Raw genomic sequence first — 112862 nt, 5'->3', positions numbered from 1 at the left:
CGCCCTCCCACCCGGAGCGGTCCTCGCCGCCATGGGCCGCCACGACATCACCGGCCCGCTGGCCGCGGGCACCGCCCTCACCGACTGCCTACGCGCGGCCGGTCTGGACCGCCAGGTCCTCGGCTCCCGCAGCGTCACCTTCTCCGGCCACCCGGGTGTCCTGGTACTGCTCCAAGGCCCGAAAGCGCCACAGATCACAGCGGCCGTCCTCGGAACAGGTTGCGCGCCAGGCCACCCGCAGGTGCTCGGCCGGACCGATATCGGCTAGCCACCTGCAAGGTTCGCGGCCGTCTCGATTCTGGACTGCGCTCCGCCTCCCCGCGCTTGGAGCGGATACGGGAGCGAAGCGGAGGAGGGAAGAATCGAGACCTCAGGGCCGCGAACCCGCCGTAGCGAAGCGGAGGCAATCAAGCACGGGAATGACAGCGTTTAGGCTGTTGTTGACCGGTTCGCTCACGCTCGAGCGATCGAGATTCTGCACAACAGCTTCGGAGGGCCATCTTGAGCACGCCTGTTCGCGACCTGATCATCGTCGGTTCCGGTCCGGCCGGGTACACCGCCGCGGTGTACGCCGCCCGCGCGGAACTGGAACCGCTGCTGTTCGAGGGCACCCAGTTCGGCGGCGCGCTCATGACCACCACCGAGGTCGAGAACTTCCCCGGCTTCCGTGAGGGCATCATGGGCCCCGACCTGATGGAGGAGATGCGGGAGCAGGCCAAGCGCTTCGGCGCCGACATCCGCACCGAGGACGTGGACGCCCTCGACCTGTCCGGTCCCATCAAGAAGGTGACCGTCGGCGGCGAGGTCCACGAGGCCCACGCCGTGATCCTCGCCATGGGTTCCGCGGCCCGCTACCTGAACGTCCCCGGCGAGCAGGAGCTGCTCGGCCGCGGTGTCAGCGCCTGCGCCACCTGCGACGGCTTCTTCTTCAAGGGCCAGGACATCGTGGTGGTCGGCGGCGGCGACTCGGCCATGGAGGAGGCGACCTTCCTCACCAAGTTCGCCAGCTCGGTCACCGTCATTCACCGCCGTGAGGAGTTCCGGGCCTCCCGCATCATGCTGGAGCGGGCCAAGAACAACGACAAGATCCGTTTCATCCTGAACACGGAAGTCGCTGCGGTGCACGGTGATTCGGCTGTCACCAGCCTGACCCTGCGCGACACCCGCACCGGCGAGACCTCCGAGCTGGCCGCCACCGGCCTGTTCGTCGCCATCGGCCACGACCCGCGCAGCGAACTGGTGCGCGGCCAGGTCGATCTGGACGACGAGGGCTACGTGCTGGTCCAGGGCCAGAGCACCTACACCTCGGTCCCGGGCGTCTTCGCCGCCGGCGACCTCGTCGACCACACCTACCGGCAGGCCATCACCGCCGCCGGTACCGGTTGCCGCTCGGCCATCGACGCCGAGCGCTGGCTGGCCGAGCAGGGTGACATCACCAGCAACACCCTCGATCACGCCGGTCAGCCGGTGGAAGTGAACAACTAAGGAGCTAGGCAATGTCCGACGCCAAGACCGGTGCCACCAAGACGGTGACCGACAAGACCTTCGTCGACGAGGTCCTGCTCAGTGAGAAGCCCGTGCTCGTCGACTTCTGGGCGGCCTGGTGTGGCCCGTGCAAGATGGTCGCGCCGGTGCTCGAGGAGATCGCCGCCGCCAACACGGACAAGATCACCATCGCCAAGCTCGACGCCGACAACAATCCGGAGACCTCGAAGCAGTACGGGATCCTGTCGTTGCCTACCATGGTCCTGTTCCAAGGGGGCAAGGAAACCAAGCGGATCGTCGGAGCAAAGGGCAAAGCCGCCCTCTTGCGTGAACTAGAAGAAGTTCTTTAGCGACTCGCCGTAGGATGCCTGCACTCGACAGTTGCCGAAATTCGGTCCGGGTCTGAAACAATCGTTCAACGCTCCGGTCGCGCGGTGGTGTGAACCACCGCGCGAATGGGTACCCGGGTTGGCGGAAGGAAAGGGCTCTCACGCATGCACCGACTTCGTCACGGCGATACAGGACCAGCCGTAGCAGAGGTTCGGAGCACCCTGGCAAGCCTCGGGTTCCTGCACACTCATCCCAACAGCGATCCGGCGAATCTGGACGGGGAGTACTGGAAGGACGCCGACGCCAGCTTCGACCATGATCTGGACTCGGCGGTGCGCGCGTTTCAGCAGCACCGCGGACTCCTGGTCGATGGCGTGGTCGGCCCGGCCACCTACCGCGCACTGAAAGAGGCGTCCTACCGCCTCGGTGCGCGCACTCTCATCTACCAGCTCTCCGCCCCGCTCTACGGCGATGACGTGGCCACCCTGCAGCGGCGTCTGCAGGACCTGGGCTTCTACGTGCACCGGGTGGACGGGTTCTTCGGACCGCACACCCACGACGCGCTCACCGCGTTCCAGCGCGAGATCGGGCTCTCCTCGGACGGCATCTGCGGTCCGGACACCCTGCGCTCACTGGATCTGCTGGGCGCACGCGTCACCGGCGGCAACCCGCACCGCATCGCCGAGGAAGAGGTGGTGCACCGGGCGGGGCCGCAGCTCACCGGTAAGCGCATCGTCATCGATCCGGGTCTCGGTGGGCCGGACAAGGGTTCGCCGGTGCCGACCGAGTTCGGTGACGTCTACGAATCGGAGATCCTCTGGGATCTGGCCAGCCGGCTCGAGGGGCGGATGGCCGCCACCGGTATGGAGACCTTCCTGTCGCGGCCGTGGGGGGCCAACCCCTCCGATGCCGAGCGGGCCGAGACCTCCAATACCTTCGACGCCGATCTGATGATCTCGCTGCGCTGCGCCAGCAGTGACAACGATTCCGCCAGCGGTGTGGCCAGCTTCCACTTCGGCAATTCGCACGGCTCGACCTCCATGATCGGGCAGGTGCTGGCGGGGTTCATTCAGCGGGAGATCGTGGCCCGGACCTCGTTGCAGGACTGCCGGACCCACGCCCGCACCTGGGATTTGCTGCGCCTCACCAAGATGCCGACCGTCCAGGTCGATATCGGCTATCTCACCAGCGATTACGACTCCTCGGTGCTGACCAACCCGCGCATGCGCGACGTGATCGCCGAGGCCATCCTGATCTCGGTGAAGCGGCTGTACCTGCTGGGCCAGGACGACCAGCCCACGGGGACTTACACGTTCGCCGAACTGCTCGCCGAAGAGTTGGCGGCCGCAGACCGGCTCTAATGTTTCACATGAAACAACCCCGCCTCCCGAACTTTCCGGGAGGCGGGGTTTTTCTTCGGCTGGGATCCCGTGGGGGAGTGGTTCAGCGGGTGGAGATGCGAGTCGGCATGGTGAGCGCCGCCGCCGCGAGGAGCTGATCGAGCGCGCGCTCGACGTCTTCCTTCCACAAGTGCTCGTGATCCAATTCCAGGCGCAGGCGCGGGAATCGGTGATGGGACGCGACCACCTTGAAACCGACATCCTCCAGGAAGTCGGCCTCGATCATGCAGTTCTCGGGGGAGCATCCGGACGAGGCCGCCGCGGGGGAGCGCAGCGGCGTACCGATCCGCTCACGCAGCGACATGGACCCGACGGCCGGCATCGAACTCGTCGGCGGATCCTTCCGAATGCCGAACGCCTCGATGGCCCGCACACCACGACGCACCAGATCGCTCACCACAGCCTGGATGAGCTGATTACCCACCTGCTCCCCCTGGAAGGGCATTTCGGCGCTCAGCGTGGTCAGCAGCACGGCATCCGGGCTCACCGGGGACGTGGGGAAGAGACCGGCCCGCGGCACCGCACTCGGCGGCGCGTAGATCGCGCAGCCGGCCGGCTTGTCCTCGACCACGGCGACCTGACCGCACAACCCCCACTGCAGCATGACGGTCGACAGCCAGGCCTCCTTCTCGAAGACCGGGTCACTGAAGCTATGGGAATCCGCCGCCACCGCCGGATCGATCTCCCAGAACACGCATCGCCGCGCATGCACCGGAAGTTTGTCGAGTCCGCCGAGGGTAAGTGCGGTCACGCTGGTCGACACCGCTCTGCTCAGCCTCCAGCTGTCCGATTCATCCACACTCACGCCGCATCACACAGTGCTCGCCAGCAAGAATAAGCGATCAACGCTTTACGCCTCTCCAGGGCCATAAACCCGTACGTCACAGTGACGTTTCCACCGTGACCTCCGGGGTAGGCCCTCCTTAGGGCCTGGACTGCTCCATCATGCTGACAATCCGCTCCAGATCGTCGATGGAGCCGAATTCGACAGTGATCTTTCCCTTGCGCTTGCCGAGGCTGACCGTCACGCGCGTGTCGAAGGACTCCGACAAACGCTCCGCCACATCCTGCAGACCCGGCATCTGAATCGGCTTGCGCTTGGGCGCCGGGGGAGCGGCCGCATCCGGTTCCCGGTTCGCCAGCGTGACGGCTTCCTCGGTAGCCCGGACCGACATACCCTCGGCGACGATCCGCGCGGCCAACGCCTCCTGCGCGTCGGCGCCCGCCTCCAAAGCCAGCAGAGCGCGCGCGTGGCCGGCGGACAATACGCCCGCCGCCACGCGGCGCTGCACCGGAATCGGAAGCTTCAGCAGCCGAATCATATTCGTGACGACCGGACGCGAGCGACCGATCCGGGTAGCCAGTTCCTCGTGGGTGACGCCGAACTCCTCCAGCAACTGCTGATAGGCGGCCGCCTCCTCGAGCGGGTTCAGCTGCACGCGATGGATGTTCTCCAGCAACGCGTCCCGCAGCATGGAGTCGTCCGCGGTCTCGCGCACGATCGCGGGGATGGCGTCCAGGCCCGCCTCCTGGCTGGCCCGCCAACGCCGCTCACCCATGATGAGCTGATAGCGGGGGACCGGCCCGGACTCGACCTGACGCACCACGATCGGCTGCATCAGACCGAATTCCTTGATGGAGTGCACCAGTTCGGCCAGCGCCTCCTCTTCGAAGACGGAGCGCGGCTGCTTCGGGTTCGGCTCGATCTGCTGCGGCGGGATCTCCCGATACACCGCGCCCGCGTCCAGCCCGTCGCCGGCCTCGACCGGATCGGGGACCCGATGCAGGTGCGCCGACGCGGGTTGCGGCCCGGCCGGATCGAGACCGATCACGACATTGGCGGCGGCACTGCCGAGCCCGCCGGGTGTGGTCGCCGGGCCGGTCGGGATCAATGCCGCGAGGCCACGCCCCAGTCCGCCCTTCTTCGCCTGACTCATCGGCTTACCGGCCCCTTCCGTTGTTCACCATCACCGCACCGAGATTTATCTACACACCGGATTGTGCGTCCGAAACGGGCGCCGGTGCCGTCTGGCGCGCCGAGTTACGCGACGCGATCTCACGTCCGGCATCGAGGTAGCTCATCGCACCCCGCGAGCCCGGATCGTAATCGAGCACGGTCATGCCGTAGCCGGGAGCCTCCGACACCTTGACGCTGCGGGGGATGACCGCGCGCAGCACGGCGTCACCGAAGTGCGAGCGCACCTCTTCGGCCACCTGGTCGGCAAGCTTGGTGCGGCCGTCGTACATGGTGAGAACGACGGTGGAGACATGCAATCCGGGGTTCAGGTGCGCCTGCACCAGACCGATATTGCGGAGCAGCTGACCCACGCCCTCGAGTGCGTAGTACTCGCACTGGATCGGGATCAGCACCTCCTTGGCGGCGACCATCGCATTGACGGTGAGCAGACCCAGCGACGGCGGGCAGTCGATCATCACGTAGTCGATGTCGTAGCCGGCGAGGTTGGCTTCCTGGATGGCGGCCTTGAGACGACCCTCGCGGGCGACCATGGAGACGAGTTCGATCTCGGCGCCGGCGAGGTCGATGGTGGCGGGGATGCACAGCAGTCGCTCATTGTGCGGGCTCTGCTGGATGGCGTCGCTGACCGAGCACTCCCCGATGAGGAGTTCGTAGCTCGACGGAGTGCCCGACTGGTGCGCGATGCCGAGCGCGGTGCTGGCATTGCCCTGCGGGTCGAGATCGATGACGAGCACCCGCATGCCCTGGATGGCGAGCGCGGCAGCCAGATTCACGGCGGTGGTGGTCTTGCCCACGCCGCCCTTCTGGTTGGCGATGGTGATGACGCGCTGTTCCTTGGGCCGCGGGATGTGCGCGTTGGTGCCCGACAGCACCTGACTCGCCCGCTGCGCCTCGGCCGCGATCGGAGTGTCAGCGGAGATGTTCCCGAAGGGGGTGCGGCTGAACTCGTCGGCATCGAAGGGACCGCTATCGAGCATGCCGGGAACCCGAGACGTTGTTTCCCGTGAAACATTCGCCGGACCGTTGGACATACAGGCTCCTAACCCCGAGAACTCAAAGACACGTGGCCGAGCAGAATTTCGCGCGCCTGGCAGCAGCAGCCGCGTCACTGCGGTGTCACTGAGGGCTGGCTGGAATCGGCTGGAAGTCGTTCATCGCTCGACGTTCATTAGCTTGCCAGTAGAGGACACAATACGGAAGTTGAACGCACAGCTTCGCACCACGACACACCTCTAACCCACTCAAAGATCGCGAGCGGGTGAATGTTTCACGGGAAACAACGCTTCGTCAGTGACGCTTTGACGGGTGGGTCCCACGACCCCCCGCTTTACGCTCCGCACTACCGGCTTTGCGCTCGGCGCGGCGCTCGGCGCGTGCCAGACGCTCCGCACTGATGACGAAGGTGGGTGTCTCGAGAACGCCCACACCGCATTCCAGAACTTCGGCGTGACCCGCGCCCGCTTTGGTCAGCTCGTCGCGATCGCGCTCGAGTTCCTCGGCGGCGCTGATTCCCTTGAGCGCCAGCATCCGTCCGTGCTCGTGCACCAGCGGCATGGACCATCCGGCGAGCTTCGCCAGGGGAGCGACCGCGCGGGAGGTGACGATGTCCGCGCCGCCCGCCTCCTTCTTCACGCCCGCCTGCTCGGCCCGACCGCGCACGATGACGATATTGTCCAGCCCAGCCTCGGCCGCGAACTCGGCGAGGAAGACGGTGCGGCGCAGCAGCGGCTCCACCAAGGTGATCCGGAGATCGGGCCGGGCGATGGCGAGCGGGATGCCGGGCAGGCCGGCGCCGCTGCCGATATCGACCACCCGCGCGCCCGGCGCGATGAGGTCACCGATCACCGCGCAGTTGAGGATGTGGCGATCCCAGAGCCGGGGAACCTCTCTGGGCCCGATCAGTCCGCGCTCCACTCCGGCGGTGGCGAGCGCGGTGTAGTACATCTTGGCCTGCTCGAGCCGGTCGCCGAAAACGACCGCGGCCGCGGCCGGGGGGTCGACCGGACCCGGCACGGTCATCTCGGTGTCAGGTTCCACGTGAAACATCCTTCCGAACGAACTTGTCCAACTGTGGGGGACTATCGGGGATCTTGCCCCCGAACCCCCTCGCACAGTGGCGAATTGCGACGGGGGGACGACTGAAGATAAGCGTAGGGCCCCCGGGTTTCCGCAACCCGGGGGCCCTACCGCTGTGTGTTCCGCGTGTCAGGCGGGGAGCACCACCACGTGGCGGTTCGGCTCGACGCCTTCGCTCTCGCTGACGACACCATCGATCGCGGCCACGGCATCGTGGACGATCTTGCGCTCGAACGGCGTCATGGGGGCGAGGGCTTCACGCTCGCCGGATTCCAGGACCCGCTTGCCGGCCTCGGCGCCCAGCGCGCTCAGCTCCGAACGACGCGCGGCCCGCCAGCCGGCCACATCCAGCATGAGCCGGCTGCGAATGCCGGTCGCCTGCTGCACGGCCAACCGGGTCAGCTCCTGCAGCGCATCGAGGACCTCGCCACGGCGACCCACCAGCTTGGCGAGATCCTTGCCGCCGTCGATGCTCACGATGGCGCGGTCGCCCTCGACATCGAGGTCGATATCGCCGTCGAAGTCGAGGACGTCCAGCAACTGCTCGAGGTAGTCGCCGGCGATCTCGCCCTCTTCGATGAGCGCTTCCTCCGCGTCGTTCGCGGCGCCCGGTTCGGCCGTCGCTGCCGTCACAGTGGGATCCCCTCCGTCGGTTTCAACAGTCATGGTTGTTTCCTTCATCTGGAGTTGTAAGTCTCAGCGACGCCGCTTCTGGTTGGCCCGACCACGATTGCCGGACCGCTTCTTGCCGGCCGCCGGCTTGGCGCCGGGGCTGGGCTTGGCACCGTTCTGGGAGGACTGCGGAGCATCCTCGACCGACTCGGTGTCGGCATCCTCGACCTTGGTGGCCGACTGCTTCTTCCGGACGTCGACCGGCTTCGCGCCCGGCTTCGGGGCATTCTGGGCGCGGCGCTCGAGCGCGGCCTGCTTCTTCTCGTCTTCTTCTTTTCCGATCTTGCGGAAGACGAGGTGCTGCTGCCCATAGGTCCAGATGTTGTTGGAGACCCAGTAGATCAGGATGGCGACGGGCAGGAACGGGCCACCGACAAGCACACCGAGCGGGAACACGTACAGCGCCATCTTGTTCATCATGGCGGCCTGCGGGTTGGCCGCGGCTTCCGCCGACTGCCGTTCCACCGAGGCGCGGGCGTTCATGTGGGTCGCGACACCGGCGATCACCATGAGCGGAATCGAGACCAGCGCGATGACCAGCTTGCTCGGCACGCCGCCGTAATCGGCGAACGACTCCAGCACCTTGGCCGGCTCGGTGATGTACGCCGAGAGGGGAGCGCCGAAGAGCCGTGCGGTCAGGAAGGACTGAACGTCTCCCGCGGAGAAGATGTAGTTCGGGGTGTGCGCGTTGTCGTAGGGCGACATGCCCAGCTGCCCGATCCCGGTGCCGGTGCGGTTGAACGACCGCAGCACGTGGAACAGACCCAGGAACACCGGAACCTGCAGCAGCACCGGCAGACAGCCCATGAGCGGGTTGAAGCCGTGTTCCTTCTGCAGCTTCTGCATCTCGACCGTCATCTGCTGACGGTCGTTCTTGTACTTCTTCTGCAACTCCTTGATCTGGGGCTGCAACTCCTGCATCTGCCGGGTGGTGCGGACCTGCTTCACGAACGGCTTGTAGAGCACGAGCCGCAACGTGAACACCAGGAACACCACAGCGAGGGCCCAGGCGAATCCGCTGTTCTTGCCCAGCACATACCCGAATGCCTGGTGCCAGAACCACAGAATGGCCGACACCGGGTAATAGATGAAGTCGAGCACGGCGCTATGCACTCCCGTCGTTCGTGTGGCCGGTCACCGCAGGCGATGATCGTTCTGAAGCTGATGCCGCGTGCCGGTGCTTACGCTCCGGCACGGGGTCCCACCCACCAGGGTGCCAGGGCGCACATTTCGCCAAACGGACGGCTGCCAGTCCGAGTCCGACGAACAGTCCGCGGGTGCGCAACGCCGTCACCGCGTACTCACTGCACGTGGGAGTGAAGCGGCACACCGGCATGCGGGTGGGGGAGATGTAGGTCCGATACAGCTCGATGAGGAATATCAGAGCTTTGGCCGGGAACCGGGCAGCCGCGCGCAAGGCGTTCATGAGAATGAACCGAGCTTGCGCAGCCCACTGTGCAATTGGCGCAGCAGTTCTTCCGAAGGCGCGTCGGCGGCACCCGGCAGGGCGCGAATGACGACATCTGCGCCGCCGGGCAATTCGGCCGTCAGGCTTGCGCAGATATGACGCAGGCGGCGGGCCACCCGGTGGCGTACCACCGCCGGACCCACCGCCTTGCTGACAATCAAGCCGAAACGCGGACCGCCCACCCGGATGTCCGGGGTCGATCCGCTGGCTTGATCGTCGTGTAGCAGTACGTGCACAACGAGGTCCCGTCTCCCGATCCGCCGGCCCTGGCGCACCGTCCGGGAAAAGTCGGTGCGCCGGTGCAGCCGGTAGGGCTCAGGCAGCACCTGAGCGTCCAGCGGAGTGCGGGCGGATGGGGGACCGGAGACCGGACGGCGAGTCGCTCATACGACGCCGCATCCGGGGTTACCGAATCAGGCGGTCAGCTTGGCGCGGCCCTTGCCACGACGAGCCGACACGATGGCGCGACCCGCACGGGTCCGCATCCGGAGACGGAAGCCGTGGACGCGCGCCCGACGACGGTTGTTCGGCTGGAACGTCCGCTTGCCCTTGGCCACGGTCAACACTCCTCTAGGTGGTGGACGTCCGGTGACGTCCGAAGTTTGTTCGGTGAAACGGTGCTCTCGACGGACCGGAGTCCTTCGGCGCAATACCCTTGTCGGCACGGGCAGCAGACAGCCGCCACCGCACCATAGGGTGACTGTAGAAGGGTACTTACCCCCTGGACGAGGGTCAAACTCGGGGGTCGAGGCCCGGTTTTGCGTCGATGCGGTGCGATTGGATCGATCGTTCCGCGTGGCGTTCGGTGAGGGTTCGTGTCGGAGCCCGGGCGTCGTGTACGGTCCTTCCCAGTCCCTTCCGGCGACCGCGGATGTCTCGACCTCCCGCCTGCGCAGTGTATTGCCAGCTGATAGCTGCTAACCCGCAGGTACGCGCCGAATCCGAGGAATCAGACACGCGGTCGCGTGTATCCCCAGGTTGTCCACATCTGTGGATAATTGTGTGGAAATACCCCTGGAGTGGCATATTCGTAGGGCCGACGGTACCTCGCCGACGCCCGGTGACTGGGGGAGCCGAGCAGCGCAGACCGTCTGTTGCTATCGACCTACACCCGGGGAGGACTACGTTCGTGGACGACGACCAGAATGTGCTGACAGCTGTCTGGCCGGAGGTGATCGCCGAGTTGGCGAGCGGTTCCGCGGATGGGGAGATCCAACCGGTGAGCAAGGCCCACAAAGCCTGGCTGAACACTATCGAACCGATCACCTTCGCGCAGGGATTCGCCCTGCTCTCGGTGCCCGGCACGATGGCGCAGGTGACGGTCGAGCGGGACCTGCGGGAGCTCATTCTCCGATCCCTCGCCCGCCGTGGACTCCAGGTCGAGGGCCTGGGCGTCCGCATTCGCGCGCAACAGAATCCGCCGGCCGGCCGCTCCGCCAACGCGCCGCGCCACGCGCGCATGACCTCCCGGCCCGAGCGTCCGCGCGAGCCCGAGCCGACGCCCCAGGCGTATGCGCCCGAGCCGCCCATGGCCGAGCGTCCGCAGCCGTCGTACCAGACCCAGCCCGAGTACGCGCCGCGCTACCTGCCTCCCCAGGACTACCCGGCCGACTACGACGAGCGCGACGCTTATCCACCGGTGGAATACGGACAGCCGCCGATGGCCGAAGAATTGCCGATGTCCGGGTCCGACCGTCCACAGGCCGGCGCCGAACGTCCCGTGCCCGCACCCGAGCGGCCGATGCCCGGTGGCGAGCCCGCCGGCCAGCTGGGACCGCGCCCCGACCGGCGCCGGGAGAACCATCGTGGTGCGCCCATGCCGCCGGGACAGGAATCACTGTTCTCGCCGGACGCCGACGACGAGCCCGTCCGGCCCGCCCCGCCGCGGTACCCCGACGAGCCCGCGCCGCAGCGGTATTCGGATGAACCCGGCTCGCAGCGGTATTCGGATGAACCCGCCGCACAGCGATACGCCGACGAACCCGCGCCCCAGCGTTACGCCGACGAACCCGCGCCGCCGCGGTATTCGGATGAGCCCGCGCCGCAGCGGTATGCCGACGAACCGGCCGCCCGCTATACGGACGAGCCCGCGCCGCGCTACGCCGACGAGCCCGCCGCGCGTCGTCCCGTGGACGAGCCGCACGATGACGAGCCGGTGGTCAATGTCCGCAATTCGTGGCCGACCTACTTCAACCGGCCGCCCGAACGCGAACGGGAGCCCGCGCCCTCGAACGGCTCGGCCAGCCTGAACGCGAAGTACACCTTCGACACCTTCGTCATCGGTGCGTCCAACCGGTTCGCGCATGCCGCGGCGGTGGCCATCGCGGAGGCTCCGGCCCGCGCCTACAACCCGCTGTTCGTTTGGGGCGCTTCGGGTTTGGGCAAGACGCACCTGTTGCACGCGGCCGGCCACTACGCGCAGCGGCTGTTCCCGGGCATGCGGGTGAAGTACGTGTCGACCGAGGAATTCACCAACGACTTCATCAACTCGCTGCGTGACGACCGGAAGGTGGCGTTCAAGCGCCGCTACCGGGAGACCGACATCCTGCTGGTGGACGACATCCAGTTCATCGAGGGCAAGGAAGGCATCCAGGAGGAGTTCTTCCACACCTTCAACACCCTGCACAACGCGAACAAGCAGATCGTGGTGTCCTCCGACCGGCCGCCCAAGCAGCTGGCCACGCTGGAGGAGCGGCTGCGGACCCGCTTCGAGTGGGGTCTGATCACCGATGTGCAGCCGCCGGAGCTGGAGACCCGCATCGCGATCCTGCGCAAGAAGGCGCGCATGGACCGCTTGGACGTGCCGCACGACGTGCTCGAACTGATCGCCAGCCGGGTGGAGCGCAATATCCGCGAGCTGGAGGGCGCGCTGATCCGGGTGACCGCGTTCGCGTCGCTGAACGGGCAGGCGCTGGATCTGTCGCTGGCCGAGGTGGTGTTGCGCGATCTCATGCCCGATGCCGCGACGATGGAGATCACGGCGTCCACGATCATGGCTGTGACCGCGGAGTACTTCAACACCACGCTGGAGGAACTGACCGGTCCGGGTAAGGCCCGGCCGCTCGCGCAGGCCCGGCAGATCGCCATGTATTTGTGCCGCGAGCTGACCGACCTATCCCTGCCCAAGATCGGTCAGGCGTTCGGCCGTGACCACACGACGGTCATGTACGCCGACAAGAAGGTGCGCAAGGAGATGACCGAGCGGCGCCGGGTGTACGACCAGGTTCAGGAACTCACAGCCCGAATTAAACAGCGTTCGCGCTGATCCACAGTCCACAGGACCCCACGTCGTCTGACGTGGGGTTCTTTGTTTTCCAGGGTTGTGGATTCCTCGAGGAGTCCTCGAGGAAAGTGTGTGGATTCCTCGAGGAATCCCACTGTTGTCCACCGAGTTGCGCACAGGTCGCTACTCACACTCATGCACAGGTGTTGGTCCACAGATCCCACAGGTGAATTCATCCTCGAGGGCTGAGCTGCGCGGATGGGGTTTTTGCCTTGTGGATTCCTCGAGGAGTCCCTGTCAGCTCCTCGAGGAATCCACGGGGTAGTCCCCGGATCCATCCTCATGTGGGTATCCCGGCCTGTTTCGGGGGAGCAACTCGAGGATCGCTCGAGGATGGCTGGGGAGTTCCCGCCCGAGTCCACAGGCACCGGTTGTTCATCCTCGAGCCACCCCAACGACATCCACACGCCGCCGCACGGACGGACCTGCGGAAATAGGCGAAGTCCACAGAACTAACAGGACCTACTACTACTTCAGTTCTTCATCTAGAGAAGGTTCTTCTAAAACAGGGTGTGTGGAAACTCGGGTTGCGAGGGCACGGTGCGATGCGGAGCTCCTCCACACCCGATCGGGCAGCAAGGAGGAGAGGGGAGCGGGAGCGGTCCGCATCGGATGGCTCGGCGGGGTCGGGGCAAAAGCTCGGTGGGTCGGCGTAGGCGGGTCTGTCTCGCGCAGGTACGGTTTGGTGTCGGCCCCGTGTGCGAGACTGCCGATTACCGTTTCGAGATCCGAACGACCCCCAGTGGAGAGGACAGGCCGGGCGATGGAGCTTGCAAGCATGAAGTTTCGGGTCGCCCGCGAGGACTTCGCAGAATCCGTAGCCTGGGTGGCCCGCAGCCTGCCGTCGCGGCCTCCGGTTCCCGTGCTCGGTGGCGTACTCCTCGTGGCTGACGAAGACGGCCTGACGGTCTCCGGTTTCGACTACGAGGTCTCCGCGCAGATGCGGGTGGCCGCCGAGGTCGCAGGTCCGGGCCAGGTCCTGGTGTCGGGCCGCTTGCTGGCCGATATCACCAAGGCGCTGTCCAACAAGCCGGTGGACGTGTCGGTGGACGGCACCCGCGTGCTGATCGCCTGTGGCAGCGCCAAGTTCTCGCTACCGACCATGCCGGTCGAGGACTATCCCCAGCTTCCCGAGCTCCCGCCGCAGACCGGTGAGCTCGCCGTGGATCTGTTCTCCGAGGCCGTCTCCCAGGTGGCCGTGGCCGCCGGCCGTGACGACACCCTCCCCATGCTCACGGGCATCCGGGTGGAGATCGAGGGCCCGAAGGTGGTCCTGGCCGCCACCGACCGTTTCCGGCTCGCTGTGCGTGAACTGGAGTGGCAGCCGGGCCGTGCGGATGTGGAGACCGCGGTGCTGGTCCCGGCTCGCACCCTGTCCGAGTCCGCGAAGACGCTCGGCGCGTCCGATCAGCCGGTGCAGTTGGCGTTCGGTACCGGCACCGACGGCCTGCTGGGCATCGTGAACGGCGGCCGCCGCACCACCACCCGCCTGCTCGACGCGGAATTCCCCAAGTTCCGTCAGTTGCTCCCCAAGGAGCACACCTCGATCGCGACCCTCGCGGTGAACTCGCTGACCGAGGCCATCAAGCGTGTGGCCCTGGTGGCCGAGCGCGGCGCCCAGGTGCGGCTGGAGTTCTCCGAGGAGGGCCTGCTGCTCTCCGCCGGTGGCGACGACGCCGGTCGCGCCGAGGAGTGGCTGGTGGCCGACTTCCGCGGTGAGCCGCTGACCATCGCCTTCAACCCCGGTTACCTGCTCGACGGCCTGTCCGCCGCGCATTCGGACCGGGTGACCTTCGGCTTCACCACTCCCAGCCGTCCGGCGGTGTTCCTGCCGGCGCCGGAGGAGGAGCCCGCGCAGCTGGAGTCGGGTGCGTTCGCGGCGCTGGCCGGGAGCTACATCTACCTGTTGATGCCGGTGCGGTTGCCGGGCTGATCGGGGAACGACACACCTGTGCACAGTGTTGACAAACCTGTGAAAAACGCGGGGATGGTGGACTGACCGGATGCACGTGCGTGCGCTGTCGCTGCGCGATTTCCGGTCCTGGGAGGCCGCCGAACTCGAGCTTTCGCCTGGTGGAACGGTTTTTCTGGGTTCCAACGGGAATGGCAAGACCAACCTGATCGAGGCCATCGGATATTTGTCCACACTGGGCTCACATCGGGTGGCGGCCGATGCTCCGCTGATCCGTCTGGGCGCTCAGAAGGCCCGGATCGGTGCGACGGTGGTGAACACCGGTCGCGAGTTGCGGGTCGACATGGAGCTGAATCAGGGCACGGCGAATCGGGCCCAGATCAATCGCTCACCGGTGCGGCGGCCGCGGGAGATCCTGGGGATCCTCCAGACGGTGCTGTTCGCTCCGGAGGATCTGTCGCTGGTGCGCGGGGATCCGGGGGAGCGGCGGAAGTTTCTGGACGAGCTGGCCACGGCCCGGTTGCCGCGGCTGGCCGGGGTGCGCGCGGATTACGAGAAGGTGCTGCGGCAGCGGTCGGCGTTGTTGAAAACGGCCGGGCGCAATGCCCGTTCGGGTGCGCGGGGCGCGGAGCTGGGCACCCTCGACGTGTGGGACGGGCATCTGGCGGCGCACGGCGCGGTGCTGCTGGCGCACCGGCTCCGACTTGTCCACGACCTTTATCCACATCTTGCACAGGCTTATTCGGATATCGCGCCCGAATCCCGGCCCGCGGCAATCGGTTACCGCAGCTCCAGCCTGCCGCCGGAGTTTCTCGATTCGGCGCGTTCTCCACAGGACGATGACGAGGAGGCGCTCGAGGCGATCCTGTTGCGGGAGTTGGCCGCCGCGCGTCCCAAGGAGCTGGAGCGCGGGGTGTGCCTGGTCGGTCCGCACCGTGACGATCTGGAGTTGATGCTCGGTTCGGCGCCGGCGAAGGGTTTCGCCAGTCACGGCGAGTCCTGGTCGTTCGCGCTGGCGTTGCGGCTCGGGGCGTTCGAGTTGTTGCGTTCGGCCGGAACCGATCCGGTGCTGATCCTCGATGACGTGTTCGCGGAACTGGATCGCCGTCGCCGCAGTGCGCTGGCGACGGTGGCCGCGAGTGCGGAGCAGGTGTTGATCACCGCCGCCGTCCCCGAGGATGTGCCGCCGGAACTCGAGGCCGCGCCGCTGCGGGTGGAGACCACCGGGGAGGCGGACCTGCGAGCTTCCCGGATCGCGGAGTCGGATACCACCGAGTGAGTCGGGCGGGCGGAATCGCCGAGTCGTCGGTGGCATGCGGCAGAATCACGTGACGAACCGAAGGTGATCATCGGGATTCCCAGGTGTGGAAGGAGTTGTGGATGGCTGAGTCGCCGGACACGAACATTCCTGGCGCTGCCGGTGGCGACCGCACCCCGAATTCCGGTGCGGCCGGCCCCGAGCCGGAGTTGCGCGGGGTCGACTTGGCTCGGCGCGCGCTCGAGGAGGCGCGTGCCGCCGCGCGGGCGGCAGGGAAGTCGGTGGGGCAGGGGCGGGCCTCGCCGGCCGCGCCGCGCAAGGGCGGCATCCGGGCACTTCGAGGGGGTCGCAGAAGCTGGTCGGGTGCGGGTCCCGACGATCGGGATCCGCAGGCGTTCGCCGCGCTGACGATGCAGTTGGCGAAGGGACGCGGCTGGTCGGCCAAGGTTGCCGAGGGCACGGTGTTCGGCCGCTGGGCGGCCGTGGTGGGGGAGGATATCGCCTCCCATGCCCAGCCGATCTCACTGGAGAACGGCGTGCTGAGCATTCAAGCGGAGTCCACGGCTTGGGCGACCCAGCTGCGCATGTTCCAGTCCCAAATCCTGGCGAAGATCGCCGCGGCGGTCGGGAACGGCGTGGTCAAGCAGCTCAAGATCAATGGTCCGACCGCGCCGAGCTGGCGCAAGGGCGAGCGGCACATCAAGGGCCGGGGCCCGCGCGACACGTACGGGTAGGCCGCGCATCTTCGCCGCCCGGCCCCCGAATCCCGGCGTCGGCGCGCTGGTTTCACGTGGAACGTCGGAAGATCGCGGTGAACCCTCGCGCAAACGGTGACGGAGTCGCCCGCGCATCGCCCGCTGAAGCTCCCGGAACCCCCCACACCCACAACCCGTCATATCGCTGGTCGATTTCATGACCCTACGGCCCACTCAGGGGTGTCATAGGTGGGTTCTCTGTCGGTCGTACCAGTAGGATGGGGGAGTAACTAGCGGCGATACCTCCCGGCGCGTTCCGCAGCGCCCGCGCGTGGGCCCCCGTAATTCTCGAGCAGACGCAGTCTGGCGCTCGAGCAGACAGTGTCTGAGGGCCTCACGTGTGCCACCGCACTGTGCCGGGAGGATCAGCAAGTAAGGAGAGCTACCGACCAGTGGCTGCCATGGACTCCAACGCAGACGGCTCGACCCAGCCCAAGTCAGGCACGCCGACGTCGTACGGTGCCGCCTCCATCACCGTCCTCGAGGGCCTCGAGGCGGTACGCAAGCGCCCCGGTATGTACATCGGTTCCACCGGTGAGCGCGGCTTGCACCACCTGATCTGGGAGGTCGTCGACAACTCGGTCGACGAGGCGATGGCCGGATACGCCTCGCGGGTCGATGTGACCCTGCTGGCCGACGGCGGCGTCGAGGTGGTCGACGACGGCCGCGGTATCCCGGTCGCGATGCACGCTCAGGGTGTGCCCACCATCGAGGTGGTCATGACCCAGCTGCACGCGGGCGGCAAGTTCGACGGCGAATCGTATGCGGTGTCGGGTGGTCTGCACGGTGTCGGCATCTCGGTGGTGAACGCGCTGTCCACCCGGCTGCAGGCCGATGTGGACACCGACGGATACCACTGGACCCAGGAGTACAAGGACTCCAAGCCGGGCAAGCTGGTCCAGGGCAATGCGACCAAGCGCACCGGTACCACCATCAAGTTCTGGCCGGACCCGAACATCTTCGAGACCACCACCTTCAGCTTCGAGACGGTCGCGCGCCGCCTGCAGGAGATGGCGTTCCTGAACAAGGGCCTGACCATCACGCTGACCGATCAGCGGGTGGCCGAGAACGACATCGTCGACGAGGTCGTCAGCGAAACCGCCGAGGCGCCCAAGCATCTCGACGAGAACACGCCGGCCGCTGAGCCCAAGGTGAAGACCCGCACCTACCACTACCCGGGTGGGCTCGAGGATTACGTCAAGCACATCAACCGGACCAAGACGCCGATCCACAACTCGATCGTCGGGTTCACCGGTAAGGGCACCGGCCACGAGGTCGAGGTCGCGATGCAGTGGAACTCGGGTTACTCCGAGTCTGTCCACACCTTCGCCAACACCATCAACACCCATGAGGGTGGTACGCACGAGGAGGGCTTCCGCGCAGCGCTCACCACGGTGGTGAACAAGTACGCGAAGGACAAGAAGCTGCTCAAGGAGAAGGAAGGCAACCTCACCGGTGACGACATCCGTGAGGGTCTCGCCGCCATCGTGAGCGTCAAGATCGCCGACCCGCAGTTCGAGGGCCAGACCAAGACCAAGCTCGGCAATACCGAGGTGAAGTCGTTCGTGCAGCGCACCTGCAACGAGCACATCTCGCACTGGTTCGAGGCCAATCCGGCCGACGCGAAGACCATTGTGCAGAAGGCGGTCTCGTCGGCGCAGGCCCGGGTCGCCGCGCGCAAGGCGCGAGAGCTGGTGCGGCGCAAGTCCGCCACCGATCTGGGTGGCCTGCCGGGCAAGCTGGCCGACTGCCGTTCCAAGGATCCGAGCAAGTCCGAGATCTACATCGTGGAGGGTGACTCCGCCGGTGGCTCGGCCAAGTCCGGCCGCGACTCGATGTACCAGGCGATCCTGCCGCTGCGCGGCAAGATCATCAATGTCGAGAAGGCGCGCATCGACCGCGTGCTGAAGAACACCGAAGTGCAGTCCATCATCACGGCGTTCGGCACCGGTATCCACGACGAGTTCGATATCGCCAAGCTGCGCTATCACAAGATCGTGCTGATGGCCGACGCCGACGTGGACGGCCAGCACATCTCGACGCTGCTGCTCACCCTGCTGTTCCGCTTCATGCGCCCGCTGGTGGAGCACGGTCACGTGTATCTGGCCATGCCGCCGCTGTACAAGCTGAAGTGGCAGCGTTCCGAGCCGGAGTTCGCCTACTCCGACCGCGAGCGCGACGGGCTGCTGGAGCGGGGCCTGGCGGCCGGCAAGAAGATCAACAAGGACGACGGCATCCAGCGCTACAAGGGTCTCGGTGAGATGAACCCGAAGGAGCTGTGGGAGACCACCATGGACCCGAGCGTGCGGGTGCTGCGTCTGGTCACCCTCGACGACGCTGCCGCGGCCGATGAGCTGTTCTCCATCCTGATGGGTGAGGACGTGGAGGCTCGCCGCAGCTTCATCACTCGGAACGCCAAGGACGTCCGGTTCCTCGACGTGTAATTCGCGACAGCGGAGGCCCTTCGGGGCCTCTGCTGCGCGCCGCGAGGACCACCCAACACTTCTGACGGAGACCTATTCATGACTGAGACTTCGCTTCCGCCCTCGGGTGGCGACCGCATCGAGCCGGTCGACATCCAGCAGGAGATGCAGAACTCCTACATCGACTACGCCATGAGCGTGATCGTCGGCCGTGCGCTGCCCGAGGTGCGCGACGGCATGAAGCCGGTGCATCGGCGCATCCTGTACGCGATGTACGACAACGGGTATCGGCCCGACCGCGGCTATGTGAAGTCCGCGCGCCCGGTCGCCGACACCATGGGTAACTATCACCCGCACGGTGACACGGCCATTTACGACACCTTGGTGCGTATGGCGCAGCCGTGGGCGCTGCGGTATCCGCTGGTCGACGGGCAGGGCAACTTCGGTTCGCGCGGTAATGACGGCGCGGCCGCCATGCGTTACACGGAGTGCCGCCTGACGCCGCTGGCGATGGAGATGCTGCGCGAGATCGACCACGAGACGGTCGATTTCGTCCCGAACTACGACGGTAAGACGCAGGAGCCGACCGTCCTGCCGAGCCGGGTGCCCGCCCTGCTCATGAACGGTTCCAACGGCATCGCCGTCGGTATGGCGACGAATATCCCGCCACACAACCTGAACGAGCTGGCCGAGGCCATCTACTGGGCGCTGGACAATCACGACGCGGACGAGGAGGCCACTCTCGCCGCGTGCATCGAGCGGGTGAAGGGTCCGGACTTCCCGACCGCGGGCCTGATCGTGGGCACCCAGGGCATCCACGACGCCTACACCACCGGCCGCGGTTCGGTCCGGATGCGCGGTGTCGTGGAGATCGAGGAGGACAGCCGCGGTCGCACCACGATCGTCATCACCGAGCTGCCGTACCAGGTCAATACCGACAACTTCATCAATGCCATCGCGGAGCAGGTGAAGGACGGCAAGATCGCGGGTGTCTCCGACATCCACGACGAGTCCTCCGACCGTGTCGGTATGCGCATCGTGGTGACCGTGAAGCGCGACGCCATCGCCAAGGTGGTGCTGAACAACCTCTACAAGCACACCCAGTTGCAGACCTCCTTCGGCTGCAACATGCTGTCGATCGTCGACAAGGTGCCGCGCACGCTGCGCCTGGATCAGATGATCCGGCTGTACGTGAACCACCAGTTGGAAGTCATCATCCGGCGCACCCGCTACCTGCTGCGCAAGGCGGAGGAGCGGGCTCACATCCTGCGCGGTCTGGTGAAGGCGCTGGATCAGCTGGACAAGGTCATCGCCTTGATCCGCCGTTCGGCCGACACCGAGACCGCGCGTACCGGCCTGATGCAGTTGCTGGAGATCGACGAGATCCAGGCGACCGCGATCCTGGACATGCAGCTGCGTCGTCTGTCGGCGTTGGAGCGGCAGAAGATTCTCGACGAGTTGGCCAAGATCGAGGCCGAGATCGCCGATTTGAACGACATTCTGGCCAAGCCGGAGCGGCAGCGCGCCATCGTCCGTGACGAATTGGCGGAGATCGTCGACAAGTACGGCGACGACCGCCGCACCAAGATCATCGCGGCCGACGGCGACGTGCAGGACGAGGATCTGATCGCCCGCGAGGACGTGGTCGTGACGATCACCGAGACCGGCTACGCCAAGCGCACCAAGACCGACCTCTACCGTTCGCAGAAGCGCGGCGGCAAGGGCGTGCAGGGCGCGGGTCTCAAGCAGGACGACATCGTCAAGCACTTCTTCATCACCTCGACCCACGACTGGCTGCTGTTCTTCACCAACAAGGGCCGGGTGTACCGGGCCAAGGCGTACGAGCTGCCCGAGGCCAACCGCACCGCGCGCGGCCAGCACGTGGCGAACCTGCTGGCGTTCCAGCCGGACGAGAAGATCGCCCAGGTCATTCAGCTGAAGTCGTACGAGGACGCGCCGTACCTGGTGCTGGCCACCCGCAAGGGTCTGGTGAAGAAGTCCAAGCTGACCGACTTCGACTCGAACCGGACCGGCGGCATCGTGGCGGTCAATCTGCGCGATGAGGACGAATTGGTCGGCGCGGCACTGTGTTCGGCCGACGACGATCTGCTCCTGGTGTCGGCGCACGGCCAGTCCATCCGGTTCAACGCCAATGACGAGGTGCTGCGCCCGATGGGCCGCGCCACCTCCGGCGTGCAGGGCATGCGCTTCAACGCCGACGACGAGCTGTTGTCGCTCAACGTGGTTCGTGACGCGGAGGGCATTTATCTGCTTGTCGCGACGGCGGGCGGGTACTCCAAGCGCACGGCCATCGACGAGTACACGGCGCAGGGTCGCGGCGGCAAGGGCGTGCTGACGATTCAGTACGACGAGAAGCGTGGCAGTCTTGTCGGTGCGCTCATCGTCAATGACGACGACGAGCTGTACGCGATCACCTCGGGCGGCGGTGTCATTCGCACGCTGGCGCACCAGGTTCGAAAGGCGGGTCGTCAAACCAAGGGCGTCCGGTTGATGAACCTGGGTGAGGGCGATACTTTGCTCGCGATCGCTCGGAACGCGGATGAGCCCGACCAGCTTGTCGAAGATGACACCAGCGGTTCGGCGAAGCAGTAGTTTCACCACAGCAGCGGCGGCACAAACGGATCGAAGGATTCACCATTGACCACGAATCAGCCGAATGACCAGCGCGGTCATGCCAATGGCGTGACCGAGAGAATTGCCCCGTCCCCGATTCCGCCGCGGCCTATTCCGCGTCCGGGCGGCCAGGACGGCGGCGCGCCGCAGAATTCCGAATTGTCGGACAAATCCGGTGATTCGGCCGCCGAGGCCCCCGCGGCCGACGCGGCGTCCGCCGCGCCCCAGGCGGCGGACGGGCAGGGCGGTTCGCCCTTCGCGGAGGGCTGGTCGCAGCTGCCGCAACGGGAGCCGCAGTCCAACCTGTACCGTCCGGGCCAGTCCCCGACGGCCGGTCGGCCGGGTACCAACCCGAGCCTCGGCGGTGGCGGCCTGGCCGGTGGCGGCGGCCTGAACGCCGGCGTCTCCAATGCCCGCACCACCGCCGACCTGGCGGCCAAGGCGGCGCGCAAGGAGGCGGCCATGGTGAAGTCCGTCGGCATCGACGGACCGACCCGCAGCATCGCCCGCCCGGAACTGGTCAAGGATCTGCCGGATCTGTCCGAGTTGCGGCACCCGCTGCCGCCGCCGGACCCGATCGCGCCGGCCGGTCCGGTGTCGCCGTCCGCCCCCGCGGCGGTGGCGCAGGCCGCGGCCACCGGTGAGCCGCTGCGCGCCACCGTGCAGCTGCGCCACATCGACCCGTGGTCCACGCTGAAGATCTCGCTGGTGATCAGCGTGGCCATGTTCTTCGTGTGGATGCTGGCGGTCGGCCTGCTGTACCTGGTGCTGGAGGGCATGGGCGTCTGGGAGCGCCTGAACTCCACCTTCACCGACATGGTGTCCGACAACTCCAGTTCGGCGCTGATCGACGCGGGCACGGTCTTCGGCTATGCCGGTGTGATCGGCCTGATCAATGTGGTGCTGCTGACCGCGCTGTCCACGGTCGGCGTGTTCGTCTACAACCAGTGCACCGATCTGGTGGGCGGCATCCAGGTCACCCTGTCCGATCCGGACTAGGCGGAGTCGGCGTCGAACCCGCTGTTTCGATCCGCCGCGACGGCCGGTCAGCCCTGCCTCTTGCAGGCCGCTGACCGGCCGTTTTGGTTATCCGCGCCGAGGTACGGTAATCTTCTGCCTCGTTCGAGTCACACACTTCGAACACCCACTAAGGGCCTATAGCTCAGGCGGTTAGAGCGCTTCGCTGATAACGAAGAGGTCGGAGGTTCAAGTCCTCCTAGGCCCACCCACAGGTAAAGAACGAACTGCCTTCCCAGGGGCCTTAGCTCAATTGGCAGAGCACTGCCTTTGCAAGGCAGGGGTTAGGGGTTCGATTCCCCTAGGCTCCACAATCAAGCCGCAGATCGAGTCCGGTCTGCGGCTTGTGTCGTTCGGGGACGGGTTCGGTTCCAGTAGTGTGGGATTCATGAAATTCGTGCTCACGATCGTGGCGATCGCCGCGGTGGCCTTCGGAATCAGCAAGCTGCGGCAGCGCAATGACGCCGATCTCTGGCACGAGGTCACCACTCGCTGAAACGCCGTGACCCGCCGGAAAACGCTGTGACACGGAACAAGCGGCGGTTTTCCATTCGATTCCCGTCGTAAGGTCGAGATATGGCGTCCACTGAGATCTCCCGTCTGGTGCAGTCCGTGGTCGAGCCATATCTGCTGAGCGGACCGCGCAGGTACAACCGGCATCAGGTGGCGGATCTGACGGGGCTGCCCAACAGCGTCACCCGGCGGTTGTGGGTGGCGCTCGGCTTCCCGGCGGATCCGGACGACGAGGCGGTGGAGTACAGCGACTCCGATATCGAGGCCGCGCAGACGTTCGCCAAGTTGCACGTGCTGGCCACCGCCGACACGCACCGTCAGACCACCGCGGCGCGCACGCTGGGCCGGTCCATGGCGCGGCTGGCGGAGTGGCAGGTCGATCTGGTGACCGAGGAGATCCTGGATCGCATCGCGACCATCACCCGCGAGAAGCCGGACACCGATCCGACGGAAGCCGCGCGGATCGCCACCGACGAGGTGGTGACCGAGTTCGAGACGTTGCAGCGCTACGCGTTCCGCCGGCACCTGGACGCCGCGCTGGCGCGGTCGCTGGACGCGGGAGCGGTGGCCGCGGACACGATTCGCACGCTGGCCGTCGGATTCGCCGACATGGTGGGCTACACCCGTCTGACCCGCCATCTGGAGGCCGATGAGCTGTCGGCCTTGCTGGAGGCCTTCGAGACGGCCACCAGCAACGCCATCGTGGCCAACGGCGGCTGGGTGATCAAGAACGTGGGTGACGAAGTCATGTTCGCGGCCGCCACCGCGACCGACGGCGCGCGCATCGCGATCGCGGTGCAGGAGGCCGCCATCGCCTCGCACGGTGTCACTCAGGAGCTGCGGATCGGTCTCGCCTACGGCGAGGTGCTGCAGCGCTTCGGCGACCTGTACGGCTCGACGGTGAACACCGCGGCGCGGCTCACCGGTGTGGCCCGGCCGGGCACGGTGCTGGTCGATGACGGGGCGGCGGAGGCCATCGAGGCGGACACCGATTTCACGCTGCGGCATCTGGCGACGGTGCGGGTGAAGGGCATCAACCGGTTGTACGGGCATGTGCTGCGCCGCAACGAGATTCGGCCGCTGGTCTGACTTTCCCCGGGAATGGGGGCGGGCCTCGGCGAAGGGGGGGAGTTAGCCGAGGCCCGCGTAAGGTCGGCCCGGGGGGGAGGGGCCGACGGGAACGATCCTACGCGACGAATTCGGATTGTGTGGCTATCGGGGCATCGGGTTCAAAGATTTTTTCGAGGATTCCGCGCGGTCATCGGGGGGTAGACGCGGGGGTGTGACCGAATTGCATCCTTCGCCGAATTCGGTTCGAGGGGTGGACGACTCGCGCCCGCCCGCCCTCGCACCGTGAAAACGGGATGACTCACTCCGTCGATCCGGGCATACTGGCCTGGATCCTCCACTCGTGTTCGACACATCTGTGCAGTTCAGAGCTGTTGCGGCAGTCCAACTACGACAACAGGGAGAAGTATGCCCGACGCCATAGTCGCCGAGGGTCTGGTCAAGAGGTACGGCCATCTGGTCGCGCTCGACGGCCTGGACCTGTCGGTCCCCGAAGGCACCGTGACAGCCCTGCTCGGCCCCAACGGCGCCGGCAAGACCACGGCCGTGCGGGTGCTCACCACCCTGTTGGTCCCCGATGCCGGGCATGCCGTCGTCGCCGGAGTGGACGTCCTGAAGGACCCGCAGCTGCTGCGCTCCCGCATCGGCACCTCCGGCCAGTACGCCGCCGTCGACGAATACCTCACCGGCTTCGAGAATTTGGAGATGGTCGGCCGCCTCTATCACATGGGGGTGCGGCGCAGTAAGGAGCGAGCGCGCGAGCTGCTGGACCGTTTCCGGCTCGCCGACGCCGCCGACCGGCCGGTCAAGGGCTACTCCGGCGGTATGCGCCGGCGCTTGGACCTGGCGGGCGCGCTGGTCGCGAATCCGCCGGTGCTGTTCCTCGACGAACCCACCACCGGCCTGGATCCCCGTGCGCGCCTGGATCTTTGGGACGTCATCGAGGAACTGGTGGCGGGCGGCACCACGCTGCTGCTGACCACTCAGTACTTGGAGGAGGCCGACCGGCTGGCCGACTCGATCGCCGTCATCGACCACGGCCGGGTCATCGCGGAGGGCACCTCCGACGAACTCAAGGCCATGGTCGGCGGCGACCGCATCGAGCTGGTCGTCGATCACGTGGACAACCTGGAGATCGCGCGGCAGGCGCTGGAAGGCTTGGCGGACGGCGAGATTCGGCTGGAGCCGGGACTGCGCCGCATCATCGTGCCGGTCGCGGAAGGGTCGCAGGCGCTGGTGGACGCGATCGGGCAGCTCGGCAAGCACCGGATACAGATCCACGACGTGGGTCTGCGCCGGCCCTCGCTCGACGACGTGTTCCTGACCCTGACCGGACACCAGGCCGAGGAGCTGATCAACGGCAACCGGTCCGCCGACGAGAAGGAGAGAGCCCGATGAGCGCCATGCTCGCGGTCGCCGAAAAGCCTTCGCTCGCACAGCGACTGGCCATGGTGGTCACCGACAGCATCACCGTCACCAAACGCAATGTCATCAAGATCCGGCGGGTGCCCGACGTCCTGGTGTTCTCCACCCTGTCGCCGATCATGTTCGTGCTGTTGTTCGCCTACGTCTTCGGTTCGGCGATCACCTTGCAGGGCACGTCCTATCGCGAGTTCCTGATCGCCGGCATCTTCGCCCAGACCGTGGTGTTCGGGGCCACCTACACGGGTCTGAGCCTGGCCGAGGACATGCAGAAGGGCATCATCGACCGCTTCCGTTCGCTGCCCATGGCGCCGTCGGCGGTGCTGATCGGGCGCACCGTGGCGGACATGGTGATGAATGTGGTGAGCCTGGTCGTCATGTCGCTGACCGGGCTGGTGGTGGGCTGGCGGATTCGCGGCTCGTTCCTCGACGCCGTACTCGCCTATGTCCTGCTGCTGTTGTTCGCCTACGCGATGTCCTGGATCCTGGCCTTGATCGGCCTGATCGTGCGGGCGCCGGAGGTGTACAACAACGCGAACTTCATGGTGATCTTCCCGCTCACCTTCATCGCCAACACCTTCGTGCCGTCCCAGAACCTGCCCACGGTGTTGCGTGTTGTGGCGGAATGGAATCCGGTGTCGGCGGTGACGCAGGCGACGCGCGACCTGTTCGGCAATACCAGCCCGATGGGGCCGAGCGCGGACGTCTGGCCCATGCGGCATCCGGTCGCGACGACCCTGATGTGGGTCGTCGCGATCCTCGCGGTCTTCGTGCCGCTGGCGCTGAAGCAGTATCAGCGGTCGGTGAGTCGCTGACGCGCCCGACCGGCAGTGTCAGCGAGTCACCGTGAGATCCGGTGTGGGCGCCGAGCCGTTGCGTGAATAGCCCAGGCGTGGCGGCTCGGCGGCCGGCGCCTGCGGTTGCGGGCGCTTGTTCACGAAGAACGCGATGACACCGCCCGCGATCGCGACGAGGGCGGCCACGATGACCTTGTTACGAACGCTCCCCAGCTCCATCCGACCATGCTGGCACAGCAACGCAATTCGTGCACGGACGGGGGCGCTTCGGGGTTACTCGACGGTAACGCTCTTGGCCAGGTTGCGCGGCTTGTCCACGTCCCGGCCCAGCGCCATGGCCGTGTGATAGGCCAGCAACTGCAACGGAATCGTGAGGATGATCGGGTCCAGTTCCGGGCACACCGCCGGGACCCGAATCACCGCGTCCGCCAGCCCATCCGGCAGATCGGTGTTGGTGACCGCGATGACCGGGCCGCCGCGCGCCTTGATCTGCTCGATGGTGGTGATGTTCTTGGCCAGCAGTTCGTCACCGGGGACCAGCACGATGCTCGGCATCTCGGCGTCGATCAGCGCCAGCGGTCCGTGCTTGAGCTCGGAACCCTGGTACGCCTCGGCGTGGATGTAGGAGATCTCCTTGAGCTTCTGCGCACCCTCGCGAGCCACCGGCCACGCGCGCACCCGGCCGATGAAGAACATGCTGCGCGCCTTGGCGAACTGGGACGCGATATCGGCCACCACGTCCTCGTCGGCCAGCACGGCGTCGATGGCGTCGGGCAGCGCGCGCAGCCCGGACACGATGCGCTCGCCCGCGGCGGCCGACAGATCCCGCACCCGGCCCAGCAGCAGGCCCAGCATGGCGAAGGAGACCGTCATGTTGGTGAGCGCCTTGGTCGAGGCCACCGAGACCTCCGGGCCCGCGTGCAGGAACACGCCCGCACCGCACTCCCGGGCGATGGCGCTGCCCACCACGTTCACCGCGCCGATGACGCGGCCGCCCTTGCGCTGCAATTCCTGCACGGCGGCCAGGGTGTCCAGGGTCTCGCCCGACTGGCTGATCGCCACGTAGAGCGCGTCCGGGTCCACCACCGGGTTCCGGTAGCGGAATTCCGAGGCGGGCTCGGCGACGGCCGGAATCCGGGCCAGTTCCTCGACCAGCTGCGCGCCCAGCTGGCCCGCGTAATAGGCCGAGCCGCAGCCCAGGAACACGACTTTGCTGATGCCGCGCAGTTCGCGCGCGTCCATGTTGAGGCCGCCCAGGTGGGCGGTGGCGAAGCGTTCGTCCAGCCGGCCGCGCAGGGCCCGGCGCACGGCGTCGGGCTGTTCGGCCATCTCCTTGCGCATGAAGTCGGGGTACCCGCCCAGCGCGTAGTCCTCGGCCGCCATGTCGATGGTGGTCGGGGTCTTGTCGGTGCGCCGGGCGTCCAGACCCAGTGTGCTGGTGCGGAATTCGTCGGCGCGCACGGTGGCCAGCTCGCCGTCGTCGAGGAACACCACCCGCTGGGTGTGGTGCACCAGGGCGGCCACATCCGAGGCCACGAACATCTCGCCGTCGCCGACGCCGAGCACGATGGGGGAGCCGTTGCGGGCCACCACCAGTTCGTCGGGGCGGCGGGCGTCGAGCACCAGCAGGCCGTAGGTGCCCTCGACCCGGCGCATGGCGGTGCGGACCGCGTCCTCGAGGGTTTCCGAACCCTCCAGGGCGGCGGCCACCAGGTGCGCGATGGCCTCGGTGTCGGTGTCGGAGACGAATTCGACGCCGTCGGCGGTCAGCGCGGCGCGCAGCAACTCGGCGTTCTCGACGATGCCGTTGTGCACGACCGCGATCCGGCCGGAGCCGTCGGTGTGCGGGTGCGCGTTGGCGTCGGAGGGTTCGCCGTGGGTGGCCCAGCGGGTGTGGGCGATGCCGACATTGCCGCGCAGCCGGGCGGCCTCGGCGTCGACGCGGTTGCGCAGGTCCTGGACCCGGCCCTGGGTCTTGGTGATGCGCAGCCGGCCGCGGTGCGGCACCGCCAGGCCCGCGGAGTCGTAGCCTCGGTACTCGAGCCGGTGCAGGCCCTCCAGCAGGACCGGGACGGCTTCACGATGCCCGATGTAACCGACGATTCCACACATTTGCGGTCGGACTCCTACCCGTAGACGATGCGACGCAGTTGTCGTTCGGTGAAGTCGGGGGCGGCGACCCGGCGCTGCGCGAGCTCGGCCGCCAGGCGCTGCCAGATCTCGGCATTGCGGACCTGACGGCTCTGCAGTTCGGCATGTCTGCGGCGCACGAACTGCTCGGCGGTCTCGTCGAAGTATCCGACGACGTCGGCGACCACGCGGGCCGCGACGGCGGGCGGCAGGCCGGTGGAGGCCGCCACATGGCGGACCAGATCGACCGGATCCCCGTCATTCACTCGACCGAACATGCCATGCCGGAGCCGTTTCCGCCACTTCTGTGCCCGAATCCGGGCAGGGAATCACACCCTGGCGGGGATTTCGCGGACTCATGTGTGCCGTTCCGAGCCGCCACCGGGCCTGCACCTATCCTGGCGGCGTGACCTCACCGAACCAGACCGCAGTGGCGACGTTGCACACGAACCACGGCGACATCAAGATCTCGCTCTTCGGTAACCACGCCCCCATGACGGTCCGCAACTTCCTCGGCCTGGCCGACGGCTCCAAGCCGTACAGCGCGAAGAACGCCGCCGGCACCGACTCCGGCCCGTTCTACGACGGCTCGATCTTCCACCGGGTGATCGACGGCTTCATGATCCAGGGCGGCGACCCCACCGGCACCGGCCGCGGCGGCCCGGGCTTCGAGTTCAAGGACGAATTCCACCCGGAACTCCGCTTCGACCGCGGCTACCTGCTCGCCATGGCGAACGCCGGGCCCGGCACCAACGGGTCCCAGTTCTTCATCACCGTGGGTCCGGCGCCGCACCTGAACCGCAAGCACACCATCTTCGGCGAGGTCCTGGACCCCGATTCCCGCAAGGTGGTCGACACCATCGCCACCATCTCGACCGACCGCAACGACCGTCCCAAGGACGATGTGGTGATCAACAGCGTGACCATCGCCTGAACGGCAGTCGAAGAGGATTCACATGCAGCCCCAGCCGCCCGCACCCGCCTGCTACCGCCACCCCGACCGGGCCACCGGTCTGGCCTGCACCAGGTGCGGGCGTCCGGCCTGCCCCGAATGCCTCACCGCGGCCGCGGTCGGCCAGCACTGCGTGGAATGCGTCCAGCAGGGCCGTGAGGATGTCCGGCCGGTGCGCAATGCCGCCGGGACCACGGTGTCGCGGATACCGCCACCGTTCGTGACGTACACGCTGATCGCGCTCAACGTGATCGTCTTCGCGGTTACCGCGGTCCAGGCGCACAGCGTGATGGACAACAAGCGTTCGCAACTGTTCTACGACTGGGTGCTGGTGCCCGGCTTCGTCGGCGAGAGCGGCGGCTGGCTGCGGGTGCTCGGGTCGGGCTTCCTGCACTACGGGCCGATTCACCTGCTGGCCAATATGTTCGCGCTCTACGTGCTCGGCCCCTACTGCGAGGTGGCGCTGGGCCGGGCGCGTTTCGTGGCCGTCTACCTGGTGTCGCTGCTGGGCGGCTCGGCGGCGATCACCGCGCTGTCGGATCCGCTGACGGCGTCGGCGGGCGCGTCGGGCGCGATCTTCGGGATCTTCGGCGCGGTGGCGGTGGTCATGCTGCGCACCCGGCAGAACCTCACCCAGATCGCGGTGCTGCTGGGGATCAACCTGGTGATCACCTTCTCGGTGCCGGGCATCTCGGTGTGGGGACACCTGGGCGGGCTGCTGGCCGGCACGGTCGCCACCGGCGGCATCCTCTATCTGCCGCGCTGGCTCGGAATTCGGGATACCCGCACCGCGCTGACCGTCGGCTGGGCCGCGGTGGCGGTGGTGGCGCTGACCGCGGTCCTGGTGACCGCGGTGGCCGCACCCAGCCTCTAGCGCGCCAAGTGGACCTGCAGCACCTCGAGGACGTCCTCGGGGTGCGTGCCCAGATCCCAGCGGCCGAAGATGATCAGCCTCTCCTCGCCGTGCTGGTCCACATCCATCTCCAGCATCGGCATCCGGCGACCCAGCCGCCGGTAGTGCACCACGCGGACCCGCAGCACCTGCTCGGGGGTGTAGCGCTGCGGCCCGGTCAGGCCGCGCACCACGACATGCACGGGGTCACCGGGTTCGACCGCCAGCCGCGGCCGTTGCCGCAGGCCCAGGCCGGTGAGGCCGAGCAGTCCCAGCGCGGCGATCCCGATGAGCAGGCGGCCGGGGCCGTCGGTCGAGAGGATCGCGGCCGCGGCCAGCACCAGGCCGCCGATGCCGCAGGCCGCCAGCGCGGCCGGGGGTGTGGACCAGGAGAGACGGGAATCGGGGCCGGTAGCGGTCACTGTCCCCACTCTTTCCTCGAGTTGTCCACAGGCTCATCCACAGGTGTGCATGAATGACAATGGTGTAAGCCACATTCCCGGGGGAGCGGGCCACCCGTGCGGGGCATTCAGCGCCAGCGCATGGTCATGATCAGACCGACCACCATGAGGCCGAACCCGATCAGGAAGTTCCACGCACCCAGGTTGCTCATCCAGTGGATCTGCTCGTTGGCCAGGTAGTAGACGAGCAGCCAGACCAGGCCCGCGAGCATGAAGCCGAGCATGATGGCGACGTACCAGACCGGCGACGGACCAGCCGACTTCACCCGCACGGGGGTGCGGCTCGCCGGGTTGATCGTGTAGTCGGTCTTCTTCCGGACCTTTGACTTAGGCATGACGTCCTCGTTTTCGGCGTTCTGTCTGCGTAGACATTATCCCGGGAACCCTGTGGAAAGTGTCGTCGGGGAGGGCCGGGGCGATTGTGGCGACACGGTTCGGTGGTATTGCGTGCGACGGCACGGGTCGCGCCAACTACTCTCGAATCATGCGTGTACTGGTCGTCGACAACTACGACAGCTTCGTGTTCAACCTGGTTCAGTATCTCGGACAGCTGGGTGTGGACGCCGAGGTGTGGCGCAATGACGACCCGCAGCTCGCGGACGTGGATCAGGTCGTGCAGGACTTCGACGGGGTGCTGATCAGCCCCGGACCCGGCAGCCCCGACCGCGCCGGCGCGAGCATTCCGCTGGTCCACGCCGCCGCCCGGCACGCCACCCCGCTGCTCGGCGTGTGCCTGGGTCACCAGGCCATCGGAGAAGCCTTCGGCGCCACCGTGACCCGCGCCCCCGAACTGCTGCACGGCAAGACCAGCTCCGTCTTCCACATCGGCGCGGGCGTGCTGGCCGGTCTGCCGGACCCGTTCACCGCCACCCGCTACCACTCCCTGACCGTCCTCGAGGAGACCATGCCGCCGGAGCTGGAGGTGCTGGGCCGCACCGAATCCGGCATCGTCATGGCTCTGCGGCATCGCGATCTGCCCATCCACGGTGTGCAGTTCCATCCCGAATCCGTGCTCACCCAGGGCGGGCACCGGATGCTCGCCAACTGGCTGGGCGTCTGCGGCGAACGGCCGGCGGAGGGATTGGTGCAGGCCTTGGAGGCGGAGGTCGCGGCACTCGCGTCATGAGGCCGCACGTCATGCTGTCGGTGGCCGTCAGCATCGACGGCTATATCGACGATGCGAGCCCGGATCGGCTGTTGCTGTCCAACGCGGCCGATTTCGATCGGGTCGACGCCCTGCGCGCCGACTCGGACGCCATCCTGATCGGCGCGGAAACCCTGCGCCGCGACAATCCGCGGCTGCTGGTCAACAGCTCGGACCGGCGCCTGCAACGGGTCGCCGCGGGTAAGCCGGACTACCCGGTGCGGGTGATCGTCACCGCCGGCGGCGATCTCGACCCGGAGCTGCGGTTCTGGCACAGCGGCGGTGAGCGGCTGGTCTACACCACCGATGCCGGGGCCGCCCGGATCGGCGATCACTTGTCGGGCCGGGCCGAGGTCGTATCCCTCGGCGCGGCCATCGATTTCGCGGCCCTGCTCGACGACCTGGGTAAACGCGGCCTGGAACGCCTCATGGTCGAGGGCGGCGGTTCCATCCACACGGCCTTCCTGTCGGGCGGTCTGGTCGACGAGATCTGGATGGCCGTGGCGCCCTTGGTGGTCGGCGACCCGGCTGCCCCGCGCTTCCTGGGGGCCGCCGAGTTCCCGGGCGGCTCGAATCACCGCATGCAGCTGGCCGATGTGGCCCGGATCGGTGATATCGCCCTGCTGCATTACCTGCCGAAGGAGGATTCCGATGTCGGATGAGGCACGGCTGGACCGCGGCTGGATGCGGCACGCCATCGGCCTGGCCCGGTTGTGCCCGCACAGCGACACCGCTTTCGCGGTGGGCGCGGTGATCGTGGGCGCGGACGGGGTGGAGATCGAGCACGGCTGGTCCCGGGAGACCGACGACAAGGTGCACGCGGAGGAGTCGGCGCTGAACAAGCTGTCCGCCGACGATCCGCGACTGCGGCACGCCACTCTGTACAGCACCCTGGAACCCTGTTCCCAGCGCGCGAGTCAGGATCGGCTGCCGTGCACGGATCGCATTCTGCGGGCCGGGATCCGGCGCGTGGTCATCGCCTGGCGTGAGCCCGCCACCTTCGTGGACAACTGTGTGGGCGTGGAGCGGCTGCGTGAGCACGGCGTCGACGTGGTGGAGCTGCCGGATCTGGCCGAGGAGGCCATGTCGATGAACCGGCATCTGCGCCTGTAGTTTTCGCGCGAGGTTTCACATGAAACAAAACAGGGGGTTCGCGGATCGTCCGCGAACCCCCTGTTCTCACAGTGGAATCCCGATCACGGGGGACCGAGCGACAGCACGCCGGTGGTGATGGTGACCGTCTGGGTCTTGCCCAGCGACGAACCCGCGGTCGGCTGCTGGGCCAGGATCCGCCCGACCTCGCCCGCGTTCAGCGTGCTCATGGTGTTCTGGTTGACCTGCCCGTTCCAGCCGCTCTTGCGCAGCATGTCCACGGCCTGGGCCGGGGTCATACCGCGCAGGTCGGGCATGGTGATCTGATCGCCGGTCGACACCTGGACGGTCACCGTGGAACCCTTGTCGGCCTGCGTACCGGCGGACGGGCTGGTGGCGATGACCGTGCCCTTGGGCTGATTGCTCGGCACCTCCTGGACCACGACCTTGAACAGGGCGGTGTCACCCAGCGTCGACTGCGCGACATCGATCGACTGGCCGACCACATTGGGCACCACCACCTTGTCCGGGCCGGAACCCAGGGTGATGGTGACCTGTCCGTCGGTGTCGGTCTTCTGTCCGGCGTCGGGGGTCTGCGCGACGACCTTGTCCTTGTCGTCGGCGCTGGACGCCTCGTGTCTCACGTCCGGATTCAGGCGCAGCCCTTGCGAATTCAAGTTCTGTTCGGCCTGCTGCCGGGTCAGACCGGCCAGTTTCGGCACCGCCACCTGCGACGGGCCCGCCGACACCTGCAGCGTGATGGTGCTGCCCTTGTCGACCCGGGATCCGCCCAGCGGTTGGGTGGCGATGACATTGTTCAACGCCACCTTGGGATCGTTCTTCTGCTGGATGGCGACCGTGAAACCGGCCTTCTCCAGATCCCGTTGTGCCAATTGGTAATTCTGATTGGCCACATCGGGCACCGCGACCTGGTCGGCTCGCGACCCGGGACCGACGAGCCACAGCAGCAGGCCGACCACGGCGACCGCGGCCACCGCGAGAATGCCGAGTAGTGCGGTCCGTCGTCGCGGACTCGCCTCGACGATCTCCTGTTCGGTGGTGTCGTCGCGGCGTTCGACGGTGCGGTAGCTGCGCGGCGGCGGCAGCTCGTCGTCGAGGCGATCCTCGTCGGTCATCACCACGGGCGCGGTGGGCTTCTGCCCGCCCAGCACCCGGATCAGGTCGGCGCGCATCTCGGCCGCGGTCTGATACCGGTTGGCCGGGTTCTTGCTCATCGCCTTGAGGATGATCGAGTCCAGTTCGCGCGGCACGCCCGCGTACACGGTCGACGGCAGCCGCGGGTCCTCACGAACATGCTGGTAGGCGACCGCGACCGGGGAATCACCGGTGAAAGGCGGTTCGCCGGTGAGGATCTCGTAGAGCACGCAGCCCACCGAGTACACGTCCGAGCGCGCGTCCACCTGTTCGCCGCGGGCCTGCTCGGGGGACAGGTACTGGGCGGTGCCGATGACGGCGGCCGTCTGGGTCATGGGGTTGGAGCTGTCGGCGAGGGCGCGGGCGATGCCGAAGTCCATCACCTTCACCGCGCCGGCCCGGTTGATCATGATGTTGGCGGGCTTCATGTCCCGGTGCACGATGCCGTTGCGGTGCGAGAAGTCCAGCGCCGCACACACATCGGCGATGACCTCCATGGCCCGCCGCGGCGGCAGCGGTCCCTTGCCGCGCACCAGGTCGCGCAGAGTGTCGCCGTCGACGTACTCCATCACGATGTAGGGCAGCGGCCCGCCGTCGATCTCGGCTTCGCCGGTGTCGTACACCGCGACGATGGCCGGATGGTTGAGGGCGGCCGCGTTCTGCGCCTCACGCTTGAAGCGCAGATAGAACGTGGGGTCGCGGGCGAGGTCGGCGCGTAGCACCTTGATCGCCACATCCCGGCCCAGTCGCAGATCTCGGGCCTTGTGGACCTCCGACATGCCACCGAACCCGATGATCTCGCCCAGCTCGTAGCGGGAGGAGAGGTTCTTCGGGGTCGTCATGGCAATCCTTGCTGCGCGACTGAGGATGAATTGGGGTCCTGTGCGTACACCGGACTGCGGTCACTGCCGGGACTCACCGCTCCGCCGGAATTCGCGCCGCCGGAATTCGCGCCGGGAGTCACTGGCAACGATGGTAGGTCGCCGCCGCCCTGGCCGGGCCACGGCCACCGGCCGGGCGTGGTGGTCGTGGGTTTCGCCGCGGTGGTGGTCGGCGTGGTGGTCTTGGGCGGCGTCGTGGTGGTCACCGGCGGCGGCGTCGTGGTCGGCTCGACCGTGGTGGTCGGCGCCGGCTCGACGGTGGTCACCGGGGGCGGCGGCACCGGCCGTTCCCGGGTGGTGGTGGTCGGCGGGGCCGTGGTGGTGGTCGGGGTGATCACCGGGGGCGCCACCACCGCGCTGGTGCGGGCGGGCGGCGTGGAGTCGTGCGAGGAACTGCTCATCAGGATGATGGCGACGCCCGCACCCAGGATCAGCGCGCCGACACCGAGTCCGGCGACGACCTTCTGCCCGTTGGTGAATCGACCGGACTCGGTCTCCTCCGCCCCGGGGACCGTCATCGGGCCGACCGGGGTGCGGGGTCCGGACATGACGGTGGTCTGGGCGGCGGGCGGTTCCATCGGCCCGCGCATCGGCTGCGGCGGCGGCGCGTACCGGGTGGTGGCCTGGTCGGCCCGCGCGCCCGGAATGATCATGGTCGGTCCGGGCGGCAGCACCCGGGTGGCGCCGGTCATGGCCGCGGACGGGATGCCGCCGGGCGGGGTGGGCCGGCGGCCCGAACGCACCGCGGACACCGCGTCGGCGAACTCGCCGCCATTGGCGTAGCGCTGGCCCGGTTCCTTGGCCATGGTGATCTCGATGAGCTCCCGCACGTTCGGCGGCAGGTCGGCGGGCAGCGGCGGCGGGGCCTCCCGCACATGCTTCATGGCGACCGTCAGCGCGCCGTCGCCGGTGAACGGCCGCGCGCCCGCGAGCGCCTCGTAGCCGACCACGCCGAGCGAGTACACGTCCGAGGCGGCGGTGGCGTCCTCACCGGTGGCCTGCTCCGGCGCGATGTACTGGGCGGTGCCCATCACCATGCCGGTCTTGGTCACCGGGGACGCGTCGACGGCCTTGGCGATACCGAAGTCGGTGATCTTCACCTGACCCGTCGGCGTCACCAGGATGTTGCCCGGCTTCACATCCCGGTGCACGACGCCCGCGAGGTGCGCCACCTGCAGCGCGCGCCCGGTCTGCTCCAGCATGTCGAGACCCTGCGCCACCGACAGCCGGTTGAGCCGGGACAGCACCGCGTTCAGCGGCTCACCCTGCACGAATTCCATGACCAGATAGGCGATCTCGCCGCCGGACGGATCCTGCGTCTCGCCGTAGTCGTAAATGCTCGCGATGCCGGGGTGATTCAGCTGCGCGGTGGTCCGCGCCTCGGTACGGAAGCGCTGCCGGAAGGTCGGGTCGGTGGAGAACTCCGCCTTCAAGACCTTCACCGCCACCCGGCGATCCAGCCGGGTGTCCAACGCTTCCCAGACCTGGCCCATGCCGCCGGTGGCGATCAGCCGCTGCAGCCGGTACCGGTCCGCGATCATCGCACCGTTGTTCAGCATTCGTGACCCTGTCTACCTTGCACTCTCATATCGTTCAGCCCCCCAGCCCGGCGTCCAGCACAGCCCGCGCGATCGGTGCGGCCACCGAGCCGCCGGTCGCGGCCAGGGCCCGGTCGCCGCCGTTCTCGACGATCACCGCGATGGCGATCTTCGGGTTCTGCGCCGGCGCGAACGCCAGATACCAGGCGTGCGGCGGGGTGTTGCGCGGATCGGTTCCATGTTCGGCGGTGCCGGTCTTCGACGCGATCTGATACGGGCGCGGCTGCGACCCTCCCTGCGTGTTCTTCTCCGACTCGAGCATCAGATTGGTGATCTGCGTGGCCACCTGCGGCGTCACCGCCTGACCGACCGACGTCGGCTTGGTGGTGCTCAGCGTACTGAGATCCGGCGCCTGCAACTGGTCGACCAGGTAGGGCTTCATCCGCACGCCGCCATTGGCGATGGTGGCCGCGATGACCGCGTTGTCCAAGGGGGTCAGGGCCACATCGCGCTGTCCGATGCTGCTCTGTCCCAGCGCCGCGTTGTCCGGAATGTCGCCCACGGTGCTGTCGGTCCACGGAATCGGGATGCTGTTGTGCAGATCCTTGCCGATCCCGAACGCGCTCGCCTCGTCCTTGAGTTTCGCGGTCCCCACCTTGATACCGAGCTCGACGAAGGCGGTGTTACACGAGTACTTGAAAGCGTCTGTCAGCGAAGCGGTTTGGGCGTCGCCGGGGCCGCAGTGGCTGCCCGCGTAATTCTCCAGCGTGGTCTGCGTGCCGGGCAAGGTGATGCGCGGCGCGGCGGTGAACTGGTCCTCGGGCTTCGCGATGCCGTTGGACAGCGCGGCCGCGGTGACCACCACCTTGAAGGTCGAGCCCGGCGGATAGGTCATCGAGACGGCGCGATTGATCAGCGGCCGCCCGGTGTCCTTGTCCAGCTGCTTGTAGGTGTCCTCGACCCGTCCGGCGTCGTGCCCGGCCAGGGTGTTCGGGTCGTAGGAGGGCGTCGACACCATGGTGAGGATGCGGCCGGTGCTCGGCTCGATGGCCACCACCGAACCGGTCAGCTTCTTCGCGGTCAGCTGCTCGTAGGCGACCTTCTGCATGATCGGGTTGATGGTGGTCACCACATTGCCGCCGCGCGGGTCCCGCCCGGAGATGAGGTCGATGAGCCGCCGCCCGAACAGCTGGTTGTCGGAACCGTTGAGCACCGAGTCCTCGGCGTGCTCGAGCCCGTTGTTGCCGTTCTGCAGCGAGTAGAAGCCGGTCACGGGCGCGTAGGCCATCGGATCGGTGGGGTAGGTGCGCAGGTACTTGTAGCGGTCGTCGGTGGCCACCGAGCTCGCGAGTACCGTTCCGGCGGCGGAGATCTGGCCGCGCTGGCGGGCGTACTCGTCGAGCAGGACGCGATCGTTGCGCGGGTCGTTGCGCAGGCTGTCGGCCTTGCCGATGGGGCCGATCTGGACCTGCACGTAGGTGGCGTTGATCAGCAGCGCGACGATCATCGCCATCACCGCCAGCGCCACCCGGCGCAGAGGCGTGTTCACGCCGCACCTCCCTCGACCTTGCGCAGCATTTGCGTCGACGCGTCCGCGATCGGCTCGGCCCGCTTGCGGGCGGGGGCCGGGCGGCGGGCCGCGTCGGAGATCTTGATCAGCACTCCCAGCAGGACGTAGTTCGCCAGCAGCGACGAACCGCCGTACGACATGAACGGGGTGGTCAGACCGGTCAGCGGAATCAGCTTGGTGACCCCGCCGACCACCACGAACACCTGGATGGCGATGGTGAAGGCCAGCCCGGAGGCCAGCAGCTTGCCGAAGCTGTCGCGGATCGCCAGCGCGGTCCGGATGCCGCGCACCGAGAAGATGCAGAACAGCAGCAGGATCACCGTCAGGCCGATCAGGCCCAGCTCCTCACCGATGGCGGCGATGATGAAGTCGGTCTTGGCGAACGGCACCTTCGACGGGTTGCCGCTGCCCAGCCCGGTGCCCGCGAGCCCGCCGGTGGCGAGCCCGAACAGCGACTGCGAGATCTGATAACCGGTGCTCGAGTAGTCGTCGAAGGGGTGCAGCCAGGTCGCGGTCCGCACCCGGACATGCCCGAAGGCGTTGTAGGCGAACACGAATCCGATGGCCAGCAGCACCAGCCCGACCGCCACCCAGCCGACCCGCTCGGTCGCGACGTAGAGCATGCACAGCACGGTCGCGAAGATCAGCAGCGAGGTGCCCAGGTCCTTCTCCACCACGAGCACGCCCACCGACACCACCCACACCAGCAGCACCGGGCCCATGTCGCGCATGCGCGGCAGTTCCATGCCGAACACGTGCTTGCCCGCGCCGGTGAACAGGTCGCGCTTGGACACCAGCACCCCGGCGAAGAACACGATCAGCGCGATCTTCGCGAACTCACCGGGCTGAACGCTGAAGCCCGGCAGCCGGATCCAGATCTTCGCGCCGTTCACCATCGAGTACCGGTCCGGCAGCAGCGCGGGCAGCGCGAGCGCCACCAACCCGGCCAGGCCGACCGTGTAGGAGTAGCGGGCCAGACTGCGGTAGTCGCGCAGGGCGATCAACAACCCCATGAAGACCACCATCCCCAGCCCCGTCCACAGCACCTGCTGGTTGGCGTCGGGGGAGGGGATGGGCAGGTTGGCGAAGGCGGCGTCCTGGGCTTGCGCTAGGTCGACGCGGTGAATCACCACCAGGCCCAACCCGTTCAGCAGCGCCGCGATCGGTAGTAGGAGCGGATCCGCGAACGCCGCGAACCGCCGCACCGCCAGATGCGCGACACCGAACAGGGCCAGGTACGCGGCACCGAGTTTGGCGATCTCCCAGGTGATCGCCTGCTCCTGACTGGCCTCCACCAGCACCAGCGACACCGTTGTGATGAGGGCCGCCAGCCCCAGCAACAGCAACTCGACATTGCGCCGGGTGGCGGGCGGCGGCGCAGGAGCGAATCCGCCGGGTGGACTGGGGAAGGCCCCAGTGGACGGCGGTGCCGGTGCGGACATCAGTCCGCCGTCCTGCAGTTCTGCCCCGGGTTCTGCGGTGCCGTGGTGGAGGTGGTGGGCGCGGTGGTGGTCGGCGGGTTCGGCTGGTCCGACTTGTGCTCGAGCGGGTGGTTCTCGCCGGTGCGTTCGCCGCCGGTGAGACCGCCGGGGACGGCGTTGGGCGCGGCCGGGGTGGTGGTGACCGCGGCGCCGGGCTGGTTGGGGTCGGCGGGCGGGGCCGGCGTCGGCGTCGGGTTGCTGGGCGCGGTCTGCGACTTGGCGTCGCAGGGCGGCAGCAGTTCGGTCGACACCAGGTTCCGGATCTGCTTGATGGCGTCGTCGCGGGAGCCCGGCGGCAGGCCCTTGTCGACCGAGTCCCGGCCGCTGGGGCGCAGCGCCTCGCGGGTCAGCGGGACACAGCCGTTCGCGAACTTGTCACTGGGCGCGGCCAGCGTCAATTCGCCGCTGCGGGTAACACATCCGACCTGATCCACCTCGCGGATCGAGTAGCCCAGCACCGAACCGGGCAGGCCGCGCAGCACGACCACCTTCTCGCCGTCCACGCCGACGTAGTAGTTGCTGCGAATCATGTTGTAGCCCACGGTGAGACCCGCGCCGACGGCCACCAGCAGGGCCAGCGACAGCGCCAGCCAGCGCAGCTTGTGGCTCTTCTTGGGCGGTTCGGGCTCGGGCTGCGGGACCGCGCGGCGCGGGGTGGCGCGCGGCGGGCGCATGGCGGCGGCCCGGCCGGCGGCGGTGTTCGGCGGGGGAGTGTCCTCGTCCTCGCCGGAGGCCGCGCCCGCCACGATGGGATGGCTCTGGCCGTAGTCCAGGTCGATGACGTCGGCGACCACCACGGTCACGTTGTCGGGACCGCCACTGCGCAACGCCAATTCGATGAGCCGGTCGGCCGACTCGTCGGTGGTGCCCTCGCGCAGCGTGTTGGCGATGGTCTCGTCGCTGACCACATCGGAGAGGCCGTCGGAGCAGAGCAGGTAGCGGTCCCCGGCGCGAGCCTCCCGCACCACCAGGGTGGGGTCGATCTCGTTGCCGGTGAGCGCCCGCATGATCAGCGAGCGCTGGGGATGCGTGTGGGCCTGTTCCGGGGTGATCCGTCCTTCGTCCACCAGCGACTGCACGAAGGTGTCGTCACGGGTGATCTGGGCCAGCTCACCGCCTCGGAGCAGGTAGGCGCGGGAGTCGCCGATGTGCGCGAGGCCGAGTTTGCGTCCGGCGAACAGGATGGCGGTGAGCGTGGTGCCCATGCCGTCGAGTTCCGGCTCCTCCTCGACCTGGTCGGCGATGGAGGCATTGCCTTCGTGCACGGCGCGATTCAGCTTGCCGAGCAGATCGTCGCCGGGCTCGTCGTCGTCCAGATGCGCCAGCGCGGCGATCATCAGTTGCGAGGCGACCTCACCGGCGGCGTGGCCGCCCATGCCGTCCGCGAGCGCGAGCAGTCGCGCACCTGCGTAGACGGAGTCCTCGTTATTGGCCCGGACGAGACCACGGTCGCTACGCGCTGCGTAGCGGAGAACAAGTGTCACGATCGCAGCTCGATCACTGTCTTGCCGACACGGACCGGTGTGCCGAGCGGAACTCGGACCGGAGTGGTGACCTTCGACCGGTCGAGGTAGGTCCCGTTGGTGGAACCGAGATCCTCGACGTACCAATCCTCACCGCGCGGCGAGAGGCGCGCGTGGCGGGTGGAGGCGTAGTCGTCGGTGAGGACCAGTGTGGAGTCGTCCGCGCGCCCGATCAGCACCGGCTGTTGGCCGAGTGAGATGCGGGTGCCGGCGAGAGAACCCTGAGTCACCACGAGATATTTGGCGCCCTTCTGGCCCCGGCGAAAAGATGGGAGCACCGCGGAACCGCCTGCGGCCCGAGGCGCGACCCGAAGGCCGGAAGCCGCGTAGATATCGCTGCGCAGGGTCCGGAGCACCGCCCACACGAACAGCCACAACAGCAGCAGGAACCCCGCACGGGTCAATTGCAGGATCAATCCCTGCACGGTGCTCCACCTCCTGTTCGACCGTGTCGTAGGTACGGGGCAGTTACGGAGGTATGACTCCGTGACCCCCAACCGGTGTGTTGCGTGTCAGCGCGACCCGAGTCCGCCGCGAGTAATGGCAGCATCATAGGGCCGTCGACCGGTTGCGATCACGATACGACCGAGGAATTCCTAGCCATATCGTGACCTGCACCGCGAGCTTACGGGATCAGACGATCCGGATCAGGATCTCGGAATGTCCGGCGCGGATGACATCCCCGTCGGCCAGCTGCCAATCCTGGACGGGTGACCCGTTGACCAGCGTGCCATTGGTCGAACCGAGGTCCGAGAGCATCGCGGTCTGACCGTCCCAGCGAACCTCGATGTGGCGCCGCGAAACGCCGGTATCGGGCAACCGGAAGTGCGCGTCCTGCCCACGGCCGATGATGTTGCTGCCCTCGCGCAACTGGTAGGTGCGGCCCGAGCCGTCGTCCAGCTGCAGCGTGGCCGAGTAACCCGAGGCGCCGCGCGCGGGCGCCGCGCCGTAGCCCGCCTGCTGCTGGTCGTAGCCCGCCTGGCCGTACCCCTGCTGGTCGCCGTAGCCGGCCTGCTCCGGGTACTGGTCGTAGCCCTGCTGGCCGTAACCCTGCTGCTGGCCGTACCCCTGCTCGGCGTAACCGGCCGGCTGCTGGCCGTAGCCGCCGCCCTGCTCGTACCCCTGCTGGCCGTAGCCGGGCTGCTGGCCGTAGGCCGGGTCGGCGTAACCCTGCTGCTGGCCGTAGCCGGCCTGGTCGCCGTAACCCTGCTCGTAGCCCTGCTGCTGCCCGTAGGCGGGGTCGGCATAGCCCTGCTGCTGGCCGTAGGCCTGGTCGGGCGCGGCATAGCCCTGCTGTTGCCCGTAGCCCTGTTCGGCGTAACCGCCCGGCTGCTGGGCGCCGTAGCCGCCGCCCTGCTGCTGGTAGTCGTAGCCGTTCTGGTACTCGCCGTAGCCCTGCTCGGACTGGCCGTAGCCGCCCTGCTCGTAGCCCGGCTGCTGCCCGTGGCCGTAGTCGCCGTAACCCTGCTGACCGGGGCGGCTCGCAGGCGGGGGCGCGTACCCGCGATTCCGCGGATCGGACTCCGCGGGCTCACGGCTTGGGTCGTAGCCTGAGTTCTGCGTCATGGGGCCAGCTCCTGGTTGCGGGTTGGGTCGTTGTGGGCGTTCAGGGCCCGCAGACGGGCTGGCCCGCCTGCCCGCGTCCGGATCCACCCGGCCGCGTGTCCTGAACTGTCCGGTGTGCAGCGTAGGGGATGCCTCGAACTCCACGTGCACTTCGCCGTAGGTCTGCCACCCTTGCTCACGGATGTGGTCTTGCAGATGTTTGGCGAATGCGCGCACCGTGAGCTGGTAATCCGCCGTGGCGACCTGCTGATCCGATTGTCCTTCACCGTGCACGAGTTGCCGGAGATCGGACTCGTTGACGGTGATGACATAGCTGTTCGGAGCCAGTAGGTGTCCCCCGCCCAGATCCTGGACATGGTCGCCGGCCTCACGCTGCAGTGCGGCCTCGACCTCCTGGGGAGCGACACTGCCGCCGAAGGCGCGCGCGAAGACGTCGCCGACGGCGCCCTGGAGGCGGCGCTCGAAACGGGAAACAAACCCCATCGCCCCTCCTTCCCGGGTCGTGTCGATTCTGACCTGCCAATAGACATGCGTGGAGCATCCCGGAATGCAACACGCAGGCATGGCGTGTCGCCGGAAGGACACGGTCTTTGCATGATATCCACGATCGTCCACACCTGTAACTCTTGGCGGCGAGCCGAGGTTCCCGCGTCGCGCTCACCTCGTGACGACCCGGTCGCACCCCTGATAACCAGGCGATTTCGTTTTGGCGCAAACCCCGTGATACGTTTCTCTCGTCGCTCGGGCGAGTGGCGGAATGGCAGACGCGCTGGCTTCAGGTGCCAGTGTCCGTAAGGACGTGGGGGTTCAAGTCCCCCCTCGCCCACCACGAGGAAGGCCCCGATCCAACCGGATCGGGGCCTTCTTCTTTGTCTGCACCCGGTTCTCCCGGTTCGGAGTCGACCGCGGTTGGTTCGAAGCCGACCGAGGTCGTGGGCGGCCGGATGTGACGAAGGTCGCACACCCTGTTCGGGGATGGTTTCGAGAGGCGTTGCCAGGGGCCGTTTTTGGGCCGCCGCGGGGGCGAAAATCGTTTGCCGGGAGATGCCGTCTTGGGTATGCGCCCGATTACTGTCCGGCGTTGCCGGATGATCATGTAGCTAAAACCATTGGAAACAAACTTGAGGATTGTTTGACCCCAAGCGACTGCTTGGCAATCCTGCTGAGCAGGGGAGAAACACCAGCTTAACGGGGGTTGAACCGACGGTGTGCGGCGAATTTGCGAGTTTATGGCAAACCGTACGACGGGGTTCCGAACGCATCGCGCGCAATGGGTTGAAACGGGTCCCGAAACACAACCGAAGGGATAGTTTCAGGGCCCTCCGCAGACCGCCCGCAAAGGGTATGCCGGGAATTAGCGATCGCCTCGAGTTCCCTACGGAGAAGCGGCATTTCGCCTGGTCGCGTTATACGCCCGGTGGGCAAGTCGGAGGTTGCGTAGCCATAACGATTGTGTAGAGTCAACGGCAACGCTGGCCGCAGCTGAGCCGGACTCGCTGCGGCCAGTGGAACTCACTTCCGATGGCCTCGCCGCCCCAGCGCCTCGGACTCGCGACCTACGAAGTCGCCACTCTCACAACCGCTTCCGGGCCGTTTCCGAGCGAATAGCCCGTGATGTGCTCCACGGCATCTCCCGCTTCCGCCGCGCGACTCATGCGATCCTGCTCTCGCGCCGCGATCCGGCCGCGCCCGAACACGTAGGCCAGGAAACCCAGTTCGGCCAGCGCCCCGATCCCGACCCGCACCGCGGTGGGCAGTCCGCTGGGTGTCACGAACCCTTCCAGGAACCCCGACACCAGCAGCACGCCCGCCAATCCGATCGCGATCACCGCGGTCGCCCGGCCCTGCCGCGCCAGCGCCTGCGGCCGGCTCTCCCGGCCCGGGTCGATCAGCGTCCAGCCCAGTTTCAGTCCCGCCCCACCGGCCACGAAAATGGCTGTGAGCTCCAGCATTCCGTGCGGCAGGATCCAGCCGAAGAACGGTCCCAGCCTTCCGGCCTCCGCCATCAGCCCGGCACTGATCCCGAGGTTGAGGGCGTTCATGAACAACAGGTAGACGGCCGGCAGCACCAGCACCCCCATGAACAAGGCCATGGCCGACACCCACGCGTTGTTGGTCCATACCTTCGCGGCGAACGCGTCGTGCGAATGCTCGTAGTAGTAGGTCTCGAATTCGCCGCCGGGCTTCGTCAAGGCGTCTGTATTCATGTCCAGGCCCAGATGCCGCCGCGTCGACTCGGAATTGGCCACCGCCGCCGCCAGCGCCGCCGACCCGAGCAGGAACACCGCCGCCACCGACAGCCACCACGGCCAGGCCCGGTACACCGCCGCCGGGAAGCGATGGGTGAAGAAGTAGCCGATCTCGCGCGGGGTATCGGTGGGCGCGCTCAGAATCCGCCCCCGGGCCCGGGTCAGCACCGCCGACAGCCCGGCGATCAGCTCCGGATCCGCCTCCCGCGTCTGCAACCGCGCCAACTGCTGCGAGGCCACCCGATACAGGCGCACCAGCTCGTCGGATTCCGCGCCGCTGAGCCGCTTGCCCCCGGCCGCCAGCCGATCCAGCCGATCCCAGGAGGGCTTGTGCACAAATGTGTACGCGTCCAGATCCATCAGTACCCCTCCTGCGCCAATGCTGACAAAATGCTAACCACCATGGCTCTTTTCACTACCGGCGAGGCCGTAGCGGTCGAACTGCCCATCGCGCGGATCCCGACGCGGGCCGCGGCGTTCCTGCTGGACCTGATCCTGCAGCTGCTGCTGGCGGTGATGCTGGTCCTGCTGGGGCGGGCGCTGCTGGTGTGGATCGGCGCGGATTCCGCATGGCGGGACGCGGCCATGCTGGTGGCTTTGGTGTGCGCGTTCATCGGGTATCCGGTGGTGTTCGAGACGTTCTCGCGGGGCCGCTCGATCGGGAAGATGGCGGTCGGGCTGCGCGTGGTGCGCGCCGACGGCGGGCCGATCGATTTCCGGCACGCGGTGACGCGGGGCCTGGCGGGGATCGTCGACTTCTGGATTCTGGGGACCGGGCTGATCGCCATCGTGGTCTCGATGTGCTCGCCGCAGGCCCGCCGGGTCGGGGACGCACTGGCGGGGACCGTGGTGGTGCACGATCGCAGCCGGTTGCCGTTCGCCGCGCTGGCCGCGCCGCCGCCGTGGCTGACGGGCTGGGCGCGGCAGCTCGACCTGTCGGGTCTGTCCGATGCGCAGGCGTTGGCGATGCGGCAGTACCTGGTGCGGTTCCGCACCCTGACCCCCGAGGTGCAGGACCGGCTGGGCCGGTCCCTGGTCCTGTCGGTCTGCGCGAGCCTGCGCACCGAGCCCCTGCACGGCTATCCGCCGCTGCAGATTCTGGGCGCGGTGCTCGCCGAGCGGCAGCGGCGCGAGATTCCGCCGCCGCCGTTCGCGGTGCGGCCTCCGGCGCCGGTCCCGGTCACAGCGCTCCGGTCCGCTTGAGTTCCAGGTATTCGTCGGCCAGCGCTTCGGGCAGCCCGTCGGGGGCCGCGGCGATGACGCGGACGCCCAAGCGGCGCAGCGTCTCCCGGGCCACCGCGTGGTCGGCGATCACGTTCTCGGCGGCGGCCGCCGCGTAGAGGTCGCCGGAGCCGGATCGATGCGCGGCGGCGGCCGCCACGTCCGGATCGGTCACCGACACCACCAGCACCCGATGCCGTTCGGCCAGCACCGGCAGCACCGGCAGCAGGCCCTCCTGCAGGGTCGCCGCGTCGAGGTGGGTGAACCAGACCACCAGGCTGCGGCGGCGGGCCCGTTGCAGGGTGGCGCGCAGCATCCCGCGATAGTCGGTGTCGGCCAGTTCGGGGGTGAGCCCGGCGAGTGCGTGCATCAGCTTGAGCTGCAGGCGTTTTCCGCCGATGCCACGCACCTCGGTGCGCAGGCGGCGGTCGTAGGCCAGCAGGTCGACCGAGTCGCCGCCCGAGGCGGCCAGCCCGCCCAGCAGCAGCGTCGCTTCGATGGCGGCGTCCAGCCGGGTGCCGTTCCCGACCCGGCCGGCGCTGACCCGTCCGGTGTCGAGCAGCATGACCACGTGCCGGTTGCGTTCCGGCCGCCAGGTGCGGACCAGGACGTCGTTGGCGCGGGCGGTGGCGCGCCAGTCGATGGTGCGGACGTCGTCGCCCGCGACATATTCACGGAACGAATCGAATTCGGTGCCCTGGCCGCGAATCGTGGTGGTGTTGCGGCCCTCCAGCTGCTGCAACCGCTTGACCTTGGAGGCCAGCAGCCGTTCGCTGCGGAACGGCGGCAGCGCGCGCAACCGGGCCGGAACCTGGCGGCGCACCTGCCGGCCGGCCATCCCGAGCGGGCCCAGCAGGCGCAGTGTCACCGGACCGGCCACCCGGTCGCCGTGATAGTCGGGGGCCAGCTCGGTGCGCAGTCGAATCCTGGTGTTGGGCGGCAGGTTCAGCGCGTGCGTGCGATGCCGGGCGTGCGCGCTCGGCGGCCAGTCGTCCCACAGGGTGCCGCGCGCCGGGCGGGTCCCGCCGTTCAGCACCGCCAGTTCCACCTCGATGCTGCGGCCGGTGCGCACGGTGGTGAGGGGCTCCCGCGAAAGCTCCAGCGCGCCCGGGGATCCCAGGAGCAGCAGGTCGACGCCGATGAGCGCGGCCAGTGCCAGGGTGGCGAGCAGCACGCCGGGCCACGACGGCAGCACCAGCGTGACGAACAGCGCCGCGAGCACCGCGGCGGCGGCCAGCCGGCCGGTGACGACCACCGGCTACACCGGAACCGGGACGGACATCAGCAGCGAGGCCAGCACGCCCTCGGCGGTGACGCCCTCCACCTCGTGCTCGGGCCGCAGGTGCAGCCGATGCCGGAGCACCGGTGTCGCAACGGCTTTCACGTCGTCGGGCGTGACGTAGGAGCGGCCGTTCAACCAGGCGAAGGCCCTGGCGGCCGCCATCAGCGCGGTCGCGCCACGGGTGGACGCGCCGTGCGCGACGGCGGGGGAGGTGCGGGTCGCCCGGCACAGGTCCACCGTGTACGCCAGCACCTCGGGGCTGATGGTCACCTGCGCGACCGCGGCGCGGGCGGCCGCGATGTGGGCGGGACCGGCCACCGGCCGCAGTCCGGCCGCGGCCAGATCCCGGGGGTCGAAGCCCGCGGCGTGCCGCTGCAGGATGCGGAATTCGTCGTCGCGCCCGGGCAATTGGACGTCCACCTTGAACAGGAACCGGTCCAGCTGCGCCTCCGGCAGCGGGTAGGTGCCCTCCTGCTCGATCGGGTTCTGGGTGGCGACCACCACGAAGGGGTCGGGCAGCGGCTGCGGGACGCCGTCCACCGAAACCTGGCGTTCCTCCATCGATTCCAGCAGCGAGGACTGGGTCTTCGGCGGGGTGCGGTTGATCTCGTCGGCGAGCAGCAGGTTGGTGAACACCGGGCCGCGGCGGAAGGTGAACTCGGCCGAGTGCGGATCGTAGATCTGGGAGCCGGTGACGTCGCCGGGCATCAGGTCGGGGGTGAACTGGATGCGGGCGTGCTCCAGGTCCAGCGCGGTGGCCAGCGCCCGCACCAGCAGCGTCTTGGCCACGCCCGGAACGCCTTCCAGCAGCACGTGGCCGCGGCACAGCAACGCCAGCACCAGGAACATGACCGCGTGGTCGTTGCCGACGACGGCCTTGCCGATCTCGGTGCGCAGCGCCAACAGCGCCTGCTGGGCGTCCTGCACCGAGGGCGTGCGCTGGTCATCGATCACGACGGTGCGGTCGTGGTTGGTGTCCACCGCGCCCTTGGAAAGTTCGGTCACAAGACCTCCGCTTCGATCCATTCGAGTTGTGCCGCCACGAGTTCCAGGGTGGCCCGGTCGGTGACCGGGTCGTACAGGGCGGCGCGGAGGACGGCCGGGTCCACGCCGGTGCGGGCGCCGAGCGCCGCGACGACCAGTTCCGCCGGGGTGTCGGCGGTGACGCCGAGGACGGGCCGCAGCCGCCGCAGCGCCGCCGCCCGCAGTTTCGCGGCCACATGGTCGTGGTCGCGGGATTTCCGGTACAGCCCGGCCTGTCCGGCCAGGAGTTCGTGGGCGGGGGCCTCCACCGGCAGCGGTTCGCGCACGATCGCGCCGCGCCGGCGGCCCCGCCACCACAGCACGGCGACCCAGGCGATCAGGAACTGCAGGCCGCCGAAGGCCAGCCAGTGCGGCATCCGCTGGAAGATGGAATCGTCGCCCGCGCCGAAGTTCGGCGGCGGCAGGTCGGGTTCCCGGGTCGGGGTGGGCTGGTGGGTGGGCGGCGTGTTCGGCGGATGCGAGGTCGAGGGGGCGTGCCCGAGATGGGTGAGCACGTACACCAGCGCGATCACGGCGAGCAGTGCGACCAGCGCGGTCCACAGTCGCCAATCCTTCAGCAGCTCGGGCAGTTCCCGCCGCTCGCGCGCGGGCTTGTCCTTACGGGTCTTGGTCTTGCGGGTTTTCCGCTGTTCGGTGATTTCGACCGGGCCGTCCTTGGGCGGCGGCGCGATCGAATACCGGTCGGCCTGCTCGAGCTGCCGGTACTCGGCCTCGGTGGCGTACCGCCCGCCGTAGACGACCTCGTCGAAACTGTGTGCCGCCGAGGGCAGTTCACCCGCGTTCGGCACGGCCGCGGTGGCGTCGCGGGCGGTCTCCCGCGCGGTGCGCGCCCGCTCCTCGTCGAGGATCCCGCGCTGTTCCAGCCCGCGCGTGACCGCCCGATACCGTTCGCGCAGCGCCGCACCGAAATCCCCGCGCCGGGCGGCGTCCTCGGCCGCGGCCAGGTGCGTGGCGGCCGGGCCCAGTGCGGGTTCGGGCGGCGCGCCGGCGGCGGGCAGGGTGTCGTGGGTGTCGTTCATCGTGCGCCTCCGGCGGGGACCCGGATGTCCCAGGCTTCGCGGCGGCAGCGCCGGTCGACGTAGGTGACCACCTGGGTGGCGGACTCGACCATCTCGCCGACCGCCACCAGCAGCAGCGCGACCGCGATGATCAGCACCGTCACGGTCCAGCGGTGGGTGCCGGAGAAGTCGCTGATGGTCGAGGGCAGCGCCAGCACCGGCACGATCAACACCACCAGCAGCCCGCGCAGGTACAGCCACAGTCCGACCAGCTGCCATTCGGTGCCGCTCGCAAGCAGTTTCGCGCGCTGGGCCGCGACGCCGTAACCGGCGGAGCTGTCGAAGATGATGGGCGCCAGGGTGAATCGGCGGGCGCGCAGCCAGGCCAGCCAGATCACCGCGAACGGCGCGGTGAACAGCAGGGGAGTGCCCACGGCCAGCACCCCGAGACCGATCAGCGTGTACATGGCCTGATAGCCGAGCAGCGGTCCGGCGGCGGAAGTCAGCTGCCGCAACGCGCTTCGCCACGTCGACGGCCTGCGGTACACGACATCGAGTCCGATCGGCACGGTCACGCCGCGCACGAAGAAGCGCAGCGCCCAGGCGCACAGCAGGCCGGTGAACAGCGCGCCCCAGAAGGTGCCGCTGTCGGAATCCCCGGTGATGGCGGCCGCCGCCACGGCGCCCGCGACGGCCAGCGCCGAGGCCGCCAGCCACGCCACCCCGAGCAGTGCCGCCAGGGTCTCGAGCCGGGCCTGGATCAGCGCGAACGGCAGATCCAGTAGTTCCCGGAACTGCATCGGGCGGATCGGGACGATCGCCGGGTCGGATGAAGTCGGTTCCCCCACCGAGCCGGTCGGCGAACCGACGGAGTCGGCGGCGGACGGCAACACGCGCCCGAGTCTATCCGGACTCGGGCCCCAGCAGCCGGGCGACGACCTGCCGGTACATCTCCGGTTCGATCGGCGGGATGCCCATCAGGGCGCGCAGGTAGACGCCGTCGCCGACGAGTCGCACGATCTCGGCGTGCACGGGGTCGTGGATCTCGTTGTCCAGGGCGGTCTTCCAGGACCGCATCACCTCGTCGATGGCGCGATCGGTCTCGGCCTGCGTCTCGTCGGGCGGCGCGTCGACGGTGCGCATGGCCGCCAGCATCGAGCGGTAGAGGGCGAGTTCGACGGCGTCGGCCTCGTTCTCGGGGTGCGGGGCCTGCAGATACCACTCGGCGACCGAACGGCCCTGTTCGATCGTGGTTTTCACCTGCTGGTCGGCGCGGTCGGTGACGCGGCGCAGCAGTCCGGCGAGCAGCGCGTCCTTGCTCTTGAAGTGATAGAGGAGTCCGCCTTTGGAGACGCCGGCGGTGGCGGCGACGTTCTCCAGGGTCACCTGGGACAAGCCCTTGTCGAGGAGCAGGTTCTCGAGGGCGTCGAGGATCCGGTCGCGGGTGCCGGCGGGGTCGCGGGTGGTCACGAGGGTTGACTGTACCGGCTGGACGGTTCAAGCTGTTACTGTACCGTCTGGACGGTTCATACCCGAAAGAAGAAAGTCGATGAGCACCCAACCGAACGCACGTTCCGGAACCCCTACGACCGACCTGCGCGCCGCGCCCGTGACCACCCACGCCGCGCCCACCGCCGCACCGAAGGCCCGGCCCCGGGATTGGGCCGGGCTCGCCGTACTGGCCCTCGCGCTGCTGCTCATCGCCGTCGACGCCACCGTGCTCGACCTGGCGGTGCCCTCGATCACCGCGGATCTCGCGCCCACCACCCCGCAGCTGCTCTGGATCATCGACGTCTATTCGTTCGTCCTCGCGGGCCTGCTGGTCACCATGGGCACCCTCGGCGACCGCATCGGCCGCCGCCGCCTGCTGCTCATCGGCGCGGCCGGCTTCGCTCTCGCCTCGGCCCTCGCGGCCTGGGCGATCAGCCCCGAAATGCTCATCGCCGCCCGCGTGCTGCAGGGTGTCGCCGGTGCGACCCTGATGCCCGCCACCCTGGGCCTGATCCGGTCCATGTTCGCCGACGCCCGCCAGCGCACCCTGGCCATCTCGGTCTGGGGCGCGATGGCCGCCTCCGGCGCCGCCTTCGGGCCGCTGCTGGGCGGCTGGATGCTCGAGCACTTCTGGTGGGGTGCGGTGTTCCTGGTGAACCTGCCGGTGATGGCGCTGCTGCTGGTCCTGGCACCGATCCTGGTACCGGAATCGCGGGACCCGAATCCGGGCCGTTTCGACCTGGTCAGCGCGGGACTGTCGATGTTGGCGCTGATCCCGGTCGTGTACGCGGTCAAGGAGTTCGCGGCCCACGGCCCGAGCCTCAACCTGCTGATCAGCGCCGGTGTCGGCGTCACCGCGGGCGTGCTGTTCGTGCGTCGTCAGCGCGGCCTGGCGGCCCCGCTCATCGACCTGGACCTGTTCCGGCTGCCGGCCTTCCGGGCCGCGGTGTTCACCAACCTGCTGTCGGTGTTCGCGCTGGCCGGTGTGCTGTTCTTCGGCTCGCAGTACCTGCAGCTGGTGCTGGACAAGTCCCCGCTGCAGGCCGGTCTGCTGCTGATCCCGGGCACGGTCGGCTCCATGCTGGGCGCGCTCGCCGCGGCCTGGCTGGTCCGGTACTGGCGTCCGGCGACGGTGCTCGCGGGTTCGCTGGTGACGGTGGCGCTCGGCGCGGGCCTGTACTGGCTGCTCCCCACCGATCCCTCGGGTTCGGTGACCCCGTTCATCGTCGGCTTCCTGCTGATCGGACTGGGTGAGGGTGTGGCGCTGACGGTGTCGGCCGACATGATCGTCAGCACCGCGCCGGAAGCCCGCGCGGGCAATGCCGCCGCCATCTCGGAAACCGCGATGGAGATGGGTATCGCCCTGGGCGTGGCGGTGCTGGGCAGCGCCGTGATGGCGGCCTTCCGCGGCGGCCTGGACCTGACCCACGTCCCGTCCGCCCAGGCGGACGCGGCCCGCGAGTCCCTGGGCGGGGCGATCGAAACCGCCCGGGCGCTCCCGGAACCCGCGGCCGGTGAGCTGGTGAGCTCGGCGCATTCCGCCTTCGTCACCGGCATCCACCTGGCGGCCACCTCGACGGCGGTGCTGCTGCTGTTGACCGCGTTCGTCGCCTACCGCGCGGCCACCCGGAAACCGTCCGCGACGGCCGCCGCGGCGTGATCGAAAATGGCTGTGGCCCGGGAGTTTCCGTGTTCAACGTGAAACATCCCGGGCCACAGCCGCGTTCCGGCGGTTACTCCTGGCCCTTGCCCGGCGGCAGTTGACGCGGGGCGCGGTAGTCGAGTTCGGGGTTGCGGCGGCCCGCCAGCGCGTCCTGCTGCGGGGCCGCGGGGAGCGGGTAACCCGGGTCCACCACGTGCCCCTGGGGGAGCGGGGCGTAACCCGGATACGCGGCATACGGCTGATCCACCACGGTGGCTGCCACCCGCTGCGCGTAGACCTGCTGCGGCGCGCCCTGCGGCAGGTATCCGTACTGCTGCGGCTGCGCGTACATCTGATGCTGCTGCGGCTGCGCGGAATCCTCGGAGTCCACCGTCACCTTGCGGGTGCGGCGCAGCGTGAAGGTGATCTCCTCGGCCTCTTCGAAGGCCTGGCGCACGGTGCGCAGCGGATGCGTCGCGGTGTCGATGGCATTGGCCACGAACGACGGCACCAGCGGCCGGATCCAGCGGGCCGCGGTATCGGTGAACGGCACGGTGCCGATGATCGGCAGTTCCAATCCGCCGCCCTTGGGTGCGGGCTGCGCCACCGGCACGGCCGGCGCGAGCGCCCCGCCGGGCGGGACGGGGGCCAGTGCACCCGAGGTGAGCTGGGCGGGCAGGTTCGGCGACTGTGTCACGATCCCCTCCTGGGACACGGTGCTGTCCTTTCGATCCCCGGCCGCGGTCCCGGCCGGGAGTTCCAGTCTGGTGGCGGAGTCGAATTCGGCCACGGCCCGCTGGGCGGGCTCGGTGATGCCGATCTCGAAATTGCCGATGGCGGCGATGATGCGGGTGCGCTGCCGTTCCCGGTCGATGGCGGTGTCGGCGTGCGCGGCCAGCCGCGCGGCGGTGAGTTGTTGTTCCGCGCGCAGGTTTTCGGTCTCCACCCGCACCTCGGCCTGTTTGACGGCGATGGCGGTGGCGGCGGCCTGGTCGATGCGGTCGGTGGCGGTGCTGGTCGCGACGGTGCGGTCGAACGCGGTCTCCCCGCGCCACCAGCGCAGCAGCAGCGGCAGCAGGGCCAGCGTGATCATGAGCAAGGCGGTCGCGAGCCGCAAGACGAACGGCCCGAAATGTTCTGTGGTGTAGTCGTTCACGGCCACCCAGCGGGCCCCGAGTCCGCGGTCGCCGTCGGTGTAGGCGGCCTTGCGGGCGTCGGCGAGGGCCTTGTCCTTCTCGGTGACCTTGGCGTCGAGCCCGTCCACCTTCGCCTGCGCCGCCTTGAGCTGGGCGCGGGCGTCGTCGAGCATCTGGGCGGCGGTGCGTTCCTCGGGACCGCGTCCGGGCACGCCGGTCCTGGGGACGCCGTCGCAGTCCTGGGCCGGGTTGATCTCGCAGCGGGCGATCTTCAGCGCGGTGGCGACGTCGTTCCCGGCCTTGGTGATCTGCTGGTCCAGGGTGGTGCGCGCGGCCGTCGCCTGCTCCAGGTCGGTGCGGGCGGTGACCACGGCGGGCGCGGATTCGACTGCGTGCTGGGCGTTCTCGTCGAGCAGCCGGTGCACGGTGCCGGAGAACAAGAGGGTGCAGGCCAGTTCGGCGACGACCACTCCGGCGAGCACGGCGACGGCGATGCGCCCGGAGAATTCGGCCACCGCCCGCCGGTTCTCACGGCGGTCCGGGGTGGCGGCGGTGGCCAGTGCCCGGGACAGCGCGGCGACCAGCAGGGTCGCGGTCAGTGCGATCGCCACGACGCCGAGGGCGGGCCAGTCGGCGGCCCCGGTGGCGGCGGCGGTGACGGCTCCCGCGGTGGCCGCGAACAGCGCCACCACCGCGCCCGTGACGGTGTACCCCGCGCGTTCGGGACCGGTGGTGAGCTGCGGTTGTGCGCCGCCCAGCCAGACCAGCAGTGCGCCGAGTCCGGTCGACCTGTGGACGTGGGGATCGGTCATGGGAGCTCACATCCTCTACGTCCCAGGTGATTCGGCATAGCGAAACTGTCGCTGATTCGTTGTCTCAGCGTGACAGGAGTCCGGCGGTTCCACCGACCGCGGCGGCTGTGATGTGGCCAGGCTCACACCACCCTGTTTTCGGTGGTTCGGGTGGTGTTGATCACCTGCGGGCAGTCTCGGATATCGCCGAAAACCCAGTAGGAAGACGGTCTTACGGTTTGCTGCGTGTGTGCTGAACCCCACATTCAGGAAAAATTCCGTACGGTCCGCACGTTACGAGTCCATGTCTCCCGGGCGGTCGCCGGAGCGACGGAAGTTGTCCGGAAAGTTAGCCGCCTAATGCCCGGTTTGCCGGATCCGCTTGTGGGGAAACCTGATTCATTGCAGGTGGGAGGCAGTCTGGAGCTGCGCTGGGCGGTCCGGCCGTCGACCTCGCGCGGGTGCGTCACAGTGGTGAACTCAACTGAAACGCACCTGCACCCCTGCTTTACACTGGAGATCGCGCGTGTGTTGGAGGACCGGATGTAGAAGCCCAGCTAGAAGCTGGAATTAGCCAAACCTAAGTTGGTTGGGCTCCAGTCCTGACTTATCGTTTGCTCTTACGCCGAACTACACAATTCGGCATATCTCCCCATACGGACAGAGGCCCGATCGGTGCTGAGCCTAGCGGGCGAGAACGGCACGGTGTGTAGCGAACGCGTAAGAGTCCCGTTACCACCGAGCACCCGACTAGGTAATCGAAGCGGGTGGACAACTGCAAAGTTGACTGCACGGAGTGACCATCAGCGCCGCTGGTCTCCGAAACGTCCGGACGCAGTCCAGACCGGAGGCGTTCGACGAAGGCCGCATTCTTCGAAGGCCTGTTTTTTGTGAAGGCAGAGGCATGACGCAACTTCCTGGCCACAGGTCCCCTGGACCCATCGGGCTCTATGACCCGGCGAATGAACACGACGCCTGTGGTGTCGCATTCGTCGTCGACATGCACGGCCGCCGCAGCCGCGACATCGTCGACAAGGCTATTACGGCATTGCTGAACCTGGAGCACCGTGGTGCCGCCGGCGCCGAACCCAACTCGGGTGACGGCGCGGGCATCCTGATCCAGCTCCCGGACAAGTTCTTCCGTGCCGTGGTCGACTTCGAGCTCCCCGCCGAAGGTTCCTACGCGACCGGTATCGCTTTCCTGCCGCAGGCTCGCCGCGAGGCCGCCCGCGCCGGGTACGGCGTCGAGAAGATCGTGCGCGAAGAGGGCCTCGAGGTCCTCGGCTGGCGTGAGGTCCCGATCGACGAGTCGTCGCTGGGCGCGCTGTCGCGCGACGCCATGCCGACCTTCCGGCAGATCTTCATCGCTTCGCCCAAGGGCGGCGCCGAGCAGCTGTCCGGCCTGGACCTGGAGCGTCGCGCCTACGTCATCCGCAAGCGCATCGAGCACGAGCTCGGCAAGTCGGGTGCCGGTGAGGGCGCGGTCGGCAAGGAGTCGGTCTACTTCCCGAGCCTGTCCGGCGAGACCTTCGTCTACAAGGGCATGTTCACCACCCCGCAGCTGCGGGCGTTCTACGTGGACCTGCAGGACGACCGGGTCGAGTCGGCGCTGGGCATCGTGCACTCGCGCTTCTCCACCAACACCTTCCCGTCGTGGCCGCTGGCGCACCCCTTCCGGCGCGTCGCCCACAACGGTGAGATCAACACCGTCTCCGGCAACGAGAACTGGATGCGGGCCCGTGAGGCGCTGCTGAACTCCAACGTGTTCGGCACCGACTCCGAGGGCAACAACCGCCTGGAGAAGATCTTCCCGGTCTGCACCCCGGGCGCTTCGGACACCGCGCGTTTCGACGAGGTGCTCGAGCTGCTGCACCTGGGTGGCCGCAGCCTGCCGCACGCCGTGCTCATGATGATTCCGGAGGCGTGGGAGCGCCACGAGTCCATGACCCCGGAGCAGCGCGCGTTCTACCGCTACCACTCCTTCCTCATGGAGCCCTGGGACGGCCCGGCCTCGGTGTGCTTCACCGACGGTTCGGTCGTCGGCGCGGTGCTGGACCGCAACGGTCTGCGCCCCGGCCGCATCTGGGTCACCGAGGACGGCCTGGTCGTGCTGGCCTCCGAGGTCGGCGTGCTCGACATCGACCCGGCCAAGATCGTCTACAAGAAGCGCCTGCAGCCCGGCCACATGTTCCTGGTCGACACCAAGCAGGGCCGCATCATCTCCGATGACGAGGTCAAGTCCTCGCTGGCCGCCGAGTTCCCGTACCAGCAGTGGCTGGACGAGGGCCCGGTCAAGCTGAGCGATCTGCAGGACCGCCCGCACGTGCACATGTCGCACGACCGCGTGCTGATCCGTCAGCAGATCTTCGGGTACTCCACCGAGGAGCTGAACCTGCTGATCTCGCCGATGGCGCAGACCGGTGGCGAGGCGCTCGGCTCGATGGGCACCGACACCCCGATCGCGGTGCTGTCGTCGCGGCCGCGGCTGCTGTTCGACTACTTCTCGCAGCTGTTCGCGCAGGTCACCAACCCGCCGCTGGACGCCATCCGCGAAGAGGTCGTCACCTCGCTGCGCAGCATGGTGGGCCCGGAGGCCGACCTGCTGAACCCGGGCCTGGACTCCTGTCGTCAGATCACCCTGACCCAGCCGATCCTGGACAACGACGAGCTGGCCAAGCTGGTCCACATCAACGACGACGGCTCGCGCCCCGAGCTGCGGTCGGTCGTCGTGCACGGCCTGTACCCGGTCAAGAAGGGCGGCAAGGGGCTGCGCAAGGCCATCGAGGCCGTGCAGCGTCAGGTCTCGGCGGCCATCGACGGCGGCGCGCGGATCATCGTGCTGTCCGACCGCGAGTCCAACGAGAAGCTGGCCCCGATCCCGTCGCTGCTGCTGACCGCCGCGGTGCACCACCACCTGGTCCGGGAACGCACCCGCACCAAGGTCGGCCTGGTCATCGAGGCCGGTGACGCCCGCGAGGTGCACCACATGGCCATGCTGGTCGGTTTCGGCGCGGCGGCCATCAACCCGTACATGGCCTTCGAGTCCATCGAGGACATGATGGAGCGCGGCGCGCTGCAGATCCCGGGTAGCACCGGCGATCACGAGGCCGACTTCAAGAAGGCCGTCTACAACTACAACAAGGCCGCCGGCAAGGGTGTGCTGAAGGTGATGTCCAAGATGGGCATCTCCACCATCGCCTCCTACCGTGGCGCGCAGCTGTTCCAGGTCGTGGGCCTGGCGCAGGAGCTGGTGGACGAGTACTTCACCGGTCTGCGTTCGCCGCTGGACGGCATCGGCCTCGACGACATCGCCGACGAGGTCGCGCAGCGGCACCGGATCGCGTTCCTGGAGAACCGCAACGAGCGCGCGCACCGCGAGCTCGAGATCGGCGGCGAGTACCAGTGGCGTCGTGAGGGCGAGTACCACCTGTTCAACCCGGACACGGTGTTCAAGCTGCAGCACGCCACCCGCTCGGGCCAGTACAAGGTCTTCAAGGAGTACACGAAGCTGGTCGACGACCAGTCGGAGCGTCTCGCCTCGCTGCGTGGTCTGTTCAAGTTCAAGGACGAGCACCGCAACCCGATCTCGATCGACGAGGTCGAGCCCGCGTCGGAGATCGTGAAGCGTTTCTCCACCGGTGCCATGTCGTACGGCTCGATCTCGGCGGAAGCGCACGAGACCCTGGCCATCGCCATGAACCGGCTCGGCGGCCGCTCCAACTCCGGTGAGGGCGGCGAGCACCCGGCGCGCTTCGAGCCGGAGGAGTCGGGCGACTGGCGCCGGTCGGCGATCAAGCAGGTGGCCTCGGGCCGCTTCGGCGTGACCGCGCACTACCTGACCAACTGCACCGACATCCAGATCAAGATGGCGCAGGGCGCGAAGCCCGGCGAGGGCGGTCAGCTGCCGGCGCACAAGGTGTACCCGTGGGTCGCCGAGGTTCGGCACTCCACCCCGGGTGTCGGCCTGATCTCGCCGCCGCCGCACCACGACATCTACTCGATCGAGGATCTGGCGCAGCTGATCCACGACCTGAAGAACGCGAACCCGCAGGCGCGGATTCACGTGAAGCTGGTCGCGGAGCCGGGCGTCGGCACCGTCGCCGCGGGTGTCTCCAAGGCGCACGCCGACGTGGTGCTGATCTCCGGCCACGACGGTGGTACCGGTGCGTCGCCGCTGACCTCGCTCAAGCACGCGGGTGGCCCCTGGGAGCTCGGCCTGGCCGAGACCCAGCAGACCCTGCTGCTCAACGGTCTGCGCGACCGGATCGTGGTCCAGGTCGACGGTCAGATGAAGACCGGCCGCGACGTCATGATCGCCGCGCTGCTGGGCGCCGAGGAGTACGGTTTCGCGACCGCTCCGCTGGTGGTCTCGGGCTGCATCATGATGCGCGTCTGCCACCTCGACACCTGCCCGGTCGGCGTCGCGACCCAGAACCCCGTGCTGCGTGAGCGTTTCACCGGCAAGCCGGAGTTCGTCGAGAACTTCATGCTCTACATCGCCGAGGAAGTCCGCGAGCTGCTGGCGTCGCTGGGTCTGCGGACCCTGGACGAGGCCATCGGCCGGGTCGACCTGCTCGACACCACCGCCGCCAAGGCGCACTGGAAGGCCGCCAAGCTCGACCTGTCGCCGATCCTGGACGACGTCGAGACCGCGTTCATGTTCCAGGACCGCCGCCGCACCAAGGACCAGGACCACGGCCTGGACAAGGCGCTGGACAACGAGCTGATCGCGCGTTCGGCCGATGCCCTGGAGCGCGGCAAGCCGGTCAAGTTCGACTCCAAGATCACGAACGTGAACCGCACCGTCGGCACCATGCTCGGCCACGAGGTGACCAAGCTGTACGGCGGAGTCGGCCTGCCGGACAACACCATCGACATCACGTTCACCGGTTCCGCCGGTAACTCGTTCGGTGCGTTCGTCCCGGCCGGTATCACCCTGCGGGTGGTCGGCGACGCGAACGACTATGTCGGCAAGGGTCTTTCGGGTGGTCGCATCACGGTGCGCCCGTCCGGTGACGCGCCGTCGGCGTTCGTCGCGGAGCAGAACATCATCGCGGGCAACGTGATCCTGTTCGGCGCCACCAGCGGCCAGGCGTTCCTGCGCGGTGTGGCCGGCGAGCGTTTCGCCGTCCGCAACTCGGGCGCCACCGCGGTCGTCGAGGGTGTGGGCGACCACGCCTGTGAGTACATGACCGGTGGCCGCGTGGTCATCCTCGGTGAGACGGGCCGCAACTTCGGCGCGGGCATGTCGGGCGGTATCGCCTACGTGTACAACCCGAACGGCACCTTCGAGGCCAACCTCAACACCGAGCTGGTCGACCTCGAGCAGCTCTCGGCCGAGGACGTGCAGATCCTGCACGGCATCGTCGAGCAGCACCGCGACGAGACCGGTTCGGCTGTCGCGGAAGGCATCCTGAGCGACTGGTCGCAGCAGGTGACCAAGTTCGCGAAGGTCATGCCGCGCGACTACAAGAAGGTCCTGCTCGCCATCTCCGAGGCCGAGAAGGCCGGCCGGAACGTGGATGAAGCCATCATGGAGGCGGCTCGTGGCTGACCTCACCTTTGCGGTGCAACGCAGCACCATCGTTGTTCCGTGCGCGCAGCGCATTAGTCAGGAGTTCGTAAATGGGTGACGCACAAGGCTTCCTGAAGCACACTTCCCGGGAACTGCCCAAGCGCCGTCCGGTTCCGCTGCGACTGCTGGACTGGAAAGAGGTCTACGAGGAGAAGTTCTCCCACGAGACCCTGCAGAAGCAGGCCAGCCGCTGCATGGACTGCGGTATCCCGTTCTGCCACAACGGCTGTCCGCTGGGAAACCTGATCCCCGAGTGGAACGACCTGGTGTACCGGGGCGCGTGGAAGGAGTCGTTCGATCGGCTGCACGCGACCAACAACTTCCCGGAGTTCACCGGCCGCCTGTGCCCGGCTCCGTGTGAGGCGTCCTGCGTCCTGGGCATCAACCAGGACCCGGTGACCATCAAGCAGGTCGAGGTCGAGATCATCGAGAACGGTTTCGACGAGGGCTGGGTCACCCCGGTCTACCCGACCCGTCTCACCGGCAAGCTCATCGCGGTCGTCGGTTCCGGCCCCGCGGGCCTGGCCGCCGCCCAGCAGCTGACCCGGGCCGGCCACACCGTGACCGTGTTCGAGCGTGACGACCGCATCGGCGGCCTGATGCGCTACGGCATCCCGGAATTCAAGATGGAGAAGCGCTTCATCGACCGCCGCGTGGCGCAGATGGAGGCCGAGGGCACCATCTTCAAGGCCGGCGTGAACGTGGGTGTTGACATCACCGCCGAGCAGCTGCGCGAGCAGTTCGACGCGGTGGTGTTGGCCGGTGGCGCGACCATCGCGCGTGACCTGCCGATCCCGGGTCGCGACTTCGACGGCATCCACCAGGCCATGGAGTTCCTGCCGCTGGCCAACCGCGTGCAGCTGGGCGACCAGATCACCGACGAGGACGGCCTGCCGCGCATCAACGCGCGTGGCAAGAAGGTCGTCATCATCGGTGGCGGTGACACCGGCGCGGACTGCCTGGGCACCTCGCACCGTCAGGGTGCGGAGTCGATCCACCAGTTCGAGATCATGCCGCGTCCGCCGGAGGAGCGCGCCACCTCGACCCCGTGGCCGACCTACCCGCTGATGTACCGCGTCTCCTCGGCACACGAGGAGGGCGGCGAGCGCGTGTTCTCCGTCAACACCGAGCGTTTCGTCGGTGCGGACGGCAAGGTCACCGGGCTGCAGGCGCACGAGGTGTCGATGGTCAACGGCCGCTTCGAGAAGGTCGAGGGCACCGACTTCACCATGGAGGCGGACCTGGTCCTGCTGGCCATGGGCTTCGTCGGCCCGCAGAAGAACGGTCTGCTCGAGGGTCTGGGCGTGGGCTACGACCAGCGTGGCAACGTGATGCGCGACAAGGATTGGGCCACCACGGTTCCCGGCGTCTTCGTCGCCGGTGACATGGGCCGCGGTCAGTCGCTGATCGTGTGGGCCATCGCGGAGGGCCGCGCGGCCGCCGCCGCGGTGGACAAGTACCTGGAGGGTGAGACGGCGCTGCCGTCCCCGATCACCCCGACCATGGTCGCCCAGCGCTGATCCGGCGCCGCCGAGAAAGCTGAAAAGCACCCCCGGACTTCGGTCCGGGGGTGCTTTTTTCATATCAAAAACGTATGTGAAATGTTTACTAGTCAGTAGCTTGGAGCAGTTTTCGCAAACTCTGGACAGGGGACCAGTTACACCTGTTTACTTACTCCCCGTGTGGAGTCCACCACTCCGAGTCGTCCGCAGCGCTCGGTAAGTATGGATCGGTCCCGGAGGATCTCGGGACATCTTGGAGGAGAATAATGTTCCGTAATCGCCGCGCGGCCGCAATCGCGACTTCTACCGCAATGGTTTTCGCCGGTATGGGCGTCGCCGCCCTGGAGACCGGTGTCGCGTCCGCCGATGGCACCTGCGCTATCAGCTCGCACGCCGAGAAGAAGGATGCCAGCACCGTCGGCATCACCATGACCTACGACAAGAAGGTCAACCTCGACTCCATCGGCGTCGGCACCACCGCGACCTACACGGTCGTCATCGGCACCACCGGTATCGGTAACCCGTACGTCAACACCATCACCGACTACCCGCCGGCCGGCTTCACCCCGATCAGCGCCAGCGTCACCGCGTACCACCTGGGCACCGGTCAGCGCACCGAGACCGTCACCCCCGAGCCGAACGCCGGTGGCTTCAAGACCACCAGCACCGGCTGGTTCGTGAACTCCGGCAACCCGGTCACCTACACGGTCACCTACCGCGTGCCCACCAACCTCTCGGCTGGTCAGCAGATCACCTCGGGTGGCATCGGCGTCGCCGGCACCGTCGGCGTCAGCAACGAGCTGCCGAACCTGACCGCCTGCTTCACCGCGCGCGCCAACACCGTCGGTGAGTCCGCGCTGGGCAGCCTGAACAACAACGGCCTCGGCTCGGCCGACGGTCAGACCAGCTCGACCGGTTCGGTCAGCGACATCATCGCGGACGCCATCAAGAAGTACATGGGCAGCTGATTCCCGACCGGGCCGATTGATCGATAGGAACACCCGTACCGATGCGCACGCGTAAGTCACCGGCATTCGCCGCGATTGCGGGCCTGGCGTTTTCGCTGGCCCTCTCGTTGTCGCCCATCGGTACGGCCACGGCCGATCCCGCGGATTCCGCTGGCTCGCACCTCGTTTCGATCGATCGGCCCGGACAGCGGCAAGAAGAGTTCAAGGTCTATTCGGCCGCCATGGATCGGGTGATCACCCTTCAGGTCCTCACGGCATTCGATAACAGCGTGCCGCGGCCGACGCTCTATCTGCTGAATGGCGCGGGCGGCGGCGAGGACGCGGCCACCTGGTATCGGCAGACCGATATTGTCGGTTTCTTCTCCGATAAGAACGTGAATGTGGTATCGCCGGTCGGCGGTAAATTCTCGTATTACACCGACTGGCAACAGGATGACCCGGCGCTCGGCCGTCAGAAATGGGAAACCTTCCTGACCTCCGAACTGCCGCCGATCATCGACAAGACGCTCAATACTTCCGGCGTGAACGCGATTGCGGGCGTCTCCATGTCCGCGACCTCCGCGCTGAACCTGGCGATCCTCGCGCCCGATCGCTATCGGGCCGTCGCCGCCTACAGCGGTTGCGCCTCCACGGCCGATGACAACAGCCGCAAGTACATTCAGATGGTGCTGGACCGCGGCAACGCCGAAGCCCGCAACATGTGGGGTGCGCCCGGCGACCCGGACTGGACTCGGCACGACGCCGTGCTCAATGCCGAGAAGCTGCGCGGCAAGGCGCTGTTCATCTCCAGCTCCACCGGACTGCCCGGTCCGCTGGACACGCTGGACTCGCCGTCGATCGGCGGACGCCCGGCGACGCTGGCCAACCAGATCATCCTGGGCGGCGTGATCGAGGCCGCGACCAACGGCTGCACGCACGCGCTCGCCGACAAGCTCGGCGCGCTCGGCATCCCCGCGCAGATCGAATTCCGGCCCTCGGGAACGCATTCCTGGCGGTACTGGGAGGACGCGCTGCACCGCTCGTGGCCGATGCTCGAGGCCGCCCTGCAGGGCTGAGCCCGCACCCGTTGCCGGATGCCGGTGCGCGGGTGAACTTTCGGCTGGAATCGGACTTCTTCGCGCACTCGCTTGGCGCTGCCGGAAAGCCCCCTTTATGCTGGGCGGCGGTGTGTCGCCAATCTCGTTGACCAGTTTGTTTCGGCGAACTCATACGGGGCGGTTACGTGGGTTAACCCGGAGTGCACCGGACTGTCATCCGGCGACCGCACCATGATCGGGAAAACGGGACGCGTGAGATGTCCCGGCACAAGCGTGAACTGGAGCAAGGGTGCGGTTGAAGAATATTGTCGCGGCTGCCGGGGCAGCGGCGAGCGTGCTCATGTCGGGAATCGTCCTGGGCAGCGGTCCCGTTTCAGCGGACCCGGGTTGCCCGAGTCTCTACACGGTGGCCGTCCCCGGCACCTGGGAGACCGGACACGACAAGGACCCCAAGCCCGGCATGCTGGCCGCGGTGACCAATGGACTACCCGGCGAGGTCGACTACGTGACCTACGCGGCGACCGCTTTCCCGTGGGAGGGCGACATCTACGCCGCCTCCAAGAAGGAAGCCGTCGACAATGCCCGCGGCCTGGTGCAGGCCATGGCCTCGCGCTGCGCCGGCACCCGGATCGCCATCACCGGTTACAGCCAGGGCGCCGACGCCGCGGGTGACCTCGCGGCCGAGATCGGTTCCGGCCGTGGCGTGGTGCCGCCGGACCGGGTCGCGGCCGTCGCCCTGATCTCCGATCCGCGGCGCTCGCCCACCGACGCGCAGATCGGCCCGGTCGCTCCCGGCGCCGGCGCGGGCGGGGCGCGCGCGGGCGGCTTCGGCTGGATCAGCGACAAGGTGCGCACCGTGTGCGCCCTGGGCGACCTGTACTGCTCCACCGAGGAGACCGACTTCGTCACCCGCTTCGCGGGCTTCCTCGCGCAGGCGACCAACCCGAACAACTTCAACCCGTGGCAGACCCAGCTCGAGTTCGGGTCCATCCTCAACGACCTGATGTCCCGCGGCGGTCTCCCGACCCTGCAGGCGCAGCTGGCCGAGGGCCCCGACAGCGAGTACGCCCACCAGCTCGAGCAGTTCTACCGCAGCGGCAAGCACACCAGCTACGGCAGCTACAGCGTCGGCGGCGGCCAGACCGCGCTGACCTGGATGCACAGCTGGATCGCGACCAACGCCTGAGCCTCGGCCGAGAGGTCCTGCGCCGCAGCGTCACACCGCATCGAAAAGGCCGCTCCCGTATCGGGAGCGGCCTTTTCGGCGTTCGAGGCGGTTCCTACCCGAAGGAGCCGGTGGGCGGCAGCACCGGCGCGGGGGCGGGGTTGTTGTTCCAGCCGTTGTCGCCGTTGCCGTTCCAGCCACCGTTGCCGTTCCAGCCGTTCCCGTCGCCGTTGTGGTTCCAGTCGCCGTCGCGGTCGTGGTCGTGGCGGTCGCGATCCCGGTCGTGGTCCCGGTCGCGGTCCCCGTTGCCGTGATCGTCGATCTGCTGGGCGACGACGGGGGTCGAGGAGTCGCCGGGGGTCGCGGCGTTCGCCGGGAGCGCGACGACGGCGAGCGGGATGGCGGCGAGGAAGCCGGCCGCGGCCAGACGCAGGGCGAGACGACGGCGGGGCTTGTTGCTCGAGGACATCGTGGTGCCTTTCTGTCGGGATCGTGTGCCGCGGGGGAGCGGCTCACGACTTCCCATCGAAAGGCCCGGCCCTCTGAGGGATATGGGTTCGGGCTGGGAGTCGGCTGAGCGTCAGGGGGTGCGGCGTTGCGCGCGCGGCAGCAGGTCCCACACGTGCCCGTTCTCGTTGACGGTGGCGGCGGTGCGGCCGCCGGTGCGCGAGTACAGGATTCGGGTGATCGAGCAGTAGTCGATCGGGAAGGTGAGCGGCCGCGCCAGCCCCAGCACGTCCTGCAGCAGGACGTTGATCACACCGCCGTGCGCGAACACGACCACGGTGTCGGTGGGGTCGGCGGCCGCGACGATGCTCGCGACGCTGTCCCGCACCCGGGCGATGAAGGCGTCCCCGTCGATCTGCTCGGGCAGGTGCCCGGCCTTGATCCGCTCGTAGGTCTCCCGGAACTCCTGCTGCGCGTCCTCGATCGGGATGTACATCGGCAGTTCGCGGTCGTATTCGGCGAGCCCGTCGAGGATGTCGATGTCGAGCCCGAGTTTCTCCGCGGTGGGCCGCGCGGTCTCGCGGGCGCGCAGCTGCGGGCTGCTCACCACCCGCGCGATCCGATGCTGGGCCAGCGCGGCCGGCACCCGTCCCGCCTGTTCGACGCCGAGCGCGGTGAGATCCGGGTCGGCGTGGCCGGACTCGGCCTGCACTCGTTGCGGCTGGGCGTGGCGGACGAGGATCAACTGCACGCCCCCACTCTGCCGCACCCGGCCCGCGCCGCGGACCCGGGGCTAGTCCTTCTTGCGGCGCATCAGGTACACGATGCCGAGCACCAGCACCACGATGCCGATGCAGCAGACGCCGAGGAAGCCCCAGAAGCTCATGCCGCGGCGGCTGCTGGAGCGGCGGGCGGCGGTGTTCTCGAGGGCGGCGTTCCAGGTGTCGGGGTGGGTCCACACGTGGTGGTCCAGCAGGGTCGCCTGGGTCATCAGGTCTAGGTAGTGCATGGGGTCCCCAATCGGTGTGACCGGTGGGCCCGTCCCGGGCCGACTCCCAGATTAACCGGGGAGACGGCCGCGGGAATCAGGGTTCTCCCTGGTCCTTTCCGGATCAGCCGCCGGTGCCGCGGGGTTTCACCAGCGGGAAGGGCAGGGTTTCGCGGATGCTGCGGCCGATCAGCAGCATGACCACCCGGTCCACGCCGACGCCGAGGCCGCCGGTGGGCGGCATGGCGTGTTCGAGGGCCTGCAGGAAGTCCTCGTCGAGTTCCATGGCTTCCGGGTCGCCGCCGGCGGCCAGCATGGACTGTTCGGTGAGGCGGCGGCGCTGTTCCACCGGGTCGGTCAATTCGCTGTAGGCGGTGGCCAATTCGACGCCCCACGCGACCAGGTCCCAGCGTTCGGTGACGCCTTCGATGTGCCGGTGCGCGCGGGTGAGCGGGGAGACCGAGGTGGGGAAGTCGATGTAGAAGGTGGGCGCCTCGGTGCTCGACTCCACCAGGTGCTCGTACATTTCGAGCACGAGTTGCCCGGCGTCCCAGCCCAATTGGAAGGGCACGCCCGCCTTCTCGCAGAGCAGCCGCAGCCGGTCGGCATCGGTGTCGGGGGTGACGGTCTCGCCGAGTGCTTCGGAGACGGCGCCGTGCACGGTCTTGACGGTCCAGTCGCCGGAGATGTCGACCTCGGTGAGGGTGCCGTCGGGTCCGGGTCGCAGCGCCACCATCTTGCCGTTGGCGGCCAGCGCGGCCTCCTGGATGAGCTGGCGGCAGGCGTGCATCATGCGTTCGTAATCGCTGTGCGCCTCATAGGCTTCCAGGATGGTGAACTCGGGGTTGTGGCTGTAGTCGACGCCCTCGTTGCGGAAGACGCGGCCGAGTTCGAACACCTTCTCCATGCCGCCGACGCACAGCCGTTTCAGGTACAGCTCGGGGGCGATGCGCAGGTACAGGTCCAGGTCGTAGGCATTGATGTGGGTGGTGAACGGCAGCGCGTTGGCGCCGCCGTGCACCTGCTGCAGCACCGGTGTCTCGACTTCGAGGAATCCCCAGCCGTGCAAGGTGTCTCGCAGTGACCGCACCACCGCGCTGCGTTTGGCCATCACCTCGCGGATGTCGGTGTTGATGGCCATGTCGACGTAGCGCTGCCGGACCCGGGCTTCCGGATCGGAGAGGCCCTTCCACTTGTCGGGCAGCGGGTGCAGGCATTTGCCGATCATCCGCCAGTCCTGTGCCAGCAGCGACAGTTCGCCGCTGCGGCTGCGCCCGATCTGCCCGCTCACCTCGACCAGGTCGCCCAGATCGAAGAACTCGGTGAACGATTCGCTGCGATCCGCGCCGACCCGGCCGCGGTCGATGAGCAGCTGGATGTCACCGGACCAGTCGCGCAGCACGGCGAAGATGACGCCGCCGTAGTCGCGAATCCGCAACAGCCGTCCGCAGACTCGCACCGTGGTGCCCTGCGGGCAGCCGCGGGCCGCGGCCACCGTGTGGGTGGGCGGGTAGGCCACCGGGTAGGCCTCGACACCGGATTCCTCCAGTTTGGCCAGCTTGTCCATGCGGACCCGCACCTGTTCGGGGCGGCGCGCGCCGTTCTCCTCGAGTTCCTCGGGCTGCTGGTCGGGCGGGCTGCCGTCGGCGTGCAGGCCGTTGACGCAGGCGGGCACCGACGGCCGCAGACCGGTGTGGGCGGAGGCGTCGTGTTCGCGGCCGAAGCGGGGCAGGAAGCCTTCGGCGAGCGCGCTGGCGGTGGCGACCCGCAGCAGGTGGCGGCGTTCCTCGAACATGGAGAAGCGCGGCACCCAGTCGGGCTGGTATTTCACGTTGGAGCGGTAGAGCGCCTCCAGCTGGTACCAGCGGGAGAAGAACATGAGCACGCCGCGCCACAGCCGCAGCACGGGTCCGGCGCCGATCCGGCCGCCCTCCTCGAAGACCGCGCGGAAGACCGCGAAGTTCAACGAGATCCGGGTGATGCCGTACTGCTCGGAGGTGAGGGCGAGCCGCGAGATCATCAGTTCCATCAGCCCGTTGGGGCCGGTGCGGTCGCGGCGCATCAGGTCGAGGGAGACGCCGGTGCGGCCCCACGGCACGAACGACAGCATGCCGAGCACCTGGCCGTTGGGCGCGACCGCCTCGGCCAGCAGGCAGTCGCCGTCGAGCGGGTCGCCGAGGCGGTCCAGCGCCATGGAGAAGCCGCGTTCGGTCTCGGTGTCGCGCCAGGCGTTGGCGCGGCGCATGACGTCCTGCATCTCCTCGGGGGAGATCTCCTTGTGCCGTCGCACCCGCACCGTGATGCCTTGTTTGGCAAGCCGATTGGCGGCCTGGCGGACCGGCTTCATGTCGGGTCCGGCGAGGGAGAAGGTGCGGGTCTCGAGGATGGCCTCGTCGCCCAGGCGCAGCGCGGACAGTCCGGCCCGCCGGTACGCGGTCGCGCCGAGTTCGCTGGCGCCCATCACCGCGGGCGCCCAGCCGTACTGGTCGGCCAGTCGCAGCCAGGCGTCGATGGCGTGCGACCACGCCTCTTTCGGCCCGATCGGGTCGCCGGAGGCCAGGCAGACGCCCAGTTCGACGCGGTAGGTGATGGCGGCCTTGCCGCTGGGCGCGAACACCACCGCCTTGTCGCGGCGGGTGGCGAAGTAGCCGAGCGAGTCCTCGACGTCGGAGCGGTCGATGAGCCCGCGCAGCGCGGATTCGTCGAGCCCGGTGAGCGCGTTGGAGGAGCGCTGCGACCGGAACAGGGTGATCACCGCGGCCAGCAGCGCGATCGCGCCGAGCAGGCCGAGCAGCAGGTTCACCGGGTGCGGCGGATGCCCGTCGAAGTTCTCGTTGGAGACCAGGATGGTGGCGGTCACCCGGGAGACCGCCCACAGCGCGCGTTCCTCGTGGTCGGGCAGGCTGCCGGGGAACAGTTCGACCAATCCCCACCCGGCCAGGCTGCCCAGCGCCAGCCCGCCGGCCAGCACGCCGAGCGCCTGCCAGACCGCGCCGCGCTGCACATGGGTGTAGAACTCCGACCACGACGCGATCAGCAGGCCGATGACCACCAGGTGGATGATCAGCGCCACCAGCGCGTTGATGTCGCCCTCGGAGGCGAAGTCGAGGGCGTTGGCGAGGGCGAAGGCCGCCATGTAGCCGACCAGCAGCCACCAGGCGATGCGTTTGCGGCTGGCGGTCGCGCCCGCGAGCAGGCCGATGACCAGGGCCCAGACCAGTGAGGTGTCGGGGGCGTCGAAGTAGTAGGTGTCGACGAAGTGGCGTAGGTGCGAGGTCAGGAAGCGCAGCCCGGGCGAGATGCTCCAGGCGAAACACAGGACCGCGAAGATCCCCAGGGCGGTGCCGGCGATGTGCGGCACCTCCCGCAGCCGGCCGTGCCCGCGGTGCGGCACCTCCGGCGACCGCGGCTCCGGTCTCTGGTCGGAGTCGGGGTGCGGCCGGTCCTGCGTCGAAGTCACCGCACCAGTGTGAATGTTGCCCTTGCCCATGTGCACTCAGAACCCGGTTCGTGTCTCGTCGCCGCGGTGCGGCCGGTGTCGGATACCGCCGTGTTGCGGCCGGTGGTGGGGGCGGCGTTTGGCGTCGGGGCGGCCGCGGGTGAGGATGTATCCCATGTCGGATCCAGTCGATGTCCCGATCGAGGACGATTCCATTCGACTCGGCCAGTTCCTGAAGCTGGCGAACCTCATCGATTCCGGTTCGGAAGCCAAGATGGTGATCGCCGAGGGTCTGGTACGTGTCAACGACGAGGTGGAGCTGCGTCGTGGACGGCAGCTACACGCCGGGGATGTGGTGGTGTTGGCCGGGCACAAGGTCCGGGTCACCAGCGGCTGAAGGCACACGGGTTCCCATTCTCGGGGTTCCCGGCCGCCAGCCGCTGAGAGCTTCCCGTGAGTCGGCCTAGTCTTCGCTGCGAACCACGACGCCGTCGTGGTCGCTGTAGAGCATGTCGCCGGGGACGAAGCTGACGCCGCCGAATTCGACGGTGACGTCCTTCTCCGCGTTGCCTTCCTTCTGGGTGCTCTTGCGCGGGTTGGTGCCGAGCGCCTTGATGCCGATGGGCATGGTGCGCAGCATCGCGGAGTCGCGGACCGCGCCGTTGACGACGACGCCGGCCCAGCCGTTGTCGACGCCGCGTCCGGCGATGATGTCGCCGACCAGCGCGGTGTGGACGCTGCCGCCGCCGTCGACGACCAGCACCCGGCCCGCGCCGGGCTCGCCGAGGGTCTGCTTGACCAGCAGGTTGTCCTGGAAGGTGCGGATGGTCACGATGCGGCCGGCGAAGGTCTCGTGGCCACCGAACTGAATGAACTGGGTGTCGCAGCTTCGGATCTCGGGGCCGATCTCGTCGGCTAGGTCGGCGGTTGCCACTACGTTCGTTGATTCGGTCACGAGAACTATCTTGTCAGGGCGAATATCCGCAAGTCACGGGCGGTGCGGTTGCGGTAGGCGGTGTACGCCTCGGTGGTCTCCTCGAAGCGTTCGAAGATCGCCTGCTTGTGTTCCTCGTCGGCGACGAGGGTGGCGGTGACGGGCAGGTGCTGTCCGGCGATGGCGACTTCGGCGGCCGGGTTGGCGAGCAGGTTGGCGGTCCACGCGGGGTGGTGGGCCTGGCCGAAGTTGGAGCCGATCACGTACAGGGTGGCGCCGTCGTGGACGTAGAGCAGCGGGGTGGTGCGGGGTGCGCCGGACTTGCGCCCGATGGTGGTGAGCAGGATGACGGGCGCGCCGATCGGGCCGAGCACGGTGTATTTCCCGCCGGTGCGTTCGAGCATTCTGCGGTCGAGCGGGGTCAGTTTGCGGATGACCAGCGAACCGAGCTTGGTGGCGGCGAAGGGACTGGCCAGCCGGGACAGCAGGTTGGTGCGGGAACCCCAGATCCGTTCCGGGAACTGCTCACTCATACCGCGACTGTAGTGGCCCGTGACCGGCCGTGGCGGGGTCTGCGCCACGCGCCCGGGGCCCGGCGATGCGCTCCGGGCTTGCTCAGCGATCTATCTAGAGGAATGAATCAACCGCTCAGTCGGATTCTGGGGCGCATACTGGCGACACCCGGTGAGTTCGGATCGGGGGAGGCATGAACGTGGAACCGGCGATCGACTCGGGTGCCGTCGACGAGACCCGCTCCCTGCTGGCGTCGGCCGTCGCCGGATTCCAGGCCGCCTGGGAGGCGGCCGGAGCCCCGCCGAACCTGGCCGAATACCTGCCGCGCGCCCCCCAACTGCGCCGGGTCGCGTTGATCGAACTGATCAAGGTGGACCTCGAATACCGCTGGATCCGCTACGACTTCCCCAAACGCCTGGCCGAATACCGCGGCGAGTTCGACGAACTACGGTCCGGCCCACTGCCCCCGGACCTGGCCTACGAGGAGTTCCACGCGCTGCGCCGCTGCGGATTCGCCCTCGACGTCAGCGGCTATCCGACCGAGGCCGCCGCCACCGAATGGGCCGACCGCGACTACCGCAGCACCTTGATCGCCCGCCCGCAGGCCCAGCACGCGCTGGAGGGCATCGAGGTCGGCGACCGGGTCGATGATTTCGACCTGCTGGTGGAGCTGGGCGCGGGCGCCTTCGCCCGGGTCTTCCTGGCCCGGCAGCGGTCCATGCAACGCCTGGTGGCGGTGAAGATCTCGCAGAATCACGGCACCGAGTCCGAGACGCTGGCCCAGCTCGACCACGAGCACATCGTGCGCGTCTTCGACCAGCGGCTGCTCGCCGACCGGGAACTGAAACTGCTGTACATGCAATACCTTCCGGGCGGCACCCTGTCGAAGGTGCTGGCGCTGGTGCGTTCCCGTGAATGGGACGCCCGCGACGGCGGGATCCTGCTGGAGGCCGTGAACTCCGCCATGCGCGACAAGGGCGGCCTGGTTCCGGGCGAATCCGCCACCCGCGCCGCCCACATGGACCGCAACTGGCCGGAAACCGTTGCGTGGCTGGGCAGCCGACTGGCCCGGGCCCTGGACTACTCGTCCCGCAACGGCGTCCTGCACCGCGATATCAAGCCCGCGAATGTGCTGCTCACCGCGGACGGCAGCCCGAAACTGGCGGATTTCAACATCAGTTTCAGCCAGCACGTGGCGGGCACCAGCCCGCTGGCCTACTTCGGCGGTTCCCTGGCCTACATGTCCCCGGAGCAGTTGGCGGCCTGCCATCCGCAACTGCCGGAGACGGCGGAGGGGCTCGACGGCCGCAGCGACGTCTACGCGCTGGGGGTGGTGCTGTGGGAGCTGCTCACCGGCCGCCGCCCCTTCGACGACGAGACCCGCGCGGGTGACTCGGAGTCCTCGCTCGAACGCATGCTGCGGCTGCGCCGCCACCAGGTGGACCCCGCCCATCTCGAGGACCTGCCGCCCGACTGCCCGGCCGCGCTGCGCCGGATTCTGCTGAAATGCCTGGCCCCCGACCGCGACCAGCGCTGGGCCGACGGCGCCGCCCTGGCCCAGCAGCTGGAGATGTGCCTGGACGAGCGGGCCCGGGACCTGGTGGATCCGCCGGCGCACAGCTGGCGCGCCCGGGTCGGGCCGTGGTCGCTGCTGGCGTTGATCACGGTGGCCAGCCTGGCCGGCGACGCACTCGGGATGGCCTACGCCAACCTGCACAACCATCCGCTGTGGGCGTTGTGGTTCACGCCGGAGGAGCGGGCGCGTCTACAAGTGGTGGGCAACGGTCTGGTGCTGGTCTCCACGCCCGCGGCGATCGCGGTCACGAACTATCTGTGCCGCCGGGCCTTCATCGTGTGGCGCGGGTTGCGGCGCGGCCGCACCTACGATTCGGCGACGCTGTCGGCGGCCCGCCGGGACACCCTGCGCAACGGTGACCGGGTGGCGCTGCTGGCCTTCGCGTGGTGGCTGGTGGCGGCGGTGGTGTCGGCGGTGGCGTTGGTGCTCCTCACCGACCTGGAGCCCGGCCGGATCGCGAATCTGGTGGCGACACTGCTGGTTTCGGGGGCGATCGCGGTCGCCTATCCGTTCTTCGTGGTGAATTTCTTCATCGTGCGCTGCTTCTATCCGCGTCTGCTCACGCACGGCGAGACGGCCGCGGATCGGGACGCCTTGCGGGCGCTGCATCGCCGTTGCACCCGCTATCTCGCGGTGGCCGTGGCGATTCCGCTGCTGGGCGTGATCTCCAGCCTGATGTTCCTGGACACCGCGGAGGTGGCGCTGGTGCTGCTCCCGATCTACGGCCTGTGCATCGTGGGCGTGCTCGGTTTCCTCGGTGACTACTGGCTGTTCCGGCAGACCGAGGCCGATCTGCTGGCCTTCGAGCGGGCGGTCAGCTGAAGTACACCCAGCCGAAGATGATCATCCACATCAGCCCCACCGCGAGCCCGGCGACGGCGAACCCGCGGTCGTCGCGGCGCTCGGGTTCGACGGTCAGCGCGACCAGGCCGAGCACCACCGCCGGGACCGCGGTCAGCCCGCAGACGAAGCCGAACACCCCGAGCACGAACGCGGTGATGCCCATGCCTTTGGAGCGGGGGAGGGGCGGCGCGTAGAAGGCGGGATATCGCGGTGGCGCCGGAGTCACCGGCTGCCACGGCAATCCGGTCATCACCCGGTCGATTTCGCCGCAGGTCCGGGCATTGAGTGCGTGGCCGATGCGTTCGGACAATTCGTCGACGGTGATCCGCCCGGCCTGAAAGTTCTGTTTCAGCGCTTCGATCGCGTGTTCCCGATCGGCATCACCCGCGAGAAAATGCGCTGCCGCCCATTGAGGTTCCATCTGGTTCTCCATCGAACCCGAAGCCGATTATCACTGGATTCGAGCGTATTCCTCGTTTCCGGTGCGGGGCTCGAATCGAGACGGGGGACACACGGATCGGGCGTGGAGCGCGGAGCACCGCGGGGGGTCGGCGGCTTTGACGACCCGGGGCTGACTAGGCGTTGGTGCGGTCGGAATCCGCGTTCGTGTTCGCGGCGTGGAAGGCCGACACCTGGTTGACCAGGTTGGTGGTGGAGCTCTTCACGGCGAGTTTCACGAACGGCTCGATGGTCTTGCCGAGGATCTTGCCGGCCAGCCCGCCGGGAACCCGGTAGTCGACGATGGCGTCGATGGTGCAGGATTCGGCGCCCTTGTCGTGGAACAGGAAGGTGGATTCGATTTCGAATCCCTTGATGGACTTCACCGCGATGGCGTAGCCGGGCTCGTGCCGCACGATCTTGATCGTGGAATGCAGGGCGATCGGCCCGAGCTGGATGGTGCCGTCGAAAGTGGCGTCCACGCCTTCGATCTGCTCGGTGAGCGGGGTGAAGGCGCTGATCTCATTGATGAATTTCGGCAGGTGCCGGTAATCGTTGACATAGGCGAAGGCGGATTCGGCCGAGGCAGCGCAATCCGCGACGATCTTGACTTCTGTCATGCGCGCAACAGTAACGTGTTCTAGTTTTGTGCGCAGGTCTTGTGATGCAGACCATCTATGAGGCGGCACACCCGAATTCGGCCCTCGCGACCCAGGTCACGCCGTCACGGCGAGCGTCGCGGCCAACCCGAAGACTAGCGCCATCACCAGCACTTCCACAATCGCCCGCCGCAACGAGCCGTCCGCGGTCATCCGGTGCTCGGCCACCTTCGGCACCCAGCTGCGCCGCCACCACCAGCCCAGCGCGATCAACACGGCCACCAGGAGCGTCTTCGCCAGCAGAATCCGCCCGTACCCGGTGGTCACCATCGGGCTCACCCCGCCCAGCCGCACCAGCCCGTTCAGCAGACCGGTCACTGTCACCGTCACCACCAGCGGCAGCGCCCACACCGAATACCGCGGCAGCAGCGCCGCCCATTCGCCGCGGGACCGCACGGTCAGCGCCAGCGCCAGCAGCAGGCCGAACCAGCCGGCCGCCGCCAGCGCGTGCAGCGCCGCCAGCACCGAACCGAACGGCTGCTGCGACATGTGCCCGGTGATCGGCCGCAGCGCCAGCGTGACCGCGGTGAAGACCAGCACCAGATCCGCGGTGGCGCGGTCGGGCTGCCGGAACCCGAACGCGCTGTAGACCGCGACCACCCCGGTCCCGATGAGCAGCGCGATGCCGATCTGCCCGCCGCTCACGTGCGCGAGGTAGTCGCCGAACCCGGTGGCGCTCAGCCGCCGCGCCGGAATGCCCTGCACCTCAGCGGCTTCCAGCACCAGCATGGCGAATTCCAGTGCCGCCCAGACCGCGGCGAACACGGTGAGCGCCCGCCACCGCGGCGTCAGCCGATCCGACAGCCGCGGCAGCGCGGCCAGCCCGAGCACGGTTGCGCCCGCGCAGTCCGCGAGCACCCGGACCGGCGCCTCGGCCTGCACCGGGTCGTCGGCGGCCAGGATCCAGGCCAGTGCCGCACCGTCGAGGGCGACCGGGATGACCAGCAGCAGTAGCCATCTCAGCGAGGAGCTGCTCCCGCCGGTCGTCCCGCGCTCCCGGCGACGATCGGTGCGGTCGGGCCGGTTCACGTGCGCCGCTTGCCCCGTCCACCGAACAGGGCGAAGGCCAGGCCGCCGCCGAACAGCGCCACCGCGCACGCGATGAAGATCCACAGCGGCACGCCACCGTCGGACCCGCCGGACTTGGCTCCGGCATCGGACTTCGGGCCCGGAGTTCCGTTGCCCGCCTTGGTGAGCGTGAACGACCGGGTGCCGCTGACCGGGTGCCCGTCGGCCGAGGTGACCCGGTAGGCGATCTTGTACTCACCGACCGGACCCAGCTCGCCGACCTCGACGCTGATGGTCGCGCCGTCGACCTTGGGCTGCCCCTTCTGCCACAGATTGCCGTCCGGCCCGACCACCGTCATGGACGGGTAGGCGGGCTGCAGGCTCTCGTTGAAGGTGACGCTGACCGTGGCCGGCGAGGTGTCGATCTGCGCGCCGTTGTCCGGGGTGGAACCCACGACCGCCGAGTGCGCGTTGGCGACACCGCCGCCCAGCAGCGCGAACCCGGTCACCAGCAGGCCGGTGACCAGCCCGGCCAGCAGCTTGCGGGTCACGACCGCCGTCCTCGGATGACGCTGCCCAGGCCGAGGGCCGCGCCCAGCGCACCGAGCGCCAGGCCGATGCCGCCGAGCCAGCGGGCGGTGTTGTCGGTGGCCTTGTCGCCCTTGTCGGCGTCGGCCGCGGCGGGCGCGTCGTCATCGCCGCCGGTGCTCTTGGCCAGGGTGAGGCTGGGGGCCGGGTGCTCGGGCTCGCTGCCGTCGGCGTTCATCGGCTGGTTCCAGTCCACGACCTTGCCGTCGCTGTAGGTCTGGCTCGCGTTGAAGCTGACCTTCGACTGCTCGGGCAGCGGTCCCAGGGAGACCGCGAAGCGCTGGAACTGGCCGGGCGCCACGCCCGGGTTGCCCGGGTCGGCGGTCCAGGTGACCGACACGACCTGGCCCTGCGCGTTCTTCTCGACCTTGGAGCTCCAGCCCGCCAGCGGTTCGGTGCGAGCGCTCTTCAGGTTCGGCAGCGTCACCGAAACCTTGGTGGTGGAGGCGGTGTCGGACTCGGTCGGCACCCGGAAGGTCGCGACCGTGTAGCCCTTCTGGGTGGCGCCGGGGGCGTCCACCACCACGTGCGCGGAGGCTACGCCCGCGCCGAACAGCAGCAGCCCGGAGGCGGCCACGGAGGTGACCAGGGCACGCGAAACGGAGGTGTTCATGAATGTATTGCCTTCTCTGACAATGGTTACCGGAAGATAGGACGCGGAGTTACGCCGTCACCGGTGGTGCGCGCGGTGCGATCGCGCCCAGTGCGAGAAGGGTTTTCGAGACGGGAGAGTGGTGGGCCGGCCGAAGCCGGGCCACCCGGGCGGGCGGACCCGCCGGCCGGGTCAGCGCCACCCGTACCGCCCGCGAGATCAGCCCGTAGAGCCGCTCGGCGACCAGGATCAGGAAGGCGCACCCGGCGCCCGCCACCGCGTGCGCGAGCAGCATCGGCCCGTGCGCGGTGAATTCCATTGCCCGCGCGGCATGCCCGTGCTGCACCAGGCCGCTCAACGCCACATGGCAGGCGGGCTGTCCCGCCACCATGAGGATCGGCAGCGCGGCGGGCGGGCGGAGCGCGGCGGCCAGTGCGCCGAGCGCGGCGGCCGCCAGGATCAGCAGCATCAGCCCGGAGGTGCCCGGGTAGCCGCCGCCCGCGAATCCGTGCGCGCCGACCGCCAGGGCGGCCATGGCCACCCCGGCGAGTCCGCCGCGCACCGAGCTCATCGGGGAATCAGTTCACGCCGAGCCGGGCGAGCACATCGGCCTCGATGCCGGACAGCTCGTTGGAGATCGAGGCGTGCACGGCGCGGCGGCGCGGCACCGGCATCTGGGCCGCGGTGCGGACCGCCGCGGACAGGCTGTCGAGCCGGTCGCGACTGGCGGCCACGAACTTCTTGGTCTCGGTGTCTGGGGCCTTGGCCTCGATGTCGGTCAGCGTCGACTCCACGCCCGCGATCCGGGCCTGCAGCTTCGCGCCCGGCCCGGCGAACTCACCGAGCTGGTCCAGCCCGACGCCGAGCTGCTGGGCCCGGCGGGTGTCGAGCTGCCCGCGCACGAAGGTCGCGCCGCGGTAGGCGAGCGGGGCCAGCACCGGCACCAGGATCCGGGCCACGCCCAGGTACTTGCGCACCGAGGCGGCGCTGAAGGGGTCGCGTTCGGCGCGGGCGGCGACCTTCTGGGCCGCCTTCTCCTCGGCCTGCAGCTTGGCGATCTCGGCCTTGGCGACCTGCTTCTGCGTGCGCGCCTCGGTCCGGTTGCGCTTGCGCTCGTTGCGCGCGCCGAGCTTGGCCTCCATGCCGGCCTTGTGCTTGAGGGCTTTCGCCTCGGCTCGGCGGCTGACCCGCTTCTTGCGCTTGGTGAACAACCCCATTGATGGCCTCCGTCATGCTGGTTCGCCATGGCAGTACAGGGCCGGGGGAAATGCCTGTCCGCCCATGAAACGCAGTGTGGGATTCACCCTAACGGGTGGGTTCCCCGCACAGCGAGCGCCTTGCGGTTTCCGGGACCGGTGAGCGACCGAAAACAGGGCGGCCCGCCGACCCTGTCGGGGGTGGAGGCCATACTGACTGGCGTGTATTCGGGCATCGGTGACCATGGTGAGCGTGCGGCGTTCGTCGACGCTCGCGCTCTGATCGGGTGCCGGCACCGGCTTTTCCTGGACGCCACCCATCCGGGCGTGTTGACCGGAGTCGCCGAGGACGCCGGCGTGCAGCAGCGACGAGAAGCGGCCGCCGCGCACCGACTTCAGGTGCGGGACACGCTGGTCGCCGCCGCCCCCGAGCGCTGGACCGTGATCGATCCCAAGCAGCCCGCCACCGCCCGGGCCGCCGCCACCATGGCCGCCATGGCGGCCGGGGCCGAACGCATCTGGGGCGGGCTGCTGCCGCAGGAGGCCGACACCGGACGCCGCGGCGGCTGCGAAATCCTGTGGCGCGACGGCGATCGCGGCGGGTATCGCCCGGTCATCGTGGTGAACCACAAGGTGACCGATCCCCGCCAGCCCGACCCGGCCGACCACCACCCGCTGACCAGCGACCTCTACGACTGGAATCCGCAGCGGGACAGGCACGTCCGCACCCGGCCGCAGCCTCGCGACATCCAGCGCCTCGCGCACCTGTACCGCATGCTGCAGCGGCACGGCCTGGCCAGCCCGAGCCTGACCGGCGGCGCCATCGGCTACCACTTCGACCGCATCCTGGTCCACGACCTGGCCCCGCTGCTGGACGACTACGACCTGCGCTACGCCGACCGCATCGCGGTGGTGCGCGGCGAACTCCCCACCGTCCCTTCGAAAGTCCCCGAGTGCCGCCAGTGCCCCTGGTTCAACCGGGCCCCCGAGGAGGGCGGCCGCAGCTGTGAGCAGTGGCTGGTCGAGCATCGCGACGTCAGCCTGGTCGCGCCCGGTTCGCGCGCGGAGGCGCTGCGCCGCCACGGCGTCGAGACCATCGACGAGCTGGCCGCCTGGAGTGGCGACGATCCCGACGACTGGCAGTACGAGCCGTTCACCGAGGCCGTGGTCACCGCCCGTGCCTGGGCCACCGGCGCGCCCCTGGTCCGCCGGGTGGAGCGGGTGCGGGTGACCCGCGCCGACGTCGAGGTGGACGTGGACCTGGAGAGCTTCCAGGAGCACGGCGCCTACCTGTGGGGCACCCTGCTCGACGGCGTCTACCGCCCCTTCGTCACCTGGGATCCGCTGCCCACCGAGGACGAGGGCCGCTCCTTCGCCGAGTTCTGGACCTGGCTCATGCAGGTCCGCGCCCAGGCCGCCGCCGACGGCAAAACCTTTGCCGCCTACTGCTATTCGCGCACCGCCGAGGACAAGTGGCTCTACGAGTCGGCGCGCCGGTTCGCGGGCCGCCCCGGCATCCCCACCGAGCGGGAGGTGCAGCGGTTCGTCGACGGCCCGCAGTGGGTGGACATGTTCCAGGCGGTGTCGGAGCAGTTCATCTGCCCGAACGGCAAGGGACTCAAGAAGATCGCCCCGGTCGCCGGCTTCCACTGGCGCGACGCCGAGGCCGGGGGCGAGGCGTCGATGGCCTGGTATCGCCTGGCCGTCGCCTACGAGGGCGGCGAGCCCGACCTGTCGCAACGCACCCGCATCTTCGAATACAACGAGGACGACTGCCGCGCCACCCAGGTGCTGCGGGACTGGATGACCGACCGCGCCGATGCGGAGGTTCCGTCCATCGCCGACTTCGACCGTCGTAATATCGCGTCGTGACCGAACACGTCGAACACCTGGAGTTTCAGGCCGAGACCCATCAGCTCCTGGAGCTGATGATCCACTCGGTGTATTCGAACAAGGACACCTTCCTGCGGGAGTTGGTCTCCAATGCCTCCGACGCGCTGGACAAGCTGCGCCTGGAGACCTTCCGCGACAAGGACCTGCACGCCGACACCTCGGATCTGCACATCGAGCTCGAGGTGGATCGCGACAACCGCGTGCTCACCGTGCGTGACAATGGCATCGGCATGTCGCGGGCGGAGGTGGTCGACCTGATCGGCACCCTCGCCAAGTCGGGCACCGCCGCGCTGCGCAAACAGCTGCTCGAGGCCGCCGCTGCCAAGAATGGTGGGGCCGGCGACCAGCAGGCCGAGGAGCTGATCGGCCAGTTCGGCATCGGCTTCTACTCGACCTTCATGGTGGCCGACAAGGTCACCCTGACCACCCGCAAGGCCGGCGAAACCACCGGCACCCGTTGGGAATCCGCGGCCGGCAGCCCCACCTACTCGATTGCGGAACTCGACGACGCCCCGCAGGGCACCGCGGTGTCGCTGCACCTGATGGCGGCCGACGAGGACGATCACCTCTTCGACTACACGCAGGAGTGGAAGCTCCGCGAAATCGTCAAGAAGTACTCGGATTTCATCGCCTGGCCGGTCCGCATGGACGTCGAGCGCACCGTCATGGAGGGTGAGGGCGAGGACAAGGTCGAGCAGACCATTGTCGAGACCCAGACCCTGAACTCCCAGAAGGCGCTGTGGACCCGCCCGCGCAGCGAGGTCACCGACGAGGAGTACAAGGAGTTCTACAAGCACGTCGCGCACGCCTGGGACGATCCGCTCGAGATCATCCCGATGAAGGCCGAGGGCACCTTCGAATATCAAGCGCTGCTGTTCATTCCCTCGCACGCGCCGTTCGACCTGTTCACCCGCGAGCACAAGCGCGGCGTGCAGCTGTACGTGCGCCGGGTGTTCATCATGGACAACTGCGAAGAGCTGATGCCGGAGTATCTGCGCTTCGTCAAGGGCGTGGTCGACGCGCAGGACCTGTCGCTCAATGTGTCCCGCGAGATCCTGCAGCAGGACCGGCAGATCCAGATGATCCGCAAGCGCCTGGTGAAGAAGGTGCTGTCCACGGTCAAGGATCTGAAGAACGCCGAGGATCAGACCAAGTACCAGGAGTTCTGGCGCGAGTTCGGACGAGTCCTCAAGGAGGGCTTGCTCTCCGACCAGGACAATCGCGAAACCATCCTGGGCGTCTCGTCGTTCGCGTCCACGCATTCCGACACCGAGCTGACCTCGCTGGCCTCCTATGTCGAGCGGATGCCGGAAACCCAGTCGGCGATCTACTACATGACCGGCGAGTCCCGTCAGCAGATCGAGAACTCGCCGCACATGGAGGCGCTGCTGGCCAAGGGCCTCGAGGTGCTGGTGCTGACCGACCCGGTCGACGAGATGTGGGTCGGTTCGGTCACCGAGTTCGAGGGCAAGCCCATCGTCTCGATCGCCAAGGGCGAGGTCGATCTCGAGACCGAGGACGAGAAGAAGGCCTCCGAGCAGCTGCGCGAACAGCAGGAGAAGGACTTCTCCGGTGTCACCGGCTGGCTGCGGGGCGTGCTCGACGCGGAGGTGAAGGAGGTGCGTCTGACCAACCGGCTCACCACCTCTCCGGCCTGCATCGTCGGTGACGTCTTCGACTTCACGCCGATGCTGGAGCGCATGTATCGCGCCTCCGGACAGGAACTTCCGCACAGCAAGCGCATCCTCGAACTGAACCCGGATCATCCGCTGGTGACGGGTTTGCGCGACGCGTACGCGAAGGTGTCCGGCGACGACGAGAAGCCGGTCGAACTCACCGAGACCGCCGAATTGCTGTACGGCACCGCGGTTCTCGCCGAGGGCGGCGAGCTGAAGGATCCGGCGCATTTTGCTCGGGTGCTCGCGGATCGGCTCACCCGCACGCTCTGACCAGCGGAAATTGGTCATATCGAAGCCTTGCGCGGTGTGATGCCGCGCATGTCTTCGGGAATGTCGGGAACTTGCGGCCGAGACGTGCGTTGAACGTCTTGGTCGTAAGTTTTTCGTGTTCGTGTTCTACATGCTCGCGCGGAACAGTGTGCGGGCGTTGCTTCACCTTGCCAGGCAAGTTGCAAGCCGCCTTCTGATCGACCCCGGGTACCGCAGCCGCGGACCCACGCACCACAAGAAACACCTCGTCAGGAGAAGGTAATGGTTCAGGGCACCGTCAAGTGGTTCAACGCGGAGAAGGGCTACGGCTTCATCGCCCGCGAGGACGGCCCGGATGTGTTCGTCCACTACTCGGAGATCGAAGGCAACGGCTACAAGCAGCTCGAAGAGGGCCAGTCCGTGTCGTTCGAGATCACCGAGGGCAAGAAGGGCCCCCAGGCGGCCGCTGTTCGTCCGCACTAGGGAGGCTGCGGGTTTCCCGCCACCCACTTCGTAATAACAAGGCCCGCACCGGAATCCGGTGCGGGCCTTGTTCTGCATGGGGGTTCGAGGGCAAGGCCCCCGAGACCCAGCGTCAGCGCGGAGCCATGCGGAGGGCGCCGTCCATGCGGATGGTCTCGCCGTTGAGGTAGTCGTGCTCGGTGATGTACTGCGCGAGCTGCGCGTACTCGTCCGGGCGGCCCAGTCGGGACGGGAACGGCACGCCGGACTCCAGGCCCTTGCGGTATTCCTCGGTGACGCCGGCGAGCATCGGGGTGTCGATGATGCCGGGGGCGATGGTGTTCACCCGGATTCCGAACTGCGCGAGGTCACGCGCGGCCGGAATGGTCATGCCCGCGACGCCGCCCTTGGAGGCGGAGTAGGCGATCTGCCCGATCTGGCCCTCGAAGGCCGCGACCGAGGCGGTGTTGATGATGACGCCGCGCTGGCCGTACTCGTCGACCGGATCGGTCTTGGCGATGGCGTCGGCGGCCAGGCGCATGACGTTGAAGGAGCCGAGCAGGTTCACGGTGATGACCGTGCGGAACAGCTCGAGGTCGTGCGGGCCGTTCTTGGACAGGATGCGTCCCGCCCAGCCCACACCGGCGCAGTTGACGACAATGCGCAGCGGCACACCGGATTCCACGACCGTGGCGACCGCGGCGGCCACCTCGTCACCGCTGGTGACATCGGTCGGGATGAGGGTGACGCCGGCGGGGACGCTGTCGCCCGCACGCTCGATGGACTGAGCCAGATCCAGGCCGAACACGGTCGCGCCGGCGTCGGCGAGACGCTTGGCGGTGGCCGCACCCAGACCGGACGCACCTCCGGTGACGATGGCGGCGGAGCCCGAAATCTCCACGGTTTGGTCCTCTCGACAGTGGACGGCCCTCTCGCTGGCCATCCGTCAATAGGCACCCTAGCGGGACTGTGCGCGGGCCTACACAAGAGGCTCACCAGATTTACGAACATGGGTGTTCGTCTAAGTGGTAGTTTCGCATACATGAACGCCAGCACGGCCGGTCATCGCCGTGGTCTCCGTCGCCGGACCCCGCGCGTAGCCGGCAAACGCATCCTGATCACCGGCGCGGCCCGCGGCATCGGCGCCGCCCTGGCCCGGCAGCTGCACGCGCACGGCGCGCACGTCGCCCTGCTCGGCATCGAGGAGATGCTGCTGGCCCAGGTCGCGGCCGAATGCGGCGACGCGCCCTGGCGGTACTGCGACATCGGCGACCCCGCCCAGGTGGAGCGGGTGGTGAACTCGCTGACCGCCGAACTGGGCGGGCTGGACGCGGTGGTGTGCAATGCCGGCATCGCCCGGCAGCTGTCGCTGCTCAGCGGCGACCCGACGGTGCTCGAGGAAACCCTCACCGTCAATGTCCTGGGCGTCTACTACACGCTGCGCGCCGCCGGACCCCACCTCGCGCACGCCAACGGGTACGTGCTGCTGATCTCCTCGCTGGCCGCCGCCATCCACCTGCCCCTGGCCGGGGCCTACAGCGCCTCCAAGGCCGCGGTCGAGGCGCTGGGCGACACCCTGCGCATCGAATTGCGCCACACCGGAGCCAAAGTCGGCATGGCCTACTTCGCCGAACTCGACACCGAGATGACCAGCCGCGGTTTCGGCACCGAGGCCGCCCGCAGCATTCTGGGCCGCTCCACCGTCTCCGGCGTGGCCCCGCTCGGCCCGGCCATCGACGCCTGCGAACGGGCGCTGGCCCGCCGCTCCCGCCGCATCGTCTCGCCCTACTGGGTGAGCATGGCGCTGTGGTGCCGCCCGCTCACCCAGCACCTGATCGACTTCTCGCTGCGCCGCGGTGTAGCGGGCGGACTGGCCATCGCCGATACAGAACCAACGGGGTTCACCACCGAGCAACCGGCCCGGCCCCGCAGAATGAGAAAGCTCGCCTGAACGACCGAGGCCACCTGGAGTCCCGCGTATGACCGAATCGGCAACCCGCCAACTGCCCCGTGGCCGGCACGGCCTGCCCCGGGAGACCGTGGTGGCCGCCCAGCGCGACCGCATCCTGGCCGCCATGGCCGAGGCGATGGCCGAGAACGGTTATGTCGGAACGCCGGTGGCCGCGGTCATCAAACGCGCGGGGGTTTCCCGTGAAACCTTCTACGAGCAATTCCGTTCCAAGGAGGACTGTTTCGAGGCCGCCTACGAGCGGGCCGCGGAACTCATGCTGACCGGCATCCTGGCCGCCACGGGCGCCGAGTTCGACGGCGAGACCCGGACCGAGCGGATGGAACGGCTGCTCGGCGCCTATCTGGAGGCGCTGGCCGCGCAACCCGCGTACGCCCGGGTGTTCCTGGTCGAGGTGTACGCCGTGGGCCCGGAGGCCATCGCGCGGCGCACGCATCTGCAGGAAACCTTCGTGGCCATGGTCGCCGATGTGCTCGGCGCGGAATCCGAGTCGCAGCGCTTCGCCTGTCAGACCCTGGTCGCGGCGCTGAGCTCGATGGTCACCGCCCGCATCGCGGTCGGCGACCCGGACGGGCTGCGCGAATTGCGCGGGCCGCTACTGGACCTCGTGCGGCGCAGCGGGAATCTGTTCGGCGACATCGTGGTCGAGGACTGAAGCCGGGATCGCGGCGCGACGGCGCAGCAGGAGCAGGACGGCGCCGGCGAGCGCGGGCAGCGCCAGCGACAGCAGTGCGGCAAGCGGCGTACCCAAGCCGTGCGCGAACGCCTCCAGCAGGGTGAGCGCACCGAAGTACAGGAACAGCAGGCCCGAGCAGACCGCGATGATCCGCTCCGGAATGTGCTTGCCGACGGTCACGCCGATCACGATGGCCAGCCCGCCCGCGGCCACCATGCCCACGACCGAGCCGATCCACACCGCGACCCAGTTGTTGTTGGTGGCCAGGGCCATGGTGGCGAACATGGTGCGGTCACCGAGCTCGGCCAGCAGGAACGCCGACAGCACCACCAGGAACGCGGACCGCGACATCGTCTGTGGCGCGGCCTCGTCACCCTCGTCCGAGGAGTTCGACAGGGACTCGCGCAGCGTCCACAGGCCGACGCCGATCAGCGTGGCGGCCGCGAACAGCGAGATGACTCCGGTCGGCAGGGCCGCGCCGAGGAAATGGCCGACGCCGACCGCGATCAGGTTCACCAGCACGCTCGCGACGGTGATCCCGGACAGCACCACCCACCAGTGGTAGCGCAGCGCGAAGGTCAGGGCCATGAGTTGCGATTTGTCGCCCAGTTCGGCGAGGAACAGCACGCCGAAACTCAGCAATACCGTGGCGATCATGAAGGTCAGCTCCCAGGTCTCCGGCCTGTCGGCTGAATGCGGGGACGCTTCAGCCGACACCGCACCGGTAAATCGGTTTGGTTCTTTCGGCCGAAGGTCTCGCCCACCGGGGTGGTGCTCGATGCACGATTCCGGTCCACGCGCCGGATCCGGGAAGGATCAGTATGTCGACGGCGTGATTGGGGGCTACTCCCCTTCGCTCGGGGCAATGCTACTCCGGCAAACCCGACGCATGCAAATGACCGTCGCCCAAATCGCAATGCGCACAAGAAGTTTGGCGATACTGCCGAAAGGTTTCGGGTACCCTTACGCGGCCAGCAGCATGGCCAGAACCGCGGTGTCGGGATCGCTGATCGGATCCACCCCCACCCGCGAAACCATCGAGGTCACCGCACCGTCGGAGTCGGTCTCCACCCAGGCCGCGCGATGTTCCAGCCCCAGATGCGGCACGCCCGGCAGCAACAGACAGCCCGAGGCCGCGCCCGAGCACTCGGGCAGCGAGGGCCGGGTCTCGCGCGGCGGATGCAACATGATCAACGCCGGTGGCACATGTCCGGCAAACATGCCGGGCTGCAACGCTTCCGTCCCCAGTACGGGCCCCTCGGCGATCACCAGCCCCACCATCGCCGGATCCGGGTCCTCGGGCAGCTCCTCGCGCGCCCCGAAGACCGTCGAGGTGGGCAGCAGCCCCGGCAATCCGGCCACCCGCACGGCCAGTACCAGCAACTGCGCCCATTCCTTGGTGGAGTCCGGCCAGCGCCCGGAGATCACGAATCCTTGCAGCGAACCATGGGCCTGGAAGGGCATGACGCCGACCTGACCACTCATGATGTGCCTCCCGAACTTCCCAGGGGGCGGCTGTGCCCGGTGTTGCTGTTGGGAACACCAGGTTGTACCCGAAGCCATCTGGCACACAAGTACCAAAGAGTGCTAGCACCCGGCCCCCGGAAATGCGAAAGCCCGCGAACCATCGGGTTCGCGGGCTTCCGGGTACGACAGGTCCCCGTCCATCGGGGGTGTGGGGGCGTAGCCCCAGGCATCAGCCGAAGATCAGGCCCTTGCCCTGCGCGACGGCCTTGCCGTAGCGGTCCTGAATCTCGGCCCAGTTGACGACGTTCCAGAACGCCTTCACGTAGTCGGCCTTGACGTTCTTGTACTGCAGGTAGAAGGCGTGCTCCCACATGTCCAGGCCGAGCAGCGGGATGATGCCGAGCGGCACGTTGCCCTGCTGGTCGGTGAGCTGGAAGGTGAGCAGCTTGTTGCCGAGGGTGTCGTAGCCCAGCCAGGCCCAGCCCGAGCCCTGCAGGCCGTTGGCGGCCGCGGAGAACTGCGCGACGAACTTGTCGAAGGAGCCGAACTCCTCGTCGATGGCCGAGGCCAGGTCGCCGACCGGCTTGTCGCCGCCGTCCTTGGACAGGCTCTTCCACCAGATGGAGTGGTTCACGTGGCCACCGAGGTGGAACGCGAGGTTCTTCTCGTTGAGGAAGATGGCGGCGTGGTCGTCCTTGGCCCGCGCTTCTTCCAGCTTCTCGAGGGCGGCGTTGACGCCCGCGACGTAGGCGGCGTGGTGCTTGGTGTGGTGGATCTCGTTGATCTGCCCGGAGATGAAGGGCTCCAGGGCGCTGTAGTCGTAATCGAGTTCTGGCAACGTGTAAACAGCCACGATGTCCCTTTCCGTGTCGGCGGCCGCGTGCCCTCGGCGTGATCCGAGGCGCACCCAACCATCATTCGTACACCCGCCTGTTCGCAACCGGGCTGCGTGCCCCCGCATTCCGGCCCAGATATATGTTCCACGGGTCCCGTAGCATCGAGTCATGTCGTGGTACGACGAGTTCGTCGGTCGCTTGCGACTGCCGGAGCCGACGATGGTGACACCCGAGCAAGCCCTGCCCGGTCGTGCGGAACCACTGGTAGTCCCCGACAAGCACTATCTCACTGGGCATCCCCTCAAACCCCCCTTCCCGCCGGACACGCGGTTCGCGGTGCTGGCCATGGGCTGCTTCTGGGGTGCGGAGAAGGGCTTCTGGGAGCTGGAGGGTGTGTACAGCACGGCCGTGGGTTACGCGGGCGGCTACACCCCGAATCCGACGTACGAGGAGGCGTGTTCGGGTCGCACCGGGCATGCCGAATCGGTGCTGGTGGTGTTCGATCCGCAGGTCATCGACTACGCGGGTGTCCTGCGGCAGTTCTGGGAGAACCACGACCCGACCCAGTCCATGCGGCAGGGCAACGACCGCGGCACCCAATACCGTTCGGCCGTCTATACCTTTGACGACGAGCAGTTCGAGGTCGCAGTCGAGACCAAGGGCGTCTATCAGGAACGCTTGAGCGCGGCCGGTTTCGGGGAGATCGTCACCGAGATCGCCCCGCTGCCGGACCTTTCCGCGTTCTACTACGCCGAGGGCTATCACCAGCAGTACCTGGCGAAGAACCCCGGCGGCTATTGCCCCGACCACGGGACGGGCGTGAGCTGCGCGATCGACCTGGGCGCGTAGGGTGCCGGCCCTACGCGCGCCGCGCCGGTTACAGCGGCGGGACGACGTCGGGCCGCAGGGTGCGCGGGTCGCCCGCGTCGTGCGCCTGCCACCAGCGCACGCCGCCGGCGATGAACTCCCGCAACGGGATCGGGTTGCCCTGCTTGTCGGTGACCTCGGCGTCGTCGAACCACACGCGGACGTCGAGTTCGCGCGGGTCGATGCCTTCCTCCTGGGAGAACTCCATGAGGTGGGCGGCGGGTTCGTCGCGCAGGCTGGTGTCGAAGCTGAGCAGTTTGCGCCACTGGCTCCAGGACGCGTCGCTCAGGTCGAGGAAGTCCCAGCCGTGCAGTGCGCCGCCGCCGAAGCTGTTGACGGCGTCGTGCAGGCCGTCGATGGTGAGCGGGAGCACAATGGGCTCCAGGTCGTCCCAGCGCTGGCGGCGCAGGGAGGCGGCGACCCGGCTGACCCCGAGCAGGGTCAGGTAGATGTCGAAGTGGGCGGGTGGTGGCCCGTCGGCGGGCAGGGTCAGGACGTCCAATTCCAGCCGCAGCTTGGCCGCAGCGGGATCGACGTCGATGCCGAGGCAGGTCGCCTCCGATAGTGCGAAGTTGAGTCCCTTGATGTTCAGGCCGTCCAGTAGCCCCCTGCTCACAGTCATAGCGTCAGGCTACCGATCTTGCCTGGCCGGACCCAGGATTTCCGCTTTTCTCTAGTTATGTCGTCTTTTTCCGGTGCGAATGGAACCACGGGCCCACCTGCGCCGTCAGACTGAATGAGGCCTTCTGAGACAGGCCCACGGGTCGGCCGCTCCGGAACGGGGAGGGGACTTCCGGATCGGCCGACCCGGACGAATCAGTCGTCTATCAACCTGTGGATCAGGTTGTGGATTATGTGGATAACTCCCGAAACCAACCCTGTGCAGGTACGGAACTCCACAGCCCACCCGCCCGCGTGGCAGGATCGAAACCGTGACGAACCCCCACGTGCCCTCGGTGCCGATCGACGCGGTGCCGGCGGAATTCGACGCCGCCGACGGCTGGGGTTCCACCGCGCCCGCGCCCGCCCAGCTCCTCGACGTCCGCGAGGACGACGAGTGGCAGCTCGGCCGCGCGCCCGGCGCCCTGCACATCCCCATGACCGATGTTCCCGCCCGGCTCGACGATCTGGATATCGACGCGGAGATCTACGTGATCTGCCGGCAGGGCGGCCGGTCCATCGCTGTGGTGGAGTTTCTGAACCAGATCGGCTACGAGGCCGTCAATGTCTCGGGAGGCATGGTGGCCTGGCAGCAGACCGGTCGCCCGCTCACCGGTGACGGTCCCGAGCCGAAGATCTACTAGGCGCGGAGAGGTGGAGCGATGAACGGGGGACAGGTGGGCCGATCGCGAACCGCCGTCGTGCAGCCGTGCGCCCGCTGCGGCGCACGCTGGGCGGTTCAGGGCAAACCGTTGCACTGGTGCCCGCGCTGTCACGGCGTGTTGCTCTCGCCCGCCCCGGTCGACGCGCCCGCCGACCGCCGCAACTACCGCTGGGTGGCCCGCCCGCCCGGCCGCAAAGCCTCCGCGTCCCAGCCCGTCCGGCGGACCGGCACCGCGGAGACGCCGCGCTACCACCAGATTCCGCGCTGGGGGCTGCAGGATCGGCCCGCGGCGCCGGCGGCGGAGACCTACCGCCCGCTGGCCGCCTGGACCGACCGCCTCGAGCAGCTGCTGGTCGCGACGGCCGTGGTGTTCCTGGTGGCGGCGGTGGCCGAGCTGGGCCGCTACGGAATCCTGTTGCGCAACCGCACCCGGCTGATCCAGCCCTGGCTGTTGTGGATCTCCGATGCGGCCGTGACCGTTTCGGCGGTGCTGGCGCTGGCGCTGGCGCTGATGTCGGCGGTGGCACTGGTCGGCTGGCTCGCTGAGACACGCCGCGTCGCGTATGCGAATGTCGGCGAGTCGGATTCGCGGTCGCTGTTCACGCTGGTGCTCGGCTGTGTGGTGCCGATCGCGAACCTGATCTGGCCGGGCATCTTCCTGACCGAGGCGGCGCGCCGGACCGGTGACGGCGATCCGCGGCTGCTGCGGGCGGTCCGGATCTGGTGGGCGGCCTGGCTGCTCAACGCGGTGCTGGTGCTGGTGGCGCTGATCTACCGGTTCGCGAATTCGCTGCAGGTGCAGGCGGACGGAGTGCTGCTCGCGATGTGGACGGATGTGGTGGCGGCCGGCGTCGCGGTGGCCTCGCTCGGGCTGGTGCGCGACTTCGCGGGCCTGGATCTGCGCGGCCGTCCGAAGACGCTGCGGCGCTGGGTGATCGCGACCGGCCCGGTGCGCCCGGTGATCGAACCCGTGCGCCGCGCGCCCGTCGCCGCGATCAGGGATGATGCTGTCGTCGGGGCTGATGCTCCGGCTGTGGACGACGCTGCGGTCGAAGACCGGGCAGGGGCGTCCGCGGACGCCGGGCAACAGGAGGTAGTGGCGAAGTGAGCCGGGCCAGTCGCGCGCCGTTCGTGGTAGCGCACCGGGGGGCGTCCGCGGCGCGACCCGAACACACTCTCGCCGCCTATGATCTGGCCCTGCAGGAGGGCGCCGACGGTGTCGAATGCGATATCCGGCTGACCCGTGACGGGCATCTGGTCTGTGTGCACGACCGCACGGTGGAACGCACCTCGAACGGTGTCGGCGCGGTCAGTGAGATGACCCTCGAGGAGCTGAAGGCCCTGAACTTCGGCACCGAGGCCGAACCCGAGGGCGTGCTCACCCTGCGGGAGCTGATCGAGCTGGTGCTGGACTGGAAGAGCCGTCCCACCAAGCTGTTCATCGAAACCAAGCATCCGGTCCGCTACGGCGCGCTGGTGGAGACCACCCTGCTCGAGGAGCTCACCCGCTACGGCATCGGCGCTCCGGCGTCCGCGGATCACTCGCGCGCCGTGGTCATGTCGTTCGCGGCGACCGCCGTCTGGCGCATCCGCCGCGCGGCCCCGCTGCTCCCGACCGTCCTGCTGGGCGAGTCCTCCCTCTACCTCTCCGGCGGCGCCGCCCACACGGTCGGCGCGACCGCCATCGGCCCGTCCGTCCGCACCCTGCGCGAACACCCCGATCTGGTCGACAAGGCCGCCGCCGCGGGCCGCGCTACCTACGTCTGGACCTGCGACGACCCCGAGGACATCCAGCTCTGCGCCGACCTCGGCGTCGACTGGGTCGCCACCAACCACCCCGCCCGCACCAAGGCGGTGCTCACCACAGCGTGAGCGCGCGCCTCGGCGATTCGCAGACCCTGTAGGTTTTGCATTCATGGGTAAGAGCAAGCGCAACAGTCCGAAGCCGGACTCCAATCGGGCGCAGAAGCTGGCCGCCCGCCGTGCCGAGCAGGAGGCGGCGGCGCAGACCGTGACGCGGCCCTTCGAGGGCGTGGCCGCCGAATGCGATCTGGTCGCGCTACGGGAGTTCGTGCCGTCGGCGACCGCGGTCTTGAAGCTGGCGCCGGGTGTCGCCGCCGAGCGCGAGGTCACCCTCGCCACCGTGCTCCCGGGTGCGGTCGCCGCGCTGGTGCGCGCCGGTGACGAGCCGGTCGGTTTCGTTGGCACGCAGGTGCAGTTCCAGTCCGCCGATCCCGCAGCGGATCTGGCCGCCGCCATCCTGTGGACCCAGTCCGCCACCCCGGGCGAGTCGCTCGCCACCGCGAGCGGCGGCGGCGCGCCGCTGACCGAGGTGATGGATCCGAGTGCGGCCCTGGACATCACCGTGCACCAGGACTTCAACTGGTGGGTGCCCGCGGGCGTCACGCCGGACCCGCAGGTGGCCGCCACCATCGAGCAGGCCAATCAGGCCATCATGCCGTCGGCCCGCCTGGCGCTCGGCGACGCCATCGGCGCGGCCTGGTGGGTCGACGCCGGCGAGAAGGCGCACATCCGCTGGGTGCGGCCCGAGGACGAGGACCAGCTGATGCTGGCGCTGGCCCGCCTGCACGCCGCCGGCGACCTGCACCTGGGCGAGGGTTCCCGCTTCGCGGGCTCGTTCCGCACCCACGGCCTGCTGGTGCCGGTCTTCGACCTGGACCCCGAGCGGCACGCGTCCGAATGGGAAGCTCCCGCACGCGAATTCGGCGCCAAGCTGGAGGCCGCGTTGAAGTCGGACGCCCCGCTGACCTCCGACGAGCGTCGTTCCCGCGACGGACTGCGGTCGCGCCAGGTCACCCTGCGCTGATCGCAGCCCGGACAGCAACAGGCCCGGTCCTCGGTGAGGACCGGGCCTGTGCCGTCTATCCACCGGACGGGACCGAATCATGGTCGGCCCCACGGGTTATTACAGTGAGCCGCCCGCGGCGTGCGGGGCGCCGGAGGCGTCCTTCGGGGCGCTCATCTCACGCTGCACGAAGTTCTCCAGGTCGAACAGGTTCGCGCTGGCCCGCTCGGCGACGGTGAGCAGGGTCTTCATGGTGGCGACCTCTTCGACCTGTTCCTTGAGGAACCACTGCATGAACTGCTCGCCCTGGTAGTCGCCCTCTTCGCGGGCGGTCTTGGCGAGCTGCACGATCTGGTCGGTGACCGCTTGTTCCTGGGCAACGGCCAAGGCGATCGGCTCCTTCGCGTTCGCGAAGTGCGAAGTGGCGGATTCGATTCCGGGCATCTCGACGCTGATGTCCTGATCGATCAGGTACTGCGCGATCATCATCGCGTGATTGCGCTCTTCCACGGCCTGCTTGTAGAAATACTTGGCCAGGACCGGAAGATCGGCATTGTCGAACCACAATGCGACCGCCATGTACTGGTGTTCGGCATTGAATTCGTTGCGGATCTGATCCTGCAGCAGAGCCTGGAACTTGCTGCGCTTGGTCTGGGTTCGGGTGGACATGCGGAAGACATTAATCCTGGTCAAACCGCGTGTCATCCAAGTGCAACCTTATTGAGCACAGCCTTATTGAGGCAAGTATTGCCTAATTCGAGCTAGCTTCCGACGGTGGTGATCAAGTCCGCCGGTATCTGCTGATCCTTGGCCAGGGCGTCGAAGAACGCGCTCGCTTTCGTCTTGTCCCAGAGCAGCACATTGCCGCTGCCGGAGACATTTTCGAATCCGCCGACCGGCACCGTCGTGGTGATCGGATCATCGTTGAGCGCATTGCCGAGGCTCGCCAGATTCCAGACGTGCGCGCCGTTGTCGACCTTCAACGCGGAGGTGAGATCCCGTACCAGCGGCCAGGATCGGAACGGATTGGCCAGCGTGGCCGGACCCGCGGCCTTCTTCAACAGGGCGCTGAGGAATTTGCGCTGGTTGAGCATGCGATCCAGATCGGCGCGCGGGGTGGCGCGGGAACGCACGAAACCCAGTGCGTCCGGTCCGTTCAGCGTCTGACAGCCGGCCGGCAGATCGATACCCGCCAAGGGGTCTTTCATCGGCGTATCCAGGCACATGTCGATGCCGCCGACCGCGTCCACGATATTGGCGAAGCCGCCGAATCCGATCTGCACGTAGTGGTCGAGGTGCACGCCGGTCGCGACTTCCACGGTCTGGGCCAGCAATTTCGCGCCGCCGACCGAGAATGCGGCATTGAGCTTGTCCTTGCCGACGCCCGGGATATTCACATAGGAGTCGCGCGGCAGGCTGACCAGTGTGGGCCGCCCCGATTTCGGGATGTGGACCAGGATGACGGTGTCGGTGCGCTCGCCCTCGACATCGGATCCGGTGGACAGCTGATCTTCCTGGGCCTGGGACAGTCCCGCACGGCTGTCGGAACCGACCAGAAGCCAATTCGTCCCGGGCGTGTCGCCGATCCGGCCGGAGTAGTTCGCGAGCGCGTCGATCCGGGTCAGATGGGTGTCGACATAGATGGCCGCGGCGATCGGCAGCAGCAGGAGCACCACCAGCAGCGACAGGATCCAGCGGAACCAGTGCCGTTTACGCCGGGGCCGGGAGCCGCGCGGCGGACGGTCACCACCGCCGCTGCGCTTACCGGGGAGCGGCGGCGGGGGAGTGCGGGGCGGCGCTTCCCGGTGTGGAACCGGCTGCTGGGTCGGCGCATGTCCGGTGGGGCCACCGGGGCGGCCCTGCGGGTTCCCGGAGCGTTCCCGGGCGGGCGGCATCCGATCGCCCTGCGGCGGAACCCGATTGCCCGGCGGCGGCATCCGATTCCCGGGCGGCCGCTGTCGCGGGTCCGGGTTCCGGGGCGGCGGCACCTGCGAATACGCCAGGGCCTGACCGGATTCATCGCGTCGGATCACCTGGGTTGGTTCTATCCGCGGCCGGTCGTCGTTAACGGGCCGGTCGAAGTCCCGCGACCGATCGGGCGCGGGCTGTCGCGGCGGTGAAGGCCGCTGCGGTTGCCCGGGATTCGCCATCGGCTGTTGCGGGTGCGGCGGGCGCTCGCCCCGGTGGCCCGGCGGCGGCTCCCGGCGCATCCGTGCAAAGTGCTGGGGGTCGTCGCCGTTCATTACTGGAAACAGTACCGATCGGGGCGGCGGCGCGCCGCTTTCCGGCCGGATTCACGGCAGCCAGGAGACGTGTCCGCGCAGGAAGGCGTACCCGAGATAGGCGATGGTGTCGATCAGCGCGTGGGCGAGCAGCAGCGGCCAGAGCCGGTTGGTGCGCTGCCAGAAGCGCCCGAAGATCAATCCCATCACCAGGTTTCCGAGTCCGCCGCCCAGGCCTTGGTAGAGGTGATAGCTGCCACGCAGGAGCGCGGATGCGAGCAATGACCGATTCTCGGACCAGCCGAGCGCCCGCAGCCGGGAGATGAGGTACGCCACAACGAGCACTTCCTCGGCCGCCGAGTTCGCCCACGCGGCCAGGATCAGCATCGGCAGCCGCCACCAGTGTTCGAGCGAACTGGGCACGATGGTCACGCTCACGCCGAGCGCGTGGGCCGCCAGATACAGCCCCAGCCCGGGGATTCCGATCACCGCGGTGAGCGCCAGACCGGGCAGTACGTCCGCGCGCCACCGGAGTCGCCGCACCAGTCCGACGGCCTGTGGCGCGATCCCGCTGCGCCACAACAGGTAGATCCCCAGCGCCGCCCACCCGAGTAGTCGGGCCACGCTCAGCAGCTGGAACAGCAGGTCGATGGCCGACTGTGTCGCGCGCGAGGGATTCAGTGCGACGGTCTGCCCGCCCACCCCGCCGGGGGAGAGCGCGCTCTCCAGCAGTGACAACGCGGCATTGGCCCCGCTCAGCCCGAAGGTGACGACCAGGACGACCGCGATCTCGAGTTTGATCGCCCGCCGCCCCTGTTCGGACGATTCGGGCGCGGGCCACGCGGGTGCGGGATCAGCCGAAACCATGTCGCCAATCTAGGCGCGCGGAGCCGGGTCCATCCGTTTCGCGTGTCGGACGCGCGCTGCCCGGAATCGGCTGGTGCGCCGAAGCTTCGGCTCGGGCGTTGTCAGATTCGGTGCAGGCCGCCCTGAAAAGGGTTCCCGGCCAAGGCGTGTACGGCGCGGCTGAGTGATTCGATGTCGTGGGCCGGCGCGTCGAAGGGGATGCGGACGTCGTGGTCGGCGTCGATGGCTTCGATGCGGAGGGTGACGCCGTAGCGGTCGATGGCCAGCGGGTGGATGAGCGCGCCGCGGCGCAGGTTGTGCGGGAGCCGGCGGGCGAGGCGGTCCACCACGTCGGGGTGGTCGGCCTGAAGGTGTTGCAGCCAACCGGCTTCCATGGCGCAGAACGGGTCGGGCCGGGCGTCGCGGAGTTGTTCGCGGTCGACCGAGGCGGCGCCGGAGGTGTCGGCGACCACGGCGGAGTCGATGACCAGTCGCAGCAGGACGGCGGTGTGCCCGATGTCGAGCAGGTCCGGGTGCGGGTGGTCGGCGGCGATCGCGCCGGCCAGCGCGCGTTGCGCGGGCGCGGGCACCGCGTGTGCCCAGCCGCGCAGCCAGACCAGGGCGCGGACGCGTTCGCGCAGCGCCAGCGGGGCCTGGTCGGTGAGTTCGAGGACCGCCGGGGAGCCGTTGCCGCCGCAGCCGTGCACGAGTCCGGCGGCGGTGGAGTTCATCGGCACCGCCATCACCATGTCGCCGCACTGCCGCAGCAGGTGGACGGAGGTGGGCACGGGGTCGAGACCGGGCAGCGCCAGGACCGCGTTCTCGGCGTGCGAGCAGGCGCTGTGCACGCGTTCGGCGGTTGTGGGCGCGACGACCTGGGCCGCGTGCGTCATGGACACCTCCGGGGGATGAATTAGGTAAACCTAAGCTAAGTGACGTGGATCGCTCGCGCAAGACGTTCCCCACAGGCCGGACCGGGCGGGCCGGCGGCGGCCACTACCGTGGGGGCCGTGCCGCACGATTCATCGCACGCGCCCGAACCGGTCGCGCTGAGCCTGTCCGTCCCGCCCCGCCCGGCGCGCGGACTGACCGAGGACCTGGTCCGCCCGGTCACCGCCGACCCGGGTGCCGAAGTGCTGGACCTGGACCTCGACGACGAGGCGGTCTCGGAGTTCCTGGTGCGAATCGTGCACGGCGACAGCGGTTTCGTGGCCCGCGCCGCATCCGGTGAACGCGCGCTCGCGGGTGTCGCGGCGACCGTGGCCGCCCTCTGCGGCGAGGATATCCGCGCCGCGCTGGCCGCACCGGACCTCGCCTTTCTGACCGGACTGAAGCCGCCCGCGGTGGAGGCGTTCCGCGAGGTGCTGCTGGCCGTCGAGACCGCTGACGTCGCGGCCGTCACCACCGCCCTCACGGTCCTGAAGAGCTGAAACCGTCCCGCCGGGGGTGCGAAGTTACCCAGGAGTTGGCCAAAGCGGAGGGCGACCGCGCGTACGCAAGTAATGTCGTAATCGTGCCGCGCATCGCCTACTTCGGGCCGTCGGGAACCTTCACCGAGATGGCCCTCGCCAAACTCGAGTCCACCGGAGCCTTCGATGGACCGGTCGAACGTGTCCCGGCCCCGAGCCAGGGCGCGGCGGTCGAGCTGGTCCGGGCGGGCAAGGCGGCGGGTGCGGTGGTGCCGATCGAGAGTTCCGTGGAGGGGTCGATCGCCCCCACCCTGGACGCGCTCGCCGTCGGCCCGCGGCTGCAGATTCTCGCGGAGACCGATCTGGACGTGGCCTTCACGATCGTGGGCCGCCCCGGCATCGCGCTGGAGGAGGTGCGGCGCATCGCCGCCTATCCGGTGGCGGCCGCTCAGGTGCGCATGTGGCTGGCCGTGAACATGCCGCTGGCCGAGCTGTACACCTCGGCCTCCAATGCCGCCGCGGCCGAGGACGTGGTGGCCGGGCACGCCGAGGCCGCGGTCTCCACCGCGCTGGCGGGGGAGCGTCTGGGGCTGACCACCCTGGCCGACGGCGTCGCCGACGTCGAACACGCCGTCACCCGTTTCGTGCTGGTCGCGGCCCCGCAGCCGGCGCCGCCGCGCACCGGCGCGGACCGCACCTCGATCGTGCTGGAGCTGGCCAACGAGCCGGGTTCGCTGATGCGGGCGTTCGCCGAGTTCGCCACCCGCGGTATCGATCTCACCCGCATCGAGTCCCGGCCGACGCGCACCGGCATGGGCACCTACCGCTTCTATCTGGACTGTGTCGGGCACATCGACGACGCCGCCGTCGCCGAGGCGCTGAAGGCGTTGCACCGCACCGCGGCCCGGATTCGTTTCCTGGGTTCCTGGCCCGCCACGGCGACCGCCGGCACCCCGCCGCCGCCGGACGCGCCGGCCGCGGCCTGGCTGGCCGATCTGAAGAAGGGGGTGGCCGACCTGTGACCGGCAAACTCATCCTGGTTCGTCACGGGGAGACCGAGGGCAACGTCGGCAAGATTCTCGACACCCGGCTGCCCGGGCTGCCGCTCACCGAACGCGGTGTGGCGCAGGCCAAGAGCTTCGGCGCGAACCTGATCGTGCCGCCGCAGCGGCTGTTCTCTTCCGCCGCGTTGCGCGCCCGCCAGACCGGCGGCTACATCGAGTCCGCCACCGGTGTTGCGCTCGATGTGCTGGAGGATCTGCAGGAGGTGCAGCTGGGCGATCTGGAGGGCCAGACCAGCCGGGAAGCGCACTTGGAATTCCAGAAGGTCTATCACGCCTGGCATTTCGGTGATCTGAGCATCCGGGTCCCCGGCGGTGAATCCGGTGAGGACGTCCTCGCCCGCTACCTGCCCGCCTTGCGGCGACTACGCGACGACTACCTGACCCGGCCCGACGCGCAGGACGTCATCGTGGTCAGCCACGGCGCGGCCATGCGGCTGGTGTCGCGTGAACTGACCGGGGTGCCACGGCTTTTCGCGGCCAACAATCACCTGGACAATACCGAGACCATCGAATTGCAGCCGTTCGAGGACGATCGGTGGGAGTGCACCCGCTGGGGCCGCTATCCCGCGCCGTTCGCCGACGCCTTCGCGGGCGGCGGCGACGATCCGATGGGTTAGGACCCGAATTCCGTTCGCAGCGGCAGTGATTCGATCAGATCCCGGAGCGCGGTGCGCAGCCGGGCCGAGGTGCCGCTCGCGAAGGACGTCCACTTGGTCCCGTCCTCGGCGGTGGTGGTGATCGCCAGGAATCGGCCGTGGCGGGTGTTGTACACGGCGAGGTGATTGCCGGTCACCTCGCGCGTGCCGTCCGCGTACCGCACGCCGACGATCTCCGCGTGCGAATACACCTGGACCAGTGCCGACGCGATGGCCTGCGCGTCGCGCGCCGGATCGCACACCGCGGTCAGCCGTGCCGCCGTGGTGGCGGCGTCGCCCGCGTCGTCGAAGATCGGGACGAGATCTGCTGTGGGCGCGTGCATTCCGGACAGTTCCAGCGGTTCGGCGGGTCCGAGCGCGGCCAGTATGGTGCCCGGCAGATCGTGGCTCGCCTCGTCGAGGACGAAGGATTCGAGGCCGCGCAGCGCGACCACCTCGAAGTCGTCGCCCTTGGCCACGCAGAGTCGATTGACCTGGCCGTCGACGTACCAGCGCAGGGCCAGCACCCAGTGCGGCCGGTAGAGCACGCGCAGGCGTTCGGCCAGTTCCGGATGCACCCTGTAGCCCTGGCGCGCCCGATCACCGTCGAGCAGTTCGCGTTCGGCGAGGCCGGCGGCCGCGGCGGTCATTGCGGCGTCGTGATCGGCGGCATTGTCATAGCGGCCCATGATGTTCAGCACCACGGGCAGCTCGTCGATCCCCAATGTCTCCTGGAGATACTGCATTTCGTCGAGCGACAACGTGACCGCGCGCAGCAGTGACGGTCCCCGGTCCGCGCCGAGCACGGTCACCGGTTCGCCCCGGCGACGGAATCCATCTGGGCGGCATCCGCGTCGACCTGGTCCGCGCCGATGACCGCGGGCGCGACCACTCGGCCGTCCGCGAAAACCTCGACCGAGCGCCCGTAGTCGTGACCACGCCGTGTCTCGTCCTCGTCGCCGCCTTGCTGACCGAGCAGCGACCCGGTGCCGGCGGAACGGACCGGCGCGGTCGATGCCGGCGTGCCGACCACCCCCATCGGCTCGGCGACCGGCGCGGCCGGTCCCGGTGCGCCACCGGGGTTTCCGAGGCCACCGGGTCCGCCGAGCCCCGAGCTCCAGCCCGCGGGCAGGCGCAGGGTGCCCGCACCATTGCCGATATTCACCGATCCGCCGCCGGCGTAGGACACGGCCTGCGTGGTGCGCGCCGCCCCGCCCGCGCCTGCGGCACCCGCGCCGGGGAAACCGTCTGTCCCGAGCCCGGGAGACTGCGTCATCGCATTGGCGACAGCCGTAATGGCGCCGCTCGCAACGTTTCCCACACTCGTGACACCGTCGGTCGCCACGGTCCCCACGACCTGTGCGACTTGGGACAGCGCACTGGTGACGGCCGGATTCCGAGCCAGCGCGGCGGCCGCACCGAGCGCCGCCTGCACCGGATCATCGCAATCGGCGAAGGCGTCCCCACCGGCCGCGGCCGAGCCCGCGCCCATCGCGATCGGCGGCGGCATCAGGAACTGTCCCGGAGTGGCGACCATCAAACTGGTTGCGGCCTCGTAGGTTTCCATGACGAGCGCGGCCCGGATGTCGAGCGCCAGCTTGGCCGCTTCGGCGGCTTCGGCGCTGCCGTTGAGCGCGCCGCCGCTGGAGTAGGCGGCCACCCGCGCGGTCTCCACCAGCGCGATCTCCGGCAGGCTCGGCATGGCGATGGAGGCCACCGTGTAGGCGGTGGCATTGGCGTTCGCCTTCCCGGCCATGATGCCCGCCATCACGGACTGCTGTTCGGCCCAGACGGCGAATCCGCCGAGCCGGGCCAGCACGGTGAGCCCGTTCGAACCTTCGAGTCCGACCCCGATCTCGGCCATCACCCGGGCCACGGTGGTGGTGGCGTCCACCCAGGCGGCGGTGAGTCCGCTCCACGCGCCGCCCGCGGCCACGATCGGGATGGCGTGCGCGCCCGCGTCGAGGGTGACGGAGTTGATCTCGGCCATGCGGGGCAGCCAGCACACCCCGGTGATTCCCACTGTCATCGCGTGTCTCCCCTCACACCTGGATCGCGGCGATCCCGGCCGCCCGCATCGCGTCCTGGGCCAGGTACTGGGCCAGTTGGCTGCGCAGGGTGGCGGCGGCGTGGTGCAGTTCGAGAATGCCCTGGGCGACGGACCGATCGTGGGTCAGCGCCGCGGTATTGAAATGCGCGGCGGCCAGGAACGACACCTCTTCGGTGCCGGAGGGGAGCACGTGGGTGGCCGGCGCGGTCGCGGTCGCGGCGGCGGCCAGGCGTTCGGCGAGCAGGTCGAGTTCCATTGCGGCCGCGAGGATCACCTCGGGCTGCACGAGGACGTGGCCAACCATGATCGGGCTCCCCCTCTACGTCTTCTTCTCCCGGTTGTGAAGATTGGACGCAGCGGTTCGCGGATCGGTTCCCAGCTCCGCGAGTCAGCCCCATCCCAGCTGATGGAGTCGCTCGTCATCGATCCCGAAATAGTGCGCTATCTCGTGAATCACCGTGATGGCGACCTCTTCGACCACCTCTTCTTCGCTGTGGCACATGGCCAGGATGGCCTCGCGATAGATGGTGATGGTGTCGGGTAGCGCGCCGCCGTAGTGGCTGAAGTCCCGGTCGGTGAGGGCGATGCCGTGGTAGAGCCCGAGCAGGTGCGGGTCCTCGTCGCTGCGCGGCTCGATGAGAACCACCACATTGTCGATGGCCCGCGCCAGCTCGGGCGGGATCAGGTCGAGCGCGTCGCCGACCAGCTCCTCGAAGCGGTCGTCGGACATGGAGACGGACATGGCTGCGGCGATCTCCGAATTACCGCGGCTGGGGGATGACCGGCGGGACCGCGCCGGGCAGTGGCGGCGGGGTGTAGCGGCCGTTGTTGGGCGGCGGCACCGGCGCCTGGCCGTCGACCTGGATGTCGCCCTTGGCGGATCCGGTGATGGCGGCGAAGCCCTCCTGGTCGGCACCCTTGCCGACCAGGCAGTTGAGGCTGCGGCTGCCGGCCATCCAGCTGCGGGTGTCGAGCGCGTCCCAGAACAGGGTGAGGGTCTTGTTGCGCAGCGCGTCGGGGGAGCCGAGGTAGTCGGTGGCGTCCTTGGCGCACTGGTCTTCCATGAACTTGTCCTGATCGTCCTTGGAGGGCGGGCCGCCGGTGAAGTGGGTGGCCAGGTCCACCGTGGAGACGATCTCGAAGGCGTGCGGCTGGGCGCAGTCGACCGGGTCGGTGGGCAGGTTCGATTTGATGCCGATGCAGGTGCCGACGTCGTAGACCTTGGACTGGTTGATGTCGCGCACGCTGCCGGTGATCGGCTTGGTGGCCAGGCCCTGGCTGCCGGAGACCTGCAGGCCGCAGCGCAGCGTCCGCTCGCCCGCCTTCCAGCCCGCCTCACCCGGATTGATCAGGCCGACAACGAATTTGCCGCGCGGGTCGAGGCGCCCGCCGAGGTATTCCTGGGCGGCGCTGACGCAGTGCTCGTCGCGCAGTTCGGAGAAGCGCAGCGAGTCCGGGAAGCGGGACCCGGGCCCGAATTCCTTGCCCGGGTACTTGCTCAGGTCGATGTCGGCGGTCACCTCGAACAGGTGCTTGCCGCCGCACTCGACCTTGCTGAGGTCGCTGGCGTTGGACTTGGTCCAGGTCAGGCAGTCGCCTTCCTTGGCGGTGCCGAAGGCCGCGCCCGCGACCGCGCCGGTGGGCTGCGCGGCCCCCGGCGCGTGCGCCTTCACCCGGTTGGAGTCGAAGCCGTTCGAGACGAACATGGTGATGAGCACGGCCAGCGTGACGCCGCCCGCCATGGCCAGCAGCCCCCATCGCACCGTGGAAGCGGATAGCGGACCGTTCTTGTCCAGCTTGGCTTCCACGGCGCGGAAGGGCGTCAGCAAACCGTCCAGCGCCGTCGGCTTGCGACGGCGCGGCGGCTCGGAGCCCCGCGAGGACGGAGGCGCGGGCCACTGCGAAGGCGTCTTGTGCTCAGGCATCGCGGTCCATCATTGCAGCGCCACCCTGCCGGTGCCACGAACCACCGGCTTCGCACCCCGTGCGCCGCGCCGAACAAGATCAGGTCAACGTCACGACAAGATCAGGTCCGCCGCCTTCTCGCCGATCATGACCGCGGGGGCGTGGGTGTGGCCGCGGGTGATCACCGGCATCACCGACGTGTCGGCCACGCGCAGGCCTTCGATGCCGCGTACCCGCAGTTGCGGGTCCACCACGCTGGATTCGTCGCGGCTCATCGCGCAGGTGCCGACCGGGTGGTACAGCGTGTGCGAGTGGTCCTCGAGGCAGCGGCTCAGCACTTCGTCCATCGGGGTGTCGGACGGCACGGCGGGCTGCATGAGCTCACCGATGTGTTCCTTCAGCGCGGGCTGGCCGGCGATCTCGACGCAGGTGCGCAGGCCCGCGAGCAGGGCGGCTCGGTCGGCGGGTTCGGCGCAGTAGCGCGGGTTGATGCGCGGCGCGACGAACGGATCCGGCGAGATGATGGAGACGCTGCCGATGGATTCCGGCTTGAGCAGCACCGCGGCGAAGGTGAGCGCGTGTCCGTCCGGTTCGCCCAGGCCCTCGGCGATGTAGGGGGCGGGCGCGAAGATGAGTTCCAGGTCGGGCAGGTCGAGGTCCTCGCGGCTGCGGGTGAACCCGTACGCCTCGCCGATGTTGGAGGTGAGCTGGCCGCGCCGCAGCAGCAGGTAGTTGGCGAGTTCGAGCAGGTTCTTGTCCGCGCCGTAGAGGCTGCCGCCGGTGGTGCGGTACACGATGGGGGCCGCGAGGTGGTCGCGCAGGCCGCGCCCGACCTCGGGCAGGTGCCGCACCACAGGGATGCCGAATTCCTGCAGCCGGTCGCCGTCGCCGATGCCGGACAGTTCGAGCAGCTGCGGCGTGTTGATCGCGCCGCCGGACAGGATGACCTCGCGTTTGGCGCTGATCTGCTTGGTCTCGCCGCCGATCCGGAATTCCACGCCGATCGCGCGGGTGCCTTCGAACAGCACCCGGGTGGCGTGCGCGTCGGTGACGACGGTGATGTTGCGGCCCTGCTGACGGGCGGGCCGCAGGTAGGCGTCGGCGGTGCTCCAGCGCGCGCCACGCTTCTGGGTCACCATGGTCTGCGAGAACCCTTGCGGCCGATCGCCGTTGGCGCGTTCCACCGGATATCCGGCTTCGGCGGCGGCCTGCAGGTAGGTGCGGGTGAGGGCGCGCGGGCTGCGCTGGCGGGAGATGTGCAGCGGTCCGTTGCGGCCTTCGCCGGGTTCGGCGGCTTCCTCCACGGTCTCGATCCGCTGGAAGTAGGGCAGCACCTGCTCGAAGGACCATTCGGGTCCGGCGTAGCGGGACCATTCGTCGTAGTCGGCGGCGAAGCCGCGCACCCACATCATGGCGTTCATCGAGGAGGATCCGCCGAGCATCTTGCCGCGCGGCCAGTACACGCGCCGGTTGCTGAGTTCGGGTTGGGTCTCGGTGCGGTAGTTCCAGTCGTTGTCGCCTTGGAAGAGCTGGTTGAACGCGGCGGGGATGTGCGCGAATTTGTCGGTGTCCTCGCCGCCGGCCTCCAGGACCACGACGCTGACGCCGGGTCGCTCACTGAGTTTCGCGGCCAGTGCGGCCCCCGCCGATCCGGCTCCGACCACGACGAAATCGGCGGTGTGCGGGGTGTATTGGGGCATGGTGACTCCTCGGAAAGACCACGGCGGAGTCACTGCCGGACTCCTGCCGTCCCATCGGGTCAACCCTATGGCGGAAATCACCCGGTCGTGGGGTGGATGAATTGATCGGACCTACACGAAAACCGGTAGCGCCCTCCCACTAGGCTGAACAGCCATGATCGACCTTCGATTCCTGCGGGAAAACCCGGATGTGGTCCGTGCGTCGCAGCGTGCTCGCGGTGAGGACCCGTCCCTGGTGGATACCCTGCTCGAGGCGGATGCCGCCCGTCGCGCCGCGGTGGCGACGGCCGACAATCTGCGTGCCGAGCAGAAGGCCTTGGGCAAGAAGGTCGGCAAGGCTTCCCCGGAGGAGCGTCCGGCGCTGCTACAGGGCGGTCAGGAGTTGTCGGCGAAGGTGAAGGAGGCGGAGGCGGCGGAGAACGCCGCGGACGCCGATCTCGACGCCGCGCAGCGCGCCCTGTCGAATGTGGTGCAGGAGGGTGCGCCCGCCGGCGGCGAGGACGATTACATCGTGCTCGAGACCGTGGGAACCCCGCGTGAGTTCGATTTCGAGCCGAAGGACCACCTGGATCTGGGTGAGTCGCTGGGTGTGATCGACATGGAGCGCGGCGCGAAGGTGTCGGGTTCGCGGTTCTACTTCCTCACCGGGTACGGCGCGCTGCTGCAGCTGGGCCTGCTGCAGCTGGCCGCGCAGAAGGCGACCGCCAACGGTTTCACCATGATGATCCCGCCGGTGCTGGTGCGCCCGGAGATCATGCAGGGAACCGGCTTCCTGGGGCAGCACGCCGCCGAGGTCTACCACCTGGAGGACGACGACCTGTACCTGGTCGGTACCTCGGAGGTGCCGCTGGCGGGTTATCACTCGGGCGAGATCCTGGATCTGAGCGCGGGTCCGAAGCGCTATGCCGGCTGGTCGTCGTGCTTCCGTCGGGAGGCGGGCAGCTACGGCAAGGACACCCGCGGCATCATCCGCGTGCACCAGTTCGACAAGGTGGAGATGTTCGTCTACACCACCCCCGAGCAGGCCGACGCCGAGCACCAGCGCCTGCTGGCGTGGGAGCGGGAGATGCTGGCCGCGATCGAGGTGCCCTACCGGGTCATCGATGTGGCGGCAGGTGACCTGGGCAGCTCGGCGGCCCGCAAATTCGATTGCGAGGCTTGGGTTCCCACCCAGCAGACCTACCGCGAACTGACCTCGACCTCGAATTGCACAACGTTCCAGGCCCGTCGCCTGAATGTCCGGTATCGGGACGAGAACGGTAAGCCGCAGATCGCCGCCACGCTGAATGGCACATTGGCGACAACTCGGTGGATTGTCGCGCTGCTGGAAAACCATCAGCAATCCGACGGTTCGGTGCGAGTGCCCGCTGCGCTGGTGCCTTTCGTCGGCACCGAGGTTTTGGAGCCCCGCTGAGTATTCGCTACTCGGCGTGGCTTATTCCGCCGGATGTGTCTACCGCTGGCTGGGCTTGTGGCTAGGCTGGGCAGCGTGCGAGGAATCGGGTCTCGCGGCGATACCCGAACCCGGGTCCGGGCGGCATCGGCGCTGGCGACGGCAATGGTCATGGCTCGGACCACCGGGGCGTTCTACGTCATGGGTGGCTTGCTGGGTTTGGCCCTGACCGCCGTCGCTCCGGGTGATGAGGGTAATCGGCCGCTGGTGGGCGCGGCGGCGTTCGTGGCGCTGCTGCTGGGTATCAGTCTGCTCATCTGGGGTCCGCGGCTGCCGCATTCGGTGCATCACGCCTACGTGGCGACCGCGACGGTGCTGGTGACCGTTGCGGTGCATTGGTTTCCGAACACGGTCGGCGCGATCAGTCTGGCCGCGTTCTATGTCTTCGTGGCCTGTGACGCCGCGATCTTCTTCTCCTGGCGCTGGCTGGGCGGGCATCTTGCGTTCGCCATCGCCTGCTGCCTGTGGGTGGTGCCGTCGCGCGGGCTGCCGTGGTGGTCGGGCATCATTCCGGCGGGCATCACCTTCGGAATCGGCATCGTGGTCGGCATTTTGACGCGCATGGCGTCGGACGCCGACATCGACGTGCTGACCGGTCTGCTGAATCGCCGCGGTTTCGACCGCGCGCTGAGCAATGCCATCGCGCACGCCACCCGTACCGGTCAGGGTCTGGCCCTGGTGCTGGTGGACCTGGATCGCTTCCAGAAGATCAACGACCATCTGGGTCACCGGGCCGGTGACGCCGTGCTGCAGCGGGTGGCCGACACCTGGTCGAAACTGCTTGCGCCGGATCAGCGTCTGGCCCGTTACGGCGGTGACGCGTTCGCGCTGCTGCTGCCCGGCACCACCGAGCAGGCCGCGATCCTGTTGACCGAGGAGCTGCGCGCCGCCGTCACCACCGGTTGTTCGGCGGGTGTGACGTCGTGGCAGCCGGGTGAGTCCGGGTCGCTGCTGGTGTCGCGCGCGGATGTGGGCCTGTATCGGGCGAAGCAGGCGGGCCGTAATCGCACGGTGCTGGAGTCGTCGCGGCAGTTGCCGTTGGCGGTGGAGCTGCGTGAGGCGATCGACCGGGGCACCTTGGACGTGCAGTATCAGCCGATCGTGAGTCTCTCCGACGGCGACACTCGCGCGGTCGGTGTGGAAGCCTTGCTGCGCTGGTCTTCTCATGCGCAGCCGGAGGTCACCACGGAGGGCCTGATCCGGGTCGCCGAGGAATACGACCTGATCTCCGATCTGGACGAGCTGGTGTTGCGCCGCGCCTGCGCCGACGCCGCCCGCCTGCAGGAGACGTTCGCTCAGCTCGACCTGACCTTGAATGTCAATGTGAGCGGCCTGGAGTTGGCCGAGACCGAGTACGCCGCCCGGGTTTCCGGCATTCTCGAGGAAACCGGCTGGCCCGCTGAGCAACTCGTGCTCGAGGTGACCGAGAGCGAGCTGGCCGCCGAATCCGAGACCGCGATCGCGAACCTGCACCGGCTGCGCGAGTTCGGCGTCCGGATCGCCATCGACGATTTCGGCACCGGCTACTCGTCGCTGAGCCGCCTGGCCACGCTGCCGTCGGACATCCTCAAGGTGGACCAGTCCTTCGTGGCGTCCATCCGCTCCGATTCCCCCGCCCCGCCGCTGTTGGGCGTGATCGCGGCCCTGAGCAAGTCCCTCGACCTGCAGGTGATCGCCGAGGGCGTGGAAACCGAATACCAGGCCGCGGTCCTCACCGAGCTCGGTTTCGCCCTCGCCCAGGGCTACCACTACAACGACTCACACCCGGTCACCGAGCTCATCAACGACCTCAACGACCGCCCCGGCCTGGTCGGCGCGTCGGTGTCGGAGGGCGAGCCTTCCAACAACGGCTGGATCCCGCTCGATAATCCGGTTGACGGTGGTACGCCCGGCGCGCAGAGTTGATCGCATGCGGATGCTGATCTACGCCTGTTGATTCGTCCTTCGTAGTGCTCTGCCCAGGGTTCGCACCGAGCGTGCGGGCTCGACTCGCGGGTTCACCCTTCGTGCGGTCCTGTTCGCGTTCACCGCGGACCTGATCCCGCTCTACGCCATCTACGCCCTGCTGTTCGCCGACCACGGTCTGAACGCCGCGCAGATCTCTTCGCTGTTCGCGATCTGGTCGGCCACCGCGTTCCTGCTGGAGATCCCCTCCGGAGCCTGGGCCGACACTGTTTCGCGACGTGGCCTGCTGGTGCTGTCCGGCGCGCTCCTCGCGGCGGGCTTCGCGGTCTGGACTCTGTACCCGTCCTACCTGGGTTTCGCGGCCGGTTTCGTGCTCTGGGGTACATCCGGCGCACTCCGATCGGGCACCTTCGAGGCGCTGATCTACGACGACCTGCGCGCTCGCGAGGCGACCGCGGAATACCCGCGCCTGATGGGCTATGTCCGTGCCGCCACCGAAGCGGCCGCGCTGGCAGGCATTCTCGCGGCAGCTCCGCTGTATGCCTGGGGCGCTTATGCCTTGGTCGCCTGGTCCAGCGTCGCGATCGCCGCTGTGCACACCCTGACCGCGGCCGCGCTGCCGAGCGCGCCGAAGTCGGTGTCCACGACCGAGATCGACGATCTGGAGGACCCCGCCGACCCGGCATCCGACCCGCCCGACCCGGATTCGACACCGCGCGGCTACCTGACCATGCTGCGCACCGGCTTGCGAGAAGCATTGCGCGTCAGGCTGATCCGTCGCGGCGTAATCCTCATTGCCCTGCTGAACGGCATCACCGCCTTCGACGAGTACTTCTCGCTGCTCGCCGACCACGCCGGTGCCGGCCCCTCGCTCGCCGCGGTCCTGGTGGGCGTCACGGTCGCAGGCTCCCTGGCCAGCGCGATGCTGGTCGGCCGCACCGAGCGAATGTCCGCCCGCGTCATGGCGTCGGCCCTGACCGTGGCCGGTGTCCTGTTCATCGCCGGTGCCCTGGTGGCCGGCTCGGCCGCAACTCACCCGACCGCCCTGTATGTCCTGACCGCCGTGGGCTTTTCCGCCCTGGGCATCGCCTACGGCATCGACTACAACGCCGACGTTATCGCCTCGGCCCGCCTCCAGGACGCCATCACCGGCCCGGCCCGCGCCACGGTGACCTCGGTCGCCGGATTCCTGACCGAGGTGATCGCCCTGCTGGTCTTCGCATTCGCGGCAGTCGCCACCACCTGGCTCCCCTTACCGTTCATGATCGCCGCGCTGGGTATCCCCCTCCTCCTGGCCGCCGCCCTGACCCCGACCTGGCTTCCGCTCCAGTCCCACACCAGATCTCTTGCGGCCGAGCACGACTAGCCCCTGGAATTCGGGGCCCGCGAGGGTGCGGGTTCCAGGGTCATTTCGAAATGGAAGCGATTAACTTTCTGGGGGCGGCGGTCGAGAGGTCCGGCCGCACGCTCGATCGAAGGGTTTCTCGCATGCGCACTCTCATTGCGGCGGTTGGCATTGCCACGGCACTGACTGTCGGAGCCGGCCAGGCGGGGGCCGCGCCGCTCCCGCTCATCGACGCTCCGGCCGCCCCGGTCGCGGCGTCCGGCTCGTCCACGGGCTCGACCTTCCCGATCACGACCGGTTCGGCCGGGCTGGACGCGGCCCTCAATATCGCCGGCACCATCGCGTGCGCGATTATGATCCCCGACTGCTTCCACCGGACGACGAACGACGTGAGCTAGTCGTCCGGGGAGGCCCGGCGGTTGCGTTTGGTGACGCCGCGCCGCTTCTTCGCGGCGATGCGGCGTTCCTTGGCTCCGCGCGAGGGTTTGGTGGCGCGGCGGACGGGTGGCGGGGCGGCAGCGGCGTCACGCAGTAATGAGGCCAGGCGTTCGCGGGCGGCCGCGCGGTTCTGCAGCTGTGCGCGTTGCTCCGATGCGCTGATCGTGAGCACCCCGTTGACCAGGCGGGTGGCCAGCCGGTCGAGCATCCGGGTGCGCAGCCCCTCCGGTACCGAGGGCGAGTTGGCGAGGTCGAACGACAGTTCCACCCGGCTGTCGGTGGTGTTGACGTGCTGCCCTCCCGGACCGGACGACCGTGAGAACCGCTCGCGTAACTCGGACGCGGGTATCACCAGCCCCCGAGTCACGGTCAGGTCCTCCGCCATGATCCGAAGCCGCACTTTCCGATTCCGCGAGCCGACTAGCCCCCTCTTCCCGGACCCTACCAGTGGCGTGATCGGTACTCGGTCGCCTGCATCCGGGCGCGCATCGAATCCGAGAACCGGGCCGCCGCGCTCACGATCCGGCCGGTCGGTCGCGTACGCGCACGATGAGAGCAGAATCGGGCGGTGGCGATGCGTCGGTGGGTGGGGTTGGGGTTCGGGGGTTCCATCGGCGCGGCCGTGGCTGTGCAGGCGCGGATCAACGGTGAGCTGGGGCATCGGCTGGGGGACGGGATCGCCGCTGCGACCATCAGTTTCGGTAGTGGGCTGTTGATCCTGGCCGTGGTCTTCGCGGGCAGCGGGCGTTTGCGCGCGGGTGTCGGGAAGGTCCGGGAAGCGTTGCACAGCGGGGAGTTGCGCTGGTGGCAGCTGCTGGGCGGGCTATCGGGCGCGTATTTCGTTGCGTGTCAGGGGCTTACGGTGGCGACCATCGGGGTCACGGCGTTCACGGTGGCCACGGTGGCCGGGCAGCTGGCGAGCAGCTTGGTGGTGGATCGGCTGGGCTGGGGTCCGGGTGGGCCGACGCCCGTGACGGCTCTGCGGGTCGGCGCCGCGCTGCTCGGTCTGGTCGCGGTCCTGCTCGCGGTGGTCGGCAGGAGCGGTACGGATTCCGGCTCGTACTCCGCGGCTTCGGTGCTCCTGGTGGTCCTGCCCCTGATCGCGGGCGTGCTGGTGGCGTGGCAGCAGGCGGTGAACGGCCGGGTGGGTGCGGTCGGCGGACCGCTGTCGGCCACGCTGGCGAATTTCGCGACGGGCACGGCGGCCCTGGTCGTCATCGAGACGGTGGTGCTGGTCCGGCGCGGTGGCCTGCACACGCCGCCCACCGAGCCTTGGTTGTATCTGGGTGGCCTGATCGGGATTTCGTTCGTCGCGCTGGCCGTGGCCGTGGTGCGCTGGATCGGCGTGCTGCTGCTGGGGCTCAGCTCGGTGGCCGGGCAGCTGCTCGCATCGGTGGTGCTGGATGTGGTCGCGCCGACCGGTCTCGGTATCTCGGCCCTGGCTGTCGCGGGCTGTGCGCTGACCTTCGTGGCGGTGGCGATCGCCGCCAGATCCCGTGTGTGACACGGGTATTCGTGGATCGAAGATCGCGGCCGGTACCGGGTACCGGCCGCGATCACCGGATCAGACCAGTTTCTTCGAGCGCAGCTCGTGGCCCTTGGAGGTCTTGCAACGCCCCGATTCCAGGTCCCACTGCCACCCGTGCAGGTTGCAGGTCAGCGTATTGCCTTCCACCACACCGAATTTCGACAGGTCCGCCTTGAGGTGCGGGCAGCGCCGCTGGACTTCCCAGCCGTCGAGTTCGGTGGAGGCGGTGTCGTCGTGCGCTTCGGAGAACCAGCCGTCGGCGTAGGCGATGCGCTCGTCGGTGAGGCATTTGAAGAAGGTGTAGAGGAATTCGTTGTATCCGCCGATGCGCCAGGTGGTGAAGCGCGTGGACAGGAAGATGGTGTTGACCCAGTCGGGTTCGTCGTCGCGCAGTACGGTGCGGACCAGCTGCGGGGGGATGCGGAATCCGTAGCGGTACTTGCCTTCTCCCTCGATGGGCAGGCGCACTTCGCGTTTGGGGAAGTCGAGGACGACGGTTTCGTCGCCCATGACCAGTCCGACGGGGTAGCCGATGCCGTCGCAGATGAGGTCGCTCTGCTTCATGATCGGCTCGAACTTGGCCTTCAGCGCGGGCAGCAGCGGTTCGCCTTCGGCCGGCGCCCAGGTGGCTTTCTCTGCGGCCAGCACCGGTGCCAGGCGCTGCGCCATGTCCTCGATGTAGGCGGCCTTGTCGCCGTAGATGGTGTCCGGGTCGACGGGGTGGGTGAGCGAAGTGAGTTCCTTGCCACGCACATCCGCGGTGGAGCCGGGGATGAGGAGCAGTCCGCCCTCGTTGCCGTGGATCTTCATCTGATCCAGGAAGGTGATCTGGTCGGGGAAGATGTTGCCTTCGTCGCCGCGATCGTCGTTGAGGTAGCGCAGTTCGTCGTCGAGGAAGACGGGCGGTCCGGCGGACGGGACGACCCAGGTGGCGCCGACCTGTTCGATGTAGGAGCGGGCGCGGTCCATGCCGCGCTGCCGCTTCTGCTTGCCGAAGTTGGCCTTGGTCTTGGCCGGGATGTCGTACACCATCGGGTACCAGATGGCCCCGGAGTACTGCAGCAGGTGGATGTCCACGTGCCCGAAGGCGTCGTGCAGCACGTCCATGTCGACGGGTCGCGCGTCGTTCATGTTGAAGCAGACGGTTTCCCCGTCGGCGACGACGAGCGCGGAGTCGCCGATCGGTCCGTCGGCGGGCGCGCGCAGCGCGATGATCATGATGTCGAGGTCGCCGCCGGGACCGGTGACAGTGGTCTTGACCGAATCCTCGGTCTCCACGAACTTGGTGAACCCGAGCGCCTCCAGCTCACGCTTGAGGTCCGGCACCGGGTAGTCGGGGAGCAGGACGGTGGTGTCCTTGTTGATCTTGTCCGCGAGCAGCTTGGCGTCCCAGTGATCGCGGTGCAGATGCGATACGTAGAGGAAATCGCAGTTGCCGAGCTCGTCCCAGTCCAATTGGGTGTTGTCGGGGAACGGGAACCATGATCCGAAGTAGGCCGGATTGACCCACGGATCGCAGAGGATCGTTCCGGCCGCGGTTCGGATGTGGAATCCGGCGTGTCCGACGCTGGTGATCTGCACGAGCTTCATTCCTCCCTGACCGTTACCAGCCACCCACAGTACTGGCTGGCCGGAGGCGTCACCGATGCAGCAACCCTCATCTTCCAGTGTCGGGAAGTCACAGCAATTGCGCCGTTGTTACCTGCATCACTGGATGCCACGCGAGCAGCGACTACGCTAGCGGAACTGTGGAACCCGTCTACTACCCGATCATCGGGCTGGCCCGCACCGTTTTCGCGCTGCAGGGTCTGAAGTTCGCCATCAAGGGCGACGAGAACATTCCGGCATCCGGTGGTGCGGTGATCGCGATCAACCACACCGGGTACATGGACTTCACCTACGCGGGACTGCCCGCCCGGACCACGAAGCGCTATGT

General features: G+C 68.4%; 106 protein-coding genes and 3 tRNA genes (2 of these 109 cut by a window edge). 51 read left to right on the top strand and 58 right to left on the bottom strand.

Features of this window, described 5'->3' with window-relative positions:
• The 4 genes from ACYVKL_RS21010 to ACYVKL_RS20995 all read left to right on the top strand — a co-directional run.
• Positions 1-268: the end of a hypothetical protein gene (locus ACYVKL_RS21010; RefSeq protein ID WP_379165413.1), read on the top strand. 632 nt of this gene lie to the left of the window's left edge; the window shows 268 of its 900 coding nt (coding positions 633-900); the start codon falls outside the window, past its left edge; the stop codon is at positions 266-268.
• Positions 269-501: 233 nt separating this feature from the next.
• A complete protein-coding gene (gene trxB / locus ACYVKL_RS21005; RefSeq protein ID WP_379165412.1) occupies positions 502-1485 on the top strand; it encodes a thioredoxin-disulfide reductase in 984 nt (327 codons plus the stop codon).
• 11 nt (positions 1486-1496) lie between these two features.
• The gene (gene trxA, locus ACYVKL_RS21000; protein WP_357189595.1) at positions 1497-1835 is read left to right on the top strand and encodes a thioredoxin; all 339 of its coding nucleotides are present in this window, start codon (positions 1497-1499) and stop codon (positions 1833-1835) included.
• Positions 1836-1979: 144 nt separating this feature from the next.
• Positions 1980-3176: an N-acetylmuramoyl-L-alanine amidase gene (locus ACYVKL_RS20995; RefSeq protein WP_213558653.1), complete on the top strand. Its 1197-nt coding sequence runs from the start codon at positions 1980-1982 to the stop codon at positions 3174-3176.
• A gap of 82 nt (positions 3177-3258) precedes the next feature.
• On the opposite strand, the gene ACYVKL_RS20990 is transcribed toward ACYVKL_RS20995, so the two are convergent.
• The 9 genes from ACYVKL_RS20990 to rpmH form a co-directional block, all read right to left on the bottom strand.
• Positions 3259-3978, bottom strand: a complete 720-nt coding sequence (locus ACYVKL_RS20990; protein ID WP_379165411.1) for a GNAT family N-acetyltransferase — start codon at positions 3976-3978, stop codon at positions 3259-3261.
• Between the two features lie 160 nt (positions 3979-4138).
• Positions 4139-5152, bottom strand: a complete 1014-nt coding sequence (locus tag ACYVKL_RS20985; RefSeq protein WP_379165410.1) for a ParB/RepB/Spo0J family partition protein — start codon at positions 5150-5152, stop codon at positions 4139-4141.
• A gap of 49 nt (positions 5153-5201) precedes the next feature.
• Entirely contained in the window at positions 5202-6170 is a 969-nt protein-coding gene (locus ACYVKL_RS20980; RefSeq protein WP_213558656.1) for a ParA family protein, read from the bottom strand.
• 310 nt (positions 6171-6480) lie between these two features.
• Positions 6481-7239, bottom strand: a complete 759-nt coding sequence (gene rsmG, locus ACYVKL_RS20975; protein WP_213558657.1) for a 16S rRNA (guanine(527)-N(7))-methyltransferase RsmG — start codon at positions 7237-7239, stop codon at positions 6481-6483.
• Positions 7240-7398: 159 nt separating this feature from the next.
• Positions 7399-7935 (bottom strand): Jag family protein, encoded by a 537-nt coding sequence (locus ACYVKL_RS20970; protein ID WP_379165409.1) that lies wholly within the window; start codon positions 7933-7935, stop codon positions 7399-7401.
• A gap of 30 nt (positions 7936-7965) precedes the next feature.
• On the bottom strand, positions 7966-9042 hold the full coding sequence (yidC, locus tag ACYVKL_RS20965; protein WP_379165408.1) for a membrane protein insertase YidC: 1077 nt from the start codon (positions 9040-9042) through the stop codon (positions 7966-7968).
• Between the two features lie 4 nt (positions 9043-9046).
• Positions 9047-9367, bottom strand: coding sequence for a membrane protein insertion efficiency factor YidD (gene yidD / locus ACYVKL_RS20960; RefSeq protein WP_213558660.1), 321 nt, complete (start codon positions 9365-9367; stop codon positions 9047-9049).
• Positions 9364-9735: a ribonuclease P protein component gene (gene rnpA, locus ACYVKL_RS20955; protein ID WP_379165407.1), complete on the bottom strand. Its 372-nt coding sequence runs from the start codon at positions 9733-9735 to the stop codon at positions 9364-9366. Before rnpA ends, yidD begins: the two co-directional genes overlap by 4 nt.
• A gap of 87 nt (positions 9736-9822) precedes the next feature.
• Positions 9823-9966 (bottom strand): 50S ribosomal protein L34, encoded by a 144-nt coding sequence (rpmH, locus tag ACYVKL_RS20950; RefSeq protein ID WP_033085250.1) that lies wholly within the window; start codon positions 9964-9966, stop codon positions 9823-9825.
• Positions 9967-10175: 209 nt separating this feature from the next.
• On the opposite strand from rpmH, the gene dnaA reads away from it, so the two are divergent.
• From dnaA to ACYVKL_RS20885, 13 genes are all read left to right on the top strand, one after another.
• Complete coding sequence (dnaA, locus tag ACYVKL_RS20945) at positions 10176-12674, top strand: chromosomal replication initiator protein DnaA (protein ID WP_379165406.1); 2499 nt, start codon at positions 10176-10178, stop codon at positions 12672-12674.
• A 781-nt stretch (positions 12675-13455) separates the two neighbouring features.
• Entirely contained in the window at positions 13456-14625 is a 1170-nt protein-coding gene (dnaN, locus tag ACYVKL_RS20940; protein ID WP_213558663.1) for a DNA polymerase III subunit beta, read from the top strand.
• 70 nt (positions 14626-14695) lie between these two features.
• On the top strand, positions 14696-15883 hold the full coding sequence (gene recF, locus ACYVKL_RS20935) for a DNA replication/repair protein RecF (protein ID WP_379165405.1): 1188 nt from the start codon (positions 14696-14698) through the stop codon (positions 15881-15883).
• Positions 15884-15984: 101 nt separating this feature from the next.
• A complete protein-coding gene (locus ACYVKL_RS20930) occupies positions 15985-16596 on the top strand; it encodes a DUF721 family protein (RefSeq protein ID WP_379165404.1) in 612 nt (203 codons plus the stop codon).
• Between the two features lie 422 nt (positions 16597-17018).
• The gene (gene gyrB / locus ACYVKL_RS20925; protein WP_213558666.1) at positions 17019-19061 is read left to right on the top strand and encodes a DNA topoisomerase (ATP-hydrolyzing) subunit B; all 2043 of its coding nucleotides are present in this window, start codon (positions 17019-17021) and stop codon (positions 19059-19061) included.
• Positions 19062-19139: 78 nt separating this feature from the next.
• Positions 19140-21653 (top strand): DNA gyrase subunit A, encoded by a 2514-nt coding sequence (gene gyrA / locus ACYVKL_RS20920; RefSeq protein ID WP_213558667.1) that lies wholly within the window; start codon positions 19140-19142, stop codon positions 21651-21653.
• 90 nt (positions 21654-21743) lie between these two features.
• A complete protein-coding gene (locus ACYVKL_RS20915) occupies positions 21744-22673 on the top strand; it encodes a DUF3566 domain-containing protein (protein ID WP_379165403.1) in 930 nt (309 codons plus the stop codon).
• Between the two features lie 152 nt (positions 22674-22825).
• Positions 22826-22899, top strand: a tRNA-Ile gene (locus ACYVKL_RS20910).
• A gap of 30 nt (positions 22900-22929) precedes the next feature.
• Positions 22930-23002 (top strand) — tRNA-Ala (locus ACYVKL_RS20905).
• Between the two features lie 77 nt (positions 23003-23079).
• The gene (locus tag ACYVKL_RS20900; protein ID WP_213558669.1) at positions 23080-23187 is read left to right on the top strand and encodes a DLW-39 family protein; all 108 of its coding nucleotides are present in this window, start codon (positions 23080-23082) and stop codon (positions 23185-23187) included.
• 80 nt (positions 23188-23267) lie between these two features.
• Entirely contained in the window at positions 23268-24293 is a 1026-nt protein-coding gene (locus ACYVKL_RS20895; protein ID WP_357189613.1) for an adenylate/guanylate cyclase domain-containing protein, read from the top strand.
• Positions 24294-24680: 387 nt separating this feature from the next.
• Positions 24681-25670 carry an ATP-binding cassette domain-containing protein gene (locus ACYVKL_RS20890; RefSeq protein WP_379165402.1) on the top strand — a complete coding sequence of 330 codons (990 nt, stop codon included), beginning with the start codon at positions 24681-24683 and terminating at the stop codon, positions 25668-25670.
• Entirely contained in the window at positions 25667-26509 is an 843-nt protein-coding gene (locus ACYVKL_RS20885; RefSeq protein ID WP_379165401.1) for an ABC transporter permease, read from the top strand. The genes ACYVKL_RS20890 and ACYVKL_RS20885 overlap by 4 nt, the downstream gene beginning before the upstream one ends.
• Positions 26510-26527: 18 nt before the next feature.
• On the opposite strand, the gene ACYVKL_RS20880 is transcribed toward ACYVKL_RS20885, so the two are convergent.
• From ACYVKL_RS20880 to ACYVKL_RS20870, 3 genes are read right to left on the bottom strand one after another with little or no spacing between them, the layout of a single operon-like run.
• A complete protein-coding gene (locus tag ACYVKL_RS20880; RefSeq protein WP_213558672.1) occupies positions 26528-26710 on the bottom strand; it encodes a hypothetical protein in 183 nt (60 codons plus the stop codon).
• A 54-nt stretch (positions 26711-26764) separates the two neighbouring features.
• Positions 26765-28603, bottom strand: coding sequence for a glutamine--fructose-6-phosphate transaminase (isomerizing) (glmS, locus tag ACYVKL_RS20875; RefSeq protein WP_379165400.1), 1839 nt, complete (start codon positions 28601-28603; stop codon positions 26765-26767).
• Positions 28604-28617: 14 nt separating this feature from the next.
• Positions 28618-28887, bottom strand: a complete 270-nt coding sequence (locus ACYVKL_RS20870) for a hypothetical protein (protein ID WP_246598244.1) — start codon at positions 28885-28887, stop codon at positions 28618-28620.
• A 92-nt stretch (positions 28888-28979) separates the two neighbouring features.
• On the opposite strand from ACYVKL_RS20870, the gene ACYVKL_RS20865 reads away from it, so the two are divergent.
• Complete coding sequence (locus tag ACYVKL_RS20865) at positions 28980-29555, top strand: peptidylprolyl isomerase (protein ID WP_379165399.1); 576 nt, start codon at positions 28980-28982, stop codon at positions 29553-29555.
• A gap of 22 nt (positions 29556-29577) precedes the next feature.
• Positions 29578-30447 (top strand): rhomboid family intramembrane serine protease, encoded by an 870-nt coding sequence (locus tag ACYVKL_RS20860; protein WP_379165398.1) that lies wholly within the window; start codon positions 29578-29580, stop codon positions 30445-30447.
• Here the strand turns inward: ACYVKL_RS20860 and ACYVKL_RS20855 are convergent.
• The gene (locus ACYVKL_RS20855; RefSeq protein WP_213558677.1) at positions 30444-30887 is read right to left on the bottom strand and encodes a PH domain-containing protein; all 444 of its coding nucleotides are present in this window, start codon (positions 30885-30887) and stop codon (positions 30444-30446) included. The genes ACYVKL_RS20860 and ACYVKL_RS20855 overlap by 4 nt on opposite strands.
• A gap of 107 nt (positions 30888-30994) precedes the next feature.
• Complete coding sequence (gene crgA, locus ACYVKL_RS20850) at positions 30995-31261, bottom strand: cell division protein CrgA (RefSeq protein ID WP_213558678.1); 267 nt, start codon at positions 31259-31261, stop codon at positions 30995-30997.
• A 149-nt stretch (positions 31262-31410) separates the two neighbouring features.
• Here crgA and ACYVKL_RS20845 point away from each other — a divergent pair, with 149 nt between their 5' ends.
• From ACYVKL_RS20845 to ACYVKL_RS20835, 3 genes are read left to right on the top strand one after another with little or no spacing between them, the layout of a single operon-like run.
• Positions 31411-32052: an aminodeoxychorismate/anthranilate synthase component II gene (locus tag ACYVKL_RS20845; RefSeq protein ID WP_379165397.1), complete on the top strand. Its 642-nt coding sequence runs from the start codon at positions 31411-31413 to the stop codon at positions 32050-32052.
• Complete coding sequence (locus ACYVKL_RS20840) at positions 32049-32732, top strand: RibD family protein (RefSeq protein ID WP_379165396.1); 684 nt, start codon at positions 32049-32051, stop codon at positions 32730-32732. Before ACYVKL_RS20845 ends, ACYVKL_RS20840 begins: the two co-directional genes overlap by 4 nt.
• Positions 32722-33183, top strand: a complete 462-nt coding sequence (locus ACYVKL_RS20835) for a cytidine/deoxycytidylate deaminase family protein (RefSeq protein ID WP_379165395.1) — start codon at positions 32722-32724, stop codon at positions 33181-33183. The genes ACYVKL_RS20840 and ACYVKL_RS20835 overlap by 11 nt, the downstream gene beginning before the upstream one ends.
• An 83-nt stretch (positions 33184-33266) precedes the next feature.
• Here the strand turns inward: ACYVKL_RS20835 and pknB are convergent, their stop codons facing one another.
• The 7 genes from pknB to ACYVKL_RS20800 form a co-directional block, all read right to left on the bottom strand.
• Positions 33267-35159 (bottom strand): Stk1 family PASTA domain-containing Ser/Thr kinase, encoded by a 1893-nt coding sequence (gene pknB / locus ACYVKL_RS20830; RefSeq protein ID WP_379165394.1) that lies wholly within the window; start codon positions 35157-35159, stop codon positions 33267-33269.
• Complete coding sequence (locus tag ACYVKL_RS20825; protein ID WP_379165393.1) at positions 35156-36757, bottom strand: protein kinase domain-containing protein; 1602 nt, start codon at positions 36755-36757, stop codon at positions 35156-35158. Before ACYVKL_RS20825 ends, pknB begins: the two co-directional genes overlap by 4 nt.
• Positions 36758-36791: 34 nt before the next feature.
• Positions 36792-38285 (bottom strand): peptidoglycan D,D-transpeptidase FtsI family protein, encoded by a 1494-nt coding sequence (locus ACYVKL_RS20820; protein ID WP_213558683.1) that lies wholly within the window; start codon positions 38283-38285, stop codon positions 36792-36794.
• Entirely contained in the window at positions 38282-39748 is a 1467-nt protein-coding gene (locus ACYVKL_RS20815; RefSeq protein ID WP_213558684.1) for an FtsW/RodA/SpoVE family cell cycle protein, read from the bottom strand. The genes ACYVKL_RS20820 and ACYVKL_RS20815 overlap by 4 nt, the downstream gene beginning before the upstream one ends.
• Positions 39748-41271 carry a PP2C family protein-serine/threonine phosphatase gene (locus ACYVKL_RS20810; RefSeq protein ID WP_379165392.1) on the bottom strand — a complete coding sequence of 508 codons (1524 nt, stop codon included), beginning with the start codon at positions 41269-41271 and terminating at the stop codon, positions 39748-39750. The genes ACYVKL_RS20815 and ACYVKL_RS20810 overlap by 1 nt, the downstream gene beginning before the upstream one ends.
• On the bottom strand, positions 41268-41735 hold the full coding sequence (locus ACYVKL_RS20805) for an FHA domain-containing protein FhaB/FipA (protein WP_213558686.1): 468 nt from the start codon (positions 41733-41735) through the stop codon (positions 41268-41270). The genes ACYVKL_RS20810 and ACYVKL_RS20805 overlap by 4 nt, the downstream gene beginning before the upstream one ends.
• Before the next feature lie 208 nt (positions 41736-41943).
• Entirely contained in the window at positions 41944-43359 is a 1416-nt protein-coding gene (locus ACYVKL_RS20800) for a DUF3662 and FHA domain-containing protein (RefSeq protein WP_379165391.1), read from the bottom strand.
• 260 nt (positions 43360-43619) lie between these two features.
• On the opposite strand from ACYVKL_RS20800, the gene ACYVKL_RS20795 reads away from it, so the two are divergent.
• Positions 43620-43705, top strand: a tRNA-Leu gene (locus ACYVKL_RS20795).
• A 727-nt stretch (positions 43706-44432) separates the two neighbouring features.
• Here the strand turns inward: ACYVKL_RS20795 and ACYVKL_RS20790 are convergent.
• Positions 44433-45485, bottom strand: a complete 1053-nt coding sequence (locus ACYVKL_RS20790) for a stage II sporulation protein M (RefSeq protein WP_379165390.1) — start codon at positions 45483-45485, stop codon at positions 44433-44435.
• A gap of 42 nt (positions 45486-45527) precedes the next feature.
• Between ACYVKL_RS20790 and ACYVKL_RS20785 the strand changes: the two genes are divergently transcribed.
• A complete protein-coding gene (locus ACYVKL_RS20785) occupies positions 45528-46328 on the top strand; it encodes an RDD family protein (protein WP_379165389.1) in 801 nt (266 codons plus the stop codon).
• On the opposite strand, the gene ACYVKL_RS20780 is transcribed toward ACYVKL_RS20785, so the two are convergent.
• The 5 genes from ACYVKL_RS20780 to ACYVKL_RS20760 are packed head-to-tail and all read right to left on the bottom strand — an operon-like array spanning position 46306 to position 51140.
• Positions 46306-47601, bottom strand: a complete 1296-nt coding sequence (locus ACYVKL_RS20780; RefSeq protein WP_379165388.1) for a DUF58 domain-containing protein — start codon at positions 47599-47601, stop codon at positions 46306-46308. The two genes, ACYVKL_RS20785 and ACYVKL_RS20780, sit on opposite strands and share 23 nt — an antisense overlap.
• Before the next feature lie 3 nt (positions 47602-47604).
• Positions 47605-48633, bottom strand: a complete 1029-nt coding sequence (locus tag ACYVKL_RS20775; RefSeq protein ID WP_379165387.1) for an AAA family ATPase — start codon at positions 48631-48633, stop codon at positions 47605-47607.
• Positions 48630-49691 (bottom strand): DUF4129 domain-containing protein, encoded by a 1062-nt coding sequence (locus ACYVKL_RS20770; RefSeq protein WP_379165386.1) that lies wholly within the window; start codon positions 49689-49691, stop codon positions 48630-48632. The genes ACYVKL_RS20775 and ACYVKL_RS20770 overlap by 4 nt, the downstream gene beginning before the upstream one ends.
• Positions 49688-50563, bottom strand: coding sequence for a hypothetical protein (locus tag ACYVKL_RS20765; RefSeq protein WP_379165385.1), 876 nt, complete (start codon positions 50561-50563; stop codon positions 49688-49690). Before ACYVKL_RS20765 ends, ACYVKL_RS20770 begins: the two co-directional genes overlap by 4 nt.
• 10 nt (positions 50564-50573) lie before the next feature.
• Positions 50574-51140: a TetR/AcrR family transcriptional regulator gene (locus ACYVKL_RS20760; RefSeq protein ID WP_213558692.1), complete on the bottom strand. Its 567-nt coding sequence runs from the start codon at positions 51138-51140 to the stop codon at positions 50574-50576.
• 79 nt (positions 51141-51219) lie between these two features.
• Here ACYVKL_RS20760 and ACYVKL_RS20755 point away from each other — a divergent pair, with 79 nt between their 5' ends.
• The gene (locus ACYVKL_RS20755; RefSeq protein WP_379165384.1) at positions 51220-52821 is read left to right on the top strand and encodes an MFS transporter; all 1602 of its coding nucleotides are present in this window, start codon (positions 51220-51222) and stop codon (positions 52819-52821) included.
• 73 nt (positions 52822-52894) lie between these two features.
• Here ACYVKL_RS20755 and ACYVKL_RS20750 read toward each other — a convergent pair whose 3' ends face one another.
• Positions 52895-54751, bottom strand: a complete 1857-nt coding sequence (locus tag ACYVKL_RS20750; protein ID WP_379165383.1) for a DUF4407 domain-containing protein — start codon at positions 54749-54751, stop codon at positions 52895-52897.
• 883 nt (positions 54752-55634) lie between these two features.
• On the opposite strand from ACYVKL_RS20750, the gene gltB reads away from it, so the two are divergent.
• The 5 genes from gltB to ACYVKL_RS20725 all read left to right on the top strand — a co-directional run bounded on the left by gltB (position 55635) and on the right by ACYVKL_RS20725 (position 64998).
• The gene (gltB, locus tag ACYVKL_RS20745) at positions 55635-60284 is read left to right on the top strand and encodes a glutamate synthase large subunit (RefSeq protein ID WP_379165382.1); all 4650 of its coding nucleotides are present in this window, start codon (positions 55635-55637) and stop codon (positions 60282-60284) included.
• Positions 60285-60355: 71 nt separating this feature from the next.
• Positions 60356-61825: a glutamate synthase subunit beta gene (locus tag ACYVKL_RS20740; RefSeq protein WP_379165381.1), complete on the top strand. Its 1470-nt coding sequence runs from the start codon at positions 60356-60358 to the stop codon at positions 61823-61825.
• Positions 61826-62118: 293 nt separating this feature from the next.
• Positions 62119-62775, top strand: a complete 657-nt coding sequence (locus tag ACYVKL_RS20735; protein WP_246598247.1) for a hypothetical protein — start codon at positions 62119-62121, stop codon at positions 62773-62775.
• 41 nt (positions 62776-62816) lie between these two features.
• Positions 62817-63830, top strand: a complete 1014-nt coding sequence (locus ACYVKL_RS20730) for an alpha/beta hydrolase (protein ID WP_379165380.1) — start codon at positions 62817-62819, stop codon at positions 63828-63830.
• A gap of 271 nt (positions 63831-64101) precedes the next feature.
• The gene (locus ACYVKL_RS20725) at positions 64102-64998 is read left to right on the top strand and encodes a cutinase family protein (protein WP_428847573.1); all 897 of its coding nucleotides are present in this window, start codon (positions 64102-64104) and stop codon (positions 64996-64998) included.
• A 94-nt stretch (positions 64999-65092) separates the two neighbouring features.
• Here ACYVKL_RS20725 and ACYVKL_RS20720 read toward each other — a convergent pair whose 3' ends face one another.
• The 4 genes from ACYVKL_RS20720 to lysX all read right to left on the bottom strand — a co-directional run bounded on the left by ACYVKL_RS20720 (position 65093) and on the right by lysX (position 69902).
• Positions 65093-65446 (bottom strand): hypothetical protein, encoded by a 354-nt coding sequence (locus ACYVKL_RS20720; protein WP_379165379.1) that lies wholly within the window; start codon positions 65444-65446, stop codon positions 65093-65095.
• A gap of 111 nt (positions 65447-65557) precedes the next feature.
• Positions 65558-66175: a histidine phosphatase family protein gene (locus ACYVKL_RS20715; protein WP_379165378.1), complete on the bottom strand. Its 618-nt coding sequence runs from the start codon at positions 66173-66175 to the stop codon at positions 65558-65560.
• A 42-nt stretch (positions 66176-66217) separates the two neighbouring features.
• The gene (locus ACYVKL_RS20710) at positions 66218-66415 is read right to left on the bottom strand and encodes a hypothetical protein (protein ID WP_213558699.1); all 198 of its coding nucleotides are present in this window, start codon (positions 66413-66415) and stop codon (positions 66218-66220) included.
• 121 nt (positions 66416-66536) lie between these two features.
• Positions 66537-69902: a bifunctional lysylphosphatidylglycerol synthetase/lysine--tRNA ligase LysX gene (gene lysX / locus ACYVKL_RS20705; RefSeq protein ID WP_379165377.1), complete on the bottom strand. Its 3366-nt coding sequence runs from the start codon at positions 69900-69902 to the stop codon at positions 66537-66539.
• Between the two features lie 124 nt (positions 69903-70026).
• Between lysX and ACYVKL_RS20700 the strand changes: the two genes are divergently transcribed.
• Positions 70027-70248 carry an RNA-binding S4 domain-containing protein gene (locus ACYVKL_RS20700; RefSeq protein ID WP_213558700.1) on the top strand — a complete coding sequence of 74 codons (222 nt, stop codon included), beginning with the start codon at positions 70027-70029 and terminating at the stop codon, positions 70246-70248.
• Positions 70249-70314: 66 nt separating this feature from the next.
• Here the strand turns inward: ACYVKL_RS20700 and rraA are convergent, their stop codons facing one another.
• Entirely contained in the window at positions 70315-70806 is a 492-nt protein-coding gene (gene rraA, locus ACYVKL_RS20695; RefSeq protein ID WP_213558701.1) for a ribonuclease E activity regulator RraA, read from the bottom strand.
• Between the two features lie 5 nt (positions 70807-70811).
• Complete coding sequence (locus ACYVKL_RS20690; RefSeq protein ID WP_357189665.1) at positions 70812-71318, bottom strand: nitroreductase/quinone reductase family protein; 507 nt, start codon at positions 71316-71318, stop codon at positions 70812-70814.
• A 173-nt stretch (positions 71319-71491) separates the two neighbouring features.
• Between ACYVKL_RS20690 and ACYVKL_RS20685 the strand changes: the two genes are divergently transcribed.
• The gene (locus ACYVKL_RS20685; protein WP_379165376.1) at positions 71492-73696 is read left to right on the top strand and encodes a serine/threonine-protein kinase; all 2205 of its coding nucleotides are present in this window, start codon (positions 71492-71494) and stop codon (positions 73694-73696) included.
• On the opposite strand, the gene ACYVKL_RS20680 is transcribed toward ACYVKL_RS20685, so the two are convergent.
• The 7 genes from ACYVKL_RS20680 to ACYVKL_RS20650 all read right to left on the bottom strand — a co-directional run bounded on the left by ACYVKL_RS20680 (position 73689) and on the right by ACYVKL_RS20650 (position 78219).
• On the bottom strand, positions 73689-74138 hold the full coding sequence (locus ACYVKL_RS20680; protein WP_379165375.1) for a DUF1707 and DUF4190 domain-containing protein: 450 nt from the start codon (positions 74136-74138) through the stop codon (positions 73689-73691). The two genes, ACYVKL_RS20685 and ACYVKL_RS20680, sit on opposite strands and share 8 nt — an antisense overlap.
• A 154-nt stretch (positions 74139-74292) precedes the next feature.
• Entirely contained in the window at positions 74293-74775 is a 483-nt protein-coding gene (locus ACYVKL_RS20675; RefSeq protein WP_213558704.1) for an SRPBCC family protein, read from the bottom strand.
• Positions 74776-74871: 96 nt separating this feature from the next.
• A complete protein-coding gene (locus tag ACYVKL_RS20670; protein WP_379165374.1) occupies positions 74872-75843 on the bottom strand; it encodes a copper resistance D family protein in 972 nt (323 codons plus the stop codon).
• Positions 75840-76373 (bottom strand): copper resistance CopC family protein, encoded by a 534-nt coding sequence (locus ACYVKL_RS20665; protein WP_357189673.1) that lies wholly within the window; start codon positions 76371-76373, stop codon positions 75840-75842. Before ACYVKL_RS20665 ends, ACYVKL_RS20670 begins: the two co-directional genes overlap by 4 nt.
• The gene (locus ACYVKL_RS20660) at positions 76370-77023 is read right to left on the bottom strand and encodes a YcnI family copper-binding membrane protein (protein WP_379165373.1); all 654 of its coding nucleotides are present in this window, start codon (positions 77021-77023) and stop codon (positions 76370-76372) included. The genes ACYVKL_RS20665 and ACYVKL_RS20660 overlap by 4 nt, the downstream gene beginning before the upstream one ends.
• 49 nt (positions 77024-77072) lie before the next feature.
• Positions 77073-77573 carry a hypothetical protein gene (locus ACYVKL_RS20655; RefSeq protein WP_379165372.1) on the bottom strand — a complete coding sequence of 167 codons (501 nt, stop codon included), beginning with the start codon at positions 77571-77573 and terminating at the stop codon, positions 77073-77075.
• Between the two features lie 7 nt (positions 77574-77580).
• Positions 77581-78219 carry a DUF6474 family protein gene (locus ACYVKL_RS20650; RefSeq protein WP_213558709.1) on the bottom strand — a complete coding sequence of 213 codons (639 nt, stop codon included), beginning with the start codon at positions 78217-78219 and terminating at the stop codon, positions 77581-77583.
• Between the two features lie 201 nt (positions 78220-78420).
• Here ACYVKL_RS20650 and ACYVKL_RS20645 point away from each other — a divergent pair, with 201 nt between their 5' ends.
• The 3 genes from ACYVKL_RS20645 (at position 78421) to ACYVKL_RS20635 (ending at position 82502) form a co-directional block, all read left to right on the top strand.
• Positions 78421-80070, top strand: coding sequence for a TM0106 family RecB-like putative nuclease (locus tag ACYVKL_RS20645; protein WP_379165804.1), 1650 nt, complete (start codon positions 78421-78423; stop codon positions 80068-80070).
• Positions 80067-82040, top strand: coding sequence for a molecular chaperone HtpG (htpG, locus tag ACYVKL_RS20640; RefSeq protein WP_379165371.1), 1974 nt, complete (start codon positions 80067-80069; stop codon positions 82038-82040). The genes ACYVKL_RS20645 and htpG overlap by 4 nt, the downstream gene beginning before the upstream one ends.
• A gap of 261 nt (positions 82041-82301) precedes the next feature.
• Positions 82302-82502, top strand: a complete 201-nt coding sequence (locus ACYVKL_RS20635) for a cold-shock protein (protein ID WP_157389420.1) — start codon at positions 82302-82304, stop codon at positions 82500-82502.
• 112 nt (positions 82503-82614) lie between these two features.
• Here the strand turns inward: ACYVKL_RS20635 and ACYVKL_RS20630 are convergent, their stop codons facing one another.
• On the bottom strand, positions 82615-83382 hold the full coding sequence (locus ACYVKL_RS20630; RefSeq protein ID WP_357189684.1) for an SDR family NAD(P)-dependent oxidoreductase: 768 nt from the start codon (positions 83380-83382) through the stop codon (positions 82615-82617).
• Positions 83383-83523: 141 nt separating this feature from the next.
• Here ACYVKL_RS20630 and ACYVKL_RS20625 point away from each other — a divergent pair, with 141 nt between their 5' ends.
• Entirely contained in the window at positions 83524-84432 is a 909-nt protein-coding gene (locus tag ACYVKL_RS20625) for an SDR family NAD(P)-dependent oxidoreductase (RefSeq protein ID WP_379165370.1), read from the top strand.
• Positions 84433-84460: 28 nt separating this feature from the next.
• Positions 84461-85105 carry a TetR/AcrR family transcriptional regulator gene (locus ACYVKL_RS20620; RefSeq protein WP_379165369.1) on the top strand — a complete coding sequence of 215 codons (645 nt, stop codon included), beginning with the start codon at positions 84461-84463 and terminating at the stop codon, positions 85103-85105.
• Here the strand turns inward: ACYVKL_RS20620 and ACYVKL_RS20615 are convergent.
• The 3 genes from ACYVKL_RS20615 to ACYVKL_RS20605 all read right to left on the bottom strand — a co-directional run bounded on the left by ACYVKL_RS20615 (position 85046) and on the right by ACYVKL_RS20605 (position 87446).
• Positions 85046-85783: a TMEM165/GDT1 family protein gene (locus tag ACYVKL_RS20615; protein WP_379165368.1), complete on the bottom strand. Its 738-nt coding sequence runs from the start codon at positions 85781-85783 to the stop codon at positions 85046-85048. The two genes, ACYVKL_RS20620 and ACYVKL_RS20615, sit on opposite strands and share 60 nt — an antisense overlap.
• A 306-nt stretch (positions 85784-86089) precedes the next feature.
• The gene (locus ACYVKL_RS20610) at positions 86090-86611 is read right to left on the bottom strand and encodes a peptidase (protein WP_379165367.1); all 522 of its coding nucleotides are present in this window, start codon (positions 86609-86611) and stop codon (positions 86090-86092) included.
• Between the two features lie 211 nt (positions 86612-86822).
• Complete coding sequence (locus ACYVKL_RS20605) at positions 86823-87446, bottom strand: superoxide dismutase (RefSeq protein ID WP_379165366.1); 624 nt, start codon at positions 87444-87446, stop codon at positions 86823-86825.
• A gap of 151 nt (positions 87447-87597) precedes the next feature.
• Between ACYVKL_RS20605 and msrA the strand changes: the two genes are divergently transcribed.
• Positions 87598-88278 (top strand): peptide-methionine (S)-S-oxide reductase MsrA, encoded by a 681-nt coding sequence (msrA, locus tag ACYVKL_RS20600; RefSeq protein WP_379165365.1) that lies wholly within the window; start codon positions 87598-87600, stop codon positions 88276-88278.
• Positions 88279-88306: 28 nt separating this feature from the next.
• Here msrA and ACYVKL_RS20595 read toward each other — a convergent pair whose 3' ends face one another.
• Positions 88307-88918 (bottom strand): hypothetical protein, encoded by a 612-nt coding sequence (locus ACYVKL_RS20595; protein WP_379165364.1) that lies wholly within the window; start codon positions 88916-88918, stop codon positions 88307-88309.
• Between the two features lie 310 nt (positions 88919-89228).
• On the opposite strand from ACYVKL_RS20595, the gene ACYVKL_RS20590 reads away from it, so the two are divergent.
• Genes ACYVKL_RS20590 through ACYVKL_RS20575 form a run of 4 tightly spaced genes read left to right on the top strand, consistent with a single transcriptional unit; the run spans position 89229 to position 92447 of the window.
• Entirely contained in the window at positions 89229-89600 is a 372-nt protein-coding gene (locus ACYVKL_RS20590) for a rhodanese-like domain-containing protein (RefSeq protein WP_379165363.1), read from the top strand.
• Between the two features lie 18 nt (positions 89601-89618).
• Positions 89619-90728 (top strand): DUF4328 domain-containing protein, encoded by a 1110-nt coding sequence (locus ACYVKL_RS20585; RefSeq protein ID WP_379165362.1) that lies wholly within the window; start codon positions 89619-89621, stop codon positions 90726-90728.
• Entirely contained in the window at positions 90725-91492 is a 768-nt protein-coding gene (locus ACYVKL_RS20580; protein WP_379165361.1) for a glycerophosphodiester phosphodiesterase, read from the top strand. Before ACYVKL_RS20585 ends, ACYVKL_RS20580 begins: the two co-directional genes overlap by 4 nt.
• Positions 91493-91535: 43 nt before the next feature.
• Complete coding sequence (locus ACYVKL_RS20575; RefSeq protein WP_379165360.1) at positions 91536-92447, top strand: DUF5926 family protein; 912 nt, start codon at positions 91536-91538, stop codon at positions 92445-92447.
• Positions 92448-92546: 99 nt separating this feature from the next.
• On the opposite strand, the gene ACYVKL_RS20570 is transcribed toward ACYVKL_RS20575, so the two are convergent.
• The 4 genes from ACYVKL_RS20570 to ACYVKL_RS20555 all read right to left on the bottom strand — a co-directional run bounded on the left by ACYVKL_RS20570 (position 92547) and on the right by ACYVKL_RS20555 (position 96387).
• On the bottom strand, positions 92547-93095 hold the full coding sequence (locus ACYVKL_RS20570) for a ferritin (protein ID WP_379165359.1): 549 nt from the start codon (positions 93093-93095) through the stop codon (positions 92547-92549).
• Positions 93096-93187: 92 nt separating this feature from the next.
• Complete coding sequence (locus ACYVKL_RS20565) at positions 93188-94363, bottom strand: LCP family protein (RefSeq protein WP_417629430.1); 1176 nt, start codon at positions 94361-94363, stop codon at positions 93188-93190.
• Positions 94364-94720: 357 nt separating this feature from the next.
• The gene (locus ACYVKL_RS20560; RefSeq protein ID WP_379165357.1) at positions 94721-95515 is read right to left on the bottom strand and encodes a CPBP family intramembrane glutamic endopeptidase; all 795 of its coding nucleotides are present in this window, start codon (positions 95513-95515) and stop codon (positions 94721-94723) included.
• Between the two features lie 101 nt (positions 95516-95616).
• A complete protein-coding gene (locus ACYVKL_RS20555; RefSeq protein WP_379165356.1) occupies positions 95617-96387 on the bottom strand; it encodes a DUF2470 domain-containing protein in 771 nt (256 codons plus the stop codon).
• A gap of 117 nt (positions 96388-96504) precedes the next feature.
• On the opposite strand from ACYVKL_RS20555, the gene ACYVKL_RS20550 reads away from it, so the two are divergent.
• The 3 genes from ACYVKL_RS20550 to ACYVKL_RS20540 all read left to right on the top strand — a co-directional run bounded on the left by ACYVKL_RS20550 (position 96505) and on the right by ACYVKL_RS20540 (position 98584).
• Positions 96505-96924, top strand: a complete 420-nt coding sequence (locus ACYVKL_RS20550; RefSeq protein WP_379165355.1) for a hypothetical protein — start codon at positions 96505-96507, stop codon at positions 96922-96924.
• An 83-nt stretch (positions 96925-97007) separates the two neighbouring features.
• The gene (gene pheA / locus ACYVKL_RS20545; protein ID WP_379165354.1) at positions 97008-97925 is read left to right on the top strand and encodes a prephenate dehydratase; all 918 of its coding nucleotides are present in this window, start codon (positions 97008-97010) and stop codon (positions 97923-97925) included.
• Entirely contained in the window at positions 97922-98584 is a 663-nt protein-coding gene (locus ACYVKL_RS20540) for a histidine phosphatase family protein (protein WP_213558724.1), read from the top strand. The genes pheA and ACYVKL_RS20540 overlap by 4 nt, the downstream gene beginning before the upstream one ends.
• On the opposite strand, the gene ACYVKL_RS20535 is transcribed toward ACYVKL_RS20540, so the two are convergent.
• The 6 genes from ACYVKL_RS20535 to ACYVKL_RS20510 all read right to left on the bottom strand — a co-directional run bounded on the left by ACYVKL_RS20535 (position 98581) and on the right by ACYVKL_RS20510 (position 104257).
• A complete protein-coding gene (locus tag ACYVKL_RS20535) occupies positions 98581-99414 on the bottom strand; it encodes an ESX secretion-associated protein EspG (RefSeq protein WP_379165353.1) in 834 nt (277 codons plus the stop codon). The two genes, ACYVKL_RS20540 and ACYVKL_RS20535, sit on opposite strands and share 4 nt — an antisense overlap.
• A complete protein-coding gene (locus tag ACYVKL_RS20530; RefSeq protein ID WP_379165352.1) occupies positions 99411-100631 on the bottom strand; it encodes a PPE domain-containing protein in 1221 nt (406 codons plus the stop codon). The genes ACYVKL_RS20535 and ACYVKL_RS20530 overlap by 4 nt, the downstream gene beginning before the upstream one ends.
• Positions 100632-100644: 13 nt before the next feature.
• Positions 100645-100956, bottom strand: a complete 312-nt coding sequence (locus ACYVKL_RS20525) for a PE family protein (RefSeq protein ID WP_379165351.1) — start codon at positions 100954-100956, stop codon at positions 100645-100647.
• 84 nt (positions 100957-101040) lie between these two features.
• Positions 101041-101394: a metallopeptidase family protein gene (locus ACYVKL_RS20520; protein ID WP_379165350.1), complete on the bottom strand. Its 354-nt coding sequence runs from the start codon at positions 101392-101394 to the stop codon at positions 101041-101043.
• Positions 101395-101413: 19 nt separating this feature from the next.
• The gene (locus tag ACYVKL_RS20515; RefSeq protein WP_379165349.1) at positions 101414-102577 is read right to left on the bottom strand and encodes a septum formation family protein; all 1164 of its coding nucleotides are present in this window, start codon (positions 102575-102577) and stop codon (positions 101414-101416) included.
• Between the two features lie 90 nt (positions 102578-102667).
• A complete protein-coding gene (locus ACYVKL_RS20510; RefSeq protein WP_379165348.1) occupies positions 102668-104257 on the bottom strand; it encodes a GMC family oxidoreductase in 1590 nt (529 codons plus the stop codon).
• A 154-nt stretch (positions 104258-104411) separates the two neighbouring features.
• On the opposite strand from ACYVKL_RS20510, the gene serS reads away from it, so the two are divergent.
• The 4 genes from serS (at position 104412) to ACYVKL_RS20490 (ending at position 109358) form a co-directional block, all read left to right on the top strand.
• Complete coding sequence (gene serS, locus ACYVKL_RS20505; RefSeq protein ID WP_379165347.1) at positions 104412-105671, top strand: serine--tRNA ligase; 1260 nt, start codon at positions 104412-104414, stop codon at positions 105669-105671.
• Positions 105672-105821: 150 nt separating this feature from the next.
• Entirely contained in the window at positions 105822-107615 is a 1794-nt protein-coding gene (locus tag ACYVKL_RS20500; RefSeq protein WP_379165346.1) for a putative bifunctional diguanylate cyclase/phosphodiesterase, read from the top strand.
• A 49-nt stretch (positions 107616-107664) separates the two neighbouring features.
• Positions 107665-108981: an MFS transporter gene (locus tag ACYVKL_RS20495; protein ID WP_379165803.1), complete on the top strand. Its 1317-nt coding sequence runs from the start codon at positions 107665-107667 to the stop codon at positions 108979-108981.
• Positions 108982-109103: 122 nt separating this feature from the next.
• The gene (locus ACYVKL_RS20490) at positions 109104-109358 is read left to right on the top strand and encodes a hypothetical protein (RefSeq protein WP_379165345.1); all 255 of its coding nucleotides are present in this window, start codon (positions 109104-109106) and stop codon (positions 109356-109358) included.
• Here the strand turns inward: ACYVKL_RS20490 and arfB are convergent.
• Entirely contained in the window at positions 109355-109783 is a 429-nt protein-coding gene (arfB, locus tag ACYVKL_RS20485; RefSeq protein ID WP_379165344.1) for an alternative ribosome rescue aminoacyl-tRNA hydrolase ArfB, read from the bottom strand. The genes ACYVKL_RS20490 and arfB overlap by 4 nt on opposite strands.
• A gap of 189 nt (positions 109784-109972) precedes the next feature.
• Here arfB and ACYVKL_RS20480 point away from each other — a divergent pair, with 189 nt between their 5' ends.
• Entirely contained in the window at positions 109973-110902 is a 930-nt protein-coding gene (locus ACYVKL_RS20480; protein WP_379165802.1) for a DMT family transporter, read from the top strand.
• Positions 110903-110962: 60 nt separating this feature from the next.
• Here ACYVKL_RS20480 and ACYVKL_RS20475 read toward each other — a convergent pair whose 3' ends face one another.
• Positions 110963-112507: a Rieske 2Fe-2S domain-containing protein gene (locus ACYVKL_RS20475; RefSeq protein ID WP_379165801.1), complete on the bottom strand. Its 1545-nt coding sequence runs from the start codon at positions 112505-112507 to the stop codon at positions 110963-110965.
• Between the two features lie 167 nt (positions 112508-112674).
• Between ACYVKL_RS20475 and ACYVKL_RS20470 the strand changes: the two genes are divergently transcribed.
• A protein-coding gene (locus ACYVKL_RS20470; protein ID WP_379165343.1) for a lysophospholipid acyltransferase family protein crosses the window boundary here: on the top strand, positions 112675-112862 show its beginning. The gene runs 565 nt beyond the window's last position; the window shows 188 of its 753 coding nt (coding positions 1-188); its start codon is at positions 112675-112677; its stop codon lies beyond the right edge, outside the window.

It is taken from the genome of Nocardia tengchongensis, assembly GCF_054781395.1.
Note: the sequence above shows the minus strand (reverse complement) of the source record. Positions and strands in the feature narration are given on the sequence as shown.

What these genes read in the sequence shown, in the direction of transcription:
- ACYVKL_RS20620 (WP_379165369.1), top strand. Translation starts at nt 84,461, where the DNA reads ATGACCGAATCGGCAACCCGCCAACTGCCCCGTGGCCGGCACGGCCTG.
- ACYVKL_RS20515 (WP_379165349.1), bottom strand. Translation starts at nt 102,577, where the DNA reads ATGCCTGAGCACAAGACGCCTTCGCAGTGGCCCGCGCCTCCGTCCTCG.
- ACYVKL_RS20865 (WP_379165399.1), top strand. Translation starts at nt 28,980, where the DNA reads ATGTGTGCCGTTCCGAGCCGCCACCGGGCCTGCACCTATCCTGGCGGC.
- ACYVKL_RS20530 (WP_379165352.1), bottom strand. Translation starts at nt 100,631, where the DNA reads ATGACAGTGGGAATCACCGGGGTGTGCTGGCTGCCCCGCATGGCCGAG.
- gltB (WP_379165382.1), top strand. Translation starts at nt 55,635, where the DNA reads ATGACGCAACTTCCTGGCCACAGGTCCCCTGGACCCATCGGGCTCTAT.
- ACYVKL_RS20525 (WP_379165351.1), bottom strand. Translation starts at nt 100,956, where the DNA reads ATGGTTGGCCACGTCCTCGTGCAGCCCGAGGTGATCCTCGCGGCCGCA.
- ACYVKL_RS20930 (WP_379165404.1), top strand. Translation starts at nt 15,985, where the DNA reads ATGGCTGAGTCGCCGGACACGAACATTCCTGGCGCTGCCGGTGGCGAC.
- ACYVKL_RS20625 (WP_379165370.1), top strand. Translation starts at nt 83,524, where the DNA reads ATGAACGCCAGCACGGCCGGTCATCGCCGTGGTCTCCGTCGCCGGACC.
- ACYVKL_RS20825 (WP_379165393.1), bottom strand. Translation starts at nt 36,757, where the DNA reads ATGCTGAACAACGGTGCGATGATCGCGGACCGGTACCGGCTGCAGCGG.
- ACYVKL_RS20650 (WP_213558709.1), bottom strand. Translation starts at nt 78,219, where the DNA reads ATGGGGTTGTTCACCAAGCGCAAGAAGCGGGTCAGCCGCCGAGCCGAG.
- ACYVKL_RS20570 (WP_379165359.1), bottom strand. Translation starts at nt 93,095, where the DNA reads ATGTCCACCCGAACCCAGACCAAGCGCAGCAAGTTCCAGGCTCTGCTG.
- ACYVKL_RS20845 (WP_379165397.1), top strand. Translation starts at nt 31,411, where the DNA reads ATGCGTGTACTGGTCGTCGACAACTACGACAGCTTCGTGTTCAACCTG.
- serS (WP_379165347.1), top strand. Translation starts at nt 104,412, where the DNA reads ATGATCGACCTTCGATTCCTGCGGGAAAACCCGGATGTGGTCCGTGCG.
- ACYVKL_RS20680 (WP_379165375.1), bottom strand. Translation starts at nt 74,138, where the DNA reads ATGGAACCTCAATGGGCGGCAGCGCATTTTCTCGCGGGTGATGCCGAT.
- dnaN (WP_213558663.1), top strand. Translation starts at nt 13,456, where the DNA reads ATGGAGCTTGCAAGCATGAAGTTTCGGGTCGCCCGCGAGGACTTCGCA.
- ACYVKL_RS20835 (WP_379165395.1), top strand. Translation starts at nt 32,722, where the DNA reads ATGTCGGATGAGGCACGGCTGGACCGCGGCTGGATGCGGCACGCCATC.
- ACYVKL_RS20815 (WP_213558684.1), bottom strand. Translation starts at nt 39,748, where the DNA reads ATGTCCGCACCGGCACCGCCGTCCACTGGGGCCTTCCCCAGTCCACCC.
- ACYVKL_RS20860 (WP_379165398.1), top strand. Translation starts at nt 29,578, where the DNA reads ATGCAGCCCCAGCCGCCCGCACCCGCCTGCTACCGCCACCCCGACCGG.
- ACYVKL_RS20595 (WP_379165364.1), bottom strand. Translation starts at nt 88,918, where the DNA reads ATGACTGTGAGCAGGGGGCTACTGGACGGCCTGAACATCAAGGGACTC.
- ACYVKL_RS20685 (WP_379165376.1), top strand. Translation starts at nt 71,492, where the DNA reads ATGAACGTGGAACCGGCGATCGACTCGGGTGCCGTCGACGAGACCCGC.
- ACYVKL_RS20480 (WP_379165802.1), top strand. Translation starts at nt 109,973, where the DNA reads ATGCGTCGGTGGGTGGGGTTGGGGTTCGGGGGTTCCATCGGCGCGGCC.
- ACYVKL_RS20800 (WP_379165391.1), bottom strand. Translation starts at nt 43,359, where the DNA reads ATGGGGTTTGTTTCCCGTTTCGAGCGCCGCCTCCAGGGCGCCGTCGGC.
- dnaA (WP_379165406.1), top strand. Translation starts at nt 10,176, where the DNA reads ATGCGGTGCGATTGGATCGATCGTTCCGCGTGGCGTTCGGTGAGGGTT.
- lysX (WP_379165377.1), bottom strand. Translation starts at nt 69,902, where the DNA reads ATGGGCAAGGGCAACATTCACACTGGTGCGGTGACTTCGACGCAGGAC.
- ACYVKL_RS20755 (WP_379165384.1), top strand. Translation starts at nt 51,220, where the DNA reads ATGAGCACCCAACCGAACGCACGTTCCGGAACCCCTACGACCGACCTG.
- ACYVKL_RS20770 (WP_379165386.1), bottom strand. Translation starts at nt 49,691, where the DNA reads ATGAACGACACCCACGACACCCTGCCCGCCGCCGGCGCGCCGCCCGAA.
- ACYVKL_RS20555 (WP_379165356.1), bottom strand. Translation starts at nt 96,387, where the DNA reads ATGACGCACGCGGCCCAGGTCGTCGCGCCCACAACCGCCGAACGCGTG.
- ACYVKL_RS20565 (WP_417629430.1), bottom strand. Translation starts at nt 94,363, where the DNA reads ATGCCGCCGCCGGGCAATCGGGTTCCGCCGCAGGGCGATCGGATGCCG.
- recF (WP_379165405.1), top strand. Translation starts at nt 14,696, where the DNA reads ATGCACGTGCGTGCGCTGTCGCTGCGCGATTTCCGGTCCTGGGAGGCC.
- ACYVKL_RS20895 (WP_357189613.1), top strand. Translation starts at nt 23,268, where the DNA reads ATGGCGTCCACTGAGATCTCCCGTCTGGTGCAGTCCGTGGTCGAGCCA.
- ACYVKL_RS20980 (WP_213558656.1), bottom strand. Translation starts at nt 6,170, where the DNA reads ATGCTCGATAGCGGTCCCTTCGATGCCGACGAGTTCAGCCGCACCCCC.
- ACYVKL_RS20575 (WP_379165360.1), top strand. Translation starts at nt 91,536, where the DNA reads ATGGGTAAGAGCAAGCGCAACAGTCCGAAGCCGGACTCCAATCGGGCG.
- ACYVKL_RS20585 (WP_379165362.1), top strand. Translation starts at nt 89,619, where the DNA reads ATGAACGGGGGACAGGTGGGCCGATCGCGAACCGCCGTCGTGCAGCCG.
- ACYVKL_RS20885 (WP_379165401.1), top strand. Translation starts at nt 25,667, where the DNA reads ATGAGCGCCATGCTCGCGGTCGCCGAAAAGCCTTCGCTCGCACAGCGA.
- ACYVKL_RS20610 (WP_379165367.1), bottom strand. Translation starts at nt 86,611, where the DNA reads ATGAGTGGTCAGGTCGGCGTCATGCCCTTCCAGGCCCATGGTTCGCTG.
- arfB (WP_379165344.1), bottom strand. Translation starts at nt 109,783, where the DNA reads ATGGCGGAGGACCTGACCGTGACTCGGGGGCTGGTGATACCCGCGTCC.
- rsmG (WP_213558657.1), bottom strand. Translation starts at nt 7,239, where the DNA reads ATGTTTCACGTGGAACCTGACACCGAGATGACCGTGCCGGGTCCGGTC.
- yidD (WP_213558660.1), bottom strand. Translation starts at nt 9,367, where the DNA reads ATGAACGCCTTGCGCGCGGCTGCCCGGTTCCCGGCCAAAGCTCTGATA.
- ACYVKL_RS20690 (WP_357189665.1), bottom strand. Translation starts at nt 71,318, where the DNA reads ATGAGTGAGCAGTTCCCGGAACGGATCTGGGGTTCCCGCACCAACCTG.
- ACYVKL_RS20520 (WP_379165350.1), bottom strand. Translation starts at nt 101,394, where the DNA reads ATGTCCGTCTCCATGTCCGACGACCGCTTCGAGGAGCTGGTCGGCGAC.
- ACYVKL_RS20700 (WP_213558700.1), top strand. Translation starts at nt 70,027, where the DNA reads ATGTCGGATCCAGTCGATGTCCCGATCGAGGACGATTCCATTCGACTC.
- ACYVKL_RS20730 (WP_379165380.1), top strand. Translation starts at nt 62,817, where the DNA reads ATGCGCACGCGTAAGTCACCGGCATTCGCCGCGATTGCGGGCCTGGCG.
- ACYVKL_RS20785 (WP_379165389.1), top strand. Translation starts at nt 45,528, where the DNA reads ATGGCTCTTTTCACTACCGGCGAGGCCGTAGCGGTCGAACTGCCCATC.
- ACYVKL_RS20790 (WP_379165390.1), bottom strand. Translation starts at nt 45,485, where the DNA reads ATGGATCTGGACGCGTACACATTTGTGCACAAGCCCTCCTGGGATCGG.
- ACYVKL_RS20890 (WP_379165402.1), top strand. Translation starts at nt 24,681, where the DNA reads ATGCCCGACGCCATAGTCGCCGAGGGTCTGGTCAAGAGGTACGGCCAT.
- ACYVKL_RS20675 (WP_213558704.1), bottom strand. Translation starts at nt 74,775, where the DNA reads ATGACAGAAGTCAAGATCGTCGCGGATTGCGCTGCCTCGGCCGAATCC.
- glmS (WP_379165400.1), bottom strand. Translation starts at nt 28,603, where the DNA reads ATGTGTGGAATCGTCGGTTACATCGGGCATCGTGAAGCCGTCCCGGTC.
- ACYVKL_RS20750 (WP_379165383.1), bottom strand. Translation starts at nt 54,751, where the DNA reads ATGACCGATCCCCACGTCCACAGGTCGACCGGACTCGGCGCACTGCTG.
- ACYVKL_RS20735 (WP_246598247.1), top strand. Translation starts at nt 62,119, where the DNA reads ATGGTTTTCGCCGGTATGGGCGTCGCCGCCCTGGAGACCGGTGTCGCG.
- ACYVKL_RS20710 (WP_213558699.1), bottom strand. Translation starts at nt 66,415, where the DNA reads ATGACCCAGGCGACCCTGCTGGACCACCACGTGTGGACCCACCCCGAC.
- ACYVKL_RS20985 (WP_379165410.1), bottom strand. Translation starts at nt 5,152, where the DNA reads ATGAGTCAGGCGAAGAAGGGCGGACTGGGGCGTGGCCTCGCGGCATTG.
- pknB (WP_379165394.1), bottom strand. Translation starts at nt 35,159, where the DNA reads ATGACGACCCCGAAGAACCTCTCCTCCCGCTACGAGCTGGGCGAGATC.
- crgA (WP_213558678.1), bottom strand. Translation starts at nt 31,261, where the DNA reads ATGCCTAAGTCAAAGGTCCGGAAGAAGACCGACTACACGATCAACCCG.
- ACYVKL_RS20660 (WP_379165373.1), bottom strand. Translation starts at nt 77,023, where the DNA reads ATGAACACCTCCGTTTCGCGTGCCCTGGTCACCTCCGTGGCCGCCTCC.
- ACYVKL_RS20615 (WP_379165368.1), bottom strand. Translation starts at nt 85,783, where the DNA reads ATGATCGCCACGGTATTGCTGAGTTTCGGCGTGCTGTTCCTCGCCGAA.
- ACYVKL_RS20740 (WP_379165381.1), top strand. Translation starts at nt 60,356, where the DNA reads ATGGGTGACGCACAAGGCTTCCTGAAGCACACTTCCCGGGAACTGCCC.
- msrA (WP_379165365.1), top strand. Translation starts at nt 87,598, where the DNA reads ATGTCGTGGTACGACGAGTTCGTCGGTCGCTTGCGACTGCCGGAGCCG.
- ACYVKL_RS20510 (WP_379165348.1), bottom strand. Translation starts at nt 104,257, where the DNA reads ATGCCCCAATACACCCCGCACACCGCCGATTTCGTCGTGGTCGGAGCC.
- ACYVKL_RS20995 (WP_213558653.1), top strand. Translation starts at nt 1,980, where the DNA reads ATGCACCGACTTCGTCACGGCGATACAGGACCAGCCGTAGCAGAGGTT.
- ACYVKL_RS20840 (WP_379165396.1), top strand. Translation starts at nt 32,049, where the DNA reads ATGAGGCCGCACGTCATGCTGTCGGTGGCCGTCAGCATCGACGGCTAT.
- ACYVKL_RS20880 (WP_213558672.1), bottom strand. Translation starts at nt 26,710, where the DNA reads ATGGAGCTGGGGAGCGTTCGTAACAAGGTCATCGTGGCCGCCCTCGTC.
- ACYVKL_RS20970 (WP_379165409.1), bottom strand. Translation starts at nt 7,935, where the DNA reads ATGACTGTTGAAACCGACGGAGGGGATCCCACTGTGACGGCAGCGACG.
- ACYVKL_RS20720 (WP_379165379.1), bottom strand. Translation starts at nt 65,446, where the DNA reads ATGTCCTCGAGCAACAAGCCCCGCCGTCGTCTCGCCCTGCGTCTGGCC.
- gyrB (WP_213558666.1), top strand. Translation starts at nt 17,019, where the DNA reads ATGGACTCCAACGCAGACGGCTCGACCCAGCCCAAGTCAGGCACGCCG.
- ACYVKL_RS20655 (WP_379165372.1), bottom strand. Translation starts at nt 77,573, where the DNA reads ATGAGCTCGGTGCGCGGCGGACTCGCCGGGGTGGCCATGGCCGCCCTG.
- trxA (WP_357189595.1), top strand. Translation starts at nt 1,497, where the DNA reads ATGTCCGACGCCAAGACCGGTGCCACCAAGACGGTGACCGACAAGACC.
- gyrA (WP_213558667.1), top strand. Translation starts at nt 19,140, where the DNA reads ATGACTGAGACTTCGCTTCCGCCCTCGGGTGGCGACCGCATCGAGCCG.
- ACYVKL_RS20900 (WP_213558669.1), top strand. Translation starts at nt 23,080, where the DNA reads ATGAAATTCGTGCTCACGATCGTGGCGATCGCCGCGGTGGCCTTCGGA.
- ACYVKL_RS20490 (WP_379165345.1), top strand. Translation starts at nt 109,104, where the DNA reads ATGCGCACTCTCATTGCGGCGGTTGGCATTGCCACGGCACTGACTGTC.
- ACYVKL_RS20635 (WP_157389420.1), top strand. Translation starts at nt 82,302, where the DNA reads ATGGTTCAGGGCACCGTCAAGTGGTTCAACGCGGAGAAGGGCTACGGC.
- ACYVKL_RS20500 (WP_379165346.1), top strand. Translation starts at nt 105,822, where the DNA reads ATGGCTCGGACCACCGGGGCGTTCTACGTCATGGGTGGCTTGCTGGGT.
- ACYVKL_RS20560 (WP_379165357.1), bottom strand. Translation starts at nt 95,515, where the DNA reads ATGGTTTCGGCTGATCCCGCACCCGCGTGGCCCGCGCCCGAATCGTCC.